At 40.5% G+C, this 115,343-nt stretch carries 103 protein-coding genes, 2 tRNA genes, 1 other RNA gene, 3 riboswitches and 1 other annotated feature (1 of these 110 running past the window's edge); of the genes, 37 read left to right on the top strand and 69 right to left on the bottom strand.

Going from position 1 to position 115,343, the window contains the following annotated elements:
* From CPRO_RS00515 to CPRO_RS00470, 10 genes are all read left to right on the top strand, one after another.
* A protein-coding gene (locus CPRO_RS00515; RefSeq protein ID WP_066046659.1) for a rod shape-determining protein crosses the window boundary here: on the top strand, positions 1-825 show its 3' portion. It extends 204 nt beyond the left edge of the window; the window shows 825 of its 1,029 coding nt (coding positions 205-1,029); its start codon lies beyond the left edge, outside the window; its stop codon occupies positions 823-825.
* Between the two features lie 46 nt (positions 826-871).
* Positions 872-1,717 carry a rod shape-determining protein MreC gene (gene mreC, locus CPRO_RS00510; protein ID WP_066046657.1) on the top strand — a complete coding sequence of 282 codons (846 nt, stop codon included), beginning with the start codon at positions 872-874 and terminating at the stop codon, positions 1,715-1,717.
* Entirely contained in the window at positions 1,714-2,226 is a 513-nt protein-coding gene (gene mreD / locus CPRO_RS00505; RefSeq protein WP_066046656.1) for a rod shape-determining protein MreD, read from the top strand. Before mreC ends, mreD begins: the two co-directional genes overlap by 4 nt.
* 96 nt (positions 2,227-2,322) lie before the next feature.
* Complete coding sequence (locus CPRO_RS00500) at positions 2,323-5,160, top strand: penicillin-binding transpeptidase domain-containing protein (RefSeq protein ID WP_066046654.1); 2,838 nt, start codon at positions 2,323-2,325, stop codon at positions 5,158-5,160.
* A 14-nt stretch (positions 5,161-5,174) separates the two neighbouring features.
* A complete protein-coding gene (gene minC / locus CPRO_RS00495) occupies positions 5,175-5,807 on the top strand; it encodes a septum site-determining protein MinC (RefSeq protein ID WP_066046652.1) in 633 nt (210 codons plus the stop codon).
* 143 nt (positions 5,808-5,950) lie between these two features.
* On the top strand, positions 5,951-6,748 hold the full coding sequence (minD, locus tag CPRO_RS00490; RefSeq protein ID WP_066046650.1) for a septum site-determining protein MinD: 798 nt from the start codon (positions 5,951-5,953) through the stop codon (positions 6,746-6,748).
* A 33-nt stretch (positions 6,749-6,781) separates the two neighbouring features.
* Positions 6,782-7,066 (top strand): cell division topological specificity factor MinE, encoded by a 285-nt coding sequence (gene minE / locus CPRO_RS00485; RefSeq protein ID WP_066046648.1) that lies wholly within the window; start codon positions 6,782-6,784, stop codon positions 7,064-7,066.
* Positions 7,067-7,168: 102 nt separating this feature from the next.
* Positions 7,169-8,317, top strand: a complete 1,149-nt coding sequence (gene rodA, locus CPRO_RS00480) for a rod shape-determining protein RodA (RefSeq protein WP_066046646.1) — start codon at positions 7,169-7,171, stop codon at positions 8,315-8,317.
* Positions 8,314-8,709 (top strand): methylglyoxal synthase, encoded by a 396-nt coding sequence (locus CPRO_RS00475; protein WP_066046645.1) that lies wholly within the window; start codon positions 8,314-8,316, stop codon positions 8,707-8,709. Before rodA ends, CPRO_RS00475 begins: the two co-directional genes overlap by 4 nt.
* Positions 8,710-8,713: 4 nt before the next feature.
* Entirely contained in the window at positions 8,714-9,025 is a 312-nt protein-coding gene (locus CPRO_RS00470; RefSeq protein ID WP_082754164.1) for a DUF1294 domain-containing protein, read from the top strand.
* 227 nt (positions 9,026-9,252) lie between these two features.
* Here the strand turns inward: CPRO_RS00470 and spoIIR are convergent, their stop codons facing one another.
* From spoIIR to tenA, 13 genes are all read right to left on the bottom strand, one after another.
* The gene (spoIIR, locus tag CPRO_RS00465; RefSeq protein ID WP_066046642.1) at positions 9,253-9,936 is read right to left on the bottom strand and encodes a stage II sporulation protein R; all 684 of its coding nucleotides are present in this window, start codon (positions 9,934-9,936) and stop codon (positions 9,253-9,255) included.
* A gap of 57 nt (positions 9,937-9,993) precedes the next feature.
* Entirely contained in the window at positions 9,994-11,061 is a 1,068-nt protein-coding gene (locus tag CPRO_RS00460) for a Ger(x)C family spore germination protein (RefSeq protein WP_066046640.1), read from the bottom strand.
* A complete protein-coding gene (locus CPRO_RS00455; RefSeq protein WP_066046637.1) occupies positions 11,054-12,157 on the bottom strand; it encodes a GerAB/ArcD/ProY family transporter in 1,104 nt (367 codons plus the stop codon). The genes CPRO_RS00460 and CPRO_RS00455 overlap by 8 nt, the downstream gene beginning before the upstream one ends.
* A 3-nt stretch (positions 12,158-12,160) precedes the next feature.
* Positions 12,161-13,633 carry a spore germination protein gene (locus CPRO_RS00450; protein WP_066046635.1) on the bottom strand — a complete coding sequence of 491 codons (1,473 nt, stop codon included), beginning with the start codon at positions 13,631-13,633 and terminating at the stop codon, positions 12,161-12,163.
* Between the two features lie 133 nt (positions 13,634-13,766).
* Positions 13,767-14,987, bottom strand: a complete 1,221-nt coding sequence (locus CPRO_RS00445) for a TolC family protein (RefSeq protein ID WP_066046633.1) — start codon at positions 14,985-14,987, stop codon at positions 13,767-13,769.
* A 215-nt stretch (positions 14,988-15,202) separates the two neighbouring features.
* Positions 15,203-18,037 (bottom strand): copper amine oxidase N-terminal domain-containing protein, encoded by a 2,835-nt coding sequence (locus CPRO_RS00440; protein ID WP_066046631.1) that lies wholly within the window; start codon positions 18,035-18,037, stop codon positions 15,203-15,205.
* Positions 18,038-18,633: 596 nt separating this feature from the next.
* On the bottom strand, positions 18,634-20,868 hold the full coding sequence (locus tag CPRO_RS00435) for a copper amine oxidase N-terminal domain-containing protein (RefSeq protein WP_066046629.1): 2,235 nt from the start codon (positions 20,866-20,868) through the stop codon (positions 18,634-18,636).
* A gap of 564 nt (positions 20,869-21,432) precedes the next feature.
* The gene (locus CPRO_RS00430) at positions 21,433-22,254 is read right to left on the bottom strand and encodes a YihY/virulence factor BrkB family protein (protein ID WP_157881603.1); all 822 of its coding nucleotides are present in this window, start codon (positions 22,252-22,254) and stop codon (positions 21,433-21,435) included.
* A 14-nt stretch (positions 22,255-22,268) separates the two neighbouring features.
* A complete protein-coding gene (locus CPRO_RS00425; RefSeq protein WP_066046625.1) occupies positions 22,269-23,021 on the bottom strand; it encodes an SDR family NAD(P)-dependent oxidoreductase in 753 nt (250 codons plus the stop codon).
* 362 nt (positions 23,022-23,383) lie between these two features.
* Positions 23,384-24,409, bottom strand: a complete 1,026-nt coding sequence (locus CPRO_RS00420) for an ABC transporter substrate-binding protein (protein WP_066053551.1) — start codon at positions 24,407-24,409, stop codon at positions 23,384-23,386.
* A gap of 2 nt (positions 24,410-24,411) precedes the next feature.
* Positions 24,412-25,155, bottom strand: coding sequence for an ABC transporter permease (locus CPRO_RS00415; protein ID WP_066046624.1), 744 nt, complete (start codon positions 25,153-25,155; stop codon positions 24,412-24,414).
* Positions 25,152-25,907: an ABC transporter ATP-binding protein gene (locus CPRO_RS00410; RefSeq protein ID WP_066046622.1), complete on the bottom strand. Its 756-nt coding sequence runs from the start codon at positions 25,905-25,907 to the stop codon at positions 25,152-25,154. The genes CPRO_RS00415 and CPRO_RS00410 overlap by 4 nt, the downstream gene beginning before the upstream one ends.
* A 16-nt stretch (positions 25,908-25,923) precedes the next feature.
* Positions 25,924-26,589: a thiaminase II gene (gene tenA / locus CPRO_RS00405; RefSeq protein ID WP_066046620.1), complete on the bottom strand. Its 666-nt coding sequence runs from the start codon at positions 26,587-26,589 to the stop codon at positions 25,924-25,926.
* Between the two features lie 208 nt (positions 26,590-26,797).
* A riboswitch (TPP riboswitch) is annotated at positions 26,798-26,906 on the bottom strand.
* Positions 26,907-27,150: 244 nt separating this feature from the next.
* Between tenA and CPRO_RS00400 the strand changes: the two genes are divergently transcribed.
* Together CPRO_RS00400 and CPRO_RS00395 are read left to right on the top strand one after the other, a co-directional pair.
* A complete protein-coding gene (locus CPRO_RS00400; protein WP_066046619.1) occupies positions 27,151-27,906 on the top strand; it encodes a threonine/serine exporter family protein in 756 nt (251 codons plus the stop codon).
* 12 nt (positions 27,907-27,918) lie between these two features.
* The gene (locus CPRO_RS00395) at positions 27,919-28,380 is read left to right on the top strand and encodes a threonine/serine exporter family protein (RefSeq protein ID WP_066046617.1); all 462 of its coding nucleotides are present in this window, start codon (positions 27,919-27,921) and stop codon (positions 28,378-28,380) included.
* 260 nt (positions 28,381-28,640) lie between these two features.
* Here the strand turns inward: CPRO_RS00395 and recR are convergent, their stop codons facing one another.
* From recR to dnaX, 3 genes are all read right to left on the bottom strand, one after another.
* Positions 28,641-29,237, bottom strand: coding sequence for a recombination mediator RecR (gene recR, locus CPRO_RS00390; protein ID WP_066046616.1), 597 nt, complete (start codon positions 29,235-29,237; stop codon positions 28,641-28,643).
* Between the two features lie 16 nt (positions 29,238-29,253).
* Positions 29,254-29,589, bottom strand: coding sequence for a YbaB/EbfC family nucleoid-associated protein (locus tag CPRO_RS00385; RefSeq protein WP_066046615.1), 336 nt, complete (start codon positions 29,587-29,589; stop codon positions 29,254-29,256).
* Positions 29,590-29,666: 77 nt separating this feature from the next.
* On the bottom strand, positions 29,667-31,259 hold the full coding sequence (gene dnaX / locus CPRO_RS00380; RefSeq protein WP_066046613.1) for a DNA polymerase III subunit gamma/tau: 1,593 nt from the start codon (positions 31,257-31,259) through the stop codon (positions 29,667-29,669).
* Positions 31,260-31,752: 493 nt separating this feature from the next.
* Between dnaX and CPRO_RS00375 the strand changes: the two genes are divergently transcribed.
* Positions 31,753-32,088, top strand: a complete 336-nt coding sequence (locus CPRO_RS00375) for a hypothetical protein (RefSeq protein ID WP_066046611.1) — start codon at positions 31,753-31,755, stop codon at positions 32,086-32,088.
* 189 nt (positions 32,089-32,277) lie between these two features.
* Here the strand turns inward: CPRO_RS00375 and ffs are convergent.
* The 5 genes from ffs to CPRO_RS00350 all read right to left on the bottom strand — a co-directional run bounded on the left by ffs (position 32,278) and on the right by CPRO_RS00350 (position 35,845).
* Positions 32,278-32,541, bottom strand: an RNA gene (ffs, locus tag CPRO_RS00370) — signal recognition particle sRNA large type.
* A gap of 240 nt (positions 32,542-32,781) precedes the next feature.
* A complete protein-coding gene (gene tadA, locus CPRO_RS00365; protein ID WP_072743363.1) occupies positions 32,782-33,261 on the bottom strand; it encodes a tRNA adenosine(34) deaminase TadA in 480 nt (159 codons plus the stop codon).
* Positions 33,262-33,274: 13 nt separating this feature from the next.
* Complete coding sequence (locus tag CPRO_RS00360) at positions 33,275-34,603, bottom strand: FG-GAP repeat domain-containing protein (protein WP_066046607.1); 1,329 nt, start codon at positions 34,601-34,603, stop codon at positions 33,275-33,277.
* A gap of 128 nt (positions 34,604-34,731) precedes the next feature.
* Positions 34,732-35,265 (bottom strand): spore maturation protein, encoded by a 534-nt coding sequence (locus CPRO_RS00355; protein ID WP_066046605.1) that lies wholly within the window; start codon positions 35,263-35,265, stop codon positions 34,732-34,734.
* Between the two features lie 4 nt (positions 35,266-35,269).
* A complete protein-coding gene (locus tag CPRO_RS00350) occupies positions 35,270-35,845 on the bottom strand; it encodes a nucleoside recognition domain-containing protein (RefSeq protein ID WP_066046602.1) in 576 nt (191 codons plus the stop codon).
* A gap of 354 nt (positions 35,846-36,199) precedes the next feature.
* On the opposite strand from CPRO_RS00350, the gene CPRO_RS00345 reads away from it, so the two are divergent.
* The 3 genes from CPRO_RS00345 to CPRO_RS00335 all read left to right on the top strand — a co-directional run bounded on the left by CPRO_RS00345 (position 36,200) and on the right by CPRO_RS00335 (position 38,692).
* On the top strand, positions 36,200-36,460 hold the full coding sequence (locus CPRO_RS00345; RefSeq protein ID WP_066046600.1) for an AbrB/MazE/SpoVT family DNA-binding domain-containing protein: 261 nt from the start codon (positions 36,200-36,202) through the stop codon (positions 36,458-36,460).
* Between the two features lie 203 nt (positions 36,461-36,663).
* Positions 36,664-37,476, top strand: a complete 813-nt coding sequence (locus tag CPRO_RS00340; protein WP_066046598.1) for an AAA family ATPase — start codon at positions 36,664-36,666, stop codon at positions 37,474-37,476.
* Positions 37,477-37,492: 16 nt separating this feature from the next.
* Positions 37,493-38,692, top strand: a complete 1,200-nt coding sequence (locus tag CPRO_RS00335; protein WP_066046596.1) for a vWA domain-containing protein — start codon at positions 37,493-37,495, stop codon at positions 38,690-38,692.
* A 705-nt stretch (positions 38,693-39,397) separates the two neighbouring features.
* Here CPRO_RS00335 and CPRO_RS00330 read toward each other — a convergent pair.
* From CPRO_RS00330 to CPRO_RS00270, 15 genes are all read right to left on the bottom strand, one after another.
* Complete coding sequence (locus tag CPRO_RS00330) at positions 39,398-40,339, bottom strand: L-lactate dehydrogenase (protein ID WP_066046593.1); 942 nt, start codon at positions 40,337-40,339, stop codon at positions 39,398-39,400.
* Between the two features lie 54 nt (positions 40,340-40,393).
* A complete protein-coding gene (locus tag CPRO_RS00325) occupies positions 40,394-41,932 on the bottom strand; it encodes an L-lactate permease (protein WP_157881602.1) in 1,539 nt (512 codons plus the stop codon).
* 139 nt (positions 41,933-42,071) lie between these two features.
* A complete protein-coding gene (locus tag CPRO_RS15120; protein ID WP_157881601.1) occupies positions 42,072-42,212 on the bottom strand; it encodes a hypothetical protein in 141 nt (46 codons plus the stop codon).
* A 340-nt stretch (positions 42,213-42,552) separates the two neighbouring features.
* Complete coding sequence (gene trxA, locus CPRO_RS00320; RefSeq protein ID WP_066046587.1) at positions 42,553-42,867, bottom strand: thioredoxin; 315 nt, start codon at positions 42,865-42,867, stop codon at positions 42,553-42,555.
* A 367-nt stretch (positions 42,868-43,234) separates the two neighbouring features.
* Positions 43,235-43,582 carry an Hpt domain-containing protein gene (locus CPRO_RS00315; RefSeq protein ID WP_066053548.1) on the bottom strand — a complete coding sequence of 116 codons (348 nt, stop codon included), beginning with the start codon at positions 43,580-43,582 and terminating at the stop codon, positions 43,235-43,237.
* Positions 43,530-44,663 carry an HD-GYP domain-containing protein gene (locus CPRO_RS14760; protein WP_072743365.1) on the bottom strand — a complete coding sequence of 378 codons (1,134 nt, stop codon included), beginning with the start codon at positions 44,661-44,663 and terminating at the stop codon, positions 43,530-43,532. Before CPRO_RS14760 ends, CPRO_RS00315 begins: the two co-directional genes overlap by 53 nt.
* Before the next feature lie 237 nt (positions 44,664-44,900).
* Entirely contained in the window at positions 44,901-45,704 is an 804-nt protein-coding gene (gene murI, locus CPRO_RS00310) for a glutamate racemase (protein ID WP_066046584.1), read from the bottom strand.
* Positions 45,705-45,722: 18 nt separating this feature from the next.
* Positions 45,723-46,796 (bottom strand): D-alanine--D-alanine ligase family protein, encoded by a 1,074-nt coding sequence (locus tag CPRO_RS00305; RefSeq protein ID WP_066046582.1) that lies wholly within the window; start codon positions 46,794-46,796, stop codon positions 45,723-45,725.
* Positions 46,797-46,994: 198 nt separating this feature from the next.
* On the bottom strand, positions 46,995-47,579 hold the full coding sequence (locus CPRO_RS00300; protein WP_200777648.1) for an ECF transporter S component: 585 nt from the start codon (positions 47,577-47,579) through the stop codon (positions 46,995-46,997).
* A gap of 191 nt (positions 47,580-47,770) precedes the next feature.
* Positions 47,771-47,887: riboswitch (FMN riboswitch) on the bottom strand.
* Between the two features lie 537 nt (positions 47,888-48,424).
* On the bottom strand, positions 48,425-48,655 hold the full coding sequence (gene rpsR, locus CPRO_RS00295; protein WP_066046580.1) for a 30S ribosomal protein S18: 231 nt from the start codon (positions 48,653-48,655) through the stop codon (positions 48,425-48,427).
* A 27-nt stretch (positions 48,656-48,682) separates the two neighbouring features.
* The gene (locus tag CPRO_RS00290) at positions 48,683-49,114 is read right to left on the bottom strand and encodes a single-stranded DNA-binding protein (protein WP_066046578.1); all 432 of its coding nucleotides are present in this window, start codon (positions 49,112-49,114) and stop codon (positions 48,683-48,685) included.
* A gap of 15 nt (positions 49,115-49,129) precedes the next feature.
* Positions 49,130-49,417 (bottom strand): 30S ribosomal protein S6, encoded by a 288-nt coding sequence (rpsF, locus tag CPRO_RS00285; protein ID WP_066046575.1) that lies wholly within the window; start codon positions 49,415-49,417, stop codon positions 49,130-49,132.
* A gap of 156 nt (positions 49,418-49,573) precedes the next feature.
* On the bottom strand, positions 49,574-50,011 hold the full coding sequence (locus CPRO_RS00280) for a DUF6773 family protein (protein WP_082754161.1): 438 nt from the start codon (positions 50,009-50,011) through the stop codon (positions 49,574-49,576).
* Positions 50,012-50,038: 27 nt separating this feature from the next.
* On the bottom strand, positions 50,039-50,482 hold the full coding sequence (locus CPRO_RS00275) for a DUF6773 family protein (protein WP_066046573.1): 444 nt from the start codon (positions 50,480-50,482) through the stop codon (positions 50,039-50,041).
* An 18-nt stretch (positions 50,483-50,500) separates the two neighbouring features.
* Positions 50,501-50,701 carry a helix-turn-helix transcriptional regulator gene (locus CPRO_RS00270; protein ID WP_066046571.1) on the bottom strand — a complete coding sequence of 67 codons (201 nt, stop codon included), beginning with the start codon at positions 50,699-50,701 and terminating at the stop codon, positions 50,501-50,503.
* A gap of 172 nt (positions 50,702-50,873) precedes the next feature.
* Here CPRO_RS00270 and CPRO_RS00265 point away from each other — a divergent pair, with 172 nt between their 5' ends.
* Together CPRO_RS00265 and CPRO_RS00260 are read left to right on the top strand one after the other, a co-directional pair.
* Positions 50,874-51,914 carry an MBL fold metallo-hydrolase gene (locus CPRO_RS00265; RefSeq protein ID WP_066046569.1) on the top strand — a complete coding sequence of 347 codons (1,041 nt, stop codon included), beginning with the start codon at positions 50,874-50,876 and terminating at the stop codon, positions 51,912-51,914.
* A gap of 72 nt (positions 51,915-51,986) precedes the next feature.
* Positions 51,987-54,128, top strand: coding sequence for a Tex family protein (locus tag CPRO_RS00260; RefSeq protein WP_066046567.1), 2,142 nt, complete (start codon positions 51,987-51,989; stop codon positions 54,126-54,128).
* Between the two features lie 57 nt (positions 54,129-54,185).
* Here CPRO_RS00260 and CPRO_RS00255 read toward each other — a convergent pair whose 3' ends face one another.
* The gene (locus CPRO_RS00255) at positions 54,186-56,780 is read right to left on the bottom strand and encodes a cation-translocating P-type ATPase (protein WP_066046565.1); all 2,595 of its coding nucleotides are present in this window, start codon (positions 56,778-56,780) and stop codon (positions 54,186-54,188) included.
* Positions 56,781-57,145: 365 nt separating this feature from the next.
* On the opposite strand from CPRO_RS00255, the gene CPRO_RS00250 reads away from it, so the two are divergent.
* From CPRO_RS00250 to CPRO_RS00240, 3 genes are all read left to right on the top strand, one after another.
* Positions 57,146-57,376: a hypothetical protein gene (locus CPRO_RS00250; RefSeq protein ID WP_066046563.1), complete on the top strand. Its 231-nt coding sequence runs from the start codon at positions 57,146-57,148 to the stop codon at positions 57,374-57,376.
* A gap of 241 nt (positions 57,377-57,617) precedes the next feature.
* Positions 57,618-58,040 carry a DUF805 domain-containing protein gene (locus CPRO_RS00245; protein ID WP_066046561.1) on the top strand — a complete coding sequence of 141 codons (423 nt, stop codon included), beginning with the start codon at positions 57,618-57,620 and terminating at the stop codon, positions 58,038-58,040.
* A 165-nt stretch (positions 58,041-58,205) separates the two neighbouring features.
* Complete coding sequence (locus CPRO_RS00240; RefSeq protein WP_066046559.1) at positions 58,206-58,397, top strand: ferredoxin; 192 nt, start codon at positions 58,206-58,208, stop codon at positions 58,395-58,397.
* A gap of 217 nt (positions 58,398-58,614) precedes the next feature.
* Here CPRO_RS00240 and CPRO_RS00235 read toward each other — a convergent pair whose 3' ends face one another.
* From CPRO_RS00235 to CPRO_RS00210, 6 genes are all read right to left on the bottom strand, one after another.
* A complete protein-coding gene (locus CPRO_RS00235) occupies positions 58,615-60,120 on the bottom strand; it encodes an IMP dehydrogenase (protein ID WP_066046557.1) in 1,506 nt (501 codons plus the stop codon).
* Positions 60,121-60,338: 218 nt separating this feature from the next.
* Entirely contained in the window at positions 60,339-60,830 is a 492-nt protein-coding gene (locus tag CPRO_RS00230) for a Gx transporter family protein (RefSeq protein ID WP_066046555.1), read from the bottom strand.
* Positions 60,831-61,193 carry a NusG domain II-containing protein gene (locus CPRO_RS00225; RefSeq protein ID WP_066046553.1) on the bottom strand — a complete coding sequence of 121 codons (363 nt, stop codon included), beginning with the start codon at positions 61,191-61,193 and terminating at the stop codon, positions 60,831-60,833.
* Positions 61,194-61,282: 89 nt separating this feature from the next.
* Positions 61,283-61,355: transfer RNA gene (locus tag CPRO_RS00220), tRNA-Phe, on the bottom strand.
* A 237-nt stretch (positions 61,356-61,592) separates the two neighbouring features.
* Positions 61,593-63,143, bottom strand: a complete 1,551-nt coding sequence (locus CPRO_RS00215) for an alanine/glycine:cation symporter family protein (RefSeq protein WP_066046551.1) — start codon at positions 63,141-63,143, stop codon at positions 61,593-61,595.
* Positions 63,144-63,388: 245 nt separating this feature from the next.
* Positions 63,389-64,639 (bottom strand): L-cysteine desulfidase family protein, encoded by a 1,251-nt coding sequence (locus CPRO_RS00210; protein ID WP_082754160.1) that lies wholly within the window; start codon positions 64,637-64,639, stop codon positions 63,389-63,391.
* Between the two features lie 231 nt (positions 64,640-64,870).
* Between CPRO_RS00210 and CPRO_RS00205 the strand changes: the two genes are divergently transcribed.
* The 4 genes from CPRO_RS00205 to asnS all read left to right on the top strand — a co-directional run bounded on the left by CPRO_RS00205 (position 64,871) and on the right by asnS (position 70,195).
* Positions 64,871-66,247: a sodium-dependent transporter gene (locus tag CPRO_RS00205; RefSeq protein ID WP_066046547.1), complete on the top strand. Its 1,377-nt coding sequence runs from the start codon at positions 64,871-64,873 to the stop codon at positions 66,245-66,247.
* Between the two features lie 417 nt (positions 66,248-66,664).
* Positions 66,665-67,531 (top strand): carbon-nitrogen hydrolase family protein, encoded by an 867-nt coding sequence (locus CPRO_RS00200; protein ID WP_066046546.1) that lies wholly within the window; start codon positions 66,665-66,667, stop codon positions 67,529-67,531.
* Between the two features lie 218 nt (positions 67,532-67,749).
* Positions 67,750-68,721, top strand: coding sequence for a peptide-methionine (R)-S-oxide reductase MsrB (msrB, locus tag CPRO_RS00195; protein WP_066046544.1), 972 nt, complete (start codon positions 67,750-67,752; stop codon positions 68,719-68,721).
* A 79-nt stretch (positions 68,722-68,800) separates the two neighbouring features.
* Positions 68,801-70,195 (top strand): asparagine--tRNA ligase, encoded by a 1,395-nt coding sequence (asnS, locus tag CPRO_RS00190; RefSeq protein WP_066046542.1) that lies wholly within the window; start codon positions 68,801-68,803, stop codon positions 70,193-70,195.
* 158 nt (positions 70,196-70,353) lie between these two features.
* On the opposite strand, the gene CPRO_RS00185 is transcribed toward asnS, so the two are convergent.
* The 3 genes from CPRO_RS00185 to CPRO_RS00175 all read right to left on the bottom strand — a co-directional run bounded on the left by CPRO_RS00185 (position 70,354) and on the right by CPRO_RS00175 (position 73,604).
* Positions 70,354-71,208 (bottom strand): CPBP family intramembrane glutamic endopeptidase, encoded by an 855-nt coding sequence (locus CPRO_RS00185; RefSeq protein WP_066046540.1) that lies wholly within the window; start codon positions 71,206-71,208, stop codon positions 70,354-70,356.
* Between the two features lie 214 nt (positions 71,209-71,422).
* On the bottom strand, positions 71,423-72,439 hold the full coding sequence (locus CPRO_RS00180) for an alpha-hydroxy-acid oxidizing protein (RefSeq protein ID WP_066046539.1): 1,017 nt from the start codon (positions 72,437-72,439) through the stop codon (positions 71,423-71,425).
* Positions 72,440-72,722: 283 nt separating this feature from the next.
* Positions 72,723-73,604, bottom strand: coding sequence for an aldo/keto reductase (locus CPRO_RS00175; protein WP_066046537.1), 882 nt, complete (start codon positions 73,602-73,604; stop codon positions 72,723-72,725).
* Positions 73,605-74,033: 429 nt separating this feature from the next.
* Here CPRO_RS00175 and argC point away from each other — a divergent pair, with 429 nt between their 5' ends.
* The 8 genes from argC to rbr all read left to right on the top strand — a co-directional run bounded on the left by argC (position 74,034) and on the right by rbr (position 85,490).
* Positions 74,034-74,963 carry an N-acetyl-gamma-glutamyl-phosphate reductase gene (gene argC, locus CPRO_RS00170; RefSeq protein ID WP_066046535.1) on the top strand — a complete coding sequence of 310 codons (930 nt, stop codon included), beginning with the start codon at positions 74,034-74,036 and terminating at the stop codon, positions 74,961-74,963.
* Positions 74,964-74,980: 17 nt separating this feature from the next.
* Positions 74,981-76,195, top strand: a complete 1,215-nt coding sequence (argJ, locus tag CPRO_RS00165) for a bifunctional glutamate N-acetyltransferase/amino-acid acetyltransferase ArgJ (RefSeq protein WP_066046532.1) — start codon at positions 74,981-74,983, stop codon at positions 76,193-76,195.
* Between the two features lie 16 nt (positions 76,196-76,211).
* Positions 76,212-77,069 (top strand): acetylglutamate kinase, encoded by an 858-nt coding sequence (gene argB / locus CPRO_RS00160; protein ID WP_066046530.1) that lies wholly within the window; start codon positions 76,212-76,214, stop codon positions 77,067-77,069.
* Positions 77,070-77,314: 245 nt separating this feature from the next.
* A complete protein-coding gene (locus CPRO_RS00155; RefSeq protein WP_066046528.1) occupies positions 77,315-78,487 on the top strand; it encodes an acetylornithine/succinylornithine family transaminase in 1,173 nt (390 codons plus the stop codon).
* 157 nt (positions 78,488-78,644) lie between these two features.
* Positions 78,645-79,550, top strand: coding sequence for an ornithine carbamoyltransferase (gene argF / locus CPRO_RS00150; protein WP_066046526.1), 906 nt, complete (start codon positions 78,645-78,647; stop codon positions 79,548-79,550).
* A gap of 16 nt (positions 79,551-79,566) precedes the next feature.
* On the top strand, positions 79,567-80,655 hold the full coding sequence (locus CPRO_RS00145; protein WP_066046524.1) for a carbamoyl phosphate synthase small subunit: 1,089 nt from the start codon (positions 79,567-79,569) through the stop codon (positions 80,653-80,655).
* The gene (carB, locus tag CPRO_RS00140) at positions 80,642-84,679 is read left to right on the top strand and encodes a carbamoyl-phosphate synthase large subunit (protein WP_066046522.1); all 4,038 of its coding nucleotides are present in this window, start codon (positions 80,642-80,644) and stop codon (positions 84,677-84,679) included. Before CPRO_RS00145 ends, carB begins: the two co-directional genes overlap by 14 nt.
* 271 nt (positions 84,680-84,950) lie before the next feature.
* On the top strand, positions 84,951-85,490 hold the full coding sequence (rbr, locus tag CPRO_RS00135; RefSeq protein ID WP_066046520.1) for a rubrerythrin: 540 nt from the start codon (positions 84,951-84,953) through the stop codon (positions 85,488-85,490).
* 153 nt (positions 85,491-85,643) lie between these two features.
* Here the strand turns inward: rbr and CPRO_RS00130 are convergent, their stop codons facing one another.
* Both CPRO_RS00130 and CPRO_RS00125 read right to left on the bottom strand, forming a co-directional pair.
* Positions 85,644-88,172: an FAD-dependent oxidoreductase gene (locus CPRO_RS00130; RefSeq protein ID WP_066046518.1), complete on the bottom strand. Its 2,529-nt coding sequence runs from the start codon at positions 88,170-88,172 to the stop codon at positions 85,644-85,646.
* 144 nt (positions 88,173-88,316) lie between these two features.
* Entirely contained in the window at positions 88,317-88,697 is a 381-nt protein-coding gene (locus CPRO_RS00125; RefSeq protein WP_066046516.1) for a desulfoferrodoxin family protein, read from the bottom strand.
* 157 nt (positions 88,698-88,854) lie between these two features.
* Here CPRO_RS00125 and CPRO_RS00120 point away from each other — a divergent pair, with 157 nt between their 5' ends.
* Complete coding sequence (locus tag CPRO_RS00120) at positions 88,855-89,511, top strand: Crp/Fnr family transcriptional regulator (RefSeq protein ID WP_066046513.1); 657 nt, start codon at positions 88,855-88,857, stop codon at positions 89,509-89,511.
* Positions 89,512-89,809: 298 nt separating this feature from the next.
* Here CPRO_RS00120 and spoIIID read toward each other — a convergent pair whose 3' ends face one another.
* On the bottom strand, positions 89,810-90,067 hold the full coding sequence (spoIIID, locus tag CPRO_RS00115) for a sporulation transcriptional regulator SpoIIID (RefSeq protein ID WP_066046511.1): 258 nt from the start codon (positions 90,065-90,067) through the stop codon (positions 89,810-89,812).
* A gap of 294 nt (positions 90,068-90,361) precedes the next feature.
* Here spoIIID and CPRO_RS00110 point away from each other — a divergent pair, with 294 nt between their 5' ends.
* Entirely contained in the window at positions 90,362-91,441 is a 1,080-nt protein-coding gene (locus CPRO_RS00110) for a PTS sugar transporter subunit IIC (protein WP_066046509.1), read from the top strand.
* Positions 91,442-91,602: 161 nt separating this feature from the next.
* On the opposite strand, the gene CPRO_RS00105 is transcribed toward CPRO_RS00110, so the two are convergent.
* Entirely contained in the window at positions 91,603-92,541 is a 939-nt protein-coding gene (locus CPRO_RS00105) for a carbohydrate kinase family protein (RefSeq protein WP_066046507.1), read from the bottom strand.
* Between the two features lie 152 nt (positions 92,542-92,693).
* On the opposite strand from CPRO_RS00105, the gene CPRO_RS00100 reads away from it, so the two are divergent.
* A complete protein-coding gene (locus CPRO_RS00100; RefSeq protein WP_066046505.1) occupies positions 92,694-93,419 on the top strand; it encodes an SIMPL domain-containing protein in 726 nt (241 codons plus the stop codon).
* Positions 93,420-93,649: 230 nt separating this feature from the next.
* Here CPRO_RS00100 and CPRO_RS00095 read toward each other — a convergent pair whose 3' ends face one another.
* The 18 genes from CPRO_RS00095 to dnaN all read right to left on the bottom strand — a co-directional run bounded on the left by CPRO_RS00095 (position 93,650) and on the right by dnaN (position 113,660).
* Entirely contained in the window at positions 93,650-93,970 is a 321-nt protein-coding gene (locus CPRO_RS00095; protein ID WP_066046503.1) for a DMT family transporter, read from the bottom strand.
* 54 nt (positions 93,971-94,024) lie between these two features.
* A riboswitch (guanidine-I (ykkC/yxkD leader) is annotated at positions 94,025-94,128 on the bottom strand.
* Positions 94,129-94,266: 138 nt separating this feature from the next.
* Positions 94,267-94,354 (bottom strand) — tRNA-Ser (locus CPRO_RS00090).
* A gap of 264 nt (positions 94,355-94,618) precedes the next feature.
* Positions 94,619-95,908 (bottom strand): serine--tRNA ligase, encoded by a 1,290-nt coding sequence (gene serS / locus CPRO_RS00085; RefSeq protein WP_066046501.1) that lies wholly within the window; start codon positions 95,906-95,908, stop codon positions 94,619-94,621.
* 81 nt (positions 95,909-95,989) lie between these two features.
* Positions 95,990-96,192, bottom strand: a binding site (T-box leader).
* Between the two features lie 103 nt (positions 96,193-96,295).
* Positions 96,296-97,099 (bottom strand): Cof-type HAD-IIB family hydrolase, encoded by an 804-nt coding sequence (locus CPRO_RS00080; RefSeq protein ID WP_066046499.1) that lies wholly within the window; start codon positions 97,097-97,099, stop codon positions 96,296-96,298.
* Positions 97,100-97,288: 189 nt separating this feature from the next.
* Positions 97,289-98,107 carry a DUF4446 family protein gene (locus tag CPRO_RS00075; RefSeq protein WP_066046496.1) on the bottom strand — a complete coding sequence of 273 codons (819 nt, stop codon included), beginning with the start codon at positions 98,105-98,107 and terminating at the stop codon, positions 97,289-97,291.
* Positions 98,108-98,113: 6 nt separating this feature from the next.
* Entirely contained in the window at positions 98,114-99,010 is an 897-nt protein-coding gene (locus CPRO_RS00070) for a ParB/RepB/Spo0J family partition protein (RefSeq protein ID WP_066046494.1), read from the bottom strand.
* Positions 99,011-99,013: 3 nt separating this feature from the next.
* Positions 99,014-99,787 (bottom strand): ParA family protein, encoded by a 774-nt coding sequence (locus CPRO_RS00065; protein ID WP_066046492.1) that lies wholly within the window; start codon positions 99,785-99,787, stop codon positions 99,014-99,016.
* A gap of 138 nt (positions 99,788-99,925) precedes the next feature.
* Positions 99,926-100,834 carry a YegS/Rv2252/BmrU family lipid kinase gene (locus tag CPRO_RS00060; protein ID WP_066046490.1) on the bottom strand — a complete coding sequence of 303 codons (909 nt, stop codon included), beginning with the start codon at positions 100,832-100,834 and terminating at the stop codon, positions 99,926-99,928.
* Positions 100,835-100,851: 17 nt separating this feature from the next.
* Positions 100,852-101,235 carry a DALR anticodon-binding domain-containing protein gene (locus CPRO_RS15965; RefSeq protein WP_330383849.1) on the bottom strand — a complete coding sequence of 128 codons (384 nt, stop codon included), beginning with the start codon at positions 101,233-101,235 and terminating at the stop codon, positions 100,852-100,854.
* A 101-nt stretch (positions 101,236-101,336) separates the two neighbouring features.
* Positions 101,337-102,545 (bottom strand): arginine--tRNA ligase, encoded by a 1,209-nt coding sequence (argS, locus tag CPRO_RS00055; protein ID WP_330383848.1) that lies wholly within the window; start codon positions 102,543-102,545, stop codon positions 101,337-101,339.
* Positions 102,546-102,770: 225 nt separating this feature from the next.
* Positions 102,771-103,499, bottom strand: coding sequence for a FadR/GntR family transcriptional regulator (locus tag CPRO_RS00050; RefSeq protein ID WP_066046488.1), 729 nt, complete (start codon positions 103,497-103,499; stop codon positions 102,771-102,773).
* Positions 103,500-103,589: 90 nt separating this feature from the next.
* Complete coding sequence (locus tag CPRO_RS00045) at positions 103,590-104,765, bottom strand: CapA family protein (RefSeq protein ID WP_066046486.1); 1,176 nt, start codon at positions 104,763-104,765, stop codon at positions 103,590-103,592.
* A gap of 209 nt (positions 104,766-104,974) precedes the next feature.
* Positions 104,975-105,265, bottom strand: coding sequence for a hypothetical protein (locus CPRO_RS00040; RefSeq protein ID WP_066046484.1), 291 nt, complete (start codon positions 105,263-105,265; stop codon positions 104,975-104,977).
* Between the two features lie 202 nt (positions 105,266-105,467).
* Positions 105,468-108,002 carry a DNA gyrase subunit A gene (gyrA, locus tag CPRO_RS00035; protein WP_066046482.1) on the bottom strand — a complete coding sequence of 845 codons (2,535 nt, stop codon included), beginning with the start codon at positions 108,000-108,002 and terminating at the stop codon, positions 105,468-105,470.
* A 374-nt stretch (positions 108,003-108,376) separates the two neighbouring features.
* Complete coding sequence (gene gyrB / locus CPRO_RS00030) at positions 108,377-110,278, bottom strand: DNA topoisomerase (ATP-hydrolyzing) subunit B (protein WP_066046480.1); 1,902 nt, start codon at positions 110,276-110,278, stop codon at positions 108,377-108,379.
* Between the two features lie 547 nt (positions 110,279-110,825).
* A complete protein-coding gene (gene recF / locus CPRO_RS00025; protein WP_066046478.1) occupies positions 110,826-111,935 on the bottom strand; it encodes a DNA replication/repair protein RecF in 1,110 nt (369 codons plus the stop codon).
* Positions 111,936-112,300: 365 nt separating this feature from the next.
* Complete coding sequence (locus tag CPRO_RS00020) at positions 112,301-112,519, bottom strand: RNA-binding S4 domain-containing protein (protein ID WP_066046476.1); 219 nt, start codon at positions 112,517-112,519, stop codon at positions 112,301-112,303.
* A 37-nt stretch (positions 112,520-112,556) separates the two neighbouring features.
* Positions 112,557-113,660 carry a DNA polymerase III subunit beta gene (dnaN, locus tag CPRO_RS00015; protein WP_066046474.1) on the bottom strand — a complete coding sequence of 368 codons (1,104 nt, stop codon included), beginning with the start codon at positions 113,658-113,660 and terminating at the stop codon, positions 112,557-112,559.
* Between the two features lie 82 nt (positions 113,661-113,742).
* Between dnaN and CPRO_RS00010 the strand changes: the two genes are divergently transcribed.
* Positions 113,743-113,928 (top strand): hypothetical protein, encoded by a 186-nt coding sequence (locus tag CPRO_RS00010; protein ID WP_066046472.1) that lies wholly within the window; start codon positions 113,743-113,745, stop codon positions 113,926-113,928.
* Here CPRO_RS00010 and dnaA read toward each other — a convergent pair.
* A complete protein-coding gene (gene dnaA, locus CPRO_RS00005) occupies positions 113,915-115,246 on the bottom strand; it encodes a chromosomal replication initiator protein DnaA (protein WP_096348647.1) in 1,332 nt (443 codons plus the stop codon). The genes CPRO_RS00010 and dnaA overlap by 14 nt on opposite strands.
* Positions 115,247-115,343 lie beyond the last annotated feature (97 nt).

Here is a 115,343-nt window from a genome sequence, read left to right as displayed (position 1 = left end):
GTCATTGCAGATTTTGATGTAACGCAGGCAATGTTGCGCTATTTTATCAATAAAGCATACGTTCGCTCCATGTTTGGTCCAAGACCACGCATTGTTATTTGCGTGCCTTCCGGTGTTACAGAAGTGGAAAAGAGAGCCGTATTAGAGGCTGCCATTGCCGCAGGCTCTAAGGATAAAGATACTTATTTGATTGAAGAACCCATGGCTGCATCCATCGGTGCAGGGCTTCCCATTGCTGACCCCACCGGCAGTATGGTTGTTGACATCGGCGGTGGTACAAGCGAGGTAGCCGTAATTTCCCTTGGCGGTATCGTTACCAGCACTTCCTTGCGGGTAGCCGGAGACGCCTTGGACAATGCCATTGTCAACTTTATTAAAAGAGAATTTAACCTAGCCATTGGTGACCGTACAGCGGAGGAAATCAAAATCACCATCGGTTCTGCCTATCCTTTGGAAAAAGAAGAATTAATGGAAATTCGCGGTCGGGATTTAATCAGCGGTTTGCCAAAAACCATTGAAATTACCTCTATTCACATTCGTGAAGCATTAACCGAACCGGTTAACTCCGTTATAGAGACCATAAAGCAAACACTGGAAGCAACCCCGCCAGAATTGGCTGCTGATATTATGGAATTGGGAATCACCTTAACAGGAGGCGGCGCCCTACTGAGAGGACTGGATAGATTAATTTCTTCCGAAACCGGAATGCCCGTTCATATTGCCAATGAACCACTTAATTGTGTTGCAATGGGTACAGGTCTTGTTTTGGAGCACATTGACAAATTGAAATCCGTGCTGATCTCTCCCAGAAAAGCACTCTTTTAATCCAAAAATATGAGGGTATCCCCTAGCCTTGAAGGAGCGTTTCACTTTGATTCAATTTTGGGAAGAACATAAAAAGAAAATTATTGCTGGTTTTATCATCATAATAACTGTCATTGCATTATTTGCAGGCGGAAAGAACATGAATGCCACTTTGCTGGAAAGCGTTGTTGGCTTTGTTGTTACGCCCTTTCAGGATATCACAACGGGTATCGGAAATTGGGTGGAAAGCACTTCAGACTCTGCGAAAGATAAAACCGCTCTTTTAGAGGAAAATGCTCAGTTAAAAAAAGATTTGGCAAAACTACAGGATGAAAGCAAGCGTTTAGAGCAGTATGAAAAAGAAAACATACGATTATCCGCTTTGCTGAAGATTGCTCAGAAATATCCTGACTACAAAAGCACAGGAACAAAGATTATTGCAAAAAATCCCGGTGTTTGGTATAACACTTTTACCACTGACAAGGGCACAACAGATGGTGTATCAGCAAATATGATCCTCATTGCTCCCGGTGGCGTGGTTGGTAAAATTTTGGAAAGTGGGAAAAATTATTCCAAAGCCCAATCTATATTAGACAGTAGAAGTGCCGTGCCTGCTATGAGCCTGCGTACCGGCGATTTAGGCGTTGTAAAAGGTGATTACACCCTGATGAACAACGGTCTATGTAAAATGGAATATATCGACGGCGAAGCCCAAATTGCAGTGGGGGATGAGATTGTAACTTCACAGCTTTCCGAGGTTTATCCCGAGGGGCTCTCCATTGGCAAAGTAACAAAAATTGAAACCGACGCCAATGGTTTGACAAAGTATGCAATCATCGAACCCTTTGTGGATTTAAAGCATTTGGGCACCCTTTTAGTCATTGATAAAAATACAACGGAGGAAAACCCTTGAGAATCCTTGTTACAGCCCTTACGATATTGATTAATTTCATATTGCAGACAACTCTATTTCAACATCTTGCCATTCAGGGAATCTTTCCCAATACCGCATTGATTATTGTTGTTTCTTACGCCCTTTTGCGGGGCAGTAAAGAGGGCTGTATCACAGGCATCTGTACAGGGCTGCTCTTTGATATTTTTTTTGGTACAACCAAAGGTTACTACTTCCTTTTATTTCTCGGGATTAGCTATTTTATTGGAAAAAGCCAAAAGAACTTCTATAGAGAGAACTATCTCCTGCCCATTATTTTTTGCACCATTGCTGCGGGGGCGTATGAATTTATTCACTTTTCCACAGAACTGATATTAAGAAAGGACGGAAATCTTTTATTTTTTATACTAAAAGTTTTTCTTCCTACCATTGTTTACAACGCAATTGTTACAGTGCCCATTTATCGGGTTTTATTTGGCATCAACGAGTGGTTGGAGCTGAAAGAAAAGTACAGATACCGCCTATTCTAGGCATAAAAATCTTGAAACAGGATACCTCTCTTCGGTGTATTATACACCAACGATAAATAATTCCTGAACAATCGTCTGTTTCAATAGGAGGAACCGATGAGACATTATTTAGACCATTTTCGTGAACTATGTAAAAGCAGAATTTTCGTATTACTCTGCGGAATTTTTTTGCTTTTTTTCATATTGTTATTGCGTTTATTCTCTTTGCAAATCATCCATGGAGAGGAATATGATGCTTCCATTACTGCCAGCGTATCCAAAACCGTAAATGTCCCTGCCCCTAGAGGAAATATTTACGACCGCTACGGCAGGCCTTTGGCAACCAATACCGTGGCATATTCCGTTCAAATTGACGATAGTATCACCCTTGATTTGACAGCTTATAAAGAAAATTTGATTCTTGAGCTAACTAAGAAATTGTGGGAAAAGGGAGCCACTCCCTTTGATACGTTGCCAATCTCCTCCTCTGCGCCATACAGCTTTATCTTTGAAGGCACGGAACGGGAACAGAAAAAAGCAGAGAAATCCTGGAAGGAATCTCAAAAACTTCCCGATACAATAAAGGATGATGACGCCGGCGCAGTCCTTAATTTTTTATTTGAAAAATATCATGCTCCTGCTGCCTACACAGTGGCGCAGAAAAGAGCATATGTCTCATACTGTATTTCTTTAAGTGACAAAAACATCATGGCTTTAACCTTGGCATTGAAATTAGCAGAAAACGGTGAAACCCCTTCTGACGAACTTCCTTTAGCAAGGGAATATCCCTATACGTTACAGTTTAACGAAAATCAAACCAGAGAAGATAACTGGAAAGAAAGTATGGGTATGAAGGATGAAGAGCTTCGCTACGACTCGCTTCAAACGCTTGACTACCTGCGGGATTACTTCGGACTGCCGGAAGGCTTACCTACGGATATTGTAAGAGACACCTTGGGCATCCGCTATTCTCTGTACTTGCAACGGTATCAGCAGTATAAATCCGTTACTGTTGCTACAAATATCAGTGAAAAAACCTTGGCTTATGTGGAAGAAAATCAAGATATTTTCCCCAATGTTCTTGTGGATACCGTCTCCTTGCGAGAGTATACCAATGGGCCGTACTTCGCTCATATTTTAGGTTATATCCGCCAAATGACGGAAGCCGATTATGCATTGTATAAAAATGATTTAGACGCAGATGGAAACCCCATTTATACGCAGACGGATATCGTAGGTCAAACGGGCATGGAGAAGCTTTATGAACGTCAGCTAAACGGTACCGATGGTAAGGTCTCCATAGAAGTGGATAACCAAGGGCGCAGAATGAGCATGATTGATTCTACCGACCCCACTCCGGGCAAGGATATCTTTTTAACGTTGGATAGTGAGCTGCAAAAAGTCGCTTACGATACATTAGAGGCGCAGTTACGCAAATCCATCATCGGCAACCTGACCCACTCAGGCAAAAATTCCGTTTCCATCATCGATATGTATATTGCTATGATTAAGGCAAATCATATTTCAGCCGCAAAGCTTATGCGCTCTACTGATGGCGTGCAAAAACAGGTCTTTGACCGTTTTATGGCAGCAAACCCCGATTTCTCCAAGGAGGATGAAGACGCCATCTCCAGAGTGCAGGCCTATTTGCTGGATAGCGTAGCTCGAGGCACTTTCTCTGCAAGAGAGGCACTTCTGGTGGCCATTGAACAAGGCACTTTAACTGCCACAGAGGAAGAAAAATCCGCCCTTCAAAACGGACATATTTCTCCCTTAACCATGGTATTGAATAAATTAAACAGCGGTGAATTTAGTCCTGCAGATACAGCCTTGGATCCTTGTACAGGTGCTGTTTTTGTGACCAGGGTAGGCACTGGTGAGGTTTTAGCTAGCGTATCCTATCCTTCCTATGATAACAACGAGTTAGTAAACAACTTCAATAATTCCTACTATAACGACCTTTTGCAGGACGGAAATACCCCTTTGGTAAATCGTCCGTTAAAGCAGAAAAAGGCCCCCGGCTCTACCTTTAAAATGGTAACAGCCTTAGCGGCATTGGAAACAGGAGTAATCACCCCCAATACACATATTCGAGATGGAGGTATCTTTAAGGACGCCGGAACACCTTACGCTCGTTGCTGGCTTTACAGCAACAACGGAGGAACCCATGGCCTTTTGGACGTAGCATCCGCTCTGGAAGTATCCTGTAACTACTTTTTCTACGAAGTTGCCTTCCGTATGGGCAATGCAAAAGATGGCACAACAGAGGCAGGTATTACTACTTTAAATGAATATATGGCAGCATTCGGTTTGAACTCCTTGACAGGCTTAGAATTAGACGAATATGCCCCTACAATGGCTTCACCTTACTACAAGGAGCGCATCGTAAAAACCTTTAACCCCGATGCAACCACAAGCCAAACCCGCTGGACAGATGGTGATACCATCCGTGCAGCCATTGGGCAATCGGTAAACAGCTATACCCCTGCGCAGATCACAAAGTATGTTTCAACCCTTGCCAACGGAGGAACCTTGTACCGTTTGCATATGATCAATCAATTGCAGAATCCTGATGGCTCTTTGTATTATAAAACGGATGAAATCGCTGAAAATGTGAAGAATTTTCAAGATGCAAACCTGAAAAAGGTTTATCAAGGCATGAATCTGGTTGCATCGGGTCCCAGAGGTACTCTGCGCCACTCTTTTAGCGATTTCCCTGTAAAGGTTGCCGTAAAATCAGGAACCGCCGAGGAGGATAAAACCAGAAGTTCCCATACTTGGTTGGTTTGCTTTGCCCCTTACGAAGACCCTCAAATCGCCATTACCGTTTTAATCCCCTTTGGTGAAGGCAGTGGTACACCGGCACCGGAGGTTGTTAAGGCAATTGTTACAAAATATCTAGGGTTAGATTATACTCCCGAAAATACCAATTTACAGACTGTTATGACACAATGATACAGGAGGGTATTATGAATTTAGAAAACTATGTAATATTTAAAGGAACGAAAGACGGGGTAACCGTACTTTTTCACGATGATGCACCGTTTGAAGTTCTTTGCGAACAATTAGATAAAAAGGTTCAAGAGGCAGGTAAATTTTTTGACAACGTGAAAACCTCTCTGGCATTTAAAGGCCGCACCTTCTCTGATGAGGAGGAGCAGCAACTGCTACGTATCATAACAGAGCATACAACAATGGAAATTACATTTTTGAAAACAGAAAATAACGAGCTTTTGCATTTAACCAATTTATTGGAAAAGGAAATGTCACCCCACAATTTAACAAAATTTCATAAAGGCTCTTTGCGAAATGGTCAAAGAATTGATTTTGACGGAAGTGTTGTCATTATAGGTGACGTAAACCCAGGTGCAGAGCTGAAAGCTACAGGAAACATAATCGTTTTGGGTCAATTAAAGGGAATGGCACACGCAGGATGCCAAGGAATGTCTGATGCATTTATCGCCGCTGTCTATATGGCACCCGTCCAATTGAGAATTGGCGATATCATTACCCGATTCCCTGATGAGAATAAACGAGGAATTAAGTCTCCAGAATACGCATTTGTACAAGAAGGGCAAATTTTCGTCATGGCGCTGTCGTAAAATAGGAAATCTTTTCTGTTTTTACTAAAAAAAATGGATGCAAATCTTGCTAGTTTTTGTTAATATAGTAATATATACGAAGCTCCCTATCGTAAATATTTTGGGAGAAAGAAAATTTGACTTCTGGATTAGGAGGAACATAGATGAGTGAAGTAATCGTAATCACCAGTGGTAAGGGCGGTGTAGGAAAAACAACTACAAGCGCAAACCTTGGCTGCGGTTTAGCGGTATTAGGTAAAAAAGTTGCATTAGTTGATGCTGATATTGGTCTGCGCAACCTGGATGTTGTTATGGGCTTAGAAAATAGAATTGTTTATGACTTAGTGGATGTTGTTGAGGGGAACTGTCGCCTAAAGCAAGCATTGATTAAGGACAAGCGTTATGATGGACTTTTTCTTTTGCCGGCAGCCCAAACAAGAGATAAAGATGCCGTTTCTCCCGAGCAAATGCAAAAGCTTTGCGAAAGCTTAAAGGAGGAAGGCTTTGATTTTGTTATCATCGACTGCCCCGCGGGCATTGAGCAAGGTTTCAAAAATGCAATTGCCGGTGCAGACAGAGCTGTTGTGGTAACCACACCGGAGGTTTCTGCTGTGCGCGATGCGGATCGTATCATTGGTCTGTTAGAGGCAAATGGTTTGAATAATCCAATGCTCATTCTCAACCGTTTGCGCATTGATTTGGTACAAAGAGGCGATATGATGAATATCGAGGATGTTACCGAGATTTTGGCTGTTGATATTCTTGGGGTTGTGCCCGATGACGAAGCAATTGTCATTGCCACAAACAAAGGAGAACCTGCGGTTTCCAATCCGGAATCCAAAGCGGGACAAGCTTATAGGAATATTGTTCAAAGAATCTTAGGTCAAGAAGTTCCCATTATGACCTTTGAAGAACAGCCCGTAAGCTTTTTGGAAAAGCTCAAAGGCCTTTTCCGCCATTAAAATCTTACTATCCAAACGAAAGGATGTGTCCCCATGGATTTCTTTAGCTTCTTTAAAAAGAAAAACGCACCGCCTTCCGGCAGCGTTGCAAAAGATAGATTGAAACTTGTTCTGGTTCACGATAGGGTAAACTGCTCCTCTCAGGTTCTTGAAATGTTGAAAACAGACATTATAAAGGTGATTTCCAACTATATGGAAATTGACGAAGAAGAACTGGATATCCAGATTACACAGACCCAATCTGAAGAAAATAACGGAACCGTTCCTGTTCTGTATGCAAATATTCCCATTAAAAGCATGCGCAAAATGCAGGATTAAAAATACAAGCAAGCCGAGAAAGGAGTGCAACGTTCCTCCTATTCCCTCGGCTTTCCTTGTTTCAGCAATACGGGGCTATTCCCGGTTGGAGGAATTTGATTCATGGAATGGAGAAAATATATTCAAAATTTTGATTTACCCCTTCTGGGTGCCATTACAATTCTAACATTGTTTGGTTTGATTGCAATATCCAGTGCAACCCACGTAAACCTGGGGGAAAGCACTACCTTTGTAATAAAGCAAGCTGCATTTTTTATTATTGGTATTGTATTGATGCTCATTGCGGCAAATGTTGACTATGAATACTTTGCACAGTTTCATATCCCAATTTATTGCTTCAATCTGCTTTTGCTTTTGGCTGTACTTTTATTAGGCACAGGTGCAAAGGGTGCAGTAAGATGGATTGCCATTGGCCCCTTGACCATACAACCCTCAGAATTTGCCAAAATAATGATGATTATTTGTATGGCGCAAATGATTAAATTGAATTACAATAAGATAAACAGCCTGCCTTTTTTGGGATTCCTTTTCGCATATATCATGATTCCCATTGTATTAATCCAAAAGCAGCCTGCCCTTTCTGCAAGTATGGTACTCATTGCAATTTTTTGTATCCAGCTATTCGTGGCAGGGCTTAGCTATACCTTTATACGAAATGTGGCCATTCTTACAGTGCCCATTATTGTATTCATCTTATGGGATGTCGCCAGAGAACATCCGCTGATTATGGATAAAATATTTGAGCCTCATCAGTTTAACCGTGTTCTCTCTTTCGTAGATCCCAAAAGAGACGCAAGTCTTTACTATCAGACGGAAAAATCCATTAGTGCCATTGGCTCCGGGCAGTTTACAGGACAGGGACTTTTCAACGGAACACTGAACCAATTAAGCTATCTGCCCGAGCCCCATAATGACTTTATTTTTTCTGTCATTGGTGAAGAATTTGGTTTTATCGGCTGTATATTTGTTTTGGGAGTCTTGCTTTTTATTGTATTTCGTTGTATAGTAATAGCAATATCATCCAGAAATTTATTTAGTCAGTTAGTGGTGGCGGGAATCGCCGGAATGTTTGCATTTCAAACCTTTGTAAACGCCGGTGTTGCCCTTGGTATTTTGCCGAATACAGGTATGTCCCTGCCATTTGTCAGCTACGGCGGAAGCTCCATGTGGACGAATATGATTGCTGTCGGGTTGGTTTTAAACATAAGAAAAAAAGAAACAAAATCATTGTTTGAGGGAGGATTGTTATGAACATCGGTTTGATCGCCCATGATAATAAAAAGAAATTGATGGAAAATCTTTGTATTGCCTACAGGCATATTCTTTGTAGACACGACATTTATGCAACAGGCACCACCGGTCGTCTTGTTGAGGAGGCCGCAAATTTGGTTGTGCATAAGTATCTCTCCAGCCGTTTAGGCGGACAGCAGCAGATGGGTGCGCAAATAGTAAATAACGATATCGATGTTATGATATTTTTAAGAGATCCTGTTTCTCCACAGGACTATGAATCTGAAATCAACTCCATCTTCCGTCTGTGTGATATGCATAATATCCCTGTTGCCACAAATTTGGCAACCGCAGAAGTGCTCTTATTGGCATTGGATAGAGGCGATTTGGATTGGAGAAACGTGGTGAGATAACTTTATGAATGAGATGCATTTTAATGGCACGGTCTTTGCCATACTGATGGGCTATTATCTTTTGATAAACCTCATTATCTATGGGACCATGGCTTTTGATAAAAAAGCTGCCATCAATCATAAGCGTAGAGTTCCGGAAAAGAATTTTTATCTCATGGCAATCTTAGGTGGCGGTCTTGGGGGTTTGCTGGCTATGATGTTCAAGCGTCATAAAACACGCCACATGGACTTTGTCTTTGTTTTTACCCTAATGGCAATACTGCATATCCTTGTAATCTTCTTCATTATGGGGAAATTTGTGGTTACCTTTGGCTAAAGATTTGCCATATGCTCTTTTAAATCGGTTCATAGAGAAAGGGTTCTAATAGAATTCCGTTATCGCAAAATAAAAGCGGATATACTTTTTTATATCAGTATATCCGCTTATTTTATTTGGTTTTATATCTATTTAAAAGCAGTTTCTTACCCCTTAACAAACCATTTCACTCAATAAGGCTTGTTAGGGGCTTTATTTTGTAAGGGAATCACAAAATCAAATAAAACTTACTCTCGCTCTTGCCACCATTCCACAACTTTGAATTTAATTTTAGGGGTTATCTTTTCCTGCTCCATAGCAGAAACAACCAAAAACTCCTCGTCAGTTAATGTGTTTTTCAATCTTTGGTGACTTTCCCCTGTGGAAAAACCCCAAGAGGCATCAACATAGCACATTTGCGGATAGAGTACACACCACCAATTACGGCCTTCTGCCTCACCAATTTCGATGCGTAAGGCATCATATACACCCGCCGGAAAAATCAACTCATCGTAGCGTTTAAAAGGAAACTCTTCCCGTACCAACGATACCCTTACCGGATAATTATAACCCTGTGCAATGACTTCTTTTTGTGCTGTCTTACAGATTTCTTCCTTGGCAGCACTCAAAGCAGCTAAAGTTTCTTCCTTACTTTCACAAGTGGATAAAAGTTCGCCATACTCCTTTAATACCTGATCCCTTACCTTTAATTTTAGAGCCTGATCCTCATCGGAGTCACTATTGGCCAGCACATGAAAACGTACAACCTTAGCAGAGATTCCCCCCTGAATCATTTGGGAATAGCCCTTCGTCCAATGGGCACCAAATGCCGCACTAAAACAAACACCTATCACAACAGCGGCACACCAGTACCACCTCTCTTTTTGCCAAAGCTCCTTCACTATTTTTCGAAATTGATATATTCTCTCCATACCCTCACCCTTTTTTTCTTCGTTAAAAGGATGATTACCATTTTTTACATATTTTAATCAACGTATTCTTCCAGTATCTCGAATTTTCATCTCCGGCTCAATGGTAATTGTTACATCCTTCCAAAAATCGCCTGAATACTGGGGATTTTCTCGACGTAAACGCACTGCCAAACCAAGAAATTCTGATGTGTTATACTCTTTGCCGACTTCTAGGGTTTTTTCTACCTCAGATTTTATAATTTCGTTGAAAAGTTTCTCCATTTTCTTGGAGCCTTCTTCGCTAAAAGCATCTGTGTTGGTATTTCCCAAAAGCTCTCCATATAATCGCAAATGAATGTTACAGGTGGTTGTTCCATTCTGCTGGATATTAAAATCATATTTTACATGACTGCGGGCAATTCTCAATGGAATTATTTTGCCATCTGACTGGGCATCTAAAACCGCACCCTCGGCCTCTCCTAACAAAAGCAAGTAACCCTGCTCCTCTTTGTCATCCAAAAACGTAAGCAGCTTTGTATCGCTCAAAGCAACGCCACCGCCCAAATACAGCCCCTTTTCCTCAGGCTTAATTCTTGGCAGAACACAAGAACCTTTACGCTCTTTTAGCTCCGTAAAAAAGGTGTCCATATCCAAACCTTTTGTCACACCAACTTCCTTTGCGGTATTTTTAAAAAATTCCCAAAGGTAAAGGCCCGTTCCATCATCCTGCTTCAGCATAGCATCTATACACGCCTCTGCCGTGGCTTCCGTTCCCAGTACCGTCACTTTTTTGGAAATATCTTGACTGCGCTTTAGCTCCTCCAATAAAGATTTCAGCATTATTTTATCCTCTAAAATGCTTTTCCCAAAAACAATCATTTTTAATTGTCCCAACTCTGTTTTGCGTGAGTTTCGGCTGTCATTAAAGGCAATGGCATCAGCTAAGGTTTTTCCTCGGCATACCATTTTTTCAGGTTCTCGATCCTCCGTCTTTGCAGGTGCGAAGGAAATGGTATATCCTGCTTCTTCCTTATCTACCCCCATGGTTATCATATATTCTCGATCCTCAGGGTCTCTTTTATCCCAACAGCCCGTAGTAATAAAAAGGGGCAACACTGTAATTAGAATCCACTTCCATTTATTCATGTTTACCCCTCCCTTTGATTACATCTATTAAAAGCATTAAAAACGGTAGAAGTATGAAAAAAATACCACTCAGCCAAGGTGCCACACCTGCCCTCAGCCAATAAGCACTAGCCATATCTTGGGGTAGTAACGCCACAATAAACAGTAGCGGTACCAGTAAAATAAGCCAACGATTACGTGTTATCTTTTTTGTTCGAAATAATCGATTGAAAAGCTCGATGCCAAAGAATATCGTCCCTGACACATACAAAAACGTAGTAACCATCCATAGCCAGATTAGAAATAAATCCTGACGTCCTAAAAAGATGCCGGAAAAGCTTACTCTTTCCATCATTTGTAGGGTAGGCATAAGCTTTTCAGCCAAAACCTCTGTTCCATAAACTGCAAGAGATAGAAATACCAAAACGGTTATCACTGCTGTGGCAAACATACAAGTTAGCCAAATTCGCCTTTTCATATGTCTCCTTTTTTCGAGGCTTGGAAAAATGAAAAAAAATACGATAAACCCTTGCAACAAAGGGGCAAAGGATGGCATACTTTCTTTCATTTCTTTGAAATCAGGAAATTGTATGGGTAATATACGATTGTAGCCTGTTGAAATTGCCACAAAAATCAACACAAATATAAGAGGAATAAATACTAAGAAAAATAATATCTCACCCACCCTGGCGGTGCATTCTACCCCATAGGAGGCTGCCAAACAGCACAAAAATAGTGTTACGGCAATTAGCAGCCACTGGGGCGTTCTTGGAAGCATAGAGGAAGATACCACGTCACAGAACAAGCGCAACTCCATTGCTGCGTCAAAAATCAGCTTTCCTCCAAGCCCAAAGGCCAAAGCCTTACCAATGACCCGTCCAAAGGAGTGTTTATACCACTCCACCGCCGTATATGAGGGATGTCTTTCTCCGCAATATACCAAAAATACTGCTAAAACCGAAGATAAAACGCCCCATATAATTGTAACAATCCAGCAGGCGTTTCCCGCCACTACCGCCGCATCACTGGGCAGAAATAAAACTGTCGTTCCAAAATAATACAACAGCAACAATATCTCTAGCTGCCGTACTGAAATCTTATAATTTTCTGCAAACATGAATTATGATCTCCCTTTCCGCCCCCTGGCTGATGGTCTTGTGAAGATAGGCCTCCGTTTCATTTTTTGTAATGGCAAACGTAAGATGGTATCCTCCCAATCTATGTCATCATTGACTGATGCTGAGCAAAAGGGATACATAAATGGAATTCCGTAGGAGGACAGACTGCATAAATGAGCCAAAATCAGTAACAAAGCAATCCAAAGTCCAAATAAACCAAAAATCGCCGATAAAAATATGGTTACATACTTACTGAGCCGCAATCCGGAAACTAGAGCTATATTGGGAATTACAAAAGAGCAAATCCCCGTGAGGGCGGAAATAATCACAACCGTGGGGCTGACTATCCCCGCCTCTACCGCTGCAGACCCAATAATAATACCGCCCACAATACCAATGGTGGAACTTACAGGAGAAGGCAATCGAATGCCCGCCTCTCGCAAAAGCTCAAATGCCAACTCCATAATAATTACCTCCCCAACTACAGAAAAGGGTATATTCTGCCTAGTTGCCGCAATTTTTATTGCTAAGGCAGTGGGTATCAATTCCGGATGGTACACCGATAAAGCAATATAAAGCCCCGGTAGAGAGATGGCAACCACCGCCGCTACATAGCGTATGGCCCGAATAAAGCTCATAATCTGCCAGCGGTCGTAATAATCCTCTGCCGCCTGAAAAAAGACATTTAGGGTGACAGGAAGCATCACAACAACGGGTGTATTATCAATGACCAATACCACCCTGCCCTCCAATAATGCCGAGGCAGCTTTATCAGGTCTTTCTGTCATCTGTAATTGAGGAAAGGGCGATGCCCAACGCTTCTCCAGAAGTTGTACCACATAACCACTATCCAAAATTGCGTCTAAATTCATAGTATCCAATTGTTTTTCCACAATCTCCAGAGTTTTTGGTCGCACCAAATCCTCCATGTACATCATCGCAACGTCTGTTTTGCTTCGTGTACCGATTTTTTTTCGCTTTAGCTTAAGCCTATTATCCCGAATTCGACGGCGAATTAAAACGATATTTGTTGCCATTACCTCCAAAAAAGCATCCTTTGGCCCCAGCACAACCACTTCCGTCTGGGCTTGGTTTACACCACGGGAAGGAAAGCCTTTTGTGGAAACTTGAAGGGCAAAAGCATTTCCATCCATAAAAAGTACTGTATCCCCCAACAAAACTGCGTCCAACGCCTGCTGAATCTCATTAATTTTGCCTACTTCGCCTACGGCAATAATATCATCCATAAATGCGTCTAGCAAGCCGCTTTCATTACACTCCTTATAGCGACTCATTAAATTGGTCATAATGAAATCATGTATTGTGTGGCTATCTACAATATTATCTGTGTAAATCATAAATATTCTGGATTTTCCACTGCCAACAACAAACTCCCGCATTACAACGTCACCGCAGTCGCGGAAGGCCTCCTTGATGGCAATCATATTTTCCGACAGATTTTTTGAAATCTGCATAAATTCCACCGCCTTTCCTTTTGCTTATTTTTCCAAAAAGATTCGAAACTATACCTAAACGATGGTCATCTTTTCTCCTACTTTAAGAAAATAAAAAAACGCCCATATTTTCATGGACGTTTTCTTCATTTCTTTATTTACCTTCATCATTATCACTACTTGCACTTCCACTGGTTTTCGCGCTTCCGCTACCGGCTGCACTTCCCCCTGAAATTAAGCTTGTATTTTTGAATGCAAATACTTGCATATCATAACTTCTTGCAAAACTCTTCAAAGCAAACTCTTCTTTGGTAACTGCTAATTGAGCTTGATCCAATGTAAGCTTTGTTGTATTTCCGATTCTATAATTTACTTCAGCAGTTTTTAAAGTAGCCTTTGCCTGTTCCAAATCAGCTTTTAACTGATTATAATTTGCTTCTGATTGCTGCAATTGAATATATGCATTGCGGATAGCAATATCTTTATCTTCTTTTGCCTTTTTATATGCTCTTTGTGCAACTTCATAGGTAAGCTTATTCTCTTTATTGGTAGTATTCAATGTGTTTTCTGATACAAAATTTTTGTTAAATTTAGCATCCTCAACGGCCTGTGCCGCCACCAAAATATCCATGTCGTTTTTCATCGCAGCATTGATATATAACTCAATCGTACCTTGCAGAACATAAGGCTCGAACTCTACATTATAATCCAATGTATACTGTTTATCAGGTGACTCACCCATCAAATTATTCAAGTTAATGTAGCTTTGTTCCAAGTTCTTTTCCAACTGATAAACCTTTGTTTTATTTGCATCATAGGTTGCTTTGAGTTTATTTAATTCAAATTTGCTAAGCATGCCCAAGTTATTTTTAGTTTGCCCTTGCTCATAAATGGTTTTGCTAATCGCCAAGGTTTCTTTCATTAATTTCAGAGTCTCTTCAGTCTCTACAATCGTGGAAAATGTACCTTTCAAAGTTGACTCCATAGCTAAGTTAACAGATTGTGTTTGATATTTATTTTTTGTCATACCACTATTTGTTGAATAAATAGCTGAAGTATACTGATGCACCCCACTATCCACCCATTTCTGATATTCATAGGTAGGCGTAGAAAAAGTACCTACTGCGTCCCAGATATCCTCTTTGGTTTCCTGAAGAAAATCACTTTGTTTCTGCAAATTAACTAAGTCTTTACTATTGTTTTTTACCTTTTTCAATGCTTCCTCGAAAGTTAAAACAGGAATAGCTTGTTCTCCTTGAGTCGCAACAGTTTGTGTTGTAGGGGCTACTTCTGCGGCATATGCAGTGGTACCAAAAAGAGTTACCACCAGAGCCAGTGCCACAGCACCTCTGGGGTTCCCGATTATTTTTTTCATGGTATTTCCTCCTTAAAGGTTCATTTACTTTTATAATAAAACCAATTATATCATATTTTTACGAAAATGCCAGCGAATTAAGGATATCTTAATCATTTCTTACGTAGATTTTATTGTTCTTCCTGTAACTTACAACAAAAAAGGGGCAGACAATGTCTGCCCCTTTCGGGTTACTTAAAGGTAAGCCTTCAAGATTTTATTTCAGTTACAATTGATTAGTTCAATGTAGCTGTCTTTGTTGCTGCATCCCAGTTAACGTTTGTTACGCCCAAAGCTGTACCCAAATCTCTCAAAGGCAAGAATGTTCTGCCGTCTTTGATTTCAGGAGCTGCGGATGAAGGGATAGCGGAACCATTAACATAGATTGTCTTCTGACCAACAGTCATAGTGATGATTCTCTGAGCATACATAACAGTTACTGTTCTTGTTTCAGCATTCCACAATACGTTGTTTGTGTTAACGCCAAGAGCCTTGGAGATTGCTCTTACAGGAAGCATTGTGTAACCAGCTGCACTGATGTAAGCAGGTGCATCCAATTCAACTTTTGCTTCGCCAGCAAGCAAGTAAGCTTCGCCAACAGGTACAACTACCTTTGTTGTGAACAGGTTGTCGTTGTCTCTACCGGATGTTACTACATTGATGAAAGCTGCTTTTACAACATCACTGTAATCGCATACGTCATCTACATAGCTGTCTTTCTTAACATCGGATTCGGAAGGACGCTTATCTGTAGATGTTTTTGCTGTCCACTTATCTTTCAATGCCTTCAATGCTGCATCTGTTGCACTAGCCTGATCTTTAATCTGATCAGGAGCAAAGAGCAACTGTGCGTCATAAGCTTCGCTCATTGTTGTTGCAATTTCCAAATCATAAGCACCTGCAGGAATGCTTCTGCTCATGAACAGTTTCATATCGGAAATTGTTACAGTTGATGCCTTGTCGGAAGTTTCTTTCACTGCGAACTGAATTGTACCCTTTGTAGTCTTGTCATCTTTCAACTTCAGATCGGAATCTTTGTCGATTGTGAATGTAGGGTCATTTTCAAATGTAAGAAGATCATCTTCAATGCTCAATTTGAATGTTGCATCCTTCTCCCACAGACCTTCTTCAGCTTCTGTGATTACGATAGGAGTCTTAACTTCTGTGTTTCTGTAGTCGATGATTACATCGTTCTGTTCTGCCTTAACTGTGTAAGGTTTTACAAATTTAGCAATTGTTACTTCCTGCTTATCAACCAAAGCGCCTTCGAATGTTAATTTGACATCACCTTCGAAAGTAGGATCAGCTACTAATTCCAACTGGAAAGTAAGTTCTGCTGGATCAGAATTTAATTTTGTATCAACATCATCAAATACTCTTTTTTCAAATTCAAAGTTCTTGTGGTCGCCCTTCTGGTATGCATCAAAGAAAGCTACATCCCATTCAGCTGTACCTTTTTCTACACCCTTCTGGTAGAAGTTGTCTGCATCTGTAACCTTAACATCAGTTACATAAACACCTTCAGGAAGGTTGAAGTTAAAGCCTTGTCTCATGGACCAAGCACCAGGGAAAGTTTCTTTAGCTGTTACTTCCAAAGACATATGATCGGAATCGTCTGTGATACCAGCGTTTCCAACATTAGTACCGCTGTAGATTACAGGGATGTCTTCATCTTTGTCTACTGTAAAAGATACTTTGTAATCAACAACTTTAGCTACTTCGCAAGAAGCAGAGTCATTGTTGCTAGCCTTAGCTGTAATTGTTGCAACAGCGCCAGACTTTGCGGATGTAGCTTCAATTTCGATGTCTTTTACTGTGATTTCATCAACAGAACCAGTAACATTTACTGTCAATTCTTTTTCATCTACTCTAACGATATCATAGTTTGTACCGTGAATTCCATTATTATCCTTTGTAAATTCAAAGCCATTGGAAATCTTCAAAGTTACTTTAGATGGCAAATTGTCAACAGCAGATTCAATCTTTAAGCCATTGCTGTTTAATTTTACAACTTCCTCTTGAGCTACGTCTACAGTCTTCTTTACAGAAACCTTGAAGCCTTTGCCAAGGATGGAAGCATAAACCAAGTCATCAGCTGTTACCATTTTAGAATTAACGGATACTGTAGCTTTTGTGCCTTCGCTTGTTTTTGTCAATGTGGAAGCCAAGTCAATAATTACTTTGTCATCTTTCTTGAAGAAGCCAGTAAATGTATAAGTTACGCTATCTTTGTCAAATTCTTTTACAGATACAGCCAAACGAGGAGCAACTGTCTCTCCTACCGTTTTATAGCCACCTCTTACATAGCTTTCAGCAACATACCAAGCAATCTGAGTATCAACATCAATTGCATCTCTGTCTGCCGCGTCTAAAGTTGAGCTATAAGCGCCACCAAGTCTACTATCAGTAGATGTCAGTGTGATATTGCTACCAGCTGCAAAGGTGTAACCTTGTTCTAACAAATCAACAATAGCTGCTTTGTCTATAGAAGTAGTCACAGCGCCAGTACCATCTGTTGCATAGATTACAGCTGTCATAACACCTTTTGTCATTGTTTCATTAATATCATTGCCAGTTGTACCATTCAATGCACCACTATAGTTTTTCAAAATGTCAAGAACTGCTTTGTCATTGTCAGCTTCAGCTGCAATATCTGCAAGGTCAGCAATTTTTATTTCAGTTGTACCTTTTTTCAAAATTGTGCCTGTTGCAGAATCTTCCCACACCTGAGATGTTGACTTACCTGTCAAAGCGTCAAGTCCGTCCTCATCAATTACAGCTACCAAATCTTTTAACTGAGCAGATGTCAAATTGAACTCCGCCTTATCCAATGACAATTCAACATCCATCGTAGCTAATGCAGGATTTGTTACTGTGTAGTCTACATTTGTCACCTTCAACTGAAGTTCAGGCGCATTTGCCTGTGTAATTACACCGTTGAAATCTTTAGCTTTTTCTAAAGCGTCAACGATTTTAGCTGTTGCTGTAACATCGCCCTTTGCAAATGCAGTTGCAGGTACAAGGGATGCCACCATAGCGCCAGCCATAACGAAAGAAATAAACTTCTTCATCGTTAAATTCCTCCTTTTAACATTTTAATTTTAGTTGTGTTTCGTTTTATAATTATACAACGAATGCTTTTCAATTGTGCCACTTTACTACTCACGTCCCTTTGCGCTTCGTTTGCCAAACCTTAGTTTCTTTGTTCTCCCCTCACACCCATTTAAGAGAGCAAAACGCCGTCCCTAAGCTCTGCCTCCCGTCCCGATCCGTTTCATCAATAGGAAAGCATTACCATTTACTATGCAAGATTATTATACGCAGGGATTCTTAAAATGGCAAGAGACATTGGCAAAATGTAACATAACTGTAATATAGGAGCAACATTGCGTAAATATGCCAGTTTTACAGTACTTAAAGCGGTTTTCTACACCTTGGTGTTTGTCCCTTTGAATGCCCAAGATATAGGGGTGCATAACAAAAAAAAGGCACTCTATGCCCCTATTTGTTCTTGAAAAAACTTTTCTAACCTAAGTTCAAATTATTTCTAACAAACCATTTTGTAACATAAAAAGAGAGGCAGACCATTTGTCTGCCCCTCCTCAACAGGTCAAGGGAAAATCCCTTGTGGGGGTTTGAGGACTAAGCCCTCAATTTCCTGCATTTCTCATTTGCCACCGTTCAATGTAGCTGTTCTTGTTGCTGCATCCCATGTGATATCAGTTACACCCAAAGCTGTAGCCAAATCTCTCATAGGCAAGAATGCTCTGTCGCCTGTGATTTCAGGTGCTGCGGATGCGGGGATGGAAGAACCGTTTACGTTGATTGTCTTCTGACCAACTACCATTGTAATGATTCTCTGTGCATACATGATTGTGATAGTTTTTGTTTCTGCACTCCACAATACGTTGTTTGTGTTTACACCAAGAGCCTTGGATACTGCTCTAATAGGAAGCATTGTGTAGTTTGTTGCGCTGATGTAAGCGGGTACATCCAATTCAACCTTTGTGGAACCAGCCATTAAGTAAGCTTCGCCAACAGGTACTACTACCTTTGTTGTGAACAGGTTGTCATTGTCTCTACCGCTTGTTACTACATTAATGAATGCTTCTTTTACAACTTTGCTGTAATCTGCAACATCATCAATGATGTTGTTGTCTTTACCATCTGCTGCATAAATCGCCTGTTTGTCATAAGCTGTGCTCATTGCTGTTTCAGCCTTCAGGTCATAAGCGCCTGCAGGTACGTTTCTCTGCATGAACAATGCGATATCTTTGATTTCTACAGTTGCTGCTTCATCGGATTCGCTCTTTACAGTAAATGCAAGCTGACCATCTTTTGTCTTCTCATCTTTCAATTCCAAGCCGGAATCGTTTACAGAGAAGGTTGCGTCATCTTCAAACTGAATCATGTCGCCTCTATCTACTGTAAGTGTGAATACAGAGTTAGCTGCCCATAAGCCTGCTTCTGCTTCTGTGATTGTGATAGGTGTCTGAACAGATGTGTTTCTGTAATCGATGATTACGTCGTTCTGTTCTGCTTTTACTGTGTAAGGTTTAACGAATTTTGCTACAGTTACTTCCTGTGCATCAACCAAAGCGCCTTCAAAGCCTAATTTTACATCGCCTTCGAAAGTAGGATCAGCTACAAGCTGTAACTTAAAGGTAACACTTGCAGGATCAGCAGCAAGGTTTGTATTTACATCATCAAATACTCTCTTTGCAAATGTGAAGCCATTGTAATCGCCTTTATCGTAAGCTGCTTTGAAAGCTGCTTCCCATTCAGTTGTACCAACTGCTACGTTACCCTGCAAGAAGTTTTCTGCTTCAATAACGTCTACGTCTGTTACATATACGCCTTCAGGCAATGTGAAGTTGAAGCCCTGTCTCATGGACCAAGCGCCGGGGAATGTTTCCTCTGCTGTTACTTCCAAGGTCATGTGATCGGAATCATCTGTCAAGCCTGTGTTGTTTACGTCTGTACCGCTGTAGATTACAGGTACGTCTTCGTCTGCATCAACGGAAACGCCTACTTTGTAATCAACAACCTTAGCAACTTCTACGGAAGCTGTGCCAACGTTTTTCGCTGTTACTTTAATTGTAGCAACGTCGCCAACCTTTGCGGATGTAGCTTCAACTTTGATACCTGTCAAAGTGAATTCATCAACGGAAGGTGCTGTGAAAGTAGCTTCGCTACCGTCGATTGCCCAATCAGCAGCGCCTGTTACAGTTGTGTTTGCAAACTCAAAACCTTTGGAAAGCTTTAATGTGAACTGTGTGCCTACTGCGTAAGAATCATCAACAGAAGGTTCAATTTTTAAGCCCTTGCTATTAATTGTTGCTACTTCGTCAACAGCTACGCTTACTGTTTTCTTAACGGAAGCTTTGATGCCTTTGTCCAAAACGGAAGCATAAACTAAATCATCAGCTTTTGCCATTTTGGAATCAACGGATACAGTTGCTGTTTTGCCAACAGAAACCTTTGTCATTTTGGAAGCCAAGTTAATTGCAACAACGTCGTCCTTCTTAAGCTGGCCTGTCAAGGTGTAAGTTACTTCGTCTTCTGAAAATTCCTTTGTTGCTACGGTAACTGCTGCAGGATTAGTTACTTTTACCATTCCTTCAAAACCAGCCGCATCGGTTGCAGTAAATTCTGCACCGTCCAAAGATACTGTTACATCAACTGTAGGTGTGCTGCCACCTGTTGTATAGTCAGCACTTGTAACCTTCAATTGCAATTCTGGTGCGTTAGCTGCATCAATCACACCGTCGAAATCTTTGCCTCTTTCCAAGGCATCGATTACTTTAGCTGTAGCAGTTACATCGCCTGCCGCAAACGCTGTTGCGGGAACAAGTGAAGTAACCATGGCTGCAGCCATCAAGAAAGATATTACTTTCTTCATCGTTACATTCCTCCTTTAAAAATATGTACTTTGTTCGTTTTCGTTCGTTGCATAATTATAAAACGAATGCAGTTCAACTCCTCCCCAGACCCCTTTGATGCAGTCACATTGTTTAGCCGTCTTCAAAACGCCGCTTTTCTTTCACCCATTCAGCATAAAAAAACTTTGTCTCTCCGATTGCCTCCCTCCATGACGCTCCAAAGTTTCTGCAAGCGTTATTTACTTTGCCTGCTCATTATACGAAGCCCAAAATTGTTTTGCAATACGTTATGTCAATCTGTAATGTAATTGTAATAGCAGTGAAATATTGATGCAATTTTTGTGCAATTATTTACTTGTATATGGTTTTATATGAAAATTTAACCATATATTATTACTAATTATTGGAATTCACTCTACATTATTCCTATTTTTTATATTTTATAAATATCTTCACCTTTATTTGCAAAACTTGATATATTTCTATATTATGGTAACCTTTTGTTTTTGCTCTCCCATTGATTCCTACACAATTTTTGTTCAATAAAAAAAGTCCCAATTGGAAAAATCCAATCAGAACTCTTTTTATTGAAATTCTCTGCGCAACGCCTGATTAAAAACAGCCCCCATGAGCAAAGCCGCAACACTGGCATTCAGCCATACCAAAAAAGCAATAATGGCACCTATGGAGCCATAAATCACAGAGTATTTCCCCACATGATCCACATAATAGGCAAACCCTGCAGAAAAAAGTATCCATGCCGCCGTGGAAAGAATCGCTCCCGGAAAAACATATCTTTTTAGTGGTCGCTGGTTAGGTGAAAGAAAATAAACACCACTGATGAAAAACAAAACGCCAAGGGAAATGGGTAAAAACCGTATCCTAGACCATAAATCAATAAAGGTTTCCGCCATGGGCACAAAAATACTGATAAACTCCATCACTTCTTTGCTAATCAGTAGCACCATAAGCAATACCGGCACAAATATTATCATTAAAAGGGAAAGGAATATAATGCGTAGGGTATGTTTCAGCATTTTCTCATCCCCATAAATACCGTTGATTGCACCCACTAGACTACTCACAGCCCGCAAGGGAAACCAAACGGTAAAAACCAAACCAAAGGTCAACCATGCACCGCTGCTGGTTTCCGTCATATGGGCAATGGTTAAATTAATTAACGCTACCACATCCGCAGGCAGTAATGCGGAGGCATCCCCTTCTACAGTAATCATGGGCAAATGCAAAAAACCCAAAAGGGAACTAATAAAAATTAAGAACGGAAAAATTGCAAAAATAAAATAATAGGTTAAGGACGCCGCTGTTTTGCTAATCCCATTGGAAAAATACCCATCCAACGTATGGAAAATCACCCGTTTCCAACGGCGGTCTGCCTTTTCACCCAAGCCCCGCATCCTTTTCAACCTTTCTTTTTATGCTGAAAGTAATATGCTGCTTTCAACTGGGCTTTTTCGCCGAGAAATTTTCGTCCGAACTGGGCAAGCTTCATGGCAATACCGGGTATAATCACCACTTTATTCGCAAACATCTCCTCAATGGCATACTTAGCCACATCAAAGGACCGCAACCCTCTTAGGGAAAAGCTTACTTCTGCTCGTTGGTTAAACCCTGTATCCACAGGGCCGGGACAAAGGGCCGAAATATGCACTTGGCTTCTGTCTCTACGCAATTCTTCATAAATCGCCTCCGTAAGCCTTAAAACATAGTTTTTTGTGGCATAATAGGTTGCCATTAAAGGGCCGGGCATAAAACCTGCCGCAGAGGCAACATTTAAAATATAACCGCTGTCCCGCTTGCGAAAATCCTCTAAAAACAGCTTTGTCAGAATATGCACTGCTCGCACATTCAAATTCAACATATTAAGCTCCCGCTCCAAAGGTACCTCCCAAAAATGTCCAAAGGTACCAAAGCCTGCGTTATTCACCAATATATCAATATTTTGCTCCTTGACCTGCTCATAAAGGGCAAAGCACTCTTCCTCCACAGACAAATCAGCAGAAATAATCTGCACATGGGTTTTTAAATGCTTTTTCACTCGGGCAAGTTTTTCTGCATCCCTGCTTACCAAAATCAAATCATAACCCATGCGGCTTAAAATTAGAGCGATATCCCTTCCAATGCCCCCTGATGCTCCTGTCACCAATGCTTTCATTGTTTCACATCCTAATCCTATTTGATTTCAAAGTTTTTTTATTTATTATTCTAATTTATTCTATTGTATTATACTTTTATTTTTAAAAAATATCAATTTCATGTCAGAATAATCCATTTTGCTATGGAACAATAGAAACAAAATCAAAATCTCTTCTTTTTCGCAAGTGAAATCCTAAGAATGACGTCGTTCAAGATTTAAAAGACACTAAAAATAAAAAGCGCCCAAGGGTTTTCCTTCGAAAAATTTTCGAAAAATTGCCCTTAGGCGGTTGGGAAGCACTTTCTTTAATGCCCCTTTTGAATTTTCTTCTAAAATTCAAGCATGTCATGCCAAAATTTAAAACATTCTCATTGCTTTCTTTAATCCACTAAATTTACAACCAAAGGCGTAACGTCTGTCTTTTGAGAAAGAATGCCCCTCTCATAAAGCCAATCTGCATTTTTCTGCCAAACATCCACTTCTTGGTGCAAGAAAGGTGCCTCAGGGGTTTCCATAACAGGAAGCAAGGTTTCCATGCTCTTTTGTTCCACTGTTTTAGACAAGGGGAAATTTTCAGCATTTTGATTATCTAATAAAATTTGCAAGCTTTCATCAGGATTCTCCTTCATATCCCCAAAGCTTTTTTGGCAAGCACGTAAAAATCTCTGAATTTTTTCAGGATTTTTTTCCACTGCATCCTTGCCTGCTAAAAATACCAGTTCATAAGCCTGCGGTACGCCAAATTCAGTAGGATAGAAGTAGTTGATGGCAAAGCCGTTTTCTTCCAGCTGAGGCACCTCATGGTTTACCATGTTACCAATTGTGGCATCCACCTGTCCCGTGGTTAAAGCAGTCATCAAATCAAAGCCAACGTCAATAAATTGGCAATCCTCTGCGCTAAGGCCCACATTTTCCAGCATAGACTTAATTTGTTCTTCTGAAAGGGAAGTTCCCGAATATCCGATTTTCTTTCCCTTTAAATCTTTCGCACCGCTAATGCCGCTATCTTTTAAGGCTACTACAACATTGAGAGAGCTTTGTGTCAACGCACCTACGGAAACAATGGGAACATTTTCTTCGGTAGCTGTTAAAATTGCATCCTGCAAATAATACAGTCCGATATCTGCTTTGCCTGCTGCAGGCATGGAAATACCATCATTCACGTTAGAAGGAAAATTAATAACCAAGTTTAAGCCTTCCTCTGCAAAATAGCCCTTTTCAATCCCTGTATACAAAAAACTATGGATGGCATTAGGATACCAATCCAAAACAATTGAAAAATCCTCTAATTTCTTTTCACCCTCTTTAGGGGCACTACCATCTTCACTACTCTTGTTTGTGCCACAGCCTGCTGCACCAATTGCCATAACCGCCGTCATTAAAAAAGCAAATATTCTTTTTTTCATCATTATAATTCCTTTCTCCATGTTATCGTTTTGTTTTCAATCATTGTAATTACCCAAACCGTCAGCATTGCCACAACGGAGAGCAATACCACCGGCGCAAATACCCCCGCACCGTCCAGCTGTGTCATCATTCTTTTACTAAAATAGCCCAAACCCTTTTGCGCTCCCAGCCATTCGGCAATTGCTGCACCAATGACGCTGAGGGGAATTGCCATTTTAATAGCTGAGAAAAAGTGGGGCAAAGCTGTGGGCAGCTTCAGTTTTAGAAAAACATCCTTTTTAGAGGCGCCATAAGTGAACAAGAGCTCCTCCATTTCCCGTTTTGTAGACTTAAACCCATCAAATACCGTAATGGCGATGGGGAAAAAGGTCATTAAAATTGTGACCAAAACCTTACTCCAAATAGAATATCCAAACCATAGGATAAACAAAGGTGCGATGGCCGTAGTGGGTATGGTCTGGGACGCCACAATCACGGGATATAGTGCCTTTTCCAGCTTTGGGTTCCAATCCATAGCGATGGCCAGCAATAACCCAAGAACTACGGAAATTAGAAGTCCAAGAGCAGTAATTCCCATGGTTGCAGGCAAATGCACCGTAAACAGAGGCACTCTCAGCTCCCAAAGGCGTACTAAAATACCTGTAGGCGAGGGTAATATGTAAGCCGCATCAATTCCCATGGCAACACCTTGCCAAAGCATTAATAAAATCAGCACCAACAGCGCAGAAGGCATGTTTTTTTTCATAAGCTCACACTCCTTCTCAGCTTTCCAATGAGACTTTCTTTTAATTCTACAATCTCCGCCTTTTTCAAATCCTCACGATTTCTGGGATAGTCCAAGGGTACTTCAATGCATTCCATTTCCGTAAATGGTCTGGAATCCTGTATGATATAAACTCTCTTTGCCAAAAAAATGGCCTCCTCCACATCATGGGTGATAAACAAAATCGTTTTATGATAATGCACCCACTGCTGTAACAACCACTCCTGCATTTCTACTCTTGTGAGGTAATCCAGCGCGCTAAAGGGCTCATCCAACAAAAGCATATCTGCCCCTGAAAGGAGGGTTCTTGCGAAAGCCGCTCTCTGCTTCATTCCCCCCGATAAATCCTTAGGAAATTTTTTGGCATACTCCAGCAACCCAACCTGAGCCAAAACCTTCTCTGTCCTTCTGCCCTGCTCTTCTACAGATACCTTTGCAAGCTCCATGGGAAGGCAGACATTTTTCTCAATACTGCGCCATGGGAAAAGCAAGTCTTTTTGGGGCATAAAGGCACTATAGTTCTTTATGGTTTCAATCGGTCTTTCGTCTACCAAAATTTTTCCTTCGTCGGGTTTTTCTAGTCCATTTATCAAACGAAAAATGGTGCTTTTTCCACATCCACTGGCGCCGATGATTGCCACCAACTCACCATTTTCCACTTGGAAAGACAATTTCTCCATCATTCCCAACTCATCCTCTGGATATCGAAAGGATACTCCTTCAAACCGCAGCATCACGCCACACTCCTTTTTAGTCCCCCATGTTCATATGGTAGGCCATCTCCCAAAAATCTCTTTCGTATCGGCAACAATTTAAAAATATTTCTTTTAAATATGCTTCCTTTTTTGCAGAAATATCTGCTCCAAATTCATTCACAGCGTCTATAATTTCTTCCACACCACGAACGTATTCCTCGGATGAATAGCCTCTGACCCATTCACCATAAAGGGGATGCTCCATAGCACCGGGGATATTTTTGTGATGCTCTCCTATCATTTGATAGCTCCATGCGCAGGATAATACCGCTGCTAGTACATCCAAAATATCTCCCTTAAAAGCAACCTCCAGCATATAAGAGGTATAGGACTGATTGGCCAATGCCGTTTTTGTTTTGGCAACCTCCTCCTCGGTAATGCCCAAACGATTCATATAAATCTTATGTACATCCATTTCTCCATCCAGCGTGTCATGCACCATACAGGCAAAACGGCGCATAAGCCCTTCATCTTCAGCCTTTACAACACCCAAAGCAAAAACCTTTGCATATTGCAGTAAATAGCGGTAATCCTGCACCATATAAAAGCGGAAACGGTCCTCCCGCAAAGTGCCTTCTCCTAACTCCTTTACAAAGGGCTGTTCCAAATATCCATTCCAAATATATTTAACTTCTTCATACAACCTATCTGTTAATTTCATTTCCCTCCACCTTTCTAGTTCATTTTTGCAGGGCAAAGCCTATTCTTGCTTTTTCATCTGCCCTGCCATTGCATTACCTTGGTTCTTAAGGCTTACAAAAATCAATTTATCCATTGTTTGAGATTATCCGTCATCCTCCAATTGGATGAAAAGACTCCGATTTACAAAATAAAAAAAGTCTCTCCCCAATTGGGAAAGACCTTGCGCTTTCAAATATAAATTGCTTCCCTCCGTTGGTTCTAACCACATCAAGTTCAAAGGGTTGGAAAACGAATTCCTCTCAGCTTCAACGAATCAAAGCACCCCCAGCCTTATTTATTCAGTTGTATTGTACCAGTATAGTATAAATTTACAATCTTGTAAATAAAATTATCTTCGGTTTTGAAAAATAAGCAAAACGAAAGATTTGGAAAAGCTATTATTTTGCAAAACAGCCGAAAATTTGGTCTAAAAAAGCCTTTTATTTTCTTCCGTCGCCCGATTGAATATTGCATATAAATCCGTTATACTTTAGGCTGTATACAAAAAGATTACTCCCCCTTTACGAAAAGAGGTATTTATATGATGGATGATAATTTACTTTTAAAATTTGCTTTGGATGCGGGAGAGCTTATGCTTGCCAGCGGTGGCGAGACCCATCGGGTGCAGGATACTATGCATCGTATCTTATCGGTCAGTCACTCCACAGGAGTGGAGGCTCTGGCAATGAGCACGTTTTTGATTGTCAGCATCCCAAGTAAAAAATCAGGCTCTCTTACCTTAACCCGAGGGGTATATAATCGTTCTGTAAACTTTGGAAAAATTTGCTCTGTCAATGAAATCTCAAGAGCCTTTGTTTCAAGGCAGATTACCTTGAAGGAAGCAGCGAAACGGTTAGAAAAAATCAGTCATACCTCTGCCTATCGCCCAATTTCCCGTATTATCAGCTCTGGTGTTGCCTGCGGGGGGTTCACTCTGGTTTTAAATGGCAAATTGATTGACGCCCTAGCCGCCTTTTTGTTTGGTATTCTCATTGGTATTTTAATCAATCATAGCGGAAAAACAAAATTGCCCAGTTTTTTCACCTGTCTCATTGGCGGGTTTATTGCCGGGGCGGGTTCCGTTATTTTTCAAAGATTCGTACCCTCAGCGGGAACAGATATGATTATTATTGGCAGCATCATGCCTATGCTGCCCGGCATGACAATGACCAACAGCATTCGGGACATCATGGAAGGACACTATATCAGCGGCACCTCCAAGATGGCAGAAGCTTTATTGATTGCCTTCGCCATTGCCGGAGGCGTTGGCTTTGGCATCACCACAATGGGGCACTAAGGAGGAGAAAAAATGGCGTTTCATATTATATTATTCCAAAGCTTTATGTCCTTTTGCGCTTGTGTTGCCTTTTCCGTTGTTTTTAATGCACCAAAAAAGGAATTGGTTTACTGCGGTATCTCAGGTTTTCTGGGGTGGTTTTTCTATGCTGTCCTATCGGTATACATCAGTCCTACTATGGCCACCTTGGTTTCCTCTGCATTGGTTACGGCGTTCTCTCGTTTTGCCTCCTATCACAGGCAAGCGCCCTCTACCTTATATCATATTCCAGGGATCATGCCCATGGTTCCCGGTACTGTGGTCTACAACACCATGGCTACAGCCTTAGGGGGTATGATTTTGGAAACCTATTCTAACATTTTACTAGGATTAAAGCTGGCGGGAGCCATTGGAGCTGGGTCAATCTTAATTTTGGCGCTACCCTACTCCTTTTTTGAGATTATTCCAAGACGAAAAAAGAAGGTCAAGGCATAACTAAGGTCAAGACCTCGAACTTCCAGAAGATATAAAGGCCAAGACCCCGAGGGCTTTGCCCTCGAACTCCTACAAGGGTTTCACCCTTGACCCATTATTTAAGGGGCAGACGATGTCTGCCCTTTTGTTCTTTAAAATTAAATAATATTATTACTTTATTTTTAAAAAAAGAAAAAACCGCATGTATATGCGGTTTTTATAAACTTTTTGGTCTTGCTTTTTTCAAAAAGCAAGTGGGGTTTGGGGCAAAGCCCAAGGTCTTACAACTCACGCCTACCCTCTAAAGCACGGGATAGGGTAATTTCATCAACATACTCTAAGTCTCCGCCTACGGGTACGCCGTTGGCAATTCTGGTAACCATAACGCCTAAAGGCTTTAAAAGCTTGCTGATGTACATGGCAGTAGCCTCCCCCTCCACATTGGGGTTTGTAGCAAGAATAACCTCTCTCACCGTATCATCCATGCGGGTAACAAGCTCCTTAATGCGGATATCCTGAGGCGTCACCCCTGTCATAGGCGAAATTGCTCCATGCAAAACATGGTATACTCCATGGAACTCCTTGGTACGCTCGTAAGCCGCCATATCCCGTGGATCCTCTACAACCATAATCACACTGTGGTCTCTTTTTAAATTTGCACAGATAGGACAAAGCTCCTCCTCCGTCAAATTACAGCAAACGGAACAGTAACGCACCTTATCTCTTGCCTCAAGAATGGCACCCGATAAACCGGCAACCTCGTCTCGTGGCATATGAATGATATGAAACGCAAGCCTTTGCGCCGATTTGCTTCCAATTCCCGGTAACGCTGCCAATTCCTCAATCAAGCGTGTCATGGGATTTCCGTAATAATTCATAGTATCCCTCTTTTGATCAGAAGCCCATGCCCATTCCGCCGGTCATTCTGCCCATTTCATTATTATACATTTCCTCTACCTGACGAATTGCTTCGTTTACAGCAGACATAATTAAATCCTCCAGCATTTCCACATCTTCAGGGTCAACTACATCAGGATTCAACTTTAATTCCTTAATTTCCTTCTTCCCAGTGATAACCACCTTAACAGCACCGCCGCCGCTGGTCATCTCCAATGTTCTTTCGCCCAGCTCTTCTTGCTTTTCCTGCATTTGCTTTTGCATTTTCTGCGCCTGCTTCATCAGATTATTCATATTCATCCCGCCCATACCGGGAAAACCGCCTTTTGCCATTATTCTATTCCTCCTCAAATTCTAATTTCTTCTATTTGTACTATTTTATAATAAAATACCTATTCCATGCAAGTCTTTTACTCCTCAAAATCCGCCTCCGGGAAATAACTACCCAAAAGACTCTCAAATTCAGCATCTTCCGCCTTATTCTCTGCTTTACCATAGGTGACCTCATACCATCGGTCATACTCTTCTTTGGTTATGGTTTGTAATGAAAAGGACTTTCCCATTGCTTTGTCCAATAAGGATTCGATTTTGTCCATATTTTTTTGCAGCATATCAGTCAAAGCAGCGTAAGCACAAACCAAATAGACCAAATCATCCTCTTTGAAAGCAATTTCCACCTGTTTGAGCTGACTTTTTAAAATAACATCTTCAACCTCATTACGCAATAAAGGCCATTCTTCCTGTAGTTTCTTTTTGTCCTCGGGCAGGGCAGGGGGCCTTTTCTTGCGTTTTGGTGCCTCTTTTTTTGCCGCTTTTTGCTCCACCGGCTGAATCTGCACAGAAACACCTTGGGCAACCTGACGCTCCAACCCTGCAAGCCTTGCCGCTAAAGCTGTCATATCTGTTTGTGTCCATGGGGAGCACAAACGTAAAAGCTCAACCTCCAATAAAATGCGCTCATTGGTACTGTATCGCATATCCCCTTGCAAATAAGAAAACCGCTCAATAAGAAAAATTGCCTCTTGTGGAGATAAAAATGTACTGCAACCTTTTAACCGCTCTAAATTTTCCCCCGAAATATCCAAAACGCCTGTGGTATCCCCAAGGGTGCTTACCATGAGAAAATTCCGCAGATGCGCCAAATATTCAGAGACAAACTGCTTGATATCCCTGCCTGAGAGCATCATTTCCTCAACCAACTCCATCACCCGTCGGCTATCCTTCTTTCCCAACGCCTGGGTCATTTCAAAAAGCACAGTTTGATCCACAGCACCCATTACATCCAAAACCATTTCCAGCGTTACCGTCTCACCACTGTAAAAGGCAAGGCACTGATCCAAAATACTTAGGGAGTCTCGCATGGAGCCGTCCCCCAGCTGCGCCACATAGCGCACCGCCTCAGGTGTAATATCTTGTCCTTCCTCCGCCAAATATCCCATCAAAGTATTGGTAATATCATCTGTGGTAATTCTTCGAAAATCAAACCGCTGACAGCGGGAGAGAATGGTAGCAGGCACCTTTTGAGGATCTGTGGTTGCCAAAATAAAAATCACATGGGCAGGGGGCTCCTCTAAGGTTTTCAGCAATGCATTAAAGGCGCTGTTGGACAGCATATGCACCTCGTCAATGATATAGACCTTATAATAACCCTCTGTGGGGGGATACTTTACTTCCTCCCTAATTTCCCTTATATTATCCACGCTGTTATTTGATGCAGCGTCTATTTCAATCACATTGACACTTCTGCCCACCAATATGTCTTTACAAAGAGCACATTCATTGCAAGGCTCCCCATCTTCAGTGGGAGACAAACAATTAATGGCACGGGCAAAAATTTTTGCGGTGGAGGTTTTTCCCGTTCCTCTTGTGCCGCAAAACAAATAGGCGTGGGAAACCCGCCCTGATTTTATCTGATTTTTCAGGGTTTTTACAATATGCTCCTGCCCAATGACTCCACCAAAGGTATTGGGTCTGAACTTTCTGTATAGCGCCGTATAAGACATGGTCTCCCTCCTTCTTTTATAACTTACGTCAGTATACCATATGGATCAAAAAATGAAAAGCACCGTTAAACTCTGCGTTATCCAAAGAAAGGCGGCTTTATTTGCAATTAATATCCAGGCAGTCAAACAACCCCTATTTTATAAGATGGATACGTTCCCAAGTGGAATTCCCAGTATGGGCTTTTTTCTATGTTCACTTGAAATAAGCTTGCAGGTACTGCGTTTTTCAGTGCCGATTTTATTGACACTCTGTAACTTTAATTGTAAATAAAGTTCTTTTTTTCACATTTTATGTAAAACGGATTTTTTTGTAAAATTATTACATTTATGATATGATAAATGTAACTTCTTTTATATAACTTTATCAATATGAAGTATATTCATGTTATTTCTAAACCCCGCAAAAATGTTTCATGCCCCAGTTCACCTCTGTTTTAGAAAAGATTCTCAATGCTGCAACGGAAAATACTCTATTTTCAAAGGAGCATGATTGATGAAAAGCCAATGGGAAAATTACAATAAAAACCTCTTAGAGTATTTAACAGTCATAACCCAAAACAATTATATCTCAAATCTATTTTATGATACACCTTTCTTGGTATTAAGCAGAGCCATTGCTGCAATTCCCGATGATGCCTTCACAGTAACCCAATGGGAGGAGGCTGCCAACTATTTACTGCGAGAGAAAATAGCCTTTTCTTCCAGCCAACAGGCGATTCATTATCTCTCCGTTCTTGGGTGGTCTGTATCGGTTACCCCCTACATTTTGTTGGAGGATAGAACCAAATTCATAGGAAAGTCATGGCAAAATAAAAAAAATACCATCTAAAAAGGCAGTCACCGCGTTACCGATTTCTGCCAAGGTCTTCTTTGATAAAGAGTTACATCATGTGAAAAATATAAGCCCACATTGCAGGATTCTACAAGAATTGTCTTGTACGAAGCAATGGGGCTTTTTTCTTTTACAACTAGTATTTCTTAATTTTAAATCCTTATGAATGCATTTATTTATAGAAATCCGTGCATCTGTTTTTGTTGCACCGCCCAACACGTTACCATGTTCTGCGACTCCTCTCTGGCACCCTCACAACACACAGAAGTAGACTGCTTAGTGCTGCTGCCTTCCGACCCTGACACGATTCACAGGCTCCTGTTGCGTAAGACCCGAGCATCAACGCCGCTTCCCATGGGCAGACTATCAAACGCTGCACCGAGAACAGACATCACCCCCACTATAGCGGATTGTGGGTACAGGGCGCCGCTACCTCCCCGGCTAGCACGGAAATATTACCGTAATGATATGATTGGCTGTTTTTCCATATAAATGCATCTTTATCAGAATGAAAATAAAATGCCTTTATAAACCTTGCAGAAGTTCAATGTTAAAACACAGAACATCTTAATTAGCCAAAAAGTATTCCCAGTGATAGTCATCTCGATTTTTTAGAATCAATTTGAAAGGCCTTAATACCCATCCACGAGGATTGTCACTTAGAAATAGCCTTATTAGTATAACCGCTTTTTACGCCTCTGTCAACATGGCCTCTCCGTTTTTACGAAACCGTTTGAAAAACAAACGCATAAACTGACTGCATTCCTCTTGCAAAATGCCTTCCTCCACAATCACCTGATGGTTGAACCTTGGCTCATCCAAGAGATTCATGATGGAACCGGCACACCCTGCCTTACTATTTCTTGTTCCAAAAATTACCTTAGGGATTCTCGCCTGCACAATGGCTCCCGCACACATAGGGCAGGGCTCCACAGTAACATAAAGGGTGCAGTCTTCCAAGCGCCAATCCCCAACGATTCCTGCCGCCTTGTTTATCACGTCTATTTCCGCATGGCACAAAGGATTTTTTGCAGTATTTCTCAGATTATAGCCCCGGGCAATAATTTCTCCGTTTCTCACCATCACTGCACCAATAGGTACCTCTCCCGCATCAAATGCCTTCTGAGCCTCCACCAGTGCTTCCTTCATATATTGTTCCGAATCCGTCATTTTCATTCCCTCTCTAGGATGCAGGCTTGGAAAGAAAAAGCTTGCCCGTCCTTGTCACATCTTCTGTTACATTCCAATAATCATCTATTCCATCGCCATTCCAGTCACAGGGATATATGGCTTGTCCATATTGAATATCCTCATTGGAAGAACGCAGTCCTCTCTCTGTTAATATATAGCGGATGGCTGTCCCTGTGGCATCACAAATATACACTTCTTTTACACCATCCCCATTTAAATCACCACTATATAAAGCTCCATATAAGCTTTCTACGCCCAAATGGGTACTCCAAAGCTTTAATAGACCTGTTTCCAGATGATGATACATATATAAATCCATGCCATCGGTCATAAGAAATTCTGCTGTGCCATCTCCATCTAAATCTGCAATATGACACTGGGTTACCCTATGACGCAGCGATTCCCGCTGGGTTTTGTGCCAACCCTCTCCACCGGATTCATAGGTTTCCATGGCCTGACCTGTAAACAAAAACAACTTACCTTTTTCCGAGCCTAAAGCTGTTGCCCCACCGCTTTCCAAAGGAACTTCCGTGACAGGCTGTAATTTGGAATCATAAAAAACAATTTTTTCAGCTCTGTTTATTTCTCCTTCACCTTCGATAGCCTCTTCTGCCATTTCGGCCCAAAGAACCACCAGCATATCCTCCTTACCGTTCTCCAAAAAAACTGCCGATACTGCTTCCACGCCCTTTGCAGGATTTATTTTACGCATTCTGCTGATAACTCGGCCGGATAGATGATACAACTCCACCTTGCCATCTTGAATAGAAGCAACGACCCCACTGCGATTTTTTGCAACAAAACCATCCGCAGGCAAACTGCCGCTCAATTCTCGGTATCCACTATTGATGCCTGTCCAATTTTCGTAGGCAGTAAAGTCCCCATTGGCCAAAAAAGGATTCCGCTCCCGCAAACTATACTCTTCTTCATCATAACCACCGATATAATATACCCCTGCCAGATGATTGCTTACAAAAATGCAATTCACCTCTCCCGCAGTATCCCCGTTATAGTGCAAAAGCTCCGCCGTAGCTACAACGCTTTGGCTGCCCACTACAGATTTTAATGGGTACCCTGCATCCTGAGAGGCGTTAAATAAACGGGCATTTTCTTTGGTATCTTGAGGAATTTCGCCGCCGTGAAAGGATAGACTATCCTTATCATAGCTCCAATAAAATTCATCCATTACAGCATCAATTTGCGCCACATATGCCTCCTGCTCTGCGGGTGACAGGCTTATGCTTTGATCTCCGTCTTTCCCACTGCAGCCTGTCATGCAAAATAAGCACACACCGATGAGCAGCATTATTGCTTTTTTCATATTCTCATTCCTCTCAAAGGGCTGGTCTTCTTTTTTGTTCCAAAAAGATTTATGAAGTCCAATTTAATAAATTATGTTTCTTTTACAATTTGCTTCTATTATATAATAAGCCCTCTGATTTTTCAAATTCATTTTCCAAAGACCATCTCCACCAAAATAACTGCGGCAATCACCCCTGCAAAATTTGCAATCAAGGCGCATGGCAAGGTGTAACGAGTCTTCCTAACTCCTACGGACAAAAAATATAGGCTCATGGTATAAAACACTGTTTCGGTACAGCTCATCATTACCGAAGAAACCCGCCCCAAAAAGGAATCCGGCCCGAAATTTTGGAAGATATCCAATAAAAGCCCTGTTGCCGCCGAAGAAGAAACCAAACGTATAATGCTTAGGGGTGCCAATTCTGCGGGAAATCCTACCTGTTCCGCCATGGGGCGAATGAAATTTGTCATAATATCCAAGAGTCCTCCTGCACGGAAAACCTCCACAGCAACAATTAATCCGATTAAGGTAGGCAAAATATCCACCACGGTTTTTAATCCTTCAGTGGCCCCCTCCAAAAAGACTTCATAAAGCTTTACCTTTTTCAAACATCCAAAGCATACAATAAACAACACCGTAGCCGGAATAATATAATCCGATATTACCAATAGCAGCCGCATGTTTTCACTCCGTCCTGTCCATTATTTTTGCTGTAACAATACCTATGAGGGTTGTCAAAAACGTGGCGGCAATCCCTACCCCCACAATTTCTGCCGGTGCATGGGAACCAAACTCTGTGCGATAGGCTAAAATATTTACCGTCACCAGCTGTAAGGAGGACATATTCACCGTTAGAAACATACACATCGCTCCAGTGGCTCGCTCCTTATCCTGATTGAGCTTTTGCAACTCTTTCATTGCCATCAGCCCCGCCGGCGTAGCGGCCCAGCCTAAACCCAAAAAATTTGCAGCGAAGTTTGCCGCTATGTATTGCCTGGCTTTATGATGCCTTGGTACTGAGGGGAATAAAAAATCCATGGCAGGGGTTAATTTTTCTGCCAAAATATCAATCATACCACCCTTTTCCGCTATTTTTAATATCCCCGACCACATAGCAATCACACCTGCCATTGTAATTGCCAGTTCCACGGCACTCTTACCGCCGCTTAAAACTGCTGCTGTAACCATATCCATGCGCCCTAAAAACGCCGCAGTCAAAATCCCTCCGATTATAAAAAATCCCCATATTGCATCCAGCATATTTTCCGCCTCCTTGTACCTTTATCCTTTAATCTATGCTTGTACCCCATACATTCATGCTTGACCCACACAAAAACTTCACCTGCACACGTCAAAAAAATTGATAGTTTATTTGAATAAAATAAGCATATTTTTCAACATATTTCATAATTTCCCTTTTTTTCTAATCCTTTTTTCATCTAAGTTCTAAAGATTTGTTTGCTATGCATAAATTTTCTCTATTTGGAGGGTTACATTTTCCTTTTCTTACCAGTAATTTTTTGTTGTAATTTGTCGATTTTCGTGTTAAACTTTTCCTAAGTTGTTTAAAAGTAGTGACTTATAACAGAAAATTACAATTCAGAGGTGAACTAAATGAAATCTACGGGAATTGTTCGTAAAGTAGACGAGCTAGGCCGAGTAGTGCTGCCAATCGAGCTGCGCAGAAATATGGGAATTGAAATCAAGGACTCTTTAGAAATTTTTGTGGAAGAAGATTCCATTGTTCTTAAGAAATATGAACCTGCTGATATTTTTTCCGGCAGTATGGAAGACCTGATTGACTATAAGGGCAAAAAGGTTTCCAAGGCTTCCATTTTGGAAATGGCAAAGTTGGCAGGCTTGGATTTGAAGTAAAACGTATAAAGAAAAGCAAAAGGGTATCGACTTTGTCGATATCCTTTGTTTTTTATATGATTTAATCCTAAAAAACCCACTTCCTATGATTTTATATCCCTTTTCTAAAAAGAAAAGCGGTATTTTTATTGACAAGTCTATATTGTATCTCATAAAATAACATTATTATGATTAAATTTTGACAAACGAAGGGTGGAAACGACATGAATACAACATTTCAAGGCAGCAAGGATTATGTGGCAAGTGACGAATTAATGCGCTCCGTCAATATTGCCATTGCCCTGCAAAAGCCTTTGCTCATCAAGGGTGAGCCCGGTACCGGCAAGACAATGCTGGCAGAAGCAATCTCCACCGCATTGGGAAAAGACCTTATTATTTGGAATATTAAGTCTACCACAAAAGCACAGGACGGCCTTTACGTTTATGACGTGGTTCAGCGCTTGTATGATAGCCAGTTCGGCAACGAAGGCGTAGATGATATTCAGAAATATGTAAAGCTTGGAAAATTAGGCGAGGCTTTTACCGCTGAAAAACAGGCAATTTTATTGATTGATGAGATTGATAAGGCGGACTTGGAATTCCCCAACGACTTACTTTGGGAGTTGGATAAAATGGAATTTTATATCCCCGAAACAAAAGAAACCGTTAAAGCAGCACAACGCCCCATTGTTATAATTACGTCAAACGCTGAAAAGGAATTGCCCGATGCTTTCTTACGTCGCTGCATTTTCCATTATATTGAGTTCCCTGACGAACAGCAGATGACAGAAATCATTAAAGTGCATTATCCCGATGTGGAAGAGCACCTTTTGGAGCAGGTTCTGGAAACCTTCTATTGGATTAGAGACCTGTATAACATTCAGAAAAAACCCAGCACATCAGAGGTAATCGACTGGATTCAGGCTTTGGTTCTGGGTGGCATTGACCCCGATAAAATCAAAGAAAAAGTACCCTTTGCTGGGGTATTGTTAAAAAAGAACGAGGATATTGACACCATGAGGAGATATTTAAAGTAAAAGCAGGTGAGCCGATATGTTTACTTCATTTTTTTATCTGCTTCGTGCCAGAGGGCTTAACGTTTCCCTGAACGAATGGATGTCTCTGGTGGAAGCATTGGACAAGGGCCTTCATGGCTCCAGCTTTACGGGCTTTTACTATCTTTGCCGCAGTGTGCTTGTAAAAAGTGAAACGGACTTTGATAAATTCGATGGTGCCTTCCTTGAATTCTTTAAAGATATGGAATTTGCCACCGATGAATTGCCCAAGGAGCTTTTGGATTGGTTGGAAAATCCCGCTGATGAACCGGGAAAAGAATTTGATATGGCTCGTGCCATGGAAAATGAGCAACTGTCTCAGAGCGAAATACAAAAAATGTTTCTTGAGAGACTGGAGGAACAAAAAGAAGAACACAACGGCGGCAGCTATTGGGTGGGCACAGGTGGTGTTTCTGTTTTCGGCAACAGCGGCTTCAGCCCAAGGGGAATCCGCGTTGGCGGTCAAGGCGGTCAGCGCCGTGCGTTTCAGGTGGCAGGAGAGCGGAAATTCCGTGACTTCCGTCAGGATAATACCCTAGATACCCGCCAGTTTCAAATGGCATTTCGTAAGCTTCGTCAATTTTCCGCCCGCACAGAGGAAGCGAGAACAGAATTTGACATCGACGAAACTATCCGTGAAACTTGCGATAATGCAGGGAATCTAAAGGTGGTTTATGAAAAGCCACGAAAAAATACAGTAAAGCTTTTGCTATTGATGGATAGTGGCGGCTCTATGGAATATTACAGCAGGCTTTGCAGTGCGCTGTTCCAAGCTGTAAGCAAATCCAACCATTTTAAGGATTTAAAGGTATACTATTTTCACAATTGCATTTATTCTAGATTATACACTGAGGCAGATTTAAGTCCTCGTGATACCATTTCCACTGAATGGGTGTTAAACAACCTCAGCAGTGAATATAAAGTTATCATCGTAGGAGATGCCCAAATGGAGCCTTCAGAGCTGTTAAACCCCAGTTTCTATTCCTTCGGGGTAAGAAACGAGGTAACAGGTATGGAATGGCTACAAAAATTTAAGGATAAGTACCCTCACATTGTTTGGCTAAACCCTTCCGAACGTCCTACTTGGGGCGGTTGGTGGGCAAAAACCTATGATATCATTCATAAAGAATTTGATATGTATCGCTTATCCCTAGAGGAACTGAATGTCGCTTTGAAAAAGCTCATGGTTTCCAGATAATTTCTGCTGTATCGGCAAATACCGATACAGCTTTTTTATATCTTAGAAACTCTTTAATCGCCGATTTGTTCCCCTTCATAAATTTCCAGTCAAGAAAAAAGAGCATTCCCAAAAGTCAGATTATGACCTTAGGAACACCCTTTTGCCCTGATAAAGAGCTATTTTCTCCACCGTTGCTTTCTATAAACTTATTTTTTTCAGTACTACAGCAAAACCCAGAATATCAGAAAAAATATCGATTTCCAAGAAATGATTGGGCATACACACTATCCCTACCCCGTCTGGTGTTTTATACCCAATATCTCCCCGTCATCAAACCAAAGGCTTAGGGAGGGTTTGGTACTATTTTTTCTATATACTATTTTCTGTTGCAGTCCTATTTTCAAAATAAACCCCTCAATTAGGATAGTTAATCTGATCAACAAAAAAGGAAGGTTTGGAGGGAGGTACGCAAGGTACGTCTTCCTTTATCGTTCACAGGCCACATCCAAAAGAGAAATCTAATTTAAAAACAGGTAGCCTTTTAAGCTTATTTCCAAGAACAATCAGTGGAATATGATCACTGGCAGAAAAGAGCATTTATAGATGGCTTCTTCACAAGGAACGGTCGCCTAAGGGCGGACTTGTAAAAAACCTTGATATGACGGTATTATGTCTGTTTACTGCAATGCTCTTCTCTTTCAGGGATTTATATAAGACTTTTCCTTATGCCTCCTTGTTAATATAACCGATATTGGTACGGATTACATCACAGGAATGTTGAAACGCTTTCAGTTCTTCTTCATTTAAGGTTAGTTCAAACACTTCTTCCACACCATTTTTCCCAATAACACAAGGAGTACTGATAAAAATATCATTCTGCCCATATTCACCGTTTAACTGTGTACTGCAAGGCATAACCACCTTTTCATCATGGAAAATTGCATAAACAAAACGTGCAAGGGTTGACGAAATACCATACTCTGTGCAGCCTTTCCCAGCGAAAGTCACCCAGCCGCCCTTGGTTGCTTCCTCCAAAACTGCAGCCTGATCCACTTTGTATTTATCATTCTCTTTAGCAAGCTCTGCAAGAGGTTTTCCATTTACTGTCACATGAGACCAAGGTGCCATTTGGGAATCTCCGTGCTCACCCATGGTATATGCCACCAGTGATTTATGATCAATGCCAGTTTCTCTGGACAAAACGGCCTTGAAACGAGAGCTATCCAAGCCTGTGCCTGTACCAAATACACGGGATTTATCAAAACCGGAAAGCTTATGCACCTGTCTTGCAATAATGTCACAAGGGTTTGTAATATTAATGAAAATGCCGTTAAACCCTGCATCCACCACCTGCTTTACAAAGCTGTTTACCATGCCGATGGATACATTCAATTCATCCAAACGGTTATTACTCTTAGTAATAACACCAACGCTGACAACCACCACATCACAATCCTTTAAATCAGCATATCCGCCGGTGCGTACCTCTACCCGATGGGGCAAATAAGCAACGCTATCCCTTAAATCCTGACACTCGCTGATTGCTTTTTGTTCATTTATATCTACTAAAACCAATTCATCCACAATGCCTTGTACCGCTAAGCTATAGGCACAATGGGCACCAACATGACCGACTCCGACAATACCAACACTTCTTGTTTTCATTTGAAAAACCTCCTAATATGAAATTGTATTTTGTTATATTCCAAAATGGAATGATTATAAGCCAAAGCCAGAAAAAAGAATATGTGTATATATCATACTCAACGTCATATAAATCGTTAAAATGACGGCAAATGCTGCCATGGTTCGTTTCAAAACTTCCCCTTCTTTGCCAATCACCCCTACCGTTGCACATGCAGCAACAACGTTATTGGGACAAATTAAATTCCCCAATGAGCCTCCCGCATTCTGCCCCGCAAAAACTGTAATGGGATTTAATCCCAGCATGTTTGCCGCATTTAAATGCATAGGTGCAAACATAATATTGGAGCCAAGGCCTGTGCCTGTAATAAAGGAGCCTGCGGAACCAATGGCAACTGCCGCCGCAGGATACAAGGGGCCTGCTGTATTGGCAATGGTGGAAGCAATTAACTGTATCATGCCGGTTTGGCTATTTTGCATAATGTAAGAAACCGTCAATAAGGAACCCATGGTAACCAATACAGGAACCACACGCATGATCGTCTGCTTCATGGTATCGAAGAAACCTTCTGCACTGACACCCAAAATGACGCAACCTATGCAGGCACACAAAAACACCACAACGTCAACCCAAACAATGTATCCGAAAGTCGTCAAAATCGAGAAAGGTACCGTATAGCGTACCACGGGGAGTAATACTACCAATACCAAATAAGGAGACAATGCGTGGAAAGAAGAATAACGGCGCAACTCCGTATTTTCTTTGCCGCTAAAACCATTTTCTCCTTTATAACGAAACTCCTCAGGGGTTTTGATTTTTACCAGCTTTAAATAAATAATTGAACATACAATAGACAGTAAGCCTGTTCCAAGACTGGTGATTTCAGGCCCGATAAAGTTTGAAAGGCCAAACATAATGAGTCCTGTGCTGATTCCTGCAAATAATAAATAAGGTATAATTCCTTTAAAGCCTTTTTTCCCAAAAGCAATCATTACAATCAAAAATGGAATCACAAAAACACCAAACATATGAATTCTACCAACCATGGCAGAATTTAGGGAAGCTGTACTAATACCCTGCTCCACCAAATAAGAGCCTCCAGTGATGGTGGTAAGACCTGCTCCCCCCCATGAACATGGTGTGGCATCCCCCAACAGTGCAACCACAATGGCAACAATTGGATCAAAACCCAGACCAACCAAAAACGGAGCAGCGATTGCCGCTGGGGAACCTGCTCCGGCAGCACCCTCTAAAAAGATAGGCACCATAAGCCCAACAATAATCAGCTGTGCTCTACGGTCATCGGTAACCCCTGCCAAAGTATTTTGCACTTGCTTCATGGCGCCTGAGCGTTGCATCAGGTTTAGCAGCAAAAAGGAAGAGAAAACCAGCATAACAATTTTTGTACCTTCCTTGATACCCTTCCATAACAGCCCATCTACCATGGTGACGGTATCTTTAAACACTGCATCTGCGGGGCTAAAATATGTAAAAGCAAGAATAATAATATACACTAGCCCTACCGGTGCGACCTTCATTGCAGGTTTTTTCAGAACAACTATTCCCACCAAAATTAATACCAAGGGGCTAAGTGCCATTACAAAATCCATCATAACCATCTCCTTTTTTTGACTGTTTTCAATATGTTCTTTGTTTCATGCAAATCCATTTTTCAAAAATAAAAGGACTCATGGCGATCGCCACGAGTCCCTTTCCTCTTTTATGCCTAAGAGTGTTCTTTCCTGTCTCTTCTCATATTATAGAGGTATTTCTCACATGACAATCAGCACTATTCTTCTCTTTGCCCATAATAATCACCACGAGGACCAGAAGGATAGCGCTAATAATCAGCTCAATACCATATTGAGTTGTACACAACGCAACATAATTCATAGGAAATACCTCCCTTATTCTTTCTAAAAATGGAATAGCAAAACAATACCACTTTCTTTTATGGGTGTCAACGCCGCCCATTTCCCCTGTTTTTCACAAATTGTACAACTTTTTATACAAAATATTTTTTGCACCGACAAAAATACTAATGTTTTATAACTAAATGTATTTATTGGCATACATAATTCCGAAATTATTTTTTTAAATGTATTTTGTGTACATTATTGCCTATTTTTTTTCTACACCAATGTGCAAAAATAAATACAAAAACACCCCCAGGCAGATGCCCAGGGGGTTCACACAAACAAATATCCATGAGGAGAAGTATTATCAATGGTTTTTATACAATACTATCCAGCTTTTGCTTCAAAACAGTTGGAGGGGTTACACCAACGACAGCGTCAACAGGTTTACCATCCTTAAAAAACAGCATATTTGGAACGCTCATTATCTGATATTTTTGTGCCAAATCCATAGACTCGTCAATATCAACCTTAAAAACCTTTGCCTTGCCTTCATATTCAGCAGAAAGCTGTTCCAAAACAGGTCCCATCATCTTACAAGGTCCACACCATGTAGCTGAAAAATCAACTAAAACCGGGACTTTACTCTCTAGTACTTCTTTTTGAAATTTATCTGATTTAATCTGCAACATTTTTCATTCCTCCTAGTTCTGATTTTCTCCAAAAATACGAAACCTATTCTTTGATTTGAGTATAGCATAGGCATTCAAATAAATCAATATTTTTTACTAAATAATAATAGTTCTTATTGACTTAGTCACATAACTCAACACTTGCCAAAACTCTTTTATTACTCCTGCAGCTTGCAGTGATAAATATATAAATTAAATTATATTCATTGCTTTATTTTTTATTATTAGAATAAATCTTTCTGAATAGGGTAATACTGATTATTGAGAATGTTATTCTCCCCCATATAATAACATTCTTTCTACTTCTTCCCCTTAAAAAAGGGTATCCTTACAGTCGCAATGACGGAAAGGGTACCCTTTTTCCTATTTATTTTAAAGCTTCTATAATCAAAAGGTACGCCTCTTCAACCCGAGGCATAAGTTTTTTTGCCAAAGCTATATTTCCCTCTCTTAGAGCCTCTGTAGCAGGACGCAATACTTCATAAAGGGACTCCATGGATAAATTTGCAGCAATTCCTAATAATGTATGGGCCACACGAAAAGCCAAAGAGGCTTCCTCCTCCGCTAGAGCTTGTCTCAATCTTTCCATATTTAAGTCCCTGGGAAATTTTAATAAAAATGTCTCATAGAGTCCCTCATTATTCATAAATCGTTCCATGCCGCTATGCAGATTCACCCCTGCTACTGTCAGCTTGGCTTTCTCCAATTTTTCCACATCCACACCCACTTTGCTGTGATTGCATCATCTCTTTTATTTCTCGGGAGAGTTTCAAAAATTCTTCCATCAATGCAGGATTGAAGATACCGCATTCCCCACCTATAATCATTTCAACCGCTTTTTCATGGGAATATGCCTGTTTATAAATCCTTTCACTGGTTAATGCATCATACACATCCGCCAAAGAAACAATCTGAGACCATGGTGATATTTCGTCTCCCTTTAGTCCATCAGGATAACCCCTGCCATCCCACCGTTCATGATGATGCCTACATATATCATAAGCATAATGATAAACAGAATTATGATGAATTGCAGGAATCTGATCTAATAATTCGCAGCCTCTAACAGTATGGGTTTTCATAATCAAAAACTCCTCAGCTGTAAGCCTGCCCGGCTTATTTAAAATATAGTCGGGAATTGCGATTTTTCCCACATCATGCATAATTGCCGCAGTGGCAATCTTATCTATTTCCGCTTTCTTCAAACCTTTTCCAAAGGCTGTCTTTTGCAGAAAAAATAATGTCAAATCATGAATTCGTTTGACATGTTCTCCGCTTTCACAATCTCGAAATTCAATAGCGGTAGCCAATGCCCCAATCATTGCATTGTTCAAGCCCTGAATTTCTTTCGTTTTCTCATCCAACTCTATTTCTTGCAATTGTACCTGTTGGTTTAATTGATTGCGCATGGTACAAAGCTCCATAATGCTTTCTATCCGTTTTTTCACAATATGGGCAATAATTGGGCGTTCTATAACGTCCATAACACCCAATTCATACCCACGAAGGGTAGACTCCTCCGTGCACTCTGCCGTAATCAAAAAAACCGGCACCTTTTCCATGAAGTTTCGCTCATGCAAAATCTCCAGAACACCAAAACCGTCCATTACCGGCATAATAATATCCAGCACCACTGCTGCTAAGATTTCCCCATGAGCATCAATAACCTCCAGGGCCTCTATCCCGTTTTCAGCCTCCAAAATTGTATACTTATCTTGAAAAATTTCACGGAGGATTACACGGTTTACTTCAACATCATCTACTACCAATATCGCCCTTCTTTCATTCGCCGCCATGCTTTTCCTCCATTTCAGATTTTTATTCAAACGACTCGCAAATGATTCCCTTCGGCTACCCCTTGATAAAACAAGAGCTTGTACCCCTTTCAACTATTTCGAAAGCCCCGCAAAAGTGGGCGGGGTTTTCCGAAAATCCGTTAACACATTAATTGGTAAATTTTACCTTACTTTTTAATTATAACATAAGGGAAACAGAGGGTAAAGATTTCTTAGATGCAAAAACAAATTCCTACATTAAAATTGCTCAATATCTATAATCTCCGGATCATATCCTTGTTTCAGAGCCTTTTGGCAAATGGAATAAAACATATCTGTATAGTCGCTCAGATAAAAGGTTCTTTCACCTGCCTTTTCCTCAAGGTTTACAATGCCCTTTTCCTGCAAAAAAAGCTTTACTTGTTTTGCCGTGGCTTTTGCCGGATCAACCAGCTTTACTTCATCCCCCACAATGCCACCGATACATTTCTTCAACAAGGGATAATGGGTGCAACCCAAAACCAAAGAGTCGATGCCCTTTGCCAACAAATCCTCCAAATATTTTTCCGCTGCCAATCGAGCCACCTGGTTATCCGTCCAGCCTTCCTCAGCCAATGGAACAAACAGGGGACACGCTCTGGAAAACACCTGCATTTCCCCATCTTTTTTGCAAATCATTTTTTCATATGCCCCAGAGCGCACTGTAGCCGCCGTACCGATTACACCGATTTTTTTGTTGTGGGTGGATCGAAGGGCTTCACCCACCCCTGCATCCACCACCCCAAAAATAGGTACATCGAAGGCGCTATGCAGCTCTTCCAAGCTATTGGAGCTGGCCGTATTGCAGGCAACAATAATCGCCTTTACTTCCTTGGTAAGCAAAAAGCGTACATTTTGCTTGGAAAACTTCGTCACCGCCTCCTTTGACTTGCTGCCATAGGGTAAGCGGGCTGTATCGCCAAAATAAACGATATTTTCATGAGGCATGACCTTCATGACCTGTTTTACAACTGTCAATCCGCCCACTCCCGAGTCAAATATACCAATCGGTCTTTTATCCATAAGGTTCCTTCTTTCTTTTCAGCCTCGGATTCCATTATCACGGGTGAGGGCCAATTCAATCAAGCAATCCATTAGTTCTGCTTTTGTTACTCCAGCCGTTTCCCACAGCATAGGATACATACTAATAGCAGTAAAGCCGGGCATAGTGTTGATTTCATTAAACAAAACCCGCCCTGTTTCCTCCTCCATAAAAAAGTCAACCCGCGACAAACCGCTGCCATCTACCGCCTGATAAATTTTTGCGGCAATCTTTCGTATGGTTTTCTCTTCCTCAGCTGTAATAGGAGCAGGGATTACAGTACGGGACTCGCTATTGTTATATTTCGCATCATAATCATAAAATTCTGCCGCCGGCAACACCTCGCCGACACCGCTCACTACAGGCGCCTCATTGCCAAGAACAGAGCATTCAAATTCTCTGCCAATAATCGCCTCTTCCACAATAATTTTACGGTCATACTCTGCCGCCAAGTTGATTGCATTGACTAAGGTTTCTTTGTTTTTAGCCTTGCTAATGCCCACGGATGAGCCTGTATTTGCGGGTTTTACAAAGCAAGGATAGCCCAGCTTCTTTTCCACCCGCTCCACCAATTTATCCATATCTTCCAGCTCCTCTTTTTGAAACCAGATGTATTTCGCTTGAGGAACTGCTGCATTTTTTGCAATTAATTTGGTAAAAACCTTATCCATGCAGACAGCAGAGGATAAAACACCGCAGCCTACATAAGGGATACATGCCATTTCCAAGAGACCTTGAATGGTTCCGTCTTCCCCCCATGCACCATGCAGAGCTGGAATTACCACATCCACAGGAATTACCTTTACATGTCCGTTTACTATTTTCAAAAGGGCTTTTTGCTTAGCATCAGGGCTTATAATTGCGGGGGTTGCATATTTCTCCCATTGGCCTGTTTTGATATGCTCTGTAGGGCCTGTATAAACAAGCCATTCTCCTTCTTTTGTAATACCGACTGGGATAACCTGATACTTTTTACTATCTATTTCATTAATCATCGTTGTTGCAGACATTCTGGAAACTTCGTGTTCTGACGACTGTCCGCCGAATAATACGATTACAGTTTTTCTATTCATATACAAACCTCTTTTCTGCTCCTAAAAGCCGAGTCCAATCAGTACCATTATATGCAATCTATCATTGGCTGACAATAAAAAAATTGATAATTCCTTTTTTCAGCTTATTCATGGCAAAAAAAACAAGTCGTCCCCCGTGTTGAACAGAGGAACGACCTTTCACATCAAAGTTGTTTCGCCACAAATGCTTCCATTGGATTAAGCATTACCCTTTAAAAGATGGGAAATGGATTTATACAATAAAAACGTCATAGTGCCGTTGATACCCGCCTTTAACAAGTTAAAAGGAATGATGATAGGAACCAGCATAGGAATAACTTTTTCTAAAGGCATATTCATGAATAAGGGTGTGAATATCATGTTCATGATAACCATAGCCCCAGTCTGCACTAAAGCACCAACCACTAGAGCAAGAACTGCGTTTTTTCTGGTTTTATTTTTCTTATAAATGCTTCCTGCAACGAAGGCACATGCGCCTGTTGCAAAAATATGCATTACGATGCCTATAATCCCACTGCCTGCACTCACCGTTAAACCCTGCACTATGGAAACAACGATTGCAAGCAATAAGCCTGCAACGGGACCAAAGGCAAAAGCACCAATTAAAATTGGGATATCGGCAGGGTCATATTCCAAGAATGCCGCCGCAGGGATCAAAGGAAAGTGAATTGCAGACACCAACACAATAGAGATAGCCCCTAGCATTGCCAAAGACACCATAACCCTTGTGGACATTTTTTTGTTGTTTTTTGTTACTGTTACTTTTGAAGATACGTTTTCCATTTACTTCTCCTCCATTTTCGTCTAAAATTTTCAGGTTATCGCCAAGAAATAAAAGCGAACTTCTTCTTTCTAACGGGCTTTATCCCACAGCAAAAGAAAAAGCCTGAAAATCTTCAGGCTAAATAAGCAAAATAAAGGCTGACGGAAATTCGCAGAAAAAAATACTTTTTTCCACAAAAAAACATCAAACTTTTATTCTTCTTCCATCCAGACTATACTGTCGGTTTTGGAGTTACACCAAATCCTGCGCAAGTGCGCTCGCGGACTTTACCGCCGATCGGGAATTTCACCCTGCCCTGAAGAATTTCATATATTTAATTACAGTCACATTATAAATCCAAGAGAAAGGAAAGTCAACACCAAATAACAAGATTTTTCTGCATTCTTATGGAGATTTCGCCAATTTTGTCCTGAAAAGTTAAGGTTTGGGCTATCTCTTCTCTTGGGCATCCGATGAATTTTTACGCTGGTCTTCCCCTTTTTTTCTGAAAAAGCTCAAGCCTAAATTTAGTAAAACCAGCGCCAATAAAAATCCTAAAAACAAAGGCAGCACCGGGGGTATGTCCTGACCCTGTTTAGCTGCAGTTGTCAACATAAATAATAGCAAAGCATTCACTCCCTTTCGTTTTTTAATCTCTTATTACAAACCCATGGAATACGGTTTCTGTAAAGTAACAAAAGTAATTCTAATGATTCAAAAGATGGGATTGTTTCAATCTTTTTCTATACTGTTTTTAAAGATATTTTACTTGAAACATCTATTTTAGATACTATATAATATATCATACCTGATTTTTGTGCACAAAAAAAGCCCTTATTGCAAAGCAATGGGCTTTTTACATTTCTTAATCCTGTGTATAAGGCATCAGGGCTACGTGTCTTGCTCTTTTGATAGCAGTTGTCAACGCTCTCTGGTGCTTAGCGCAGTTGCCTGTAATTCTTCTGGGAAGGATTTTGCCTCTTTCAGAAACATATCTTCTCAGCTTATTTACATCTTTGTAGTCTACGGTTGTTATTTTATCCGCACAACATTGGCAAACGCGTTTTTTTCTACGACCACGTTTTTTCTGAATCATGTCTAAGTCCTCCTTCTTTACTGAATTTTAGAAGGGCAGATCGTCGTCTTCGATGCTTTCATCGATTGGGTAAAAGCCATCATCTTGGGCTGTCTGCTTGGGTGCAGCGGGGGCATCGGCCTTATGGCCTTCGAAGGATGCTTTGCTTTCGGCAAAGTATTGCTCCTCTACCACAACGTCTGTGCTCCAGCGTTTTTTGCCCTCGTTATCGTCCCAGGAGCGAACCTGAAGTCTACCGATAACGCTAACCATCTGACCTTTTTTGAAGTATTTTTCCGCGAATTCGCCTGCTTTACCAAAGGAAACACAATTGATAAAGTCAGCGTCGGGCTCGCCTTGGCGTTTGAAACGGCGGTTCACCGCCAAAGAGTATCTGGCTACGGCCAAAGGTTCATTTCCCTGAGAATATCTAACCTCGGGGTCCTTGGTCAATCGACCCATAAGAATCACTTTGTTCATAGGATTACCTCCTTCTTACGCCTCTTTGCGGATAATGAGATAACGTAAAACGTTTTCCATAATACGCATACGAGCTTCAACTTCTGCGGGAGCATTAGCGGGAGCTTCGAATGTTGTGAAGCTTAAGAAACCTTCGTTTACTTTTTTAATTTCGTAAGCAAGCTTTCTTTTGCCCCAATCATCAACTTTTTCGATTTTCGCGCCGAATCTTTCCAAAGTAGCCTGAACTTTCGCTACTTCTTCTACTCTGCCTTCTTCGTCCAGTGCGGGACTTAAAACCATAGCTAATTCGTACTTGTTCATGTGGGTTACACCTCCTTTTGGACATATGGCTCTCCCCTTATTGGGAGAACAAGGATTTGAGTCGGCACAATTACCGACTCTAAAATAAAATATCACAAAAAACACGGTAGTGCAAGCTTTTTTTCCTCTTTCTCATGATTTCGAAGGCTTTTCTGCTTAATCTCCATATTCCTGTTCCAATTTTTTCATTCTGCGCTCCTCCAAACGAACGAACATGGCTCTGGCCAGAAAGAACACAACACAAAAAGTAACAATATAAGAAATTGCGAATTCTTTAGATACTTGTCTGCCGCTAAACAGCCAAAACAGAAAGAAAAACACAATTCCCACAAGGGCTCCTGCAATATTTCTTTTTGGACTCATCTGCTGGCGAAGATTTGTAGCCAGGACTACCCCCAATTGACGACTGCGCACCATTTGGTAGATAGGAGCCACAATCATAATCACATACTCCGTAATGCACTGGGTTAAATCCATTTTAAAAAATAACACTTTTACCAAAAAGGCCGCCACAACAAAAAGATATGCTAACTGAAATAATTCCCCATAAATCTTATTTTTAGACTGCTCCACTCTTTCATCTTTTATCTTCATTTTAATTACCTCCTATTATTCAAATTTTCAATCGTCGCTCCACTGTTCTTCCAGCTTCTTTTTTCTTTCCTTTTCCGCCGGAATGATAATGCCCCCAAGGGCAACAGCAATAAAACCATAAATCAGTAAGGTTGCAACCCAATTAATTACACTTTCTATGCCTCCAACCCAGCCTGCTAAAATAACCAAAATTGTGCTCATAAGTAACAAACTATACATTATTCTTTTGTTTAGCCTTCTGTCATCAGGAAAAGCAATCCCCAATTGCCTTGGGCGAATGTTGAAATACAAAGGCGTTAGCAATATAAAAATAAATTCTGTAATGCATTGTTGATAATTCATATCAAAATAAAAGAGCTTCGCTATAACAGAGATAAAGCAAAGGTAATAAATTGCGATAAACCACTCTGTTGAAATTTTGTTTTTGACCCGCTCCAAACGTTCATCTTCAAATTTTCTTTGGGCTAACATAAAATCCCCTCCTATTTTTTATTTTTCTTCTTCCCAAAACAAATCATCCAACGTTTTACCCAGTGCCTTGCATAGGGCAATACATAAATTGATAGTAGGATTATATTTTCCCGCTTCAATCATACCAATGGTCTGCCTTGTTACGCCCACCCTTTGGGCAAGCTCATCCTGAGAAAGGTCTAAAGCCGCTCTGGCAGACTTGATTTTTAAATTTTTCATTTCACCACTTCCTCTCTTGCTATACTCTTGTTATACAATATATTATTCTTAATGTCAATTATATTTTACATAAAATTTAAAATAAATTGCATTTTGCAACATAACTTGTGTTATAACCCCTTTCCAATTATAATAGTAGGTAAACGTGAACGAAGGAAGAAAGGTGAAACCAATGATTACAAAAGTGTATGAGAATCCAAATATTTATAAAATAGATGTACCTCTCCCTAATAATCCCCTGAAAAACTTAAATTGCTATGTAGTGCAGGATAACGGGGAAAGCCTGATTGTTGATACAGGCTTTAACCGCCCCGAATGCAAAGAAGCTTTACTTGACGGCTTACGAGAGCTAAATGTGGACTGGGAAAAAACAAATATGTTCCTTACCCATCTTCATTCTGACCACTCAGGCCTTGCCCCTGCGGTGATGCACGGAAAACCGGGTAATATCTATATGAGCAAAAACGACCATGACTATCTGGGTTGGATTTTAAATGGAAACCGATGGGATACCTTCGATGAAATTTACCGAAAAGAAGGCTTCACCAGAGAGCAATTGGATTGGCTGAAGGAAGAAAACCCTGCCAGAGGCTTTGAACCTGATTACTATTTTGATGCCATCACCGTAGGTGACGGTGATCATTTGAAAGTGGGCTCTTTTACATTTCAGTGTGTATTTGTTCCCGGCCATACACCGGGGCAAACCTGTTTATATCTACCCAAGGAAAAATTGATGCTCTCTGCCGACCACATTTTGTTTGATATTACACCAAACATCACGGCTTGGGTGAACATAGAGGATTCTCTGGGAGATTATTTAGACAGCTTAGTAAAAATTCGTGCCTTTGATATGAAAACAGTATTACCCGCTCACAGAAAAAATGAAATGGATGTTTATGTACGCATTGAAGAAATCATTCATCATCATTTGATTCGCTTGGAGGAAACCATTGATGCATTGGAGAAGTTCCCCAATGCCCATGCAACCCAAATCGGGTCTTGTTTAAAATGGTCCATGCGAGGGAAAACTTGGGAAGAATTTCCCCTTTCCCAGCGTTGGTTTGCTGTGGGTGAAACCATGTCCCATTTGGATTATTTAATCAAACGAGGCATGGTAGAAAAAACGGAAGGTGATTTTTACAGCTATTCCTTAACGGATAGCGGCAAGGCTTGCAAAGAAAAATTGAACCAACTCTGGCAAATATATGCTTAAATACAACTTTGGGAAATAGCCCTTCGTAAAAAGCTAAGGGTTCTGGACAAAAATAAAAAGGAAGGCGTAAGAATGGATATTCTAAAACGATTACAAGAAGAACTGAATATAAAGACTTTTCAAGTGGAAAACACGGTAGCTCTTTTGGATGAAGGCAACACCGTGCCTTTTATCGCAAGATACCGAAAGGAAATGACGGGCTCCTTAGACGACCAAATTATTCGCCAACTTGCGGAGCGTTTGACAGCCCTAAGAAATCTTGAGGAAAAACGAGAGCAAGTGCGCTCCTCCATCGAAGAACAAGGCATGCTTACCGAGGAATTGGCGAGAAAACTGGCGGAAGCAATGACCCAAACGGAAATTGACGATATATACCGCCCTTACCGCCCAAAACGCCGCACCAGAGCCTCCATTGCTAAGGAAAAGGGCTTAGCCCCTTTGGCAGAAATGATTTGGGGACAGGTGCTTTTGACCCCTTTGGCAGAGTATGCCGCTGCTTTTGTGGATGAAGAAAAAGGCGTTTCATCTGTGGAAGAAGCTATAGAAGGCGCAAAGGATATTTTGGCAGAACAGCTTTCCGACGATGCCGGCATTCGTCAGCTCCTCCGGGAGGAATGGCTGAAAAATGGCCTTTTGCTTTCTCAAAAAGCAAAGGACGAGCCTTCTGTTTATGAAATGTATTATGATTACAGCGAGCCCCTTAAGACCATTGCATCCCATCGCATTCTAGCTATCAACCGTGGCGAAAAAGAAGGCTTTCTTTCCGTAAAAATTCAAGGAGAAGATGAACGTCTTTTTGAAAAAATCGGACGAGTTGTCATCAAGAAAAATAGCCACACAGCCGAAATTTTGCAGGCTGTCATTGAGGATAGCTATAAGCGCCTCATTGCACCATCTTTAGAGAGAGAGCTTCGTAACGATTTTACAGAAAAGGCAGAAGAATCTGCATTGGGTGTCTTTCGTGAAAATTTAAAACAGCTTTTATTACAGCCACCCATTGCAGGCAAGGTTGTCTTAGCCTTAGATCCAGCTTTTCGTACAGGATGTAAGCTGGCAGTGATTGATGAAACAGGAAAACCTTTGGAAACAGCGGTGATTTATCCTACACCACCCCAAAATAAAAAGGAAGAGGCAGAAAAAACACTAAAACGCCTCATTGAAGCCTATGCAGTTTCCTTAATCTCCATCGGCAATGGTACCGCTTCCAGAGAATCGGAGCAGTTTGTTGCAGAAGCTTTGAAAGGGTTAGACCGAAAGGTGCAGTATATCATCGCCAACGAGGCAGGAGCTTCCGTTTATTCCGCATCCAAGCTTGGTGCTGAGGAATTCCCCCAGTATGACGTATCCCTGCGCAGTGCTGTTTCCATCGGCAGACGAATTCAAGATCCCTTGGCGGAGCTAGTTAAAATAGACCCCAAGTCCATTGGTGTTGGGCAATATCAGCATGATATGAACCAAAAACGTCTTGGCGAAACCCTAGGGGGCGTGGTGGAAGACTGTGTAAACAGTGTAGGGGTGGATTTGAACACCGCAAGCCCTTCTCTCCTGTCTTATGTGGCAGGGATCAACAGCACCGTTGCAAAGAACATTTTGTTATATCGTGAAGAAAATGGAAAATTTAAAACCCGTAAGGAATTATTGAAGGTGCCGAAGTTAGGGCCCAAAGCATTTTTACAGTGTGCCGGATTTCTACGCATTCCCGAAAGCACCATGGCATTAGACCACACAGGGGTGCATCCCGAAAGCTATGGCGCCGCAGAAAAGCTTCTCAACGCTTGCGGTTTTACCCTAGGGGATGTGGCAAAAAAACAGGTCTCAGGCTTAAGCAAAAAAATAGCTTCCCCTGAAAAAATGGCAGAAACACTGGGCATAGGCGTTCCAACCTTAGAGGACATTATCAAGGAATTGGAAAAACCCGGTCGTGACCCTCGTGAAGATGCCCCTGCCCCTATTTTACGCAGTGACGTTCTTTCTATGGAAGATTTGCAAGAAGGTATGATTTTGACGGGAACCGTGCGAAATGTCATAGACTTTGGTGTATTTGTGGATATTGGTGTACATCAAGACGGTTTAGTGCATATCTCTCAGATTTGCAACCGTTTCATCAAACATCCTCTGGAGGCAGTGAAACTGGGAGATACGGTAAAGGTAAAGGTCCTTTCCGTAGATATGGAGAAAAAGAGAATTTCATTGACTATGAAAAATGTGGAATAAGTTAAAAAACAAGGGTGTCGACAGAGTCGACACCCTTGTTCTATTCTGTAACTAATCTCATCTTCCTCTTGCCAAACGTTCCAACTGAATAATCAGCGTAGGCACAAATGCAAGACCTACAATCTGCAAAATATGTGTAGCTGTCAAAGCATTATTGATGTCAAATAATTGATGCAAACCAGAAAACAGCAGCACTGACATTAACAAAGCACCGCCAATGGCAAAGGCACCATAACTATAAGGGTTATTGGGCAGACGGAAGATAGAGCGTATTCCTCTGCAATTGAACCCATGGAATAAACGAGCCAAACAAAGGGTAGCAAATGCCATGGTAGATGCCAAACCGGGATTCTCCCCTAAACCAACATAAAAGGCTATTATGGTCACGACAGCAATCAAACCACCCTGCAACACCAATCTTTTTACAAAATCCCGTGTTAAAATGCTTTCTTTTGGGTTTCTTGGTTTGTCGTTCAATAAATCCCCTGTTGGTTTTTCCATATTAACTGCCAACGCAGGCAAACTATCTGTCAGCAAATTGATAAACAACAGCTGTACTGCTGTAAAGGGCAATGGCAATCCCAGTAAGGAAGTAAACAATACTGTAATAATCCCCGCAAGGTTACCAGAAAGCAAAAATTGAATTGAATTTTTGATATTTGCATACACGTTTCGTCCGTTGCCCACAGCTTTTACAATCGTTGCAAAGTTATCATCCGTTAAAATCATTGCCGCCGCATCCTTAGATACCTCAGTACCCGTGATACCCATGGCAATACCGATATCCGCCTGCTTCAGCGCAGGGGCATCGTTTACACCGTCACCAGTCATTGCCGCAATATAGCCATTTTCCTGCCAAGCTCGAACAATTCTGATTTTATGCTCGGGAGAAACACGGGCATACACAGAAATTTCTTTCACCATATCCCGCAATTCTTCATCACTGATATGCTCCAATTCTGCACCTTCAACGGCTCTGTCTCCTTCCTGCAAAATACCGATTTCCTTTGCAATGGCAGAAGCAGTTACCTTATGATCCCCCGTAATCATAACGGGGCGAATGCCTGCTCGCAGACAGTCGGCAACGGCAGGGGCAGATTCCAATCGGGGAGGATCCATCATGGCAATCAAACCAATAAAGGTTAAATCCCGTTCATCTTCTAAAGTCAAACGGCGCTGTTCTCCAATCTCCTTTTTCCCAAAAGCCAAAACTCGCAATCCTTGGGAAGAAAGCGCCTGATTTTCGGCAATAATTCTATCCAAATCCTTTTGGGTGATTTCCCTATTAGTATCATTTTCCACAATTTTATTGCATCTGGAAAGTAAGACATCAGGGGCACCCTTTGTCATCATCAAAATTTTCCCGTCAAGTTGGTGCAAGGTAGACATAAGCTTTCGGTCGGAATCAAAAGGAAGCTCACCCAGACGAGGATAATCCCCTCTAATATCCCCCTCATGGCCACCTGTTTTACGACAAAAACTGAGCAAAGCCGTTTCCGTGGGATCACCTATTTTGGCATCTCCGCTGATTGCCCCATCGTTACAAAGCACCCCTGTTACAATGAGCTCTCTATGCTGTTTTTTATCACAATCCACATCATCTGCATCCGTGGTGCCGCTAAGGGTAAAGACTTTTTGCACCGTCATTTTATTCTGGGTTAAGGTACCTGTTTTATCTGAACAGATTACGGAAACACAACCCAAACTTTCCACAGCACGGAGGTTTTTAATAATAGCATTTTCTTTCGCCATTTTTTGGGTACCAATTGCCAACCCAATGGTCACAATAGAACTTAGCGCCTCAGGAATGGCCGCCACCGCCAAAGCCACAGCAAACATCAATGCATCTGCTAAAGCTTGACCACGCCATACACCAAGACCAAACACAACCACACAAATTGCCAGGATGACAAAAGAAAGCTTTTTGGAGAAATCGTCTAAGCTTCGTTGCAGTGGTGTTGCTTTTTCCTGGGCAGATTCCATTAAATTGGCAATCTTGCCGATTTCCGTTTCCATTCCCGTACCTGTTACCAAAACAACAGCACGACCATAAGAAATCAACGAACCACTAAAAACCATATTTAAGCGGTCTCCCAAGGGAAGCTCCTCTTTTTCAATTAAATCTGCAGATTTATTTACGTTTTCAGATTCACCTGTCAGAGCACTTTCGCTGACCTGTAAAGAATGATTTTCCAAAATACGACCATCTGCCGCCGCAACATCCCCTGCTTCCAAAAGCAGAATATCACCGGGAACAAGCTTTACGGCAGGAACCTCCATCTTTTCCCCATCACGAATCACTCTTGCATTGGGCGCAGACATTGCCTTTAGACTTTCCAAAGATTTTTCTGCCTTAAAATGCTGCACCGTACCTAGAATTGCATTTAAAATCAATACAGTGATAATAACAATGGTACCTTCCATTCCCCCTGTTAATGCGGAAATGATGGCGGCTACAATTAAAATGACTACCAAAAGATCTGCAAATTGCTCAAAAAACACTTGAACAATGCCCTTACGCTTTCCTTCCCTCAGCTTATTTTCCCCATGCTTCTCCAGCCGCTTTTCCGCATCTTCCCCCGAAAGCCCATGCTTTGAGGTTTCGTATTCACGGAATAGCTCCTCCTTTTTTCTCATCCAAAGTTTATCCATTTCCATTCTCCTTTCGGTGCACATAAAAAAGACCTTTATTGCACCCATACAAATTTTCCGGTACAATAAAAGTCTTGCTTCCTAAGAATACTAAGCATTCTCTGGGCAACGTCCGGGCTGTTTGGCCGTGATGACGAACGTTGGCGTCGCATAATGCGAAAGCTACTCCCTCTTATTTGTATGAATTCTACCATATCAAGCATGGAAAATCAATACAAAATTTCCATGTCACCGAAAAATCTTCCCATTTCAGTATTCCCAAACAATTCTAACTATAGTCTTGTATATTTTTTAACATATCTCTTTTCATATGCATGTTTATTTGGTATACTAGACAAAACTCAGTTGGAAAAGGAGGGAATGGTATGATTCACGAAAAATTTACAGTGACAGGGTTAAACGAAATGGTTTATCACTTAAGAGAATACAAAGATAAAACTGACTGGCGTATTGATTTTTACAACATTTACGGTGCGTTGTTGCTTACCTTCGATAGCGATGAGGAAACCTTAGATCGTCTGCGGGATGAAAATGATGCCTATCAAATGGTTACAGAATGGATGGATGTTGCCCTGATGATGGGCAAGGAATATTAATCCTGTGCAAAACAGAGCATTCCAACAGATGTCTAAAGCATTGACACCTTTGAGAAAGCCTGATTTGTTTTTTCACACACACATATAAGCTTGCTTTGCATTGCAAAAAAATTGCACTGTAATGCAGGCTTTTTTCGATAGAAATATAAGCACTGATTTTTCAATTAACTTTCATATATTGTTGACTTTTGTAAAATTTTGGTATATTCTTTTCATATATTAATGAGGAGGTTATCTATTTATGCAATGCTACATAGAAATTATTAAAAAATATGCCGTTTTTAAAGGACGTGAGAGCAGGCGAACATTCTGGTATTTTGTATTATTTAATTTTATTTTCTCTCTTATCATCTACTTCATAGATAAAATCGTGCATTCGGATATTTTATCAACAATTTATTCTCTTGCGGTTTTTTTGCCCAGTCTTGGAGCGTCTATAAGAAGATTACATGATATTAATAAATCCGGCTGGTGGGTTTTACTTTCAATGATTCCCCTTGCATTCTTTCTAATTGTCATACCTCTGGCCTTTGTGTCTAAGACCGCAGCATTAGGAGGATTAATTTTAATTTCATTACTTTGTCTTGCATGTAGTATTTGGCTCATTGTTTTAGAAGCAACCCCAGGTACACCAGGAGAAAATAAGTACGGCGAACCTGTATAAAAGGCTTATTTTGATATAGAAAAAGAATTGCCTTCAAAAAATACTTTTTTAAATCTATACTCCTTTTTAAATGAATCTAAAATTTATATCTATATATTTAAAATAGTGCATATCTTTCATGGAAAGAGAAACAATATTACAAACTGTTTATAAAGGAGAGATCTTATGAAAGCATATGTAAATGAAAAATGCATCGGTTGCGGCCTTTGTGTTACCCTTTGTGGTGATGTTTTTTCTATGGACGACAGCGGTCTGGCGAAAGCGATTCCTGAAAATGTTCCACCAAGTACAGAAGCTATGGTCATTGAAGCAAAAACAAACTGTCCCGCCATTGCAATTGAAACAACCGGTCATTAATAAAGATACAAAAAGGAGGTATTCTTGTTGAATTCCTCCTTTTTATATTGCTTAACAGCTCGTTTCGGCAAATCTTTTACCATTTTTCAGCTTACTTTATCCTAATAGATACTATTTAGGCTCAATCTTTTTTTATAGGTATTTAAATTCTCAATTAGAGTTTAAACATATCAAAAAAAGTGACATCTGTAAACAGATGCCACTTTTTCTATTTATATTATTTAAAATTTAAGCTGTTATCTTTCAACAATACATCGTGAGCGCCGCCTTCTACCAAGCTTGTAGTAGAAATTACGGTGATCTTTGCCTTCTCCTGCAATTCAGGAATAGAGAGCACACCACAATTACACATGGTGGATTTTACCTTCTTCAAGGATAGACCTACGTTATCACGCAGACTACCTGCATAAGGTACATAGGAATCTACGCCTTCTTCAAAGGATAGATTCTCGTCACCACCCATGTCGTATCTCTGCCAGTTTCTTGCACGGGCGGAACCTTCGCCCCAATATTCCTTCATGTAGCTACCATTGATGTTTACTTTATTTGTAGGGCTTTCGTCAAAACGAGCAAAATATCTGCCCAACATGATAAAATCTGCACCCATAGCCAAAGCTAAAGTCATATGATAATCATAAACAATGCCACCGTCGGAGCAGATAGGAATATAAATACCCGTCTCTTTAAAGTATTCATCCCTAGCCTCTGCAACCTCAATAACCGCGGAAGCCTGTCCACGACCAATACCCTTTTGTTCTCTGGTGATACAAATAGAGCCGCCGCCGATACCAACCTTCACGAAATCTGCACCACAATCTGCCAAGAAACGGAAGCCCTCTCTATCTACCACGTTGCCTGCGCCGATTTTCACGGTGTCGCCATAGTTTTTACGTACCCAATCCAAGGCGTCCTTCTGCCATTCGGAATAGCCCTCTGAGGAGTCGATACAAAGAATATCAACACCAGCTTCAACCAAAGCAGGTATTCTTACCATATAATCTCTGGTGTTAATTCCCGCACCAATCACATATCTCTTATCCTTATCTAAAAGCTCATGGGAATTTTCCTTATGGCTGTCATAATCCTTACGGAAAACCAAATATTGCAGTCTGCCCTCTTTGTCAATAATGGGCAACTGATTAATTTTGTTATCCCAAATAATGTTGTTTGCTTCCTTCAGGCTTGTACCCTCAGGTGCTGTAATCAACTGATTCAAAGGTGTCATAAACTCGCTTACCTTTGTATCTCTCTCCATACGGCTGATTCTATAATCTCTGCTGGTCACAATACCCACTAATTTTCCCTGGGCAGTGCCGTCAGTGGTTACCGCAACGGTAGAATGGCCTGTTTTGCGCTTCAAGTTTAAAATATCCTGTAAAGTGCTCTCGGGGCTAATGTTAGAATCGCTCATAACAAAACCTGCTTTATAAGCCTTTGCTCTTGCTACCATCGCCGTTTGACTTTCTATACTCTGAGAACCGAAAATAAAGGAAATACCGCCTTCCTTCGCCAGAGCCACCGCCATTTTGTCGTCAGATACTGCCTGCATAACCGCGGAAGTTAAGGGAATATTCATCTCCAAAGCGGGTTTTTCACCTTTTTTGAATCTCACCACGGGGGTTTTTAAACTCACATTATCCACTGTACATTCCTTTGATGAGTAACCCGGTACCAGTAAAAATTCGCTAAAGGTTCTGGATGGTTCCGTAAAGTATTTCGCCATTTTTTTCTCCTCCTGATGAAAAATAGGGAGCGTATTTCTCTACGCTCCAACTCTAAAAGAATTATTTTCATAAGATTTTAGCACTAAAACACCTCATGTACAAGGGGGAGTTCATTTTTTTCGAGATTTTGTAAATATCGTCGGTTTTTCTTACTGTTTCACAAGTATTCATGAACAAAAAGCGCCCTTTGTCCTCTGCGACCGGACATTCGTCCGCTTCAAAAACGACGATTTAAATATCCTAAGCTTGTTCTGGCAACAACACCGATTACAGCACCTGTGATAAGACCAAAAATAAGCAAAAATGGCAGATAATACATCAGCCGAATGTTCTCCACAACCAAAGAGGCCACAATAATTTGGCCGATATTATGAAAAACTCCTCCGGCAATACTAACACCTATGATACTAAATTTGTCTGTTTTTTTCAGAAGCACCATAATGCAATAGCTGAACAGGGCCCCCGAAAGACTATATAGCAAACCGGCAAAACCCGCAAACATCAACCCCGAAAGAACCACTCGTGCGAGAGAAATAAAAAAAGCCGCCCTAGCATCCAAAAAATACAACACAATAACAATAATCACATTGGCAAGGCCAAGCTTCATCCCCGGAACCAAAAGAGGCAAAGGAATCAGCATCTCTACATAACCCATGAGTATGCCTAAAGCCGCAAACAAACCATAATATGCAACACTTTTCCGTCCCATTTATCCCACCACCATATCATACGCAGCTTTCTTTTCCCCAATAATTTCCACTACTAATTTATGGGGCAGGCAAACAATGGTCTCCCCTGTCAAATGGATCTTTTTATGCTCCACACAAATCTGATCTCTGCAATCTGCCTCTTGCATAGAAACATAACCATCCTGAATCTGTATGATATTAAAGCCTTCCTCAGTTTCCACCTGATATATGGTATCCTCAGATAAAGGCAATTCCGCTTTTACTTCTCCATTGGCAGTAATTCTTGCGTATCCGCCTTTCTCCGCTCCCAGAAAGAAAAAAAGGGCGAAGCAAATCGCTGCCACAAGAAGAACCAAAATGAGAATTTTATCTCCCTTTTTCATACCTGCCACCTTTCTTCCCACATAGGAAAAAAAGGAAGCAATTGCTTCCTTTTCTATGTAATAGGATTTATTAAAAATTACTATCTAAATGCCCAGAGCCGGAATCGAACCAGCGACACGAGGATTTTCAGTCCTCTGCTCTACCGACTGAGCTATCTGGGCGCATTTTTCTGACGCCATATTAGTATATCCAATAAAAACCCATAAGTCAACAATTATTTTGCTTTTTTATTACAAAATCTACTATTTCATTAATATCTGCAAAAATCTAGAAAATCATTCATGTTTTTTATTCCCTCTATTAATAAAAAAATTTTGCTAAATTTGGGGGAGTATCCCACCATACAGCATGCCAAAATGTTATGAAAAGGCATACAGTATGATGGGCGTTGCCTTAAATTATTCTTTTCCCAGATTTTTTGCTCGTTGATCCCAGTATTCGCATGAGATTCCCACAACCTCAGAGGTAAAAGGCTCACCCTTTTTTGTTTTATAGTGCCTAGTGGCACGAAATGCGTACTTAGCACCAAAAAACATAATTGGTAAGTTACAATACACAATGATAATATTTCCTAAATCAGAAATATACCAAAGATTATCCAATTCCAATCCCGCCAGTACGGAAACTGCGCCAAAAGGAATAAACACTAACGCACCTAATATGCGGATAAAATTGATAAAGCTTTTTTTCTGACTGATGCGGTTTGCAGCAATTTCAGAAAAAATGATAAATCCAATTACACAGGTATAGGCAAACAGGCCATAGCACAGGCTGATCAATAGGGTTATGAAACTATCTGCCCCTGTTCCCGGTGTTAGGGTAGTAATGGAAGCCAAATATAAGGGGAGTTTTTGACCATGCAGTTCCTCCCACATAGTTGGATTATTCCAAAGCTGAGCCATAACAACAATAAAGCCCGAGAGAGTACAGATAATAATGGTATCCAAGAATACGCCTAAAGCCTGCACACAACCCTGTTCGCAAGGATGCTCTGCATTGGAAGCTGCTGCTGACATAGTAATAGTACCCTGACCTGCCTCGTTGGACATTAGACCACGCTTTACCCCTTGCACCAAAGCCGTACCAAAAAAACCGCCAAACACAGCCTCGGGGGTAAATGCACCCTTAAAAACAGCACCAAAGAAAAAAGGAATGGTTCGGAAATTCAACAAAGCGATAATCACCACGGTTAGGCAATAAATAACCGCCATTATGGGCACCATTTTATCCGTCACCTTTGTGATTTTTTTAATGCCGCCAAAGGCAAGGACGCCTGTTCCGCCAATCAGTAAAACCGCAATGAAATAATAAAGGGCTGATGTTCTATCATATGTAGTTCCCGTTACCACCTGAGCGATAGACCCCACAGAAGAAAACACATTAAACGCTTGCGCAGGCAGACAGAACATTGCATAAAGAATAAAAATTGAGGATAGCGCCACACCTACCCATGCACGGTTTCCCATGATTTTCTTGCCATAAAAGGGCAGACCCCCTACGAATTCATCACCTTTTTTTTCTTTAAATATTTGCGCCAGTGTTGCTTCCATATAGGCTGTAGCCATACCAAAAAAGGCACTTACCCACATCCAGAACAGTGCACCGGGTCCACCAACGGAAATCGCACCTGTTACTCCAAGAATATTTCCTGGGCCTACACGCATAGCGGAGCTTAGGAAAAAGGCTGCCAATGGCGTAATACCGATTGCCGCCGCCCTTTGTTTTGTCAGAATGCGAAGGCCTTCTTTAAAATGGGTAACTTGAATAAATCCTGTTTTTATGGTAAAGAAGATTCCAGAACCAATCAACAGAACCACTGCAAAGCTCAATTTACCCAAAATGGGAATGGCTGCGTACCATTCAAAGTTTGTGGGAAAGTCCCACATAAAGTCAGCAATTGGCACAACAAATTGAAACACCCCATTTACTGCATCAAATATTTCTTTCAAAAATATCCCCTCCCAATTTTTAATTTTCCGAGCAAAGGTCTGGGGACTCTGTCCCCAACCCTGTAAGCCTTTGTAAAGGCTTGAGGCAAACTTTTATAGCAAAAATTTTATTTTTGCCGTTGCATTCTCAACAAATTTTAATTGCAAACCCCATGTTACTGGTATCAATAAAAGTTTTGCCTTTCCTTTTTCAAAAAACAAGTGGGTCTGGGCATCGCCCACGGTTCTAAAGCACCGCCCACGACCTACCTCTGCATGATATCTATGATGATTCTATCCATACCAGACATCCCCTCTGCCGAAATCCGCCCCAAATTCTTCACCGTTTCCTCTGCCGAGGAACCCACAACCCCCAAATATTGGGGAATAGCGGTATGATTCATGGCAAGCATCGCTGAGAGAAAGGCGGAATATACCCCCGCCGAAGCCTTAAGGGAACAACCAATACTCCCACCGTCGCAAATCATACCCGTTAAATTTGCCGCCATATGATTGATTGCGTTGGAAACCTCTGTGGCACCACCACCCATGAGGAAAACCAATCCAGCCGCCGCACCGCTTCCTCCGCCCAACACACATCCGCAAAGGGGAGACAGTCTGCCTGTATAATGCTTGCTGTAAATAGTAACTAAACCGCTCAACGCAACAGCCCGCAAAATTGCTTCCTCCGATGCTTCTATATTTCTTCCGTAGGAAACCACGGGCAAAGAGCACAATATCCCATGAGAACCACTGCCCACAATACTCATAGCAGGATCAGGAAGGCCTGATAGCCTTGCATCCATAGCAGAACAGGTAAGCCGTTGGGCATCATAAATCATGTCATTGCCTAAAATACCTTTTTTACGAAATGCATCTAAGGTAGAGCTGATTGCCAAGCCAACACCAACTGCACCCACTTGGGAAAGCTTGCAGTTCATTTCCGTCATTTCTTTAATAACATCTAATTCCTCAATGGAAACTGAAGATGCATATTCCACCATATCTGCGATGGAAATGGCATCAAAAGGAACAAGCTCTTTTTCCTCCTCCTCCACACCCTTCTTAGTTTGAAAAAGGATTTCATCATCCCCCGCCACGTATGTAATATTGTCGTGGATGCCTTCAATGCGGGCAATGCCAACACCCCTAGTGGTGGTTATCTCACCTTGTATATAAATGGTATCCTTATCCTCGGCAATTGAAATAGCAACAGGAATCTTTTTTGCCTTTTCCACGTGCTCTTGGTTTATTCCCTTTAAACACTCCAAGCCCAATTCCCACTTGCCACCGACTGCACCCAAAGCCGCCGCCATTTTACATCCCAGCTCATTTGTTCCGGGAATTCCGCAGGAAAAGGAATTTTTAAACAAACCTCCGTTCATCTGTACCTCGATATACAGTATCTCTCCTCCCACTGCGCCGTAGGCTCTTGCTGTTGCAAGGGCAATGGCACCAACCTCAGTAACCCCCAACGCAGGGCGAATTTCAGATTTTAACAGCTGTGTAAAGTCCACTATCTATTCCACCTCCTTATACTCATTGCATTTTTCTTATTGTTTTCAGTATAGCGTTCTATGCAAAAATATTCCACTTTTTTCTATAGATTAGCCAAAGAAATCTCTTGAATTGCCCATGTATACAGCATAATTCCCTGTTTTTACTTGTTTTTTTATTGGAACTTCTCTATAATAAAACAGCTATTATATTTTATGCAGCGAATAGACTGCTTACTTTAGGAGGGTATTATGGATCAGCAAAGAGAAAAATTCTCATCCCGACTGGGCTTCATCCTCATTTCTGCAGGCTGCGCAATCGGTCTGGGTAATGTTTGGAAATTCCCATATATTACGGGGCAATATGGCGGTGCCGCCTTTGTACTCATTTACATTCTGTTTTTACTCATACTCGGCATCCCCATCATGGTAACAGAGCTTTCCGTTGGCCGTGCCAGCCAAAAGAGCGTGGCAATGTCCATGGATGTCTTAGAGCCAAAGGGAACCAAATGGCATTTATTCAAATATTTCGCAATGGCAGGCAATTATGTTTTAATGATGTTTTACACCACAGTTGCTGGGTGGATGCTTTATTATTTCATTAAAATGTCCGCCGGCGGCTTTGTAGGATTAGACAAGGATGGTATTGCCGAAATTTTCGGCTCCTTGCTGCAAAATCCGACTTTAATGGTAGGCTTTATGATTGCAGTTGTTTTAATTGGTTTTGGTATTTGCAGCCAAGGTCTTCAGCAAGGTGTAGAAAAAATTACAAAGGTAATGATGCTCTTACTACTGCTTTTGATGGTAATTCTAGCATGCCGCTCTCTCTTCTTAAAAGGCGGCGAGGAAGGTCTGCGTTTTTATCTAACACCTGATTTCTCCGCTTTAAAGGAATTTGGTATTGTAGATGTTTTATTTGCTGCGTTAGGACAAGCATTCTTTACCCTTAGCATTGGTATGGGTGCCATTGCCATCTTCGGCAGCTATATTGACCGCTCCCGTTCTTTAACAGGGGAAGCCATCTTCATTACCATCTTGGATACCATGGTCGCCCTAATGGCAGGCTTAATTATTTTCCCTGCCTGCTTTGCTTACGGAATCAACCCCGATGCAGGCCCAAGCTTAATTTTTATTACCCTGCCCAATGTGTTTAACGCAATGCCAGGTGGTCGTCTATGGGGTTCTTTATTCTTTTTATTCATGTGCTTTGCCGCCATGTCAACAGTGATTGCCGTATTCCAAAACATTATTTCCTTTGGTACGGACTTGACGAAGGCCAGCAGAAAAAAGGTAGTTTCCATCAATCTTGTGGCAATCATTCTTCTTTCCCTGCCTTGCGTTTTGGGCTTTAACATATTAAGCGGCATACAACCCCTAGGAGAAGGTTCTTCTATTTTGGATTTTGAGGACTTTATTGTCAGCAACAATATTTTGCCTTTGGGCAGTGTGGTTTATGTTTTATTCTGCTCCATGAAAATAGGCTGGGGTTGGGATAATTTTATGGCTGAGGCCAACAGTGGCAAGGGCTTGAAGTTTCCCAAATCGATTCGTTTTTATATTCAATGGATTTTGCCGTTGATAGTATTGTTTGTATTTATAATGGGTTACAAATCACTGTTTTTTAGCTAAGAAAGTAATTGGAAGATAAGTCTCAGGAGGATGTTGGGAATCCCAATCTTCCATAGGATCAAGCACTTTTGCTCCAAAGCTGTAAGTTAGGCATCATTCTTGGGCAGATCAGTTTGAAAAGGCATGACCCAAAATTTCTTATGCACATATATCATTTTACTATTGAATTTCCACCCCAAAATAGGGGTGGTTTTTTTGTGGTAAATAACTCCTGAACAAACATTGATTTCATCAAAAGCTATGGTCACATTTTTGTTCCGTAAAACGAGACTCTACCGCTCTGCTCCCCTCTTAGGTATAAAGTGCCGAGTCAAATAGTTACCCATTCAAAAACTGTCATTATTTGCAGATACTCCTACTTTTTTCCTTTCCCAATCCGTGCTATACTCAAAACAAAAAGAGCGGAGGAGATATTCCATGAAATTAGCCTTAATTCAGATGCAAGTGAAAAGCACACCCGAAGAGAACCTAGTGAAAGCAAAGACACTTTTGTCCGAGGCAGTAAAGGAGAGCATTGACATTGCCGTTTTTCCCGAAATGTTTGCTTGCCCCTATGACAACAGCTGTTTCCCTCGTTTCGCTATGGATAAGGACGACCCCTTTCTTTTAGAAATAGGCGCATTGGCTAAGGAATATGGAATTTATATTATAGCCGGCTCTGTACCCGAAAAATTTAAGGATAACATCTACAACACCTCTTTTGTATTTGATCCAAAGGGCCGCAGAGTTGAAAAGCATCGTAAAATGCATTTATTTGATATCGATGTGGAGGGCGGCCAGCGGTTTATGGAATCCGACGTTCTAACACCCGGCGAGGATTTTACGACCTTTGATACACCTTGGGGAAAACTAGGACTTATGATTTGTTATGACATTCGTTTCCCTGAGCTAGCACGCCTTTTGGCACTTCAAGGTGCAAAGGGGATTATTGTGCCTGCCGCTTTTAACATGACCACTGGCCCTGCTCATTGGGAGCTTTCCTTCCGTGCAAGGGCGTTAGACAATCAGCTTTATATGGCAGGGGTTGCTCCGGCGAGAGATGTGAACGCATCCTACGTTGCTTGGGGGCACACCATTTCCACCGACCCTTGGGGGCGAGTTCTGATACAGCTTGAGGAAAAAGAAGAAATCGCTTTTGTTGAATGGGATTTTGAATATTTGGAGAAAGTACGCAAAGAGTTACCACTTTTGAAGCATCGTCGCAAGGATTTGTACCGTTTGACGGATATCTCAAATGGATGCAGTTCAAGACTCCCAGAGCCATCACTTTGGATAAATAAGTAATTTTAGTGATAATAACAGACCTTGGGACGCTGTCCCAAACCCCGCAAGGGTTACCTCCCTTGACCCGTTTGTGAAAAAATTGGTTTTTCCCAAAATGATTCTACGCTGAACCCCCATAAAATGGGGGTTCAGACAAAAGTTTTTGGTCTTGCTTTTTTTAAAAAGTAAGTGGGTGTGGGTGAAACCCCGGTTTTGACCTTTTAAAGGAGGAATGAAATATGCAAGAAACAATTTATCTGGCGGGTGGCTGCTTTTGGGGCACCGAACAGTATATGGAATCTATAGAAGGGATTATATCCACCCGAGTAGGATACGCTTTGGGAAAAAAAGAAGGTCGGACAATCAATCTTCCTGAAACTGTTACCTATGAGCAAGTTTGCCGTGGTGTGGGTCACGCAGAAACCGTAGAGGTGGTTTTTGACCCAGAAATAATCAGCCTATCACAAGTTTTAAAGGAATACGCCTATACAGTAGACCCTACTTCCATGGGCAGACAGGGCATGGATATTGGCGTTCAATACCGTACGGGAATTTATTATACCAATCAGACACAGGAACCAATCATCGCCGCCTTTTTAAAGGAATTACAACAGGAATATGACCGCCCTGTTGTGGTGGAAAACCTACCCTTGCTGCAATTTATTGAAGCGGAGGAGTATCACCAAAAGTATCTAACCAAAAACCCCGGGGGATACTGCCATATTAATTATGAGAAGATTGCAAAACAAAAACAGCGCATCATTGACCAAAAGAATTATCCAAAACCTGAAAAAGCTGTTTTAAAGAAAAAACTTACACCACTTCAATTTGCTGTGACCCAAGAGAATGAAACGGAACCTCCCTTTTTCAACGAATATTGGGAAACCAAAGAAGAAGGGATTTATGTGGATATTACAACAGGAGAGCCTCTCTTTACTTCGAAGGATAAATTTCAGTCGTCCTGCGGTTGGCCTGCATTTGCAAAGCCATTAGACCCCAATACTGTTTTGGAATATGACGACATCACCCACAATATGATTCGCACAGAGGTACGCAGTCGGTCGGGCAATGCCCACCTGGGACATGTTTTTAACGATGGCCCAAAAGAATTGGGCGGACTTCGCTATTGTATCAACAGCGCTGCCCTGCGTTTTATTCCCAAAAAAGACATGGAACAGGAAGGATATGGCGAATTTTTACCTTTTCTATAGAAAATGGTTGTGTTTTTTGCGGCAGGAGGCTAAAATAAAGGACATATGAATTCAGTTATAAGAAAAGGAGCGATCTCTAGTGGATTTGACAACAGTAAAATCAATCTACCGTGATACGGCTGCCTATGCAAGCAAAGAGGTAACCATCGGCGGTTGGATTCGTACCATGCGTGTTTCCAAAAATTTTGGCTTTATTGAGCTGAACGACGGCTCTTTCTTCAAAAACCTTCAGGTTGTTTTTGAAGCAGAAGCCTTATCTAATTATACAGAAATTACAAAGCAAGGCGTTGGTGCCGCTTTGATTGTAAAAGGAATTTTAATGGAAACTCCTGATGCAAAGCAGTCCTTCGAATTAAAGGCAACTGAAATTCAGGTAGAAGGCACTTCTGCCCCCGAATATCCTTTGCAGAAAAAGCGCCACGGCGTTGAGTTCCTGCGCCAGATTGCTTATTTACGCCCTAGAACAAATATGTTCTCCGCAACCTTCCGTGTAAGAAGCTTGATTGCCTTTGCCATTCACAATTTCTTTCAGGAAAGAGGCTTTGTATATGCCCACACACCTATCATCACAGGCAGTGACTGTGAAGGTGCAGGGGAAATGTTCCGCGTAACCACATTAGACCTAAACAACCTGCCAAAAACAGAGGACGGAAAAATCGATTTTTCCAAGGATTTCTTCGGAAAAGAAACAAATTTAACAGTAAGCGGTCAGCTTTCCGCAGAAACCTTTGCTATGGCATTCCGTAATGTATACACCTTCGGCCCTACTTTCCGTGCTGAAAATTCCAATACTGCCCGTCATGCGGCAGAATTTTGGATGATTGAGCCGGAAATGGCGTTTGCTGACCTTGAGGACAATATGGAGCTGGCGGAGGATATGCTGAAATATATCATCCGCTATGTATTGGAAAATGCACCCGAGGAAATGGAGTTTTTCAACAGCTTTGTGGATAAAACTCTGTTGGAAAGACTGCAAAATATCTTGGATAATGAATTTGGCCGTGTAACCTATACAAAGGCTGTGGAATTGTTGATTGAAAGTGGACAAGTTTTTGAATATCCCGTTGAATGGGGCATCGATTTGCAGACTGAGCACGAACGCTATCTCACAGAGCAAATTTTCAAAAAACCCGTTTTTGTTACAAACTATCCCAAGGATATCAAGGCTTTTTACATGCGCATGAATGAGGATAATAAAACCGTTGCGGCAATGGATCTTTTGGTGCCCGGTGTTGGCGAAATCATCGGCGGAAGCCAGAGAGAGGAACGCTTAGACCTTCTGGAACAGCGTATGGACGAGCTGGGACTGAACAAAGACGATTACTGGTGGTATCTTGACCTTAGAAAATACGGTGGTACCAGACACGCAGGCTTTGGCTTGGGCTTTGAGCGTGCAGTAATGTATTTAACAGGTATGGGCAATATCCGTGATGTACTGCCTTATCCAAGAACGGTAAAGAACGCAGAATTCTAATAAAATAATATTCCCTTGATATTGGCGCATGAAAAAAGACCCTATTGCAAGAAATTTTGTATGGGGTCTTTCTAATTTACTGTAACAATATCTATAATTTCACTAAAATAGGCTTTCTCTAAGTAAATATCTCGTTATTTCCTAATTATGTTTCATTTCTATTCACGAAAGGTATCCTTTTTGCTGGCCTTGGTTTTCCAATACAGAAAAAGTACAATGAAAAATGATAAGGTTTGGGCAATGGCAATACGCATCACCTGCATCTGGTCTGACCCCGAAACAGCAGAAATATGCAATAAATTCACTATGGTATTATTCACAAAATGGTCTGCCATGGGAACCCATAGATTTCCGAAAATTTTGGTCAGCATACATAGCTTTGCTCCCATCAAACCCGACATAATGGTCAAGCTGAGCATCGCCATGCAGGCAGGAAAGATATTCATATTTCCTTCTAAAAAACTCCGCATCGGTGCTGCAACATGCCAAAGCCCAAACAGCAAAGACGAAAGAATGGTTGCCCACAAAAAGGAGTATTTTTTCTCTGCAAGTTTCAGAAACAGCCCCCGAAAAACCCCTTCCTCCATTACCACATTTATAATGTTTCCTGCAATACAAAGAATGTAAAAAATCAAATCTGTTTGATAACCCAAATTACCTTGTATGCTGTAGCTGGTCACATACCATTGCAGTTTTGGTGCATTTCCTGAAATAGTTTGCATGATAAATTCCGTACCGTAAGCAGGAAAAAACACCAATACTCCAAGGAGTATACCATACGCCAGATACTTCCCCCGCTTTCCTTTGGAAAAACCAATCTCTCTCCATGAAATGCATAAATATCTCAACGTAAAAAAGAGAATGCATATTCCTGCCAATTTATGCAGAAATGCCTCTCCAAAAAATCCTCTGTCCGTTTGTAAAACGAAGTATTCAAAGCCCCGAAAAACAAAACATACTAAATAAATGGTTAGAATCAACGATAGTCCCATTTTTTTGTTTTCTGTTTTCATGCTACCCTCCTTCTATAATGAAAAAAATCTACTCTCTTGTGATTCTTATAAACAATATATTTCTCGAAAGTCATTTTGAAAGAATCAGATGAAATACTAAATCACATAAATACAGAACAGTTCTCTTTTATATCCCTGTTTCTATAAAAAAGGTGACAATCACAACTCTCTTGCAATCGCCACCTTTACGATACCTAATTATTGTAAGCAAAGCTTATCTTCTTACCATATCCCTCGTGATTTCAGAAATACTGGTGGCACCGCACATGGCCATTGTATCTCGCAGTTCTTCGCCAATTTTATTGATATAACCTGCAACCCCTTCTGCGCCTCCGCCAAATACCGCGGAAACAAAAGGTCTAGCGATAATGATTCCATCTGCCCCCAGGGCTAGGGCTTTGAAAATGTCTCCACCGGTACGGATACCGCCGTCTACGAAGATTTTCATACTATCCCCTACTGCCGCCACAATCTCTTCCAAAACATCTGCCGTAGCGGCACAACCATCCAATACTCTGCCACCGTGATTTGAAACAACAATGGCATCTGCTCCCGCTTCTTTTGCCTTTAAAGCACCCTTCACACTCATGATTCCTTTTACAATAAAAGGTGTCTCCGTGAAGTTAATAATCTCTTTCAGCTCTTCCACAGTTTTGCTGCCCGCAGGAGGCGTCAGATTTTTCAAAAAGGGTAATCCTGCCGCATCAATATCCATGGCAACAGCAAAAGCATCACTTTTGGAAACCAATTGCATTTTCTCTTCAATGGTTTCTTTATTCCAAGGTTTAATTGTGGGGATACCCAAGCCCCCTGCCGCCTTGATTGCTTTTGTGGCACCCTCCATAACCTGAGGATTTACACCATCACCGGTAAAAGCGGCAATCCCGTGTTCACTGCAAGCAGAAACCAATACATCATTATATGTAATATCATTATATTTATCGCTGTAATGCAGCTGAATGGCACCTACAGGGCCTGCAAAAAAAGGATAATCAAATTGCTTGCCAAATAGGGTAATAGAGGTATCTATAGGCTTATTCTCATAGATGGTATCCATATTAAGATAAACTTTTTTCCAAGCCTCATAATTACGCACCGCCGCATCGCCAATTCCCTTTGCACCAGGGCCCGGCAACTTATTTCCACAAGCCTTTCCGTTGCAAACAGGACAGGCAAAGCACTTATCGCCAATACATTCTCTTGCAGCCTTCAACACTTCTTCATATGTCATTATTTTAGACACCCCTTTTTCTTTTTTTAGGCCTATCATATCACAAGGATATCAGGAAATCAAATTCATATACCCTTTTTGAAATAGGATTTCACCCTTTAAAACTTCGAACTTATCCCAGTTTTACCTAAATTATTTTGCTTTCTCATCTATATAGAAGAATGTATCATAGAGGTATACACCCATTGATTCAGCATTTTTACGATACTACTAAAAAATATGACTCAAAACTGATCGTCAAAACACTCTCTTGTAATAGTTTATTATTTTTTAAACTACTAGACTATCTCAATCTAGTTCCTGCGCTTGCAGTATAAATTTCATACCATTCCCAGCGCTCCAATTTTACGTCCAAAGCATTTATGGCGCTTTCCAAACGAGAAAGCTTACTGCTTCCCACAATGGGCATTGCCTTTACAGGATGATACAATAACCACGCGTAGGCAATGACCTCCGCCTCCACATCATGACGCTGTGCGATTTCCGAAAGTTTTTCTCTAACCCTAACATAGGGTGGTTCTTGGGAAGTGAATAGCTTTCCCCCTGCCAGGGGTGACCAGATCATTGGATGAAGCTGTTTTTGCGTCAAAAGGTCAATCATTCCCGAATGAATATGCTCGTAGCAACATGGATTCCATTCTATCTGATTGGTACAAAGCTGATTTTCGCAAAATTGATTTAGTGCTTGAAATTTAATGGGGTCAAAGTTTGACACGCCGATTTCCTTTACTAAGCCCTCTTTCTTCAATTCTAGTAACGCCCTTCCCGTTTCCTTTGGATCAAAGCAAGGGTCTTCCCGATGAATCAAATACAAATCCAAACAATCGCAGGAAAGACGTTGCAGACTTTCTTTGCATGAAGTTTTAACTCTATCATAGGAAGTATCATAATATTTAAAACCTTCATGATTAAAAATTCCCGTTTTGCTTACCAGCTGAATTTTATTGCGTAAAGCCGGATTTCTAGCAAACACCCGTCCCAATTGGGTTTCACATTCACCAAAACCATACACCTCTGCGGTATCAAAGGTTGTCACCCCCCGTTCCACGCATTCTTGCATAAAAGCCTCTAGCTCTTTTGCACTCCACTCCCATTGAACCAGACGCCAAAACCCCTGTATGATGCGGGAAAAAGAAAGCTCTTCTGTTATTTTCAAATATTCCATTTGAATACTCTCCCTTCGTAATTTCAATTATGTTTACTGTTCGCCATAACATATGATTTTCCTTTGGCATAATCCACAACTTATATTTATACCCTTCTTTAGGAACTTTTTTTGCATATTCTATGGCTATTTCCACAAAATTATTGAATAATTAATTGATAATCGTATATTATTCATTCAAAGTGTTTGGAATATCGAATAGCCCACACAATGAAATGAAGGCTTCCTTCCTGAATTTATAATAATATTTCTAAATTTTAAAAAAAGTTTGTTGTATTTTTTATTCATATTTATCCTTACTTCTTGTGTAAATGACTATTCATCATCTCCAATTCACAAAATTGTATAATTATGCATTTTCGTATTGACTTTCTATTTGAAAGGTATATAATATAAAAAAATAAATTGTTTGAAAAGGGGAACATGGCTATGAAATATAAAGTTTACATAGACGGCCAAGTAGGTACAACAGGCTTGCAGCTGCGTCAGCGTCTGGAACATCATCCGAATATAGAGCTTATGCTAATCAGCGAAGAGCTGAGGAAGGATGAGGCTGAAAGAAAAAGACTGATGAACAGTGCAGACGTTGTGTTCCTTTGTTTACCCGATGAGGCGGCGAAGGAAGCGGTTTTTCTGGTGGAGAACCCCAACGTATGCATCATTGATGCCAGTACCGCCCATAGAACCAACCCCCTTTGGACTTACGGCTTTCCGGAGCTTTCTCCCGCTCATAGACAGGAGATTGCAAAAGCAAAGCGTATAGCCAACCCCGGGTGTCATGCAACAGGCTTTATTGCGGCGGCATATCCCTTGGTAAAGCTGGGTATTCTAAGCCCTGACTACCCCTTCTCCGCTCACAGCATCACAGGCTACAGTGGTGGCGGCAAAGGAATGATTCAGGAATATGAAGCTTCTGATAGACCTGATGCATTTGAGAGCCCAAGGCAATATGGCTTAAATCAAACCCATAAGCACTTGCCCGAAATGCAGTATGTAACAGGAATTTCCGCTCCACCGGTATTTACGCCAATTGTTTGCGATTTCTATCGGGGTATGGAAACCTGCATCCCTCTGCATACAGACCTTTTTTTGAAAAAGGTTACAAAGGCAGAACTGATTGCTTACTTTCAGGATTTTTATAAAGACTCTAATTTTATAAAAATCGCCCATGAGGAAAGCGGTTTTCTGGCATCCAATTTATTGGCAGACAGCAATGGTTTAACCCTTTATATCGAAGGAAACGACCAAAGAATGACCATTACCAGTGTATTTGATAACTTAGGTAAAGGTGCATCGGGAGCGGCAGTGCAAAATATGAATATTGTCCTCGGTTTAGATGAAACCGAATCATTGATATAAACAAAGGAGGAAATTTTATGGAGAAAATAACAGGTGGTGTTACTGCACCTAAGGGCTTCCTCGCCGGCGGTTTACACTGCGGCGTGCGTGCAAGCCAGATGAAAAAAGACTTAGCTATGATTTACAGCCAAACCCCTTGCACGGCGGCGGCAGTTTATACACAAAATAAAGTTTACGGTGCTCCCATTACCGTGACCAAAAACAACATTGCAAACGGAATGGCTCAGGCTATGATTTGCAACAGCGGAAACGCAAACACCTGTAACGCCGACGGCGTGGAAAAGGCCGAGGCAATGTGCCAAATGACAGCGGAGGCCTTAGGGCTCTCCCCCGAGGATATTATCATTGCTTCCACAGGGGTTATCGGTGCTGTGCTACCCCTTGAGCCTATTGCAAAGGGCATCAAGGAATTGGCACCTCAACTCACAGCAGACGGCGGTGCTTTGGCGGCAGAAGCCATTATGACCACTGATACCAAAGCAAAGGAAGAAGCTTATACCATTGAAATTGGCGGCAAAACAGTGACCATTGGCGCAATGGCAAAGGGAAGCGGCATGATTCATCCCAACATGGCAACCATGCTGGGATTCTTAACAACAGATGCGGCAATTACTACCCCAATGCTAAATAAGGCCTTAAAATTAGCTGTAGATGATACCTTTAATATGGTCAGCGTTGATGGGGATACCTCCACCAACGATATGGTTTCCATTATGGCAAACGGTATGGCTGAAAACCCTATGATTGAGGCAGAAGGTGCCGAATTTGAAGCCTTTTTAACGGTAATCAAGGAAATCTGTACTTCAATGGCTAAAAAAATTGCCGGGGATGGTGAAGGTGCTACAAAGCTTATGGAATGCACAGTGAATGGTGCACCTACTACCCCTTTAGCAAAAGCAATTGCCAAATCCATCATTACCTCCAGCTTAACGAAAGCGGCAATGTTTGGCGCAGATGCCAACTGGGGACGTATTCTTTGTGCCATTGGCTATACAGAAGGAGATTTTCAAGTAGACACCATTTCTGTTGATATTTCCTCAACCAAAGGCAGTATTCACGTTTGCGAAAATGGCGCTGGAGTTGCCTTTGACGAAGAAGTGGCAAAAAATATTCTTTTGGAAGAAGAAATTCATATTCAAGTTGAACTCAACCAAGGAGAAGGCACGGCTACGGCGTGGGGCTGCGACCTAACTTATGATTATGTAAAAATCAATGGAGATTACCGCACCTGATGGGGAGGCAGAAAAAATGGTTACAGACTGCAACAACATAAAGGCAAAGGTTTTAACGGCGGCACTGCCTTATATACAAAAATATACAGGAAGAACGGTAGTAATAAAATACGGCGGCAATGCAATGATTCATCAAGAATTAAAAAAAGCAGTGATGAGCGACATTATTCTGCTCTCCTTAGTAGGCATACATGTGGTACTGGTGCATGGGGGCGGTCCTGAAATCAGTGGCATGTTAAAAAAACTAGATATCCCCTCTCGTTTCATAGATGGGTTGCGGTATACCGACGAGGAAACCGCAGAGGTTGTGCAGATGGTGCTAGCTGGAAAAACCAACAAAGACCTTGTTTCCCTCATTGGGCAATTGGGGGGAAAGGCCATTGGTCTTTGCGGTATTGACGGCGGAATGATTAAGGCAAAAAAAATCCAAGGGGACTATGGATATGTTGGAGAAATTACAGAAATCAACACCGAACCCATCACCCAAGCGATACAAAGCGGATACATCCCTGTGATTGCAACTGTTGGCACCGATTGCAAAGGGCAGACCTATAATATCAATGCGGATACGGCGGCAGCAGAGATTGCGGCGGCGCTACAAGCAGAGAATATTATTACCCTTACAGATATCAGAGGATTGATGCGTGATATTTCTGACGAAAACTCCTTGATACCCGTGGTAAAAATAGACGAAGTGGAAACACTGATTAATGATGGGATTATCAGCGGCGGCATGATTCCCAAGGTGAAGAGCCTAAAAAAGTCCGTATTATCCGGCGTAGAAAAAGCGGTCATGATAGACGGCCGGATTGTACATTCCATCTTGATTGAAATGTTCTCTGACGAAGGCGTTGGAACCATGTTTATGAAGTGAAATACCATGAACTTTTCCCATACCCACTTGCTTTTTGGTAAAAAGCAAGACCAAAAACTTTTTATTTAAAACCCCATGGTCATGGGGTTTTAGGCAAAAATCCAACAGCAAAAACGAAAGTTTTTGCATAAATGGGTCAAGGGAGCATCCCTTGCAGGGTTTGGGACGTCGTCCCATGACCTTGACCTTGTGGCTTGACCTTGAACTTGCCCTTGACCTTAATATAGAAAAGGAAGGTGAACCAAATGAGCTTTGAAAAAATCAAACAACAAGACGACGACTATATCATGCATACCTACGGCCGCTACCCTGTGGCTCTTGACCACGGTAAAAACGCCACTTGCTATGATGTAGACGGTAAAGAATATATAGATATGACCAGCGGTATCGGCGTAAACGCATTGGGCTTTTGCGATAAAGCCTGGATCGAAGCAGTCACTGCACAGATTCAAAAACTACAGCATACTTCAAACCTATACTATACCGCTCCCTGTGGGGAAGCTGCAAAATTGGTCTGCGAGAAAAGCGGCATGAAAAAAATGTTCTTTGCCAATAGCGGCGCCGAGGCAAATGAAGGCGTTTTTAAAGCGGCAAAAAAGTATAGTTTCTTAAAATATGGTAAAGGTAGAAGCACCATTGTAGCTTTGGAAAATTCCTTCCATGGCAGAACTTTGGCTACCCTTTCTGCAACTGGTCAGGATACCTACCATAACTACTTCTTCCCCTTTGTAGACGGCCTTGTTTTTGCAAAAGCAAATGATTTGGAAGATACACTTTCCAAATTGACGGATGATGTATGCGCTGTTATTATGGAAATGGTTCAGGGAGAAGGCGGCGTTCTTCCTTTGAATCAGGAGTATGTAACGGCTGTATATAACGCTTGTAAAGAAAAGGATATTCTTTTCATTGTAGATGAGGTTCAGACAGGCATCGGCAGAACCGGTTCCTTCTTCAGCTATCAGCAATTTGGCATTCAACCTGACTTGGTATCCTGCGCAAAGGGTCTTGGCGGCGGCTTGCCCATTGGGGGCGTATTATTCGGCGAAAAAACCGAGGAATGCTTGTCTGCAGGAGATCATGGCTCCACCTTCGGCGGCAATCTCGTTGTTTGTGCTGGCTCTATTGAAATTTTGAAACGCTTGAACGATGATTTTCTGGCTGAGGTTCAGAAAAAAGGCGAATTTATTAAAAATCAGATTTTGACTATGCCCCATGTAACCGATGTTGCAGGCATGGGCATGATGCTTGGCGTAAGCCTAGATATAGATGCAAAAGAAGTTATCCAAAAATGCTTGGATAACGGTTTATTGGTACTTTCTGCAAAAACTAAGGTAAGACTTTTACCACCTTTAACCATTACCAGAAAAGAATTGGAAAAAGGTCTTTCCATACTAGCAAATGTATTAAAAACAATGTAAAATACAATAAGGTTATTTCGCAAAACGCAGCTTCAGGCTAAGTGGTTTCAGGAAATCTCAAAGATTCCCTGTTAGAAAAATCCGCCCTTGTCCTCCTGCGTTTTGCGCTGTATATTAACTATTTCCCAGGAGCACTAGAAAGAGAGGCATGAAACGAATGAAGCACTTTTTAAAGCTGTTAGATTGTACAACAGAAGAAATTATCGAGCTTTTAGACTTGGCTGATCAATTGAAAAAATATGTGAAGGAGGGTAAGGAACATCATTTCTTAAAAGGCAAAACCTTAGGCATGATTTTTGAGAAATCCTCTACCCGTACCCGTGTTTCCTTTGAAACAGGAATGTATCAGTTAGGCGGACATGCCCTTTTCATCAGCTCCAAGGATGCCCAAATTGGCCGCGGAGAACCCACCGAGGATACAGCCCGTGTGCTCTCTCGCTATTTAAACGGCATCATGATTCGTACCTTTGAACAAGAAGAAGTGGAAACCCTTGCAAAATACGGCTCAATCCCCATTATCAATGGCTTGACCGACTTTTGTCACCCTTGTCAGGTTATGGCGGACTTGCAAACCATCCGTGAGCATAAGGGAAAATTAGAAGGGCTTAAGATGTGTTACATCGGCGATGGAAACAATATGGCCAACTCCTTAATCGTAGGTGGCTTAAAGGTTGGAATGACAGTAAGCATTGCTTGCCCCGAAGGCTATCGTCCTGATGGCAGGATTCTTGATTTTGCTAAGGAATACGGCAATAAATTTATCCTCACTGATGACCCTAAGGTTGCGGTAAAAAATGCCGATGTTGTGATTACCGACGTTTGGGCATCCATGGGACAAGAGGAAGAACAGGCTATTCGTGCTAAGGCATTTGATGGCTACCAAATCAATTCAGAATTGATGGCACTGACCAACAACGGCTGTATGGTTCAACACTGCCTGCCTGCCCATAGAGGCGAAGAAATTACCGCTGATGTTTTTGAGGCACACGCAGACGAAATTATTGATGAAGCGGAAAACCGTCTTCATGCGCAGAAAGCAATTCTCGTAAAATTAATGGGCTGATAGGATGTGAAAAACGATGAAAAAAGCATATTTGGTTCTGCAAAACGGAAAAGTATTTCCCGCAACACGCTTTGGTAAAGAAGGCGAAATTACGGCAGAGTTGGTTTTTACAACAGGAATGGAAGGTTATCTGGAAACCTTGACCGATCCCAGCTATCACGGTCAAATAGTAGTGCAAACCTTCCCGTTGATTGGAAATTATGGGGTAATACCCGATGATTTTGAAAGTCAATCTCCCTCCCTTTCTGCATATATCGTGAGAAATATCTGCGATTTGCCCTCTAACTTTAGAAACGAAGGCACCTTAGGGGCATATCTGGAACAGCAAGGGGTAATCGGCCTTTGCGATTTGGATACTCGCGCCTTAACAAAAATTATTCGTGAATACGGCGTAATGAATGCTGCTATTGTAAACGAAATTCCCCAAGATATGGAGGCCTTTGCAAGAAGCCTTTCCAATGCCGCTTTAAGCAGCAGTGTGGATAAGGTAACCTGCAAAGAGGCTTATGTACTAAATCCTACAGGGAAAAAGCATGTTGTGCTTTGGGACTTTGGCTATAAGAAAAACATGGGGGACGAATTAATCAAAAGAGACTGTAAGCTCACCGTTGTTCCCGCTCAAACCACAGCAGAGGAAATTTTGAGCTTAAAACCTGACGGAATCCTCCTTTCTAACGGCCCAGGAGACCCTTCGGATAACAAAAGCATTATCGAAAATATCGGCAAGACTGCCCAGAGCAAAACACCAATCTTCGGTATCTGCCTTGGACACCAAATGTTGGCATTGGCTAAGGGTGCTATCAGCACAAAATTGAAATACGGTCACAGAGGTGCAAATCAACCTGTACGCTATACCCCAACAGGCAGACTGTATATTACCAGCCAAAACCATGGCTATGCCATTAAATCCGAAACATTGCCTCCTTCCGCCGTGCTGTCCTTTACCCATGTAAACGATAACACCTGCGAAGGAGTCGAATATACCGATATCCCCGCTTTCTCCGTTCAGTTTCACCCCGAAGCTTGCGGTGGACCCAAGGATACCAACTTTTTGTTTGAACAATTCATGTCTTTAATGGGAGGGAACGAAAATGCCGCTGAATAAAAAATTGAAACGTGTTATGATTATTGGCTCCGGCCCAATTGTCATTGGGCAAGCGGCTGAATTTGACTATGCCGGCACCCAAGCATGCCGTGCGTTGAAGTCCTTAGGTCTTGAGGTTATCTTGATTAACCCCAACCCTGCTACCATTATGACGGATAATGCCATTGCAGATAAAATTTATATTGAACCGTTAAAAATTGATGTTATTAAAAGAATTATTCAAAAAGAGAAGCCTGACGGCCTCCTTTCCACGTTGGGCGGTCAAAACGGCTTAACCCTGTCAATGCAATTGGCAAAAGAAGGATTTTTGGAGCAAGAAGACGTCCTTCTGTTAGGATCTCGTTTAGAAACCATTGATAAAGCTGAAGACCGCCTGATGTTTAAGGAAACCATGGAAAAGCTGAATCAGCCCTGCATCCCTTCTGAAGTAGTTACAGATATTGAAAGTGCCCTAAACTTTGCGGATTATATTGGTTATCCCGTTATTGTACGTCCTGCCTTTACTTTAGGGGGAAGCGGCGGCGGTATTGCCAAAAACAAAGCCGAATTATCGGAAATTGCCCGCAGTGGTTTGGAGGCTTCTCCCATTCATCAAATCTTAGTTGAGCAGTGTATCTCCGGTTGGAAAGAAATTGAATTTGAAGTTATGCGTGATGGCGACGGAAACGTAATCGCTGTATGTTCCATGGAAAACTTTGATCCCGTTGGTGTGCATACAGGGGATTCTATCGTTATCGCCCCTGCCGTTACTTTGGCGGATAAGGAATATCAAATGCTCCGTACTGCCGCTTTGGATATTATTACCGAATTACAGGTAGAAGGCGGTTGTAACGTTCAGTTTGCTTTAGACCCCGAGAGCTTCCGCTATGCGGTAATTGAGGTAAACCCCCGTGTTTCCCGCTCCTCCGCCCTAGCATCCAAAGCAACAGGCTATCCCATTGCAAAGGTTGCGGCACTGATTGCCGTTGGTCTGACCCTTGGGGAAATCGAAAACGCCGTAACAGGGAAAACCAGCGCATTCTTCGAGCCAACCTTAGACTATGTGGTTGTAAAACTGCCAAAATGGCCTTTTGATAAATTTGTTTATGCAAAAAGAAAGCTTGGCACTCAAATGAAGGCTACGGGGGAAGTTATGTCAATTGCACCTACCTTTGAGCAGGCTCTTTTGAAGGCCGTTCGTGGAGCGGAAATCTCCATGAATACGCTGAATTTAGCTATTCTAGAGGAAAATACTACTGATGAAATCAGAGAAATGCTGGATGAAGCCACAGACCGCAGACTGTTTGTGGTATACGAGGCGTTGAAACGTGGCATTTCCATTGAAGAGGTTCATAAAATTACCCTCATTGATGAGTGGTTCTTGGGCAAGCTCATGAATATTTTAGAGATTGAACAACGCTTAGCAAAAGAGACACTCACCGAAGAATTATATGTATTGGCAAAGAATACAGGCTTTTTGGATAAGACCATTTTCAGCCTTTCGGGACAAACCCATCCCCACAGAAACTCTGTTTATAAAATGGTTGATACCTGTGCGGCGGAATTTGCGGCTCAAACCCCTTATTTTTACGCTACCTATGACGCAGAAAATGAAGCCGCAGAATTCATCGAAAACCATAACAGTGGAAAGAAGACGGTTATCGTTTTCGGTTCCGGCCCTATCCGTATTGGTCAGGGTATCGAGTTTGACTACGCTTCCGTTCACTGTGTTTGGACATTAAAAGAGGAAGGCTACGATGTGGTTATGGTAAACAATAACCCCGAAACCGTATCCACCGACTTTGACACTGCCGACCGTCTTTATTTTGAACCCCTCACCCCTGAGGATGTGATGGATATTATTGCAACAGAAAAACCTTACGGCGTTGTAGTTGCCTTCGGCGGACAAACGGCAATTAAGCTGACAAAGGCTCTCTCCGAAGCAGGTGTACGTATTTTAGGAACCTCTGCTCAAAGCATTGATGCGGCGGAGGACAGAGAAAAATTCGATGCCATTCTTGAGGAATTGCAGATGTCAAGACCAAAGGGCTTTGGTGTTATGACAAAAGAAGAAGCATTAACCGCAGCAAATCAGCTTGGCTACCCCGTTTTGGTACGTCCCTCCTATGTTTTAGGTGGACAAAACATGATTATCGCCTTTTCTGATGAGGAAGTAGCCCGCTATATGGATATCATTCTGGCTGGGGGCATTGAAAACCCTATCTTGGTAGACAAATATCTCATGGGTACTGAGGTTGAGGTTGACGCAATCTGCGATGGCGAAGCAGTGCTCATTCCGGGAATTATGGAGCATGTGGAACGTGCCGGTGTTCACAGTGGTGACTCTATCGCCGTTTATCCCGCTTGGAACCTCAGCGGCCCCCTTACCCGCCGTTTGATTGAAGCAACGGAAAAATTGGCTTTGGCATTGGAAACCAGAGGCCTGATTAATATACAGTATGTTATTTTTGAGAATGAAATCTATATTATAGAAGCCAACCCTCGTGCTTCCAGAACCATCCCTTATATCAGCAAGGTAACAGGCTTACCCGTGGTTGATATCGCTACGCAGGTAATGCTGGGCAAAAAACTTTCGGACTTGCCTTATGGTACAGGCTTATTCCGTCAATCCCTCTTCTCCGCAGTAAAAGTGCCTGTATTCTCCTTTGAGAAGCTGACAGATGTGGATACCCACCTTGGGCCTGAAATGAAGTCCACAGGGGAAGTTCTGGGCATTGGGCGTACTTTGGAAGAAGCAATCTATAAAGGCTTAGCAGGAGCAGGCTACCACATGGAACAGCGTGGCGGCGTGTTGCTGACAGTGAAAAAGCGAGATAAAGTAGAAGTGGTTCATCCTGCAAGAAAATTGCATGAATTAGGCTTCCAGCTATATGCAACAGAAGGTACAGCTTATGAGCTGAAAAAATATGATATTCCTGTAACGGAGCTGCCTACTATGGTCGAAGGCATTGATGAAATTATGGAGCTTTTGGAAAGCGGAAAAATTCAGTATATGGTTTCCACCTCCAATAAAAGCACGCTGCCCCAGCTTGCTAGCGTGAAGTTGCGCAGAAAGGCAACGGAACGTGGTATTTTCTGCCTCACCAGCATTGATACCACAAATGCCTTGGTAAATGCATTATCCAGCGGATTCCACCTGAATAATATGGAGCTTATTGATATTGCCCATTTGCCCAGAGAAAAAGAAAAGCTCCATTTTACAAAAATGCGTGGCAGTGGCAACGATTATATCTACTTCAATTGTTTTGAACAGGAAATCAAAAATCCTGAGTTTTTAAGTGTATGGCTTTCCAGCCGTCGTAACAGCATCGGTGGTGACGGCATTGTTCTCATCGAGCCTTCTACCATAGCCGACGCAAAAATGCGTATGTTTAACGCTGACGGTACTGAGTCCGCAGTTGCAGGAAACCCTATCCGCTGTGTTGCAAAGTATCTGTATGATAACCATATGATACAATCAGAAAACGTCACCATTGAAACAGGAAACGGCGTGAAACAATTAGAACTATTTGTCCGTGAAAATGAAGTATACTCCGTATTGGTACAAATGGGCAAGGCTGACTTCAGCCCTAAGGCCGTTCCCGTTACCTTGGGAGAAGAAGCTGTGATTCACAAAGCAGTCACTGTGGGCAACAAGGAATACTTTATTACCTGCCTTTCCATGGGTAACCCCCACTGTGTGATTTTCACAGAGGATGTGGAATATATTCCTCTGGAGGAAGTTGGTCCTATGCTTGAGCATGCGCCTTTCTTCCCCGAACGGGCGAATATTTCCTTTGCTTCCGTGGAAGACCGCACAACCTTGCGTATGCGGGTATGGGAAAGAGGTATTGGCGAAACCATGGCCTGTGGCACAGGTGCTTGCGCTGTAGCTGCGGCGGCAGTTGCTTTGGGACATTGCCCCGATAAGCAGGACATTACTGTAAAACTTCGTGGTGGAGATTTGATTATTCACTGTGATGATAACAATATTAACATGACCGGTGATGCCCGCAAGGACTTCGAAGGTATCATTGAAATTTAATCATTATAATAAGTAATGTTTACTGAGGGAGCCGACAAAGTCGGCTCCCTTTGATAAAAGTACAGTTCCTTTAAGCATAAGAAAATTAAGAAAGATATTCATTATGGCTTTCCTTTTAATTCAGGAACTTTTCTGCATTTCATTTTCCTAATATAGTAAATATATTTTCCAATAATCGTTTTATTTGTTGACAATTATTATTATTTAATATATAATATATTTAAAGAGAAGACATATAAATAAAAAATTCAATGATCTCGGAGGTGTTTTTATGGAACTGAAAGGCTCTAAAACTGAAGCAAATTTAAAAACCGCATTTGCAGGTGAATCTGAGGCAAGAAATAAATATACATACTATGCAAGTGTGGCAAAAAAAGAAGGCTATGAGCAAATTGCTGCTCTTTTCTTAGAAACTGCCGGCAATGAAAAGGAACATGCAAAAATTTGGTTTAAGCTGTTACACGGTGGCACAGTGCCTTCCACAGCAGAAAACCTTCTGGACGCAGCGATGGGCGAAAACTATGAATGGACAGATATGTATGCAAACTTTGCAAAAGAAGCAAAAGAAGAAGGCTTTGACCGTATTGCTTATCTTTTTGAAGCAGTAGCAAAGATTGAAAAGGAACACGAAGAAAGATATCGCCAGCTTTTAGAAAATGTAAAGACTGGTGCAGTTTTTTCAAAAGAGGAAGAAAGCGTATGGCAGTGTGAAAACTGTGGTCACAGACATGTTGGTAAGGATGCTCCTGGACTCTGTCCCGTTTGCAACCACCCTCAGTCCTATTTCCGTTTGGCTTCCCAAAATTACTAAGGTGCATTTTCCTCAGTAATTTTAATAGCAACACCAGTAACAAAAAGAGAATTGATGCCCCCTGTCAATTCTCTTTTCTTTATTGTTTGATTTATCCATATTTAAAGGGTGTCGACAAAGCCGACACCCTTTTGTTGTATTCTAAATTTCAATTTATTTAAAAAATTCTCCAAAGCTTTTCATTTCCTCAATTGCTTCGGTTACCTTTGCAAGATTCGAGGTATCTCCCAAGAGGATTGCACCACAAATTGTATTGTTTAAGAAATAATATTTTTCCAAAATACCCTTTCTTTCATCCTTTACCTGCATGGTTTTATAGGTTAAACCTTCCTTACTGCCGGGGTCACCAATGGCATACAACATGGTTCCCAGGGCCGCTAAAGTTACGCCATAGGTCTTTTGGCTATAGGTTAAGCTGTCTCCTGCTGCATTTGCCCCTGCAATACGTCCCATTTCAGACGCCACAGGCCAAATTGCAATATTCATACCCTGATACTGGGCACAATCACCACAAGCATAAACATCAGGCAAATTGGTGCGCATTGCTTCATCCACAACAACAGCACGATCACAGGTAATACCCGCCTCATTAGCCAAAGCGATGCTTGCACGAACACCAGTGGAGATAATCACGATATCCGCAGGAATGCTTTCGCCGCCATCCAATAAAACGCTTTCAACCTTGCCATTTCCGCTAAGCTCGGAAATTTTTGCACCGGTTACAATACGAATGCCTTGGTCACTGGCAATCTTGGTGAGCATTTCTACTGCTTCGCTGTCAATCTTTCCTGCCATCAAAACAGGTGCGCCTTCCAAAACTGTTACCTGAAGCTTTTCTTTACGCAACTCCCAAGCAGCTTCAAGGCCTAATACGCCACCACCGATTACCACAGCGGATTTTGCGTTTAACGCCCAGTGACTTACCTTCTCCACGTCAGAAATGGTTCTGATTGCGGTTACGCCTTCTAAATCCCTTCCTTTAATGGGAGGAACAAAGCTATTTGCACCCAAAGCATAAACGCACTTATCATAAGGCAATACCTCGCCGTTGGAAAGATGAGCTTCCTTCTTCTGGGTATCCAGCTTCTCTACCTTGGTGCCTAATTTAATGATAACCTGATTATCTTCATACCAAGCTCTGTCCTCGCTGGCAATGGCATCACCACTTAATGCCCCAAACATGTTCTTTGTCAGCATAGGTCTATCATAAGGCAATTCCTTTTCTTCCGAAACCATGGTGATTTTTGCCGTCTTATTCCGCTCTCGAATGGCTTTTGCCGCATTCAGTGCCGCTGTACCGCCACCAAGAATCACAAAGTTCTCCAAGCTTTCCTTGTAGAAAGCAACGGTTTCAACTTCAATTGGTGCAAAGTTTTCAGGCCCAACACCACAAACAGGGCAACGATCCAAAGAAGAATCCAAAATTTCACCACAAACCAAGCATTTCACCAGCGTAGACCTTGCGCCTGATTTTTTTGGCATTTCCTTTTGCTGTAATTTTTGACCAAACCGATAGCCAAACTCAAAGGCTTCCAAAAGCTCTTTCTCCGAAGGCTTAAATTGTACACGGTAACCATCTATTACACGCATATTTAACTGTTTCAATCGCTCTATCAAATGAGGCACGCCTTCGCCGCTCCAGCCGTAACTGCCAAAGGCACTGGCAAGCTTACCGCCATGAATTGGGGAGTACAAAGAGGTGGCTAAATCCCAAATAGGCTTTAATGCATCTCCCAAAATGGTAGGTGTGCCAAACAGGATACCTTCTGCGGGGGCGATTTCACCTAGAACCACGCCGGGGTCTGCCGTTACCATGTCATATATCTTTACCTCAATATCCCCGCTTTCACGAATACCATCGGCAATTTTTTCTGCCAACTCACCAGTATAGCCATAAGCACTTACATATGGCATTACAACGGTTTTCTTCTCGTTAACAGGAACCTTACACCATTCCTCGTAAATTTGAATCAGTTCCTCAATATGGCTATCTAATACAGGGCCATGGCCAGTGCAAATCATATCAATTTCCAATGATTTTACCACATCCAAGGCTGCTGTCATATAAGGCTGTTTAAACGGCCCTAAAATATTATCAAAATAATATTTTGTCGCACGCATATAGCCTTCTTCATCGGTTACAGTGCTTCTTAAAATGCCGTCATGGGCATAATGAGAGCCGAAGGAATCGCAGGTCACCAAAACCTTATCCTCAACAATGTAAGTATACATACTATCAGGCCAATGAAGATTTGGCAGGGAATAAAAACGCAGGGTTTTATCACCAATGCGCAACTCATCCTTATCCTTCACGGCAATACTATAAAAATCACGATTTACAATCTGCTTCAAAAAGCCGATGGCCGTTGGTGTGGCAATAATTTTTGCCCGAGGGCATTTTTCAATAATACTCTGTAAGCTTCCTGCATGATCGGGCTCTGTATGGTCAACAACGATATAATCAATATTCTCTACATCAAGCTTTTCAGAAATTGCTTTTTCATATTGATCAAAAAACTTTGCTTTCGCTGTTTCAAATAGCACGGTTTTATCTCCGCATTTTAAGATATAGGAGTTATATGTAGTACCAAACTCCGTCATCATAATTATATCAAACACCCGTAAATCTTTATCTAAAATACCTGCCCAATAAAGGTCTTTTTTTAACTGCAATGTATTCATGAAATTCCTCCTTTTTATTTAATACTGTATTCTTTATTTATGTTTAGACCGATACTTCCTTGTATGGTTTCTCTAATTTTAAGCTTTATACATTTTTAATTTAAAATAACAAAGACCGGTATCTACCGGTCTTTGGGTTGGTTTTTATGCTTCGTACTTCCAAAGTCCATGTAAATTACAGTACTCGTACGCTGCTACTAATTTCTCGTCATCTGTCAAAGCAAATTCAGCTTCAGGAGCACCTGTGTGATCCAAATACTTCAGTTGTCCGCCTTTGGTTGTTTCTAAATAAATCCAAGCGATGTGATGTTCTTCCAACATAGGATGGGCAACACTGCCAACAACAACTTTCACCTTATTTCCCTCTACTGTTACAACGGGAACATGCTTTTCTGTCGCACCATCAGAGGTATTTGCTTTCAATTCCTGCATAGCCTCTCCACAACAGACTACAGTACCCCCTCTATCCTCTACCATGTGAATAATATTTTTACAGTGATTACATCTAAAAAACTTTGGTGTCATGCTGCATTCCTCCTTCATCATTAAACCCTTTATATTTTGTTATAATGCATTATCTTAAGTTTCTTTATACAAATTTATTTTTACTTTTGTATGATAATATGATAGCATAAAAAGAGAGAAAAAAAAAGTTGCAATTGCAACAATAGAAGGTGTTTTTATGAAAAATTTGCGTAAAAATCCAATTTTTTCCGGTGTAACCGCCGATGACATTGAAAAAATGATTGTGTGCTTTGAAGCGGAAAAAAAATTTTTTCATGAAAAACAAACGGCCTATGTTTATGATGTAGGTTGTCAAAAAGTTGGATTGTTATACCACGGTTGTGTCTCAATTAATCGGCTGAATGCCGATGGGTCATTGGATATGCTGGAATATATTGAGGATTCGGGAATTTTCGGTGCTGCTTTTTCTTTTTTTGAACACGACGATGAGTTTATTGTGATTTGCGAAAAGGATTGTGCTATACTTTTTGTAGATAAATCTCACCTTACAAAACGATGTTCAAACGCCTGTGCCCATCACAGTATTGTCATTGAAAATTTACTTACGTTTATGTCAAAAAAAATTGTGAATCTCACAGAGAAGGTAGATATTTTAAGCCATCGCACCATTCGAGAAAAGCTTTTAAGCTATTTTCGGTTGCAGACGGCAAAAACTGGAAAAAATTTTTTCCAACTGCCCTTTTCCTTTCTGGCATTGTCAAATTATCTTTGCATTGACCGTAGTGCAATGATGCGAGAATTGAAAAGAATGAAGGAAGACAATACAGTAAAAGTTATTGATAAAAACATTTTTTTAAATACGCCAAAATACTGACCAGAAAATAAATGTTACTTTTGTTTTTTGCTTTCTTAAAAATTTGATATGATTTCTTTTCATAAATTAAAAAGCCCCTATTGCAAGGAATTAATTCGTGCAATGGGGGTTTTACTTTCCTGAATCAAATAAAAAGCTTAACATTGCATTTTCTGCAATCACATAAGTTTTTTCTAGGAAGCGCTGATTTAACAAAGGGTGTACAGATGCTCCGGGAAATTTTTGCTTCACAACGAAAATTCACCCCTTTTTAAATGTGCCCGCGGAATAAACCAGCGTTTCCTTAATAATATAAGAATTAACCTTTTAACCTATGAAGATACTTTTCTTTGGTGGCCATACCGCCTCTAATGTGGCGTTCTGCTTTATTGACCTCAAGCACACGACGAACAGATCTAGCCAATTCCGGATCAATACGTTCTACACGGTCAGTAATGTCTTTATGTACCGTTGATTTACTGATCCCAAATTTTTTCGCCGTTTCTCTGACAGTGGCGTTAGTATGGATCATAAATTTTGCCACCTCTACCGCCCTCTCTTCGATATATGTTTTCAAACCGTAGCACTCCCCTAAAGATCATCTTGGATTATTTATATGCGAACACTAACATCATATATGAACCTTTTCGGGGATTTCTTAAAGAAGTAGTGCTTGAATTTTGTTTTTTTAAAATTTTACGGCAATTGTTGGGCATGATTATTTTATAATGTAATTAGCTTCACAAAGAACTTGTAAAGCCAATGTAAAAAAATACGAAGTTTAATAAATTTTTATCAATTATTCTTGTATTTTTATAAAACAAACAGTATAATAAATCTTAAAAAATTTTAATTTTTATGGGAGGTCGTTATGGAAAAAAATGGTTATACCCATGGCTTTGGTTCATTCCTTAAGCGTAAAGATATTGAGTTTTCTGCAAAGCGATACGGAATTGAAGCCTTAGGGGCAATGGCACAGGGTTTATTTGCTTCTTTGCTGATTGGCACCATTCTTACCACAATAGGTCAGCAGCTTGGTATTGAGATTTTAGTAGAAATTGGGGGCTATGCAAAAAGCGTTACCGGCCCTGCTATGGCCATTGCCATTGGCTATGCACTGAAATGTCCGCCTCTGGTTCTTTTCTCATTAATTGCAGTAGGCGGTGCGGCCAATAGCTTGGGGGGTCCAGGTGGTCCTTTGGCTGTTCTGGTTGTTACAATTTTTGCAGCAGAATTTGGTAAAGCTGTATCAAAGGAAACAAAAATTGATATTTTAGTAACACCCTCTGTAACAATTATCATAGGTGTATTATTGGCTATGTGGTGGGGGCCGACTTTGGGGGCACTTGCAAATGGCGTAGGAAACACCATTATGTGGGCCACGGAGCTTAGACCTTTCCTTATGGGCATACTGGTTGCTGTTATTGTTGGCATTGCCTTGACACTACCCATCAGCAGTGCGGCAATTTGTGCCACCTTAGGACTGACCGGTCTTGCCGGCGGTGCTGCAGTGGCTGGATGCTGTGCCCAAATGATCGGATTTGCAGTTATGAGCTTTCCTGAGAACAAATGGGGCGGTTTATTTGCCCAAGGGATTGGAACCTCCATGCTGCAAATGGGTAATATCGTGAAAAATCCGAAAATTTGGATACCTCCAACTTTGGCATCAGCCATCACTGGGCCAATTGCTACCTGCTTCTTCCAAATGAAAATGAACGGGGATGCCGTTGCCTCCGGGATGGGTACCTGTGGCCTTGTGGGGCAAATCGGCCTTTATACAGGCTGGGTAAATGACATTGCTGCCGGGACTAAAAGTGCAATTACTGCTTTTGACTGGCTGGGCATGGCCATGATTTGCTTCATTCTTCCCGCAATATTAACCTTAATTTTCGCTTATATTTTAAGAAGAATTGGTTGGATTCGAGAAAATGATCTAAAATTAAATTTATAATAATAAGGGTGTCGATAGAATAGAATCGACACTTTTTTCAATTTTATATAAAATTGCGCTTTTATACCATACAAACAGAAAACATAGAAATTTTTTGCAATTAGAAGCCCCTATAAAAAGGTAAAATACCATACCAATTATAGAGGCTTTTTCCATGACATTTATTTGTAAACAAAAAACTTCTCTTGCAATCTCATAGGCATTTTTGAGAAGGCTCCCCTAAAATCCGCCTCTTCCAGAAGTCCACCTTCTTTGGCCACTACAGCTGCAGAAATATAATTCGCCGCTTCTATAGCTTCTTTGAAATTTAGTCCAAAGCGTCGTGCGGAGATGATTGCTCCCATATGGGAATCCCCCGCGCCAATGGTATCCACTACCGTTGTTTTTACAGGAGAGGCATAATAATCCTTTTCTCCATCATAGCAATAAGAACCTTTTTCCCCCAGAGTTACAATCACAGGACGTTCTGTTTTTTCAAACAGCTTTCTTGCCCCCTTTTCAATGGTAGGTTCGGCGGTAAAATCCATAATCTCTTTTTCATTGAGATGCATAATTGGATGAAGCTTTAAAACCTCAGCCATACGTGCCCCATCAATTTTCAGAATGCGGGGGCTTGGTGAAAAATATATTTGATATTCTGGATGTTTTTTTAAATATTGTATGATATTCATTCCTGTATGCTCTTCAATTTCCAAGCCACAAATATATACGCTGTCTATGGATTCTTGATGAATGTTCTCCAAATAAGACTCCTCAAAAGTATATTCAATGCCGTGGTCCACGATAAAGGTTCTCTCACCTCCCGCTTCCACCATGCAATAACAGCAACCATTTTCTTCCTCAGGGCGCCTTACATAGATTGAAACTCCTCGCTCTGTAAGCCTGTCCAATACAAAATTGCCATAAATACCTCCCCCTACGGCAGTACAAAGGCTATAGGGTGCAGAAAAATGACGCAAAATATCTGAGGTTAAAAATGCACAACCTCCCAAAGAGCGGCTTTGCTTGGAGATATGAATATCCTCTCCTGTTACAGGCAAATGAGGGATATTTACAATTACATCCACCACTGCAGAACCGATTACCAGCGTTTGTTTCATTATTGTTCTCTCCTAACTTTATTCACTGTTTCTAGTATAGCATAAAAAATAAAAATTTCGAATATTTTCTTTTTTTGGGAACTATGGAAAAAAAGCTACGTCATATAAAATGAAAAAATAATGAAGCCTTCAAAAGGAAAGGGGAAATATAAATGAAAAATATGAAACGTTTATTAATTACCGCATCTTTGGCAGCAGCACTTGCTCTTGGCTCTGCCTCAGCCGTTTTTGCGGCAGAAAGAAATTCCATCACCACCACAGGGACAGGAGTGGTGAACGTTCAACCTGATGTTGCCACAATCTCTTTTACCATTCAAAGCACAGGTAAAACCGCTGAAGCAGCACAAAAGGACAACAACCTGATTTCAGCAAAGGTTGTAAGCAAATTAGAAGAAATGGGAATTGCTAAAGATAAAATCATTACAAGCTATTCCGCTGTATATCCTACCTATCAATATGACGCCGAAACAGGAAAAAGCAGCATTAGTGGATATCAGGCAAACATTAACTTGGATGCAACGGTAAAAGACATTGACAATGTGGGAACCTATATTGATGGGGCATTGAAAGCAGGTGCTACAGGCTTTAACAATGTGGTTTTCTCATTGGAAGACACAAACCGGTATTATACCCAAGCTTTACAGCAGGCTGTTAAGAATGCTTCCAACTCTGCCAATGTCATTGCAACAGCATATGGTAAGCCTTTAGGAGAAATTTTAAACGTTGAGGAACATGAATCATATGCTTCTTATCAAGAAGCAGCTGTTTACAAAGAAAGAGCCGTGTTGGATTCCGGTTATGGCAGTAATAATCAAACCGTAATTCAGTATGATAAAGTAAAGGTTACAGCTACTATTACCGCTACCTATGGCCTTTAAGAACGTTCAATATAATATCATCTTCTAAGAAGTAGAAATTTTTACCTTTAATAGAGCCCAATTGCTATGCAATTGGGCTTTTTTATATACAACAGAATATTCAAACTAAAACCGTATACATGACTTTTGTTGGGTTAGTAACGGAACAATGTACAGTAGTTAAAAATCTTTAACGCCCCATCTTCAAATTAAATTTTCACTTATTGTTTTTTAATATAACAGAAAGTTTATTAATGAGGAGAGACGATCTTCAATCCTATAATTCCTACTACGATAAAACCAATGCAAATCAACCGAACAATATCAATAGGTTCTTTAAATAAAAGTATCCCCAAAAATACTGTACCAACCGTACCAATTCCTGTCCAAATTGCATATGCAGTTCCTAATGGAAGTTCTTTTAATGTCAATGATAAAAAATAGAAGCTCGCTATCATTCCTGCTATAGTAAGTATACTGGGCATAAGTTTTGTAAATCCATCAGTATACTTTAAGCCTAAAGCCCACCCCACTTCACAAACACCTGCAATCATTAAATAAACCCATTTCATAATTTTCACTCCTTTTTAAATTAAATAAAAAAAGCCTAAGAGATATTTTTTAATATCTCCCAGGCTTTTATCCCTCCGTGTACACAGCAAACTGTGCGTTTTATCTCGGACCTGACCAGTTATCAATTTTAAACTGCGGAACCCTATAAAACTTTGATTTTTAGTTTAAAACTAATTATAACATAATAAATTTTGTATCAGCTATATAAGCCAAAAGTCATACCAACTTATAAATTTGATTTTATCCGTGATATAAGAAACAGACAAACCTCTTAACGAAATTTGTCTGTTTAAAACGGAGAAGGAGGGATTTGAACCCTCGCGCCGCGTTAACGACCTATACCCTTAGCAGGGGCACCTCTTCAGCCTCTTGAGTACTTCTCCAAAAAACCTACTGCCAAAATATCATATCATTTTTCATCAGGTTTGTCAAGGAAAAGTATTTGCAAATTATTTTATTTTTTTCTCATAACAGATATTCATATTAGCCTTGTATACAACCACAATGGGTATGTCAAAAATACAAGACATTTTCATCGGTTGTGTAGATATTTCTAGCTTTTTCATTGAAATCCATTTAAAAAGTATAAACCGTTTTATAAATGGGAGCTATGACAAGCACAGCTCCCCAATTTATATTCTGAAAAATTATTTCTTCTTTTCCAGTTTCTCTAAGCCACCCATATAAGGACGCAATACTTCAGGGATGCGCACGGAACCATCTGCCTGTAAGTTATTTTCCAAGAAAGCAATCAGCATTCTGGGAGGTGCGGCAACGGTATTATTTAAAGTATGAGCAAAATATTTCTTACCATCCGCAGAAGTTACACGGATACCTAATCTTCTTGCCTGAGCATCTCCTAAGTTAGAGCAGCTTCCGATTTCAAAATATTTTTTCTGTCTTGGGGACCATGCTTCCACGTCAACAGATTTTACCTTTAGATCTGCCAAGTCGCCGGAGCAACATTCCAAAGTACGCACGGGAATATCCATAGTGCGGAACAAATCAACGGTGTTTTCCCATAATTTATCATACCACATAGGGCTGTCTTCTGGCTTACATACAACAATCATTTCCTGCTTTTCAAATTGATGAATGCGGTATACGCCACGCTCTTCAATACCATGAGCTCCTTTTTCCTTACGGAAGCAAGGAGAATAGCTTGTTAAGGTTTGAGGTAAATCTTCCTCCTTATTCATGGTATCAATAAATTTACCAATCATGGAATGTTCGCTGGTACCAATCAGATAAAGGTCTTCTCCTTCGATTTTATACATCATGGCATCCATTTCTGCGAAGCTCATAACGCCTGTAACAACGTTACTACGAATCATGAAAGGAGGAATGCAATATGTGAAGCCACGGTCAATCATAAAATCTCTGGCATATGATAAAACTGCAGAATGCAAACGAGCGATATCCCCCATCAGATAGTAAAAACCATTACCCGCAACTCTTCTTGCGCCTTCCAAGTCAAGACCATCGAAGCTTTCCATAATCTCTGTATGATAGGGAATTTCAAAATCAGGCACAACAGGTTCGCCGTATTTTTGCACTTCCACATTTTCACTATCATCTTTGCCAATAGGAACAGTAGGATCAATGATATTTGGAATTGTCATCATGATTTTCTTGATTTTTTCCTCTACCTCTTTTTCCTTTTCTGTCAGCTCATCAACTCTTGTTGCTTCTGCCGCAATTTTTGCCTTTACTGCTTCTGCTTCATCCTTTAAGCCCTTTGCCATTAACCCGCCGATTTCTTTGGAGAGCTTGTTTCTTTCTGCACGAAGCACTTCAACCTCTTGCTTAATTTCTCTGTTTTCAAGGTCTAAGGCAATTACCTCGTCTACTAAAGGCAACTTATTATCCTGAAATTTCTTTTTAATATTTTCTCTTACCACATCGGGATTTTCCCTTACAAATTTAATATCTAACATCTTTTTTTCCTCCTTATTCTTTCTAAGCTTATACGAATTTGGGAAATCGGAGTAAATAAAAAAACCCCCGATCCCATAAAAAACAGGGACGAGAGTATTTCCCGCGTTGCCACCCAGATTGCCCGAAAAATTTTCGAACCTCTTTAAACAGCGATATAGGGCTTACCCTTCCGACTTTCATCGGCAGCTGGGAAAGTGGAGCATTTTCCTTGTTTCATCGGCTCGCACCAAACGCCGACTCTCTGAAGAAATACAGAAAACTTAGCTTTCCTATGGGCGAATATTCGCCACACGCTTTGCCCCACTATTATATACCAGTTTGCAAAGAAAAATCAATAGTTTTTCGAGCTTTTCCAATTTTGTTGCAAAATTCAGAGTTATGTTAACTTAAAGTATGAATTTTTCTATAATTTCTGCCACAGCATCCTGTTCGCATCGATTTCTTGTAATATAATCTGCGATTTCTTTTACCTCCGGCTCTGCGTTAGCTACTGCAATCCCCAACCCAGCTTTTTTTATCATAGAAATATCATTATGACTATCCCCTATTGCTATGACTGAATTTAAAGGCACCCCTGCTTTTTTTGCGGTTTGTTCCATAATATTACCTTTGCTTACTCCTTTTTTTACAACTTCCATGAATATTTTGCTTGAAAAAAAGCAATCTAGCTCATTTCCCGCAGTTTCCTGCACCATTTTTTGCACCAAAAGCAATTTCTCTTTCTTTCCTGAAATAAGAGATTTTGTAAATTCACCTTGATATTTTAGAGGCTCTTTTACAACTTCAACACCGCTCCCCATAACCTTGCAATATTGTTTTACTCGGTCTGTCTCAATCTCGGCCATAAATTTTCGGTCATCATAATAATACAGCTCCAAACCAAGTTCTCTGGCAAATTTTGCGATGGGGGCATAGGTTTTTGGAGAAAAGCTTTCACGTATTGCCAGGGACATATCCCTTAAGTCATACACTGCGCCACCATTCTGACAAATAGCATAGCCTTCTTTTCCAATTAAATTCAATTGCTCAAGAAAGCGTTCCACACCAAATACACCTCTGCCGGTGCAAATTACAAACTGTACGCCTTTTTTTATTGCTTGCTGAATTGCCACATTATTTTTCTCCGATACTTCCGTATCATTTTTTAATAAAGTGCCATCCATGTCAGAGAAAATCATTTCATAGCCCATACTTTACTCCTTTTACACTCCTTTATCAACATTTTGTGGATAACTATATGTTTTTTAAAATTTTCAAACAGAATTTTAAAATATTCCTATTGGTTATCCACAATATCCACATGTTTTATACACATATACACATTTTTTTAAGAAAAAAGGTGGTTTAGGAAAAACTCTTTTCCTTTTTCCACCACATTTTCATTCTATTTCTTCTTTCAATAGTTCTTTTTCAATGAAAGGCGGCAATTCTTGAAAAATATCTTCTTCAAAATCGACTGCTTCCGCTTCTTCCATATCTTCACTTAACATATCTACCACTGCAATTTGACTTGCCATGACCTCTTCTTGGAAAATTTGTTCTTTTTCAGCCATGGTAACATCCCCAATTTCTCCTGTTGCCTCTTTTGGCATTTCCTCCTTGGAAATATCAAGTTGCAGCTGTTCCTCCATAACAGGTTCTTTGTCCTTCTTACGGAAAGCAGGCTTAAATTTAACCTTTAGTACCTTTTCATGCTCTGGGTGATATGCCTGATCCTTTGCCATTTGCACAGCCTTTATCTCTTCTTCTGAAAGCATATATATGCTCACACCCATTTGAATGGGTTTGGCATAAGTGAAGGATCCCGTACGGCTATGAATGCCATTCAATACTACACCATTGTCCTCACCATCTAGTAGAGCTAAAGCAAAGCAAAGATTCCCTCCCATTTCTTCAAAAGGATTATAGCGTACCAAACCAACCTTTTGGATATTGCTTTTCATGGTTTTGTCCATATCGGTAACCATATCCAACAGTTTTCCGTACTTTCCTTCAATTTCTTTTGAGCTTTTATAATATTTTTCTAATTTCATCTCTAAATTATGGCTAGGTCTACGGTTGGTGCCCATAAAAAAATCATATCTTTTCTTTTGTCCATTGAACTTTACAAATAGGACAACACACAAAATGAAAAGTAGAAGCACCGATATGCCTAAGCCTATAAGAATATATATGATATAATCTTGCTGCAATTCCATTTGTAATTATCCTTCCATTCTTTTCATCATGGTTAAAAGTCTATCCAAATCTTCTTGAGAATAATACGTAATTTCAATTTTCCCCTTATTTTTCATTTGACTGATTCGCACCTTTGTGGAGAAAATAGTTTTTAATTCATCCTCAACTGCTTTTTGATTTGCATTTTCTGATAATTCTTTTTTGTCATTTTTGCTTTTCTCTTTTTGACTTAGCTCTGCTTTCACCAAGGCTTCTGTGGCTCTTACGCTCAATTCTTCTTCAATCACATGCTCCGCCAATTCAAACTGACGCTCTTTATCCGTAATGGAAAGGAGTGTTCTAGCATGACCGCTTGACAGCTTATTTTCAACAACAAAGTTTAAAACCCTCGAATCTAGCTGTAATAAACGCAGAGAATTAGTAATTGCAGAACGACTTTTCCCTACTTTTGTTGAAATTTGCTCCTGACTAAGGCTGAATTCGTCCTGCAATCGACGATAGCTTTCAGCCTCTTCAATGGGATTTAAGTCTTCTCTTTGTAAGTTTTCCACCAAAGCTGCTTCAAAAGCCTCAGCGTCTTCCCATTTCCTTTCAATGGCAGGTATTTTTTTCAATCCAGCAATTTTTGCTGCTCTCCAACGTCTTTCCCCTGCAATAATCTCATAGTAGTCTCCATTTTTACGAACTACCACAGGCTGAATCATACCATAAGTTTTTATGGACGCAGCCAGCTCTTCCAGAGCAGTCTCATCAAAATATTTTCTTGGCTGTTTCCTATTTGGCTCAATCATATCTATCTCAATTTCCCAAACGCCGGTTTTACCCATATCTTTTCCTGTTTCTTTTAAATCTTCCAACTTATTATTGATCAATGCTTCTAATCCCATTCCTTTAGAACCTAATCCCATTTTTTTAGCAGCCATAAATTAACTCCACTCCCTTTCGATAACTTCTTCTGCTAAAAGTGCATAACTTTCTGCCCCTTTGGATTTGGGGTCATATAAATGGATGGGAAGTCCATGGCTTGGTGCTTCCCCCAATCGAACATTTCTTGGAATAATACTACGATATACACTGCTTCCTAGGCTTCGCTTTACTTCCTCTACCACCTGCAAAGATAAATTTGTTCTTGCATCAAACATGGTAAATACAATTCCTTCTATTTCTAAGTAAGGATTTAATCTTTTTTTTACCAAATTAATGGTATGAAGCAACTGCTCTAACCCCTCCAAAGCAAAATATTCACATTGGATAGGAACCAACACAGTATTGGCGGCTGTAAGAGCATTAATTGTAATGAGATTTAAAGAAGGAGGACAATCAATAATAATAAAATCATAGGACTCTTTTATTTTTTCCAACTCTTCTTTTAATATAAATTCTCTTTCTTCTTTTCCGATCAACTCTATTTCCGCCCCAGTAAGGCTAATATTCGCAGGAATGATTTCTAAACCCTCTACACAGGTAGGTTGTTTAATATCGCTAATTGTAGCTTCACCTAAAAACATATTATATATTGTTAATTCCATACCATTTTTATCAAGACCAAGGCCACTGGTTGTATTTCCCTGTTGATCTGCATCTATTACAAGGACTTTCTTTCCATATGTAGCTAAACTGGCAGATAAGTTGATTGCTGTAGTAGTTTTTCCTACTCCACCCTTTTGATTGGTCACTGCAATAACCCGTACTTTACCCATGGATTCTCCCGCCTTTCATTGCTATCTGCAAAAATTATAGCACATACCCTTGTGATTGAAAAGAAAAAACAGTAATGTTTCACGTGAAACACTACTGTTTTAATGCTCTTCACAAATTATGTTTCACGTGAAACATAATTAGCGTCTTGGATTTACAAAAACACGGATGGCCTTGGGAATCACCTTCACTTCAAAAGGCATTCTTGGTCCCATTTCTCCATCAACAGTTGACTCCATAATTTTAAAATCATCCGCAAGACATTCTATCTTAAAATAAGAATCCCTTAAATATAAGATATTTTTCGTATCATTGATATGATCTCCTGTTAGCATTTTTAAAAACAAAGGAGACAGCTCTATTAATGGTCTTCCACGAATTGCAATCAATTCAAACATACCATCCTGAATAGATGCCTGTGGAGAAAGTTTTGTGAAACCACCCGTACCGGCACTATTCATAATCATATACAAATACAAATCCTCTTCGACAACTTGGCTACTGGTTGTAATACGAAAAGGTATTTTATGAAAGTTTGGGATTTGTTCTACCCCTTTTAAATAATAAGAAAGACTTCCAAGAACATTTTTTAAATCTTTATCTACAGTCTGAGATACATTGGTGAGAAGTCCACCTGCACAAACATTAATGAAGTAAGTTGTGCCGTTCACAAGCCCCAAATCTATGGCAACAGGATGAGTATTGGCAATGGCATGGCAAGCATCTTCAACCTGTCCACTTTTGAATCCAAGAAAGGTTGCAAAATCATTTGCTGTTCCTGAGGGAATAATGCCTAGTGGTATATCCATTTTCCGCCTCATCATTGCATTTAATACAATATTTACGGTTCCATCGCCACCGGAAGCAACAATTAAGTCATAATCATCAGGCATTTGCTCAATATGCTTTGTAATATCCCCTTCCGTCATGGTACGAAAAGGATGAACCTCAAATCCCCCATCCTGAAAAATACCAATACAAACATCCAAATCAAATTTAAAGCTTTTATTCCCAGAAAATGGGTTATAAATCAACTTTAGCTTTTTCATGGTAAAACACCTCACTTTTACATTTGCTCTGGTGCATCAATGCCCAAAAGGCTTAGGCCTTCCTTCATAACTGTTTTTACAGCCACTACAACGGCCAAACGTGCCTGACGGACATCTTCTTCACTATTTAAAATAGGATTATCATGATAAAATTTGTTAAATGCCTGAGCCATTGCAACCAAATGTCTTGTCACTACAGAAGGCTCCAGTTTATTTGCTGCATCCTTTATTTTTTCAGGATATGCCTCCAGAAGCTTGCAAATATCCAATGAAGCTTCATCAGAAAGAGCATCAAAGTGAATATCGTCCAGACTAATTTCCCCAGCTCGTTTTAAAATACTGCAAGCTCTGGCATGAGTATACTGCACATAAGGTCCTGTTTCCCCATCAAAGTTAAGCATTCTTTCCCATGAAAAGACTACATCCTTGATACGACCATTATATAAGTCGTTAAAAATGACTGCACCAATACCAACTTGCTTTGCAACCTCTTCTTTATTTTCTAAAGATGGATTTTTTCCTCAATAATTTTCTTTGTTTCCCCAATTGCCTGATTCAACAAATCTTCCATTAATATAACATTGCCATGGCGAGTTGAAAGCTTACCACTATCCAAGCTTACCAAGCCAAAGGGAACATGAATCAAATCTTTATACCAATCATAGCCCATCAAATGAATTACTTCAAACCATTGAGCAAAATGGAGATTTTGATCTAATGCCGTCAAAATAATGCACTTATCAAAATTATATGTTTTTTTACGGTACAATGCCGCCGTGATATCTCTGGTTGCATAAAGGGTGCCGCCGTCTTTACGAATAATTAGGCAAGGGGCCATATTTTTATGCTCCAAATCAACAATCATTGCACCTTCGCTTTCCTTAAGAATATTTTTTGCTTTTAATTCCTCCACAACAGGAGCCATTTTATCGTTGTAAAAGCTTTCTCCGGTATACGCATCAAATTTTACACCAAGCATTTTATAAACTCGTTCAAATTCCTTGATACTAATATCATAAAACCATTTCCAAAGTGTGAGCGCTTCTTCATCGCCCTCCTGCATTTTTACAAACCAAAGTCTGGCTTCATCATCTAAAGCAGGGTTTTTCTCAGCTTCATCATGAAATTTTACATAAATGCGCATTAACTCCTGAATGCCTTGGTTTTCAACAGCCTCTTTACTACCCCAATTATGATAGGCAACAATCAACTTACCAAACTGTGTGCCCCAATCCCCCAAGTGATTGACACCTTCACAGTTGTAACCTAAAGCTTCATATATTTTATATATTGCATTTCCAATTACTGTAGAGCGCAGATGTCCCACATGAAAAGGTTTTGCAATATTTGGTGAGGAATAATCGATAACCACAGTTTTTCCCGCACCAATATCACTTTTTCCATAATTCTCTTTTTCAGCTAATACCTTTGACAAAATCTCCTGAGCATAAATACCCTTTTTTACAAAAAAATTGATATATGCACCAACCACTTGAATATTTTCAATAAACGCAGGCTTGTCCAGCTTTTCTGCAACCTCTTGCGCAATCATTGGGGGTGCTTTGCGAAACACCTTTGCCAAACGAAAGCAGGGAAATGCAAAATCTCCCATGGCCTTGTTTCCGGGTATTTCTACTGTGTTTAAAGCATCTTCCAAAGAAAGCTCCGTGGCCTTTGCTAAGAGTCCGGCAACCTCCATTTTAAAATCCATATTAAAATCCTCCAATCAGAATTCATAAGATCAAATTACATGTATAAAAATAATAAAAAATAAGTGCGTACTTCTATAAACTCTATCATAAAACCCCAGTAAAATCAAGGGAAACACCAATTCATAGGATATTATAATCAAATTTTTAACGAAAAAAAAACATCCCATTAGAGATTCATGCTCCGCTTTCAGGATGTCTTTTCAATCGATCGCCTTTTCAAACTTTCAGCCGTACTTCACAGTCAAATTCACATAGGAAATATGTTCTCTCATCACTGCATAAGCCGTTTGATAATCTCCATTTTTGATTGCATCTAATAGTTTTCCATGCAAATCAAGAGTTACATCAATAGCCCTGGGATTTTGTGTAAGAGACTCCCGCAGTGCCAGCCTAATGCCCTTTTCAAAGGATTCTTTGGCGGCAATCATCGTACTGATGAGAAGATTGTTATGAGTTGCCGCTGAAACTTGCAAATGAAACATGGTGTCATAATCTACAAATAAATTCACATCATGTTTGCTTTCCACCATTTTTTCATAACAAAAGGTGATATTTGCGATATCCTCAGGGGTAGCCCTTTTTGCTGCATAGCTTGCCGTTTCCGCTTCCAACATATATCTAAATTCCAATAGGTCACCTATATCAGAATTTTCCACCGTAATACTAAAAGGAGCAATATTCACAATATTATCAATTTCATTGATAAAAGTACCTGCTTTTGAGCGCTTAATAAAACCAAAAACAGCCAAAGCCGTATAAGCCTCTCGTAGGGTACTACGTCCAACTTTTAACATATCACTTACAATATTTTCATTCGGCAGCATATATCCTGCCGGGAGCACTCCACCCATAATCAGTTCCTTAAACCGCTGGAACAAATTTTGGGAAATATTGCATTTACCTAAATCCTTGGTCAAATAAGCTACATTCTCCGCAAGATAATCCCTCTCCATACTGCTCCTCCAAACGCTACATTCTTAACATGTTCTTAACATCGATGGACATATTTTATCATTGTTTTTTTTGCCTGACAAGAGCTTTTCTTATTTTTCAAATACATATTCCTCTTGAATCTCTGAAATAGGAATTTTTCGATCTAGCAAAAAGGATGCTGTTTCATCATGAACCTCTGCCAACCGTTTTTGATCCTTTCTTCGGATAAGCTGATCTTTTTTATTTTGGTCTAATGTGAGCATTTCATAAACACTTCGTACCACAAAGTGGTTCTTATCCTGTGCATTTCTAAATTGTGTCCAAACAGGAACAAAAGAAACCTTTGTTACATTTGGTGGTGCATCTCCCACCTGTTCAACGCTTAGGTGCAAAATAATAGATGCATTTCTGGGAGGTGTTGTTTGAGAAGAAATAAAATTTCCTAAGGAATAAATAATAAACCCATCATGTTCACCATCACCATGGTCTATCTTACGGTATTCCATACGCTGCAATACATGGGGATGACTGGCTAGAATAATATCTGCCCCGGCAAGAAACATCAAATCTGCCCACTTTTGAAATACTTCCTTTGGATAGTTTTCATATTCGTTACCCATATGAGGCATAACCACAACAACATCTGCCCGCTCTCTGGCCTTTTTAATATCAGCTACCATTTGATCCTCATCTATGAGATTCACCAAATATGCGTCAGGCACAGCAATCCCATTGGTTCCATAGGTATAGGATAAAAAAGCAAAATTAATTCCGTTGACATTCTGATATAAAATTTTATCCCGATCTTCTGCTGAACGATACGTTCCCATATGGGCAATTCCTACTTCATCCAGCTTGTCCAATGTTCGGATTAATCCTGCCTTTCCCGTATCCATACAATGATTGTTTGCCGTGGTCAAAATATCAAAGCCTGCGTCTTTCACTGCATCCAAAAATGCATCAGGGGTATTAAAGCAGGGATAAGAAGAATAGCTTCGTCCTGTTCCACCAAAGGTTGACTCTAAATTTCCCAGAACAAGGTCATAGCCATCGAAATATTTCTTTACATCTTGAAAATTATGCATAAAGTCATAGCTTCCCGTGGAGGGGTTATACGCCTCTTGATATTGATAGTCATGTACCATAATATCACCCACAACCGCCAGTTTAGCCTCTCTAACAATAGGCAATGCTTGACCCGTGGAGACAGAGTAATTTTGCCGGCCTTCGGCTGAGCAGGAGGTAAAAAAGAAACATATAAACAACAGTGAAATTATTTTTTTCATTTTATACCTCCAAATAGAAGCGTTATATACTTTAGTAAAATAACATCCGTAATACTATAAAAATAAAATCTCTTTGAGAAAAGGCCAAGAAAGCATGTAGAAAAGAAAGCCCGCTTTTGCGAATAGGCTGCAAGTAAAACGGGCTTTTTCATTTCTGATTCTTTGCTTTATAAAATTTCATTGACTAAAATAAAAAACTACACAAAAAATTAGTTAGGTTCTTCTTCATTTAAACTCAGTGCCGTACCATTTTTAATGGAGCGACGGCAAATATAATATATAAAACAACATAATAACGAAGGTGCTAACACCAAAATAAAATAGATGGCATTTTTCCACATGAAAAATACCCAGAAAGAAAGCAGAAGCATAAAAACCGGCAAAATGGCACCTGTCCACTTCCCATTTGGTCTGCTTGCCACAACGCCTTCAATAAAAACCATACAAACAACCAGTGAAATTACTTTCCCCACTGCCAAACAAAACTCTATGTCCCACATCTTCCCATACACCTCGATTTTCTGATACAATCTAACTTGATTCTAGCAGTATAATGAATAATTGTCAAATAATCATCAAAAATTTTAATGTAATTATATAAAATTAACAAATAATTTTTTTAAATAATTGCAATTATTTTTTTCTTTATTATATTAAACTAAAAAAGATACCAACAATGTTGGTATCCTTTTTGTCTATTATTTATTCAGTGATTGAAGTTTCTTCTTCTGAGATAATAGAGCTTTCCTCGTTTGCAGAGGTTTCATCATCCAAAATCTCTAGTTCATCATCTTTAATATCTTCCTCAGATATTTTTGCGATACCCACAACCGTTACACCGTCATTCAAATTCATCAGTTTCACACCCTGAGAAACACGGCCAATGGTTGAAATATCCCTTGCACGCAGGCGGATTATAATGCCTTCTGATGTCATTAGCATCACTTCTTCATTCTCCTCAACCAATAAAACACCGGTCAATGCGCCTGTTTTTTCTGTCAATTGATGCACCTTCAAGCCTTTTCCGCCACGATATTGCACAGTAAACGCATCTGTTTCCGTACGTTTTCCAAAGCCTTTTTCCGTTACATTCAAAATTTCTGCATTTTCCATAATCTTCACGGCAGAGACCACATAGTCCTCCTCACGCAGAGTAATGGCCTTTACACCCGTAGCCGTACGACCCATAGGACGCACATCTTTTTCAGAGAACTTAATACCCAAACCATTTCTTGTTGCAACAAAAATTTCGTTTTCACCATTGGTTGTCATAACGGAAATCAGATTATCATCATCCCTTAAGTTAACAGCGATTAAGCCACCCTTACGGATATTTGCAAAGCTTGCCATCTCTGTTTTCTTAATGATGCCCTGTTTTGTTATCATAACAAGGTATTCATCTTCCTTAAATTCCTTCACAGGGATAATCGCAGTAATGCTTTCACCGGGAGCAATTTCCAGCAGATTCACAATTGCCATGCCCCTTGCTGTACGCCCTGCTTCTGGAATTTCATAGCCTTTCATTCGGTATACTCTACCCCGATCGGTAAAGAACAAAATGGTATCATGGGTGGAGGAAAGGAACATATCTTTAACAAAATCTTCCTCTCTTGTCTGCATACCAACAATACCTCTACCACCTCTATTTTGACTCTTATAGGTATCCAAAGGCGTACGCTTAATATAGTTCAGGTTAGAAAGAGTCATAACGCAAGTTTCTTCCTCAATCAAATCCTCCACATCAATTTCACCGGGGTTCTGCACCAACTGGGTACGGCGTTCATCCCCATATTTATCCCGAACTAACGTGATTTCATCCTTAATGACGCCGAGCATTAATTTTCTATCTGCCAACAAAGATTTAAAATGAGCAATTTTTTCCATCAAATCTTTATACTCCGCATCGATTTTTTCGTGCTCCAAGCCCTGTAAACGACGCAGCTGCATTTCCAAGATTGCCTGCGCCTGAATCTCTGAAAGCTGAAAGCGTTCCATCAGGCGTTCCTTAGCATTATCATAGCTGGTACGGATTATGCGGATTACCTCATCAATATTATCAATGGCAATACGCAGACCTTCCAGAATATGAGCTCTTTTTTCTGCTTTATCCAGATTAAATTTCGTTCTTCTTGTGACCACATTTTCCTGATGTTTCAAGTATTCCGAAATGATTTGCTTCAAGTTTAAAGTTTCAGGCTTACCATTGACCAACGCAATCATAATCGCGCCAAAGCTTTCCTGAAGCTGGGTATATTTATAAAGCTGATTCAAAATAACATTGGCATTTACATCTTTCTTCAGCTCAATAATAATCTGGATATCATCGCCAGCGGAGGCATCATACAAATCGTTAATGCCTTCAATACGTTTATCCTTTACCAACTCAGCTATTTTTTCAATCAACCGAAGTTTATTCACCATATAGGGCAATTCTGTAACCACAATTTTTTCACGGCCGTTTGACATAGGTTGAATTTCTGCCAATGCACGAACCAAAATTTTCCCTCTACCGGTACGATACGCTGCACGAATTCCGCTTTTTCCAAGGATTGTTGCACCTGTGGGGAAATCCGGGCCCTGGATATGCTCCATTAATTCCTCAACATCGGTATCTTTATCATTGATAGTATTATCAATCATACAAACAACACCATTAATGACCTCTGTCAAGTTATGCGGTGGTATATTGGTTGCCATACCAACAGCGATACCTGATGAGCCATTTACCAGCAAGTTAGGGATTCTAGCGGGCAAAACAGTAGGTTCTTTTTCGTTTTCATCGTAGTTTGGCACAAAATCAACGGTATCTTTTTCGATATCCGCCAACAATTCTGCTGTAATTTTAGACATTCTTGCCTCGGTATAACGGCTTGCAGCAGCGCCGTAGCCATCGATCGAGCCGAAGTTACCGTGGCCATCCACCAGCATATAGCGCATTGAGAAATTCTGAGCCATACGCACCATTGCCTGATAAATAGAGCTATCACCATGAGGGTGGTATTTACCCATGGTATCACCCACAATACGGGCCGATTTACGGTAGCCTTTATTGGGGTCAAGGTTCATTTCATTCATAGAGAAGAGGATACGTCTTTGCACTGGCTTTAAGCCATCCCGCACATCGGGCAATGCACGGGCAACGATAACGCTCATAGCGTAATCGATATAGCATTTTTTCATTTCCTCGTTGATATCTATGGAAACGACCTTATCTATTTCTTTGAATTCGTCGCTCATTTTTTCACCTCTTTTTAAATTTAAAGGGATAAGACAAGACCTTGGGTCTTTGCCCCAACTCCCCACAAGGGATTTCATCCCTTGACCCTTTATTTTAGAAACTTCATTTTCGAAGATTGGTTAGAATTTCTATTTTCTTAGACCTTGGGGCTTTGCCCCACTTCCCTACAAGGGATTTCATCCCTTGACCCTTTAATTTCTAAAACTTCATTTTTGAAGGGTAGAATTAAATTAAAAAATTATCCCTTGGAAAACGCAGTTTTCCATATTGGGTCAAGGGCACAGCCCTTGCAGGGTCTTAGGGACAGCGTCCCTAAGGTCTTACCCTTGAAAAAAGCTTGAAGGAACTGACCTTTTTTCAAAAAAGCCAACGCTTAATAATCCATTTCAGCATACTGGGCATTTTCAGCAATAAAATCCCTACGTGGCTCTACACTGTCCCCCATAAGCATACTGAATATCTCGTCGGCAATCAAAGCATCACTGATGTCAACTTTTTTCAAAATACGGTGTTCCACAGCCATGGTGGTATCTCTCAACTGATCAAAGTCCATCTCACCTAGACCCTTATATCTCTGTACTTCTTTAATCCCTGTTTTTCCAATCTCATTGTATAACGTTTCTAACTGTAAGTCGTCATAAACATAATAATGCTGTTTATTCTTCTCCACACGGTATAATGGTGGCTGGGCAACATAAACCTTGCCTTCCTCAATTAATTGAGGCATATAGCGGTAAAAGAAGGTTAAAAGCAATGTACGGATATGGGCACCATCCACATCGGCATCTGTCATGATAACAATTTTATGATAACGCAGTTTATCAATATCAAAATCTTCTGAAATACCTGTGCCAAAAGCGGTAATCATATTTTTAATTTCTTCACTGCCTAAAATACGATCCAGTCTAGCCTTTTCCACATTTAAAATTTTCCCTCGCAAAGGTAAAATCGCTTGTGTTTTAGGGTCTCTTGCCTTAATTGCACTGCCCCCCGCAGAGTTACCCTCTACGATGTAAATTTCGCATTCAAAAGGGTCCTTACTGGTACAATCTGTTAGCTTGCCGGGCAGTCTTGTATTCTCCAAGCCTGTCTTACGGCGTACCAATTCTCTTGCCTTTCTGGCAGCGTCACGGGCTCTGGAAGCCATCATACCCTTTTCAATGATATTTTTAGCTATCGCAGGGTTTTCCTCCAGATAATAGGTAAAATATTCGCTTAAAACGCTTTCAACAGCATTCTTCGCTTCGCTTGTGCCTAATTTCGCCTTTGTCTGACCTTCAAACTGAGGATCTTCGACTTTAATACTGATAACAGCGGAAATACCTTCTCGTACATCATCACCGGAAAGCTTCTTATCCGCATCCTTGAGAATACCGATTTTTTTCCCGTAATCATTCAATGTTTTTGTCAAACCGCTTTTAAAACCAATTAAATGGGTACCACCATCAGGGGTATTAATATTATTGACAAAGCTAAAAATGTTTTCGGTATATCCATCGTTATACTGAAATGCCACTTCCACCAAAATACCATCCTTCTGGCCACAGCAATAAAAAATATCGCTATATAATGCCTGACGGCTTTTATTAATATAAGCAACAAATTCTTTAATACCACCTTCATAGTGGAAAGTACGATTCTGTTCTATCCCCTCACGCAAATCTATGAGGTTAATTTTCAAGCCTTTTGTAAGAAAAGCCGTTTCTCGCAAGCGCTGCTTTAAAATATCGTAGGTAAAAACCGTTTCCTCGAAAATTTCAGGATCGGGCAAGAAATGCACATAGGTACCATGCTGTTGTGACTCACCAATGACAGTTAAGGGTGCTAATACATCACCACGGGCATATTTTTGCTCATAGAGCTTGCCTTCAGTATGAATGTTTACCGTCAGCCATGTGGACAGAGCATTTACAACTGATGCACCAACACCGTGGAGACCACCGGAAACCTTATATCCCCCACCGCCAAATTTACCACCGGCATGCAAAATCGTAAATACTACCTCTACGGCAGATATTCCCTTTTGCTGCTGAATACCAACGGGAATGCCTCGGCCGTTATCCATAACAGAAATAGAATTATCCGGATGAATTTTTACGGTTATTTCAGTACAAAAACCTGCCAAGGCCTCATCCACCGCATTATCCACGATTTCGTAAACCAAATGATGCAGCCCTCTGGCGCTGGTAGAACCGATATACATTCCCGGTCTTTTTCTAACCGCCTCTAAACCTTCCAACACTTGGATTTGACTTTCATTATAATCTGATGACATAAAACCTCTCCTTCAACTAAATCTTTTAGGGTTCTTCATCGTGCTTTGTGCCAAAGAAAAAATAGGTTTCTATCATAAAACCTATTTCAAATCAAAAATGATAGGTAAAATTTTTACTTTTTTTAAAGCTTAGACACTGTTTTTTAGTGTATTTTGTTATCCTATGAAACACGCTTTTTGAAATTCCCTATACATAGAAAAACGTCTGAATATTAAGAAATAAAAAATCTAAAAAAGAACTTTTTATGTTCCAATTTTTAGTGAGTTTTTAATACATAACTATTATAACATTTTTAAAAGAATTCTACAAGAAGAAAACCTTATATTTTCAAGGAAAACATCAATTTTTAATGAAACTTTCGAATGTTTTTCCTTCCTTATTAATTAATATATGATAATCATTAAGAAAATATAGGGTATTTTTGGATTATTTTAGGGAATTTTTAGAATATATCTTTTTTGAAAACTTTTTTCTGGAACATTTTAAAGTTTGTGTTTCCCGTACAGACATTTTTAATGTCATATTGAAATAAAAAAAGCGTATGTTTTAGGCATTACGCTTTTTTTCCATTCCATCCTCTGCGACAATTTTTCCATTTTCCACATAAAACAAATTATCTTTGCTGATATATTTTTTTATTGCATCCTCAATTCCTGTGCAAGTCAAAAACGCCTGCAAGCCATCAATACTTTCCATCAAATATTTTTGTCTTCTTTCATCCAATTCAGACAACACATCATCTAAAAGTAAAATAGGATCTTCCCCTGTCTCTTCCCGTATCAAATCAATTTCTGCCAACCTAGCTGCCAAAGCTGTAGTTCGTTGCTGACCCTGAGAACCGAAGCTTTTCACATCCTTTCCATGAATGGTAAACAAAATATCGTCTTTATGGGGCCCAAAATTGGTACTGCCTAAATAAATGTCTCGTTGCAAATTTCGTTTTAGCCTTTCCTCCATATGTCCCGGCTCGCAATTTGGTTTATATATAATTTTTAGGGCATCTAAGCCCCCTGTAAGAGCGTTAAGCTTTTCAGTGGCGATTTTATCCAGCCTTTTCAAAAAATCCGTTCTAGCCGCCATAACGCGCTCACCGTAATCAATCAACTGGGCATCCCATACAAAAAGAGTGTCTTGTAACGACGAATTCTTCTGAATCTCCCGCAATAAATTATTTCTCTGCTTCAAAATACGGTAATATTGCTGCAAATCATAATAATAAACGCGGCTAAGCTGACAAAGCTCCATATCCAAAAAACGTCGCCGCTCTGCAGGCCCGTCTTTAATCAAAGAAAGATCCTCAGGGGAAAAAACTACGGTATACAAAGTACCAAATAAATCCCCCAGCTTCTTGATGGGCACACCGTTTCTGGCTATGCCCTTTTTGGTATCTCGTTTCAAATGAACATCAATACGCTCTTTTCGGTTATTTTTATTGATTAATAAGCGGATGTGGCTTTCTTCCTCTTGAAAACCAATCATTTGCCAATCATATTTTGTCCGCATAGACCTTCCCATGGCACATAAATAAAGGGATTCCAAAAAATTGGTTTTCCCTTGAGCATTCTTCCCATAAAAAACATTAATTCCTGGAGACGGTTTAATTTGCATCTCCATCAGATTGCGAAAGCCTTGCAAAGAAACCTCCGAAATTTGCATAAATATCCACCCGATATACAAAATTATTTTAAAAAGATTATTCGACAAAATATTATATGTTAAATTAATAACAAAAATTATTATTTCTACATCCGATTTCTAATACTAAAAAAACAGAAAAATAAACACTTGCTTATTTAAAAACATTTTATTTCTGAATGAAAACAAGCAACTGTTGAATTATTTTGTCCACAAAAGCAATATTTTTATAACAGCGAAAAAAGCCCGCTGTTTTTTGCAAAATTTTATTTGCAATACGGGCCTTCCCACTTAAAAATGAACAAGATACTATGTTCAAATTATTATTTGTTTTACTCTATACTGACAATCTTAAAACACATCTCAAAAATTAGGAGTAAAATTATTTAATCTTCCATCACAACTTTTACCGATCCTAATCCCTTCACCTCAACCACATCATTGTGGCGTATTTTCTTTCCTCTTTCCAAAGCCTGTTCTCCGTTTACATAAACCAAACCTTCCGCAATCAAGGCTCTTGCATCAGAACCTTGTCCGATGATACCGGCAAGTTTTAAAATCTGCTGTAATTTAATAAATTCTGTTTGAATTCCAACTTCCTGCATAAAGTAGTCCTTCTTTCTTATTATTTACATAAAATCATTACATTCTTAGTGGGAGAATCAAATATTTAAAGGAGTCTCCCTCCACAGGCAATATAGTACAAGGGCTTAAAGAAGCGGTAAAGTGAATTTTTACGTTTTCTTCATCAATAGAACGCAGGGCTTCAATAAAATAACGGGGATTAAAAGCAATGGAAATTTCTTCCCCTTCCACTTCCACAGAAATTTCCTCGAAAGCTGTTCCCATATCACTTTTAGCGGTAATTTCCATATTTTTTGTTTTGATTTGGAAGCGAACCGGCGTTTTTCTGTTATCTCTGGAAACCAATGAAGCACGTTCCAATGATTGAATCATTTGGTTTTTATCTACTAAAACCTCAGTTTTAAAATCCTCTGAAAAACTTTGCTCATAACGGATAAAATCCCCCTCTATCAAACGTGAAACCATAATTGCTGTGCCCAAATCAAACAAAATATGTTTGTCTGTCACATAAAGTGAAACCAAATCTTCATCAGATTGAGATAAAATTTTATTCAATTCACTTAAAGTTTTACCAGGAACAATCACATCATTTTTTCCACAACTTTGAATCAAATTATTTTTTCGGTAAGAGATACGATAGCCATCTACAGAAACTATATTAAAAAATTCATCATGAAACTCAAATAATTCCCCTGTTAAAACAGGTTTTGCATTATCTTGGGCAATGGAAAAAATGGTCTGACGAATCATGTTTCTTAAGTCATTTTGCTTTAAAGTATATGCCTGATTTTGTTCTACCTCAGGCAAAGCCGGAAAATCATCTCCACCTTGGCCCATAATGCTGAACTCTGAAGAACCGCAAACGATGGTTACTGCATTTTTTTCATTTGTTGAAATCGTTACGTCCTCTCCGTTTAATCGACGAACAATCTCATTAAAAATGCGAGCTTCAATGGCAACTTCGCCCTTTTCCAAAATGTCAGCTTCAATAGCAGCGGTTTTAATTCCCAATTCTAAATCATTTCCAGTCAGAACAAAGCCTTTATCATCAGCAGTTAGTAAGATGCATTCCAAAATAGGCAGTGTGGTACGATTGGAAACCGCTTTATTCACGATATTTATGTACTGTAACAGTAGATCTTTTTTACAAATCAATTTCAAGTTGTTCACAACTCCTTTTCACACAGTGTTTGAAGAAATAAATAAGATTTAATCCGCAGTAGCAGTAGTAGGGGCTGTGGGTTTGTGGAAAACCTCTTTTTTCCCCAAGAATCAAGAATTTTGGATGTTGACAAGCCATGTGGAAGCCATGGGGGTAACAGATAGGCTTATCCACAGTATGCACAGCAAGGCTGAATTGTCAAAAGTTGTCCACAGTCTTTCCCTAGCCTGCTCCACAAGGCAATGTGGAAAAATTATTGCCCCTTAATTACCTTCTCCAGCTGCAAAATGGTGTTTTGCAATGCCGTATCATTTTCCAACTGCTTTTCAATTTTAGAAATTGCATGAATTACAGTTGTATGGTCACGTCCTCCAAAACTTTCACCAATCTTTGGTAGAGAAATATCTAATAATTTTCTGCATAAATACATAGATATTTGTCTGGGGAAAGCAATATTTTTGGGTTTTTTGCTTCCTTGTATATCTTCTATGCGAATATTAAAATGTTCCGCCACGATTTCTTGAATGGAATCAGGGGTAATTGGCGCAGAAGCATTCTCACTGAAAATATCTTTTAATGAGTTCTCTGCCAAGAAAATAGAGATATCTTGGTTTGTCAATGTTGCAAATGCAACAATTCTGGTCAAAGCACCCTCTAATTCACGAATATTTGAAGCAATATTTTTTGCGATATATGCCAAAACATCATCAGGAACCTGCAAATTATCCCGTTCTGCTTTTTTTCGCAAAATTGCAATTCTTGTTTCATAGTCCGGTGGTTGAATATCTGCAATTAAGCCCATTTCAAAGCGGCTGCGCAATCTATCTTCTAAAGTTTCAATTTCCTTAGGCGGTCGGTCCGAGGAAATAATAATTTGCTTTGTTGATTCATACAATGCATTAAAGGTATGGAAGAATTCCTCCTGAGTACCTTCTTTTTTGGAAATAAACTGTATATCATCAATCAAAAGAACGTCGATATTTCTATATTTATTACGAAAAGCCTCGTTTCTATTGTTTTGAATAGAAAGAATCAATTCGTTGGTAAAGGTTTCACTGGTTACATATAAAACCTTGGCTGAACTATTGTTATCCAAAATATAATGGGCGATGGAATGCATAAGATGGGTTTTGCCCAAACCGGAGTTACCGTATAAAAATAATGGGTTATAGTTTTTTGCCGGTGCTTCGGCAACCGCCAGAGATGCCGCATGAGCCATACGGTTGCTGTTACCAACCACAAAGGAGCTGAATACATATTTGGGATTTAGATTTCTTGGAATTTCAGTACCTTGTTTTTGTACTTCTTTTTTCTCCATTAATTTAACAGGCAACTCATTGCCCATTAAAATAATGATTTCCAAATCTGTTTTTGTAACCTGTTTTATGGTATTTTTCAGCAAATCAAAGTAACGTTTTTCCAGCATATCCTTGGCCAAGGGATTATCTACCTGCAAATATAGACAATGATCCTGCAAGCCGTAGGGTACAATGGGACGAAACCATGTCTCAAAACTAACGGCGGAGCTTTCTTCCTCGATAATTTTTAGTGCTTCGTTCCACAATTCATTTATTTGTTCCATTATGTACCTCCTGTTAAAATTTTGTGGATAACAATCTCGTTATTCACAATTAAATGTAGATGGCTGTGAAAGAAAAGCTTCTTAATGAGAGACAAGCCGT

Source organism: Anaerotignum propionicum DSM 1682 (assembly GCF_001561955.1).
In the GTDB taxonomy this organism is placed as follows: Bacteria; Bacillota; Clostridia; order Lachnospirales; family Anaerotignaceae; genus Chakrabartyella; species Chakrabartyella propionicum.
The sequence above is the reverse complement of the archived record's forward strand: the minus strand, read 5'-3'. Positions and strand labels throughout refer to the sequence as shown.

Coding starts and splice junctions, on each gene's coding strand:
- CPRO_RS00500 (WP_066046654.1), top strand. CDS start 2,323: ATGAGACATTATTTAGACCATTTTCGTGAACTATGTAAAAGCAGAATT.
- minC (WP_066046652.1), top strand. CDS start 5,175: ATGAATTTAGAAAACTATGTAATATTTAAAGGAACGAAAGACGGGGTA.
- minD (WP_066046650.1), top strand. CDS start 5,951: ATGAGTGAAGTAATCGTAATCACCAGTGGTAAGGGCGGTGTAGGAAAA.
- minE (WP_066046648.1), top strand. CDS start 6,782: ATGGATTTCTTTAGCTTCTTTAAAAAGAAAAACGCACCGCCTTCCGGC.
- rodA (WP_066046646.1), top strand. CDS start 7,169: ATGGAATGGAGAAAATATATTCAAAATTTTGATTTACCCCTTCTGGGT.
- CPRO_RS00475 (WP_066046645.1), top strand. CDS start 8,314: ATGAACATCGGTTTGATCGCCCATGATAATAAAAAGAAATTGATGGAA.
- CPRO_RS00470 (WP_082754164.1), top strand. CDS start 8,714: ATGAATGAGATGCATTTTAATGGCACGGTCTTTGCCATACTGATGGGC.
- spoIIR (WP_066046642.1), bottom strand. CDS start 9,936: ATGGAGAGAATATATCAATTTCGAAAAATAGTGAAGGAGCTTTGGCAA.
- CPRO_RS00460 (WP_066046640.1), bottom strand. CDS start 11,061: ATGAATAAATGGAAGTGGATTCTAATTACAGTGTTGCCCCTTTTTATT.
- CPRO_RS00455 (WP_066046637.1), bottom strand. CDS start 12,157: ATGTTTGCAGAAAATTATAAGATTTCAGTACGGCAGCTAGAGATATTG.
- CPRO_RS00450 (WP_066046635.1), bottom strand. CDS start 13,633: ATGCAGATTTCAAAAAATCTGTCGGAAAATATGATTGCCATCAAGGAG.
- CPRO_RS00445 (WP_066046633.1), bottom strand. CDS start 14,987: ATGAAAAAAATAATCGGGAACCCCAGAGGTGCTGTGGCACTGGCTCTG.
- CPRO_RS00440 (WP_066046631.1), bottom strand. CDS start 18,037: ATGAAGAAGTTTATTTCTTTCGTTATGGCTGGCGCTATGGTGGCATCC.
- CPRO_RS00435 (WP_066046629.1), bottom strand. CDS start 20,868: ATGAAGAAAGTAATATCTTTCTTGATGGCTGCAGCCATGGTTACTTCA.
- CPRO_RS00425 (WP_066046625.1), bottom strand. CDS start 23,021: ATGAAAGCATTGGTGACAGGAGCATCAGGGGGCATTGGAAGGGATATC.
- CPRO_RS00420 (WP_066053551.1), bottom strand. CDS start 24,409: ATGAAAAAAAGAATATTTGCTTTTTTAATGACGGCGGTTATGGCAATT.
- CPRO_RS00415 (WP_066046624.1), bottom strand. CDS start 25,155: ATGAAAAAAAACATGCCTTCTGCGCTGTTGGTGCTGATTTTATTAATG.
- CPRO_RS00410 (WP_066046622.1), bottom strand. CDS start 25,907: ATGCTGCGGTTTGAAGGAGTATCCTTTCGATATCCAGAGGATGAGTTG.
- tenA (WP_066046620.1), bottom strand. CDS start 26,589: ATGAAATTAACAGATAGGTTGTATGAAGAAGTTAAATATATTTGGAAT.
- CPRO_RS00400 (WP_066046619.1), top strand. CDS start 27,151: ATGATGGATGATAATTTACTTTTAAAATTTGCTTTGGATGCGGGAGAG.
- CPRO_RS00395 (WP_066046617.1), top strand. CDS start 27,919: ATGGCGTTTCATATTATATTATTCCAAAGCTTTATGTCCTTTTGCGCT.
- recR (WP_066046616.1), bottom strand. CDS start 29,237: ATGAATTATTACGGAAATCCCATGACACGCTTGATTGAGGAATTGGCA.
- CPRO_RS00385 (WP_066046615.1), bottom strand. CDS start 29,589: ATGGCAAAAGGCGGTTTTCCCGGTATGGGCGGGATGAATATGAATAAT.
- dnaX (WP_066046613.1), bottom strand. CDS start 31,259: ATGTCTTATACGGCGCTATACAGAAAGTTCAGACCCAATACCTTTGGT.
- CPRO_RS00375 (WP_066046611.1), top strand. CDS start 31,753: ATGAAAAGCCAATGGGAAAATTACAATAAAAACCTCTTAGAGTATTTA.
- tadA (WP_072743363.1), bottom strand. CDS start 33,261: ATGACGGATTCGGAACAATATATGAAGGAAGCACTGGTGGAGGCTCAG.
- CPRO_RS00360 (WP_066046607.1), bottom strand. CDS start 34,603: ATGAAAAAAGCAATAATGCTGCTCATCGGTGTGTGCTTATTTTGCATG.
- CPRO_RS00355 (WP_066046605.1), bottom strand. CDS start 35,265: ATGCGGCTGCTATTGGTAATATCGGATTATATTATTCCGGCTACGGTG.
- CPRO_RS00350 (WP_066046602.1), bottom strand. CDS start 35,845: ATGCTGGATGCAATATGGGGATTTTTTATAATCGGAGGGATTTTGACT.
- CPRO_RS00345 (WP_066046600.1), top strand. CDS start 36,200: ATGAAATCTACGGGAATTGTTCGTAAAGTAGACGAGCTAGGCCGAGTA.
- CPRO_RS00340 (WP_066046598.1), top strand. CDS start 36,664: ATGAATACAACATTTCAAGGCAGCAAGGATTATGTGGCAAGTGACGAA.
- CPRO_RS00335 (WP_066046596.1), top strand. CDS start 37,493: ATGTTTACTTCATTTTTTTATCTGCTTCGTGCCAGAGGGCTTAACGTT.
- CPRO_RS00330 (WP_066046593.1), bottom strand. CDS start 40,339: ATGAAAACAAGAAGTGTTGGTATTGTCGGAGTCGGTCATGTTGGTGCC.
- CPRO_RS00325 (WP_157881602.1), bottom strand. CDS start 41,932: ATGATGGATTTTGTAATGGCACTTAGCCCCTTGGTATTAATTTTGGTG.
- CPRO_RS15120 (WP_157881601.1), bottom strand. CDS start 42,212: ATGAATTATGTTGCGTTGTGTACAACTCAATATGGTATTGAGCTGATT.
- trxA (WP_066046587.1), bottom strand. CDS start 42,867: ATGTTGCAGATTAAATCAGATAAATTTCAAAAAGAAGTACTAGAGAGT.
- CPRO_RS14760 (WP_072743365.1), bottom strand. CDS start 44,663: ATGGCGGCGAATGAAAGAAGGGCGATATTGGTAGTAGATGATGTTGAA.
- murI (WP_066046584.1), bottom strand. CDS start 45,704: ATGGATAAAAGACCGATTGGTATATTTGACTCGGGAGTGGGCGGATTG.
- CPRO_RS00305 (WP_066046582.1), bottom strand. CDS start 46,796: ATGAATAGAAAAACTGTAATCGTATTATTCGGCGGACAGTCGTCAGAA.
- CPRO_RS00300 (WP_200777648.1), bottom strand. CDS start 47,579: ATGGAAAACGTATCTTCAAAAGTAACAGTAACAAAAAACAACAAAAAA.
- rpsR (WP_066046580.1), bottom strand. CDS start 48,655: ATGATTCAGAAAAAACGTGGTCGTAGAAAAAAACGCGTTTGCCAATGT.
- CPRO_RS00290 (WP_066046578.1), bottom strand. CDS start 49,114: ATGAACAAAGTGATTCTTATGGGTCGATTGACCAAGGACCCCGAGGTT.
- rpsF (WP_066046575.1), bottom strand. CDS start 49,417: ATGAACAAGTACGAATTAGCTATGGTTTTAAGTCCCGCACTGGACGAA.
- CPRO_RS00280 (WP_082754161.1), bottom strand. CDS start 50,011: ATGAAGATAAAAGATGAAAGAGTGGAGCAGTCTAAAAATAAGATTTAT.
- CPRO_RS00275 (WP_066046573.1), bottom strand. CDS start 50,482: ATGTTAGCCCAAAGAAAATTTGAAGATGAACGTTTGGAGCGGGTCAAA.
- CPRO_RS00270 (WP_066046571.1), bottom strand. CDS start 50,701: ATGAAAAATTTAAAAATCAAGTCTGCCAGAGCGGCTTTAGACCTTTCT.
- CPRO_RS00265 (WP_066046569.1), top strand. CDS start 50,874: ATGATTACAAAAGTGTATGAGAATCCAAATATTTATAAAATAGATGTA.
- CPRO_RS00260 (WP_066046567.1), top strand. CDS start 51,987: ATGGATATTCTAAAACGATTACAAGAAGAACTGAATATAAAGACTTTT.
- CPRO_RS00255 (WP_066046565.1), bottom strand. CDS start 56,780: ATGGATAAACTTTGGATGAGAAAAAAGGAGGAGCTATTCCGTGAATAC.
- CPRO_RS00250 (WP_066046563.1), top strand. CDS start 57,146: ATGATTCACGAAAAATTTACAGTGACAGGGTTAAACGAAATGGTTTAT.
- CPRO_RS00245 (WP_066046561.1), top strand. CDS start 57,618: ATGCAATGCTACATAGAAATTATTAAAAAATATGCCGTTTTTAAAGGA.
- CPRO_RS00240 (WP_066046559.1), top strand. CDS start 58,206: ATGAAAGCATATGTAAATGAAAAATGCATCGGTTGCGGCCTTTGTGTT.
- CPRO_RS00235 (WP_066046557.1), bottom strand. CDS start 60,120: ATGGCGAAATACTTTACGGAACCATCCAGAACCTTTAGCGAATTTTTA.
- CPRO_RS00230 (WP_066046555.1), bottom strand. CDS start 60,830: ATGGGACGGAAAAGTGTTGCATATTATGGTTTGTTTGCGGCTTTAGGC.
- CPRO_RS00225 (WP_066046553.1), bottom strand. CDS start 61,193: ATGAAAAAGGGAGATAAAATTCTCATTTTGGTTCTTCTTGTGGCAGCG.
- CPRO_RS00205 (WP_066046547.1), top strand. CDS start 64,871: ATGGATCAGCAAAGAGAAAAATTCTCATCCCGACTGGGCTTCATCCTC.
- CPRO_RS00200 (WP_066046546.1), top strand. CDS start 66,665: ATGAAATTAGCCTTAATTCAGATGCAAGTGAAAAGCACACCCGAAGAG.
- msrB (WP_066046544.1), top strand. CDS start 67,750: ATGCAAGAAACAATTTATCTGGCGGGTGGCTGCTTTTGGGGCACCGAA.
- CPRO_RS00185 (WP_066046540.1), bottom strand. CDS start 71,208: ATGAAAACAGAAAACAAAAAAATGGGACTATCGTTGATTCTAACCATT.
- CPRO_RS00180 (WP_066046539.1), bottom strand. CDS start 72,439: ATGACATATGAAGAAGTGTTGAAGGCTGCAAGAGAATGTATTGGCGAT.
- CPRO_RS00175 (WP_066046537.1), bottom strand. CDS start 73,604: ATGGAATATTTGAAAATAACAGAAGAGCTTTCTTTTTCCCGCATCATA.
- argC (WP_066046535.1), top strand. CDS start 74,034: ATGAAATATAAAGTTTACATAGACGGCCAAGTAGGTACAACAGGCTTG.
- argJ (WP_066046532.1), top strand. CDS start 74,981: ATGGAGAAAATAACAGGTGGTGTTACTGCACCTAAGGGCTTCCTCGCC.
- argB (WP_066046530.1), top strand. CDS start 76,212: ATGGTTACAGACTGCAACAACATAAAGGCAAAGGTTTTAACGGCGGCA.
- CPRO_RS00155 (WP_066046528.1), top strand. CDS start 77,315: ATGAGCTTTGAAAAAATCAAACAACAAGACGACGACTATATCATGCAT.
- argF (WP_066046526.1), top strand. CDS start 78,645: ATGAAGCACTTTTTAAAGCTGTTAGATTGTACAACAGAAGAAATTATC.
- CPRO_RS00145 (WP_066046524.1), top strand. CDS start 79,567: ATGAAAAAAGCATATTTGGTTCTGCAAAACGGAAAAGTATTTCCCGCA.
- carB (WP_066046522.1), top strand. CDS start 80,642: ATGCCGCTGAATAAAAAATTGAAACGTGTTATGATTATTGGCTCCGGC.
- rbr (WP_066046520.1), top strand. CDS start 84,951: ATGGAACTGAAAGGCTCTAAAACTGAAGCAAATTTAAAAACCGCATTT.
- CPRO_RS00130 (WP_066046518.1), bottom strand. CDS start 88,172: ATGAATACATTGCAGTTAAAAAAAGACCTTTATTGGGCAGGTATTTTA.
- CPRO_RS00125 (WP_066046516.1), bottom strand. CDS start 88,697: ATGACACCAAAGTTTTTTAGATGTAATCACTGTAAAAATATTATTCAC.
- CPRO_RS00120 (WP_066046513.1), top strand. CDS start 88,855: ATGAAAAATTTGCGTAAAAATCCAATTTTTTCCGGTGTAACCGCCGAT.
- CPRO_RS00110 (WP_066046509.1), top strand. CDS start 90,362: ATGGAAAAAAATGGTTATACCCATGGCTTTGGTTCATTCCTTAAGCGT.
- CPRO_RS00105 (WP_066046507.1), bottom strand. CDS start 92,541: ATGAAACAAACGCTGGTAATCGGTTCTGCAGTGGTGGATGTAATTGTA.
- CPRO_RS00100 (WP_066046505.1), top strand. CDS start 92,694: ATGAAAAATATGAAACGTTTATTAATTACCGCATCTTTGGCAGCAGCA.
- CPRO_RS00095 (WP_066046503.1), bottom strand. CDS start 93,970: ATGAAATGGGTTTATTTAATGATTGCAGGTGTTTGTGAAGTGGGGTGG.
- serS (WP_066046501.1), bottom strand. CDS start 95,908: ATGTTAGATATTAAATTTGTAAGGGAAAATCCCGATGTGGTAAGAGAA.
- CPRO_RS00080 (WP_066046499.1), bottom strand. CDS start 97,099: ATGGGCTATGAAATGATTTTCTCTGACATGGATGGCACTTTATTAAAA.
- CPRO_RS00075 (WP_066046496.1), bottom strand. CDS start 98,107: ATGGAATTGCAGCAAGATTATATCATATATATTCTTATAGGCTTAGGC.
- CPRO_RS00070 (WP_066046494.1), bottom strand. CDS start 99,010: ATGGCTGCTAAAAAAATGGGATTAGGTTCTAAAGGAATGGGATTAGAA.
- CPRO_RS00065 (WP_066046492.1), bottom strand. CDS start 99,787: ATGGGTAAAGTACGGGTTATTGCAGTGACCAATCAAAAGGGTGGAGTA.
- CPRO_RS00060 (WP_066046490.1), bottom strand. CDS start 100,834: ATGAAAAAGCTAAAGTTGATTTATAACCCATTTTCTGGGAATAAAAGC.
- CPRO_RS15965 (WP_330383849.1), bottom strand. CDS start 101,235: ATGCTTAACTTTGATGGGGAAACAGGACCTTATGTGCAGTATACTCAT.
- argS (WP_330383848.1), bottom strand. CDS start 102,545: ATGGATTTTAAAATGGAGGTTGCCGGACTCTTAGCAAAGGCCACGGAG.
- CPRO_RS00050 (WP_066046488.1), bottom strand. CDS start 103,499: ATGGAGAGGGATTATCTTGCGGAGAATGTAGCTTATTTGACCAAGGAT.
- CPRO_RS00045 (WP_066046486.1), bottom strand. CDS start 104,765: ATGAAAAAAATAATTTCACTGTTGTTTATATGTTTCTTTTTTACCTCC.
- CPRO_RS00040 (WP_066046484.1), bottom strand. CDS start 105,265: ATGTGGGACATAGAGTTTTGTTTGGCAGTGGGGAAAGTAATTTCACTG.
- gyrA (WP_066046482.1), bottom strand. CDS start 108,002: ATGAGCGACGAATTCAAAGAAATAGATAAGGTCGTTTCCATAGATATC.
- gyrB (WP_066046480.1), bottom strand. CDS start 110,278: ATGTCATCAGATTATAATGAAAGTCAAATCCAAGTGTTGGAAGGTTTA.
- recF (WP_066046478.1), bottom strand. CDS start 111,935: ATGCAAATTTCGGAGGTTTCTTTGCAAGGCTTTCGCAATCTGATGGAG.
- CPRO_RS00020 (WP_066046476.1), bottom strand. CDS start 112,519: ATGCAGGAAGTTGGAATTCAAACAGAATTTATTAAATTACAGCAGATT.